110 protein-coding genes and 3 pseudogenes (2 of these 113 only partly in view) are annotated in these 115,343 nt (G+C 50.3%); 49 read left to right on the top strand and 64 right to left on the bottom strand.

Annotated features, from left to right (window positions below; genetic code table 11):
* From ydcS to HV041_RS08475, 3 genes are all read right to left on the bottom strand, one after another.
* Positions 1–553, bottom strand: partial view of a putative ABC transporter substrate-binding protein YdcS gene (ydcS, locus tag HV041_RS08485; RefSeq protein ID WP_048211602.1) — the start only. Its footprint begins 593 nt before the window's first position; only the first 553 of its 1,146 coding nucleotides appear in the window; the start codon lies at positions 551–553; its stop codon lies off the left edge, out of view.
* Positions 554–882: 329 nt separating this feature from the next.
* Positions 883–2,292: a PLP-dependent aminotransferase family protein gene (locus HV041_RS08480; protein ID WP_061067941.1), complete on the bottom strand. Its 1,410-nt coding sequence runs from the start codon at positions 2,290–2,292 to the stop codon at positions 883–885.
* Positions 2,293–2,384: 92 nt separating this feature from the next.
* Positions 2,385–2,576, bottom strand: a complete 192-nt coding sequence (locus HV041_RS08475) for a hypothetical protein (RefSeq protein ID WP_226814003.1) — start codon at positions 2,574–2,576, stop codon at positions 2,385–2,387.
* A gap of 125 nt (positions 2,577–2,701) precedes the next feature.
* Here HV041_RS08475 and HV041_RS08470 point away from each other — a divergent pair, with 125 nt between their 5' ends.
* The 4 genes from HV041_RS08470 (at position 2,702) to HV041_RS08455 (ending at position 5,661) form a co-directional block, all read left to right on the top strand.
* On the top strand, positions 2,702–4,105 hold the full coding sequence (locus HV041_RS08470) for a cytochrome ubiquinol oxidase subunit I (RefSeq protein ID WP_121584674.1): 1,404 nt from the start codon (positions 2,702–2,704) through the stop codon (positions 4,103–4,105).
* Positions 4,105–5,115: a cytochrome d ubiquinol oxidase subunit II gene (cydB, locus tag HV041_RS08465; RefSeq protein WP_048211599.1), complete on the top strand. Its 1,011-nt coding sequence runs from the start codon at positions 4,105–4,107 to the stop codon at positions 5,113–5,115. The genes HV041_RS08470 and cydB overlap by 1 nt, the downstream gene beginning before the upstream one ends.
* Positions 5,115–5,240, top strand: coding sequence for a DUF2474 domain-containing protein (locus HV041_RS08460; protein WP_071887343.1), 126 nt, complete (start codon positions 5,115–5,117; stop codon positions 5,238–5,240). The genes cydB and HV041_RS08460 overlap by 1 nt, the downstream gene beginning before the upstream one ends.
* Positions 5,241–5,430: 190 nt before the next feature.
* Positions 5,431–5,661, top strand: coding sequence for a DUF2554 family protein (locus HV041_RS08455; RefSeq protein ID WP_048211598.1), 231 nt, complete (start codon positions 5,431–5,433; stop codon positions 5,659–5,661).
* A 3-nt stretch (positions 5,662–5,664) separates the two neighbouring features.
* On the opposite strand, the gene HV041_RS08450 is transcribed toward HV041_RS08455, so the two are convergent.
* Complete coding sequence (locus HV041_RS08450; protein WP_121584675.1) at positions 5,665–7,626, bottom strand: U32 family peptidase; 1,962 nt, start codon at positions 7,624–7,626, stop codon at positions 5,665–5,667.
* A gap of 79 nt (positions 7,627–7,705) precedes the next feature.
* Entirely contained in the window at positions 7,706–8,242 is a 537-nt protein-coding gene (locus HV041_RS08445; protein WP_048211596.1) for an XRE family transcriptional regulator, read from the bottom strand.
* 104 nt (positions 8,243–8,346) lie between these two features.
* Between HV041_RS08445 and HV041_RS08440 the strand changes: the two genes are divergently transcribed.
* Positions 8,347–9,513, top strand: a complete 1,167-nt coding sequence (locus HV041_RS08440) for a benzoate/H(+) symporter BenE family transporter (protein WP_048211595.1) — start codon at positions 8,347–8,349, stop codon at positions 9,511–9,513.
* On the opposite strand, the gene HV041_RS08435 is transcribed toward HV041_RS08440, so the two are convergent.
* Positions 9,496–10,365 carry an AraC family transcriptional regulator gene (locus HV041_RS08435; protein ID WP_048211594.1) on the bottom strand — a complete coding sequence of 290 codons (870 nt, stop codon included), beginning with the start codon at positions 10,363–10,365 and terminating at the stop codon, positions 9,496–9,498. The genes HV041_RS08440 and HV041_RS08435 overlap by 18 nt on opposite strands.
* Positions 10,366–10,550: 185 nt before the next feature.
* Between HV041_RS08435 and HV041_RS08430 the strand changes: the two genes are divergently transcribed.
* Positions 10,551–11,459, top strand: coding sequence for a DMT family transporter (locus HV041_RS08430; RefSeq protein ID WP_061067947.1), 909 nt, complete (start codon positions 10,551–10,553; stop codon positions 11,457–11,459).
* A 35-nt stretch (positions 11,460–11,494) separates the two neighbouring features.
* Here the strand turns inward: HV041_RS08430 and HV041_RS08425 are convergent, their stop codons facing one another.
* The 3 genes from HV041_RS08425 to tehA form a co-directional block, all read right to left on the bottom strand.
* Positions 11,495–12,166: a DUF3313 domain-containing protein gene (locus HV041_RS08425; protein ID WP_182294164.1), complete on the bottom strand. Its 672-nt coding sequence runs from the start codon at positions 12,164–12,166 to the stop codon at positions 11,495–11,497.
* A gap of 142 nt (positions 12,167–12,308) precedes the next feature.
* A complete protein-coding gene (gene tehB / locus HV041_RS08420; RefSeq protein ID WP_061067948.1) occupies positions 12,309–12,905 on the bottom strand; it encodes a tellurite resistance methyltransferase TehB in 597 nt (198 codons plus the stop codon).
* Positions 12,905–13,906, bottom strand: a complete 1,002-nt coding sequence (gene tehA / locus HV041_RS08415) for a dicarboxylate transporter/tellurite-resistance protein TehA (RefSeq protein WP_048211590.1) — start codon at positions 13,904–13,906, stop codon at positions 12,905–12,907. The genes tehB and tehA overlap by 1 nt, the downstream gene beginning before the upstream one ends.
* Positions 13,907–14,019: 113 nt before the next feature.
* Here tehA and ydcK point away from each other — a divergent pair, with 113 nt between their 5' ends.
* Positions 14,020–15,000 carry a YdcK family protein gene (ydcK, locus tag HV041_RS08410; RefSeq protein ID WP_048211589.1) on the top strand — a complete coding sequence of 327 codons (981 nt, stop codon included), beginning with the start codon at positions 14,020–14,022 and terminating at the stop codon, positions 14,998–15,000.
* On the opposite strand, the gene rimL is transcribed toward ydcK, so the two are convergent.
* Positions 14,992–15,537 carry a 50S ribosomal protein L7/L12-serine acetyltransferase gene (gene rimL / locus HV041_RS08405; protein WP_048211588.1) on the bottom strand — a complete coding sequence of 182 codons (546 nt, stop codon included), beginning with the start codon at positions 15,535–15,537 and terminating at the stop codon, positions 14,992–14,994. The two genes, ydcK and rimL, sit on opposite strands and share 9 nt — an antisense overlap.
* A gap of 219 nt (positions 15,538–15,756) precedes the next feature.
* On the opposite strand from rimL, the gene alr reads away from it, so the two are divergent.
* Positions 15,757–16,983: an alanine racemase gene (gene alr / locus HV041_RS08400; protein ID WP_048211587.1), complete on the top strand. Its 1,227-nt coding sequence runs from the start codon at positions 15,757–15,759 to the stop codon at positions 16,981–16,983.
* Positions 16,984–17,049: 66 nt separating this feature from the next.
* On the opposite strand, the gene HV041_RS08395 is transcribed toward alr, so the two are convergent.
* The 4 genes from HV041_RS08395 to HV041_RS08380 all read right to left on the bottom strand — a co-directional run bounded on the left by HV041_RS08395 (position 17,050) and on the right by HV041_RS08380 (position 21,658).
* On the bottom strand, positions 17,050–17,274 hold the full coding sequence (locus HV041_RS08395) for a YdcH family protein (protein WP_003020276.1): 225 nt from the start codon (positions 17,272–17,274) through the stop codon (positions 17,050–17,052).
* A 165-nt stretch (positions 17,275–17,439) separates the two neighbouring features.
* Positions 17,440–19,095: a glucan biosynthesis protein gene (locus tag HV041_RS08390; protein WP_121584676.1), complete on the bottom strand. Its 1,656-nt coding sequence runs from the start codon at positions 19,093–19,095 to the stop codon at positions 17,440–17,442.
* Between the two features lie 193 nt (positions 19,096–19,288).
* The gene (locus tag HV041_RS08385) at positions 19,289–20,632 is read right to left on the bottom strand and encodes a VOC family protein (protein ID WP_121584677.1); all 1,344 of its coding nucleotides are present in this window, start codon (positions 20,630–20,632) and stop codon (positions 19,289–19,291) included.
* Between the two features lie 123 nt (positions 20,633–20,755).
* The gene (locus tag HV041_RS08380; RefSeq protein WP_121584678.1) at positions 20,756–21,658 is read right to left on the bottom strand and encodes a manganese-dependent inorganic pyrophosphatase; all 903 of its coding nucleotides are present in this window, start codon (positions 21,656–21,658) and stop codon (positions 20,756–20,758) included.
* Between the two features lie 230 nt (positions 21,659–21,888).
* On the opposite strand from HV041_RS08380, the gene HV041_RS08375 reads away from it, so the two are divergent.
* From HV041_RS08375 to HV041_RS08345, 7 genes are all read left to right on the top strand, one after another.
* Entirely contained in the window at positions 21,889–22,812 is a 924-nt protein-coding gene (locus tag HV041_RS08375) for a LysR substrate-binding domain-containing protein (RefSeq protein ID WP_121584679.1), read from the top strand.
* A gap of 389 nt (positions 22,813–23,201) precedes the next feature.
* Positions 23,202–23,759 carry a fimbrial protein gene (locus tag HV041_RS08370; RefSeq protein ID WP_121584680.1) on the top strand — a complete coding sequence of 186 codons (558 nt, stop codon included), beginning with the start codon at positions 23,202–23,204 and terminating at the stop codon, positions 23,757–23,759.
* 86 nt (positions 23,760–23,845) lie between these two features.
* Entirely contained in the window at positions 23,846–24,568 is a 723-nt protein-coding gene (locus HV041_RS08365) for a fimbria/pilus periplasmic chaperone (protein ID WP_165712377.1), read from the top strand.
* 25 nt (positions 24,569–24,593) lie between these two features.
* On the top strand, positions 24,594–27,179 hold the full coding sequence (locus HV041_RS08360; RefSeq protein WP_182294163.1) for an outer membrane usher protein: 2,586 nt from the start codon (positions 24,594–24,596) through the stop codon (positions 27,177–27,179).
* A 3-nt stretch (positions 27,180–27,182) separates the two neighbouring features.
* Positions 27,183–27,725, top strand: a complete 543-nt coding sequence (locus tag HV041_RS08355; protein ID WP_003843747.1) for a fimbrial protein — start codon at positions 27,183–27,185, stop codon at positions 27,723–27,725.
* A gap of 8 nt (positions 27,726–27,733) precedes the next feature.
* Positions 27,734–28,321 (top strand): fimbrial protein, encoded by a 588-nt coding sequence (locus HV041_RS08350; protein WP_121584683.1) that lies wholly within the window; start codon positions 27,734–27,736, stop codon positions 28,319–28,321.
* On the top strand, positions 28,318–29,421 hold the full coding sequence (locus HV041_RS08345) for a pilus assembly protein FimA (protein ID WP_168216364.1): 1,104 nt from the start codon (positions 28,318–28,320) through the stop codon (positions 29,419–29,421). Before HV041_RS08350 ends, HV041_RS08345 begins: the two co-directional genes overlap by 4 nt.
* A 49-nt stretch (positions 29,422–29,470) precedes the next feature.
* Here HV041_RS08345 and HV041_RS08340 read toward each other — a convergent pair whose 3' ends face one another.
* The 5 genes from HV041_RS08340 to HV041_RS08320 all read right to left on the bottom strand — a co-directional run bounded on the left by HV041_RS08340 (position 29,471) and on the right by HV041_RS08320 (position 34,504).
* Positions 29,471–31,159, bottom strand: coding sequence for a methyl-accepting chemotaxis protein (locus tag HV041_RS08340; RefSeq protein WP_061067959.1), 1,689 nt, complete (start codon positions 31,157–31,159; stop codon positions 29,471–29,473).
* Positions 31,160–31,328: 169 nt separating this feature from the next.
* Positions 31,329–32,447 carry an S-(hydroxymethyl)glutathione dehydrogenase/class III alcohol dehydrogenase gene (locus HV041_RS08335; RefSeq protein ID WP_048211575.1) on the bottom strand — a complete coding sequence of 373 codons (1,119 nt, stop codon included), beginning with the start codon at positions 32,445–32,447 and terminating at the stop codon, positions 31,329–31,331.
* 32 nt (positions 32,448–32,479) lie between these two features.
* Positions 32,480–32,755, bottom strand: coding sequence for a metal/formaldehyde-sensitive transcriptional repressor (locus tag HV041_RS08330; RefSeq protein ID WP_003833178.1), 276 nt, complete (start codon positions 32,753–32,755; stop codon positions 32,480–32,482).
* A gap of 61 nt (positions 32,756–32,816) precedes the next feature.
* Positions 32,817–34,085, bottom strand: coding sequence for a Y-family DNA polymerase (locus tag HV041_RS08325; RefSeq protein ID WP_121584684.1), 1,269 nt, complete (start codon positions 34,083–34,085; stop codon positions 32,817–32,819).
* Positions 34,085–34,504: a translesion error-prone DNA polymerase V autoproteolytic subunit gene (locus HV041_RS08320; protein WP_121584685.1), complete on the bottom strand. Its 420-nt coding sequence runs from the start codon at positions 34,502–34,504 to the stop codon at positions 34,085–34,087. The genes HV041_RS08325 and HV041_RS08320 overlap by 1 nt, the downstream gene beginning before the upstream one ends.
* Positions 34,505–34,684: 180 nt before the next feature.
* On the opposite strand from HV041_RS08320, the gene HV041_RS08315 reads away from it, so the two are divergent.
* Positions 34,685–35,611 (top strand): EamA family transporter, encoded by a 927-nt coding sequence (locus HV041_RS08315; RefSeq protein WP_061067963.1) that lies wholly within the window; start codon positions 34,685–34,687, stop codon positions 35,609–35,611.
* Positions 35,612–35,653: 42 nt separating this feature from the next.
* Here HV041_RS08315 and cybB read toward each other — a convergent pair whose 3' ends face one another.
* The gene (cybB, locus tag HV041_RS08310; protein WP_121584686.1) at positions 35,654–36,184 is read right to left on the bottom strand and encodes a cytochrome b561; all 531 of its coding nucleotides are present in this window, start codon (positions 36,182–36,184) and stop codon (positions 35,654–35,656) included.
* Between the two features lie 189 nt (positions 36,185–36,373).
* Here cybB and gap point away from each other — a divergent pair, with 189 nt between their 5' ends.
* Entirely contained in the window at positions 36,374–37,375 is a 1,002-nt protein-coding gene (gene gap, locus HV041_RS08305) for a type I glyceraldehyde-3-phosphate dehydrogenase (RefSeq protein WP_086523686.1), read from the top strand.
* A gap of 126 nt (positions 37,376–37,501) precedes the next feature.
* Positions 37,502–38,428 (top strand): alpha/beta hydrolase, encoded by a 927-nt coding sequence (locus tag HV041_RS08300; protein ID WP_121584687.1) that lies wholly within the window; start codon positions 37,502–37,504, stop codon positions 38,426–38,428.
* A 41-nt stretch (positions 38,429–38,469) separates the two neighbouring features.
* Here HV041_RS08300 and aldA read toward each other — a convergent pair whose 3' ends face one another.
* The 3 genes from aldA to hrpA form a co-directional block, all read right to left on the bottom strand.
* Positions 38,470–39,909, bottom strand: a complete 1,440-nt coding sequence (aldA, locus tag HV041_RS08295) for an aldehyde dehydrogenase (protein ID WP_121584688.1) — start codon at positions 39,907–39,909, stop codon at positions 38,470–38,472.
* 199 nt (positions 39,910–40,108) lie between these two features.
* Positions 40,109–40,906 carry a YdcF family protein gene (locus tag HV041_RS08290; protein WP_181900257.1) on the bottom strand — a complete coding sequence of 266 codons (798 nt, stop codon included), beginning with the start codon at positions 40,904–40,906 and terminating at the stop codon, positions 40,109–40,111.
* Positions 40,907–40,986: 80 nt separating this feature from the next.
* Complete coding sequence (gene hrpA / locus HV041_RS08285) at positions 40,987–44,889, bottom strand: ATP-dependent RNA helicase HrpA (protein WP_121584689.1); 3,903 nt, start codon at positions 44,887–44,889, stop codon at positions 40,987–40,989.
* 201 nt (positions 44,890–45,090) lie between these two features.
* On the opposite strand from hrpA, the gene azoR reads away from it, so the two are divergent.
* A complete protein-coding gene (gene azoR / locus HV041_RS08280; protein WP_005126702.1) occupies positions 45,091–45,696 on the top strand; it encodes an FMN-dependent NADH-azoreductase in 606 nt (201 codons plus the stop codon).
* 34 nt (positions 45,697–45,730) lie between these two features.
* Here the strand turns inward: azoR and HV041_RS08275 are convergent, their stop codons facing one another.
* The 4 genes from HV041_RS08275 to HV041_RS08260 all read right to left on the bottom strand — a co-directional run bounded on the left by HV041_RS08275 (position 45,731) and on the right by HV041_RS08260 (position 49,200).
* Entirely contained in the window at positions 45,731–45,910 is a 180-nt protein-coding gene (locus tag HV041_RS08275) for a hypothetical protein (RefSeq protein ID WP_121584690.1), read from the bottom strand.
* A gap of 131 nt (positions 45,911–46,041) precedes the next feature.
* On the bottom strand, positions 46,042–46,365 hold the full coding sequence (locus HV041_RS08270) for a YdbL family protein (protein WP_061067968.1): 324 nt from the start codon (positions 46,363–46,365) through the stop codon (positions 46,042–46,044).
* Between the two features lie 7 nt (positions 46,366–46,372).
* Positions 46,373–46,564: a YnbE family lipoprotein gene (locus tag HV041_RS08265; RefSeq protein ID WP_045442846.1), complete on the bottom strand. Its 192-nt coding sequence runs from the start codon at positions 46,562–46,564 to the stop codon at positions 46,373–46,375.
* Positions 46,561–49,200 (bottom strand): YdbH family protein, encoded by a 2,640-nt coding sequence (locus tag HV041_RS08260; protein WP_165712372.1) that lies wholly within the window; start codon positions 49,198–49,200, stop codon positions 46,561–46,563. Before HV041_RS08260 ends, HV041_RS08265 begins: the two co-directional genes overlap by 4 nt.
* Positions 49,201–49,498: 298 nt before the next feature.
* On the opposite strand from HV041_RS08260, the gene HV041_RS08255 reads away from it, so the two are divergent.
* The 3 genes from HV041_RS08255 to hslJ all read left to right on the top strand — a co-directional run bounded on the left by HV041_RS08255 (position 49,499) and on the right by hslJ (position 52,087).
* Entirely contained in the window at positions 49,499–50,314 is an 816-nt protein-coding gene (locus HV041_RS08255) for an APH(3')-I family aminoglycoside O-phosphotransferase (RefSeq protein WP_121584691.1), read from the top strand.
* Positions 50,315–50,565: 251 nt separating this feature from the next.
* Positions 50,566–51,555 (top strand): D-lactate dehydrogenase, encoded by a 990-nt coding sequence (gene ldhA, locus HV041_RS08250; RefSeq protein ID WP_048211554.1) that lies wholly within the window; start codon positions 50,566–50,568, stop codon positions 51,553–51,555.
* Positions 51,556–51,667: 112 nt separating this feature from the next.
* On the top strand, positions 51,668–52,087 hold the full coding sequence (gene hslJ, locus HV041_RS08245; RefSeq protein ID WP_048211553.1) for a heat shock protein HslJ: 420 nt from the start codon (positions 51,668–51,670) through the stop codon (positions 52,085–52,087).
* A 13-nt stretch (positions 52,088–52,100) separates the two neighbouring features.
* Here the strand turns inward: hslJ and HV041_RS08240 are convergent, their stop codons facing one another.
* Complete coding sequence (locus tag HV041_RS08240; RefSeq protein ID WP_003020360.1) at positions 52,101–52,367, bottom strand: DUF333 domain-containing protein; 267 nt, start codon at positions 52,365–52,367, stop codon at positions 52,101–52,103.
* Between the two features lie 276 nt (positions 52,368–52,643).
* Between HV041_RS08240 and nifJ the strand changes: the two genes are divergently transcribed.
* The 5 genes from nifJ (at position 52,644) to ttcA (ending at position 59,682) form a co-directional block, all read left to right on the top strand.
* A complete protein-coding gene (gene nifJ / locus HV041_RS08235; RefSeq protein WP_048211552.1) occupies positions 52,644–56,168 on the top strand; it encodes a pyruvate:ferredoxin (flavodoxin) oxidoreductase in 3,525 nt (1,174 codons plus the stop codon).
* A gap of 368 nt (positions 56,169–56,536) precedes the next feature.
* Positions 56,537–57,667 carry a porin OmpC gene (gene ompC / locus HV041_RS08230; RefSeq protein WP_121584692.1) on the top strand — a complete coding sequence of 377 codons (1,131 nt, stop codon included), beginning with the start codon at positions 56,537–56,539 and terminating at the stop codon, positions 57,665–57,667.
* Between the two features lie 152 nt (positions 57,668–57,819).
* The gene (locus HV041_RS08225) at positions 57,820–58,032 is read left to right on the top strand and encodes a KTSC domain-containing protein (protein ID WP_121584693.1); all 213 of its coding nucleotides are present in this window, start codon (positions 57,820–57,822) and stop codon (positions 58,030–58,032) included.
* Positions 58,033–58,113: 81 nt separating this feature from the next.
* Positions 58,114–58,548, top strand: coding sequence for a universal stress protein UspF (uspF, locus tag HV041_RS08220; RefSeq protein ID WP_005126652.1), 435 nt, complete (start codon positions 58,114–58,116; stop codon positions 58,546–58,548).
* Positions 58,549–58,746: 198 nt separating this feature from the next.
* Positions 58,747–59,682, top strand: a complete 936-nt coding sequence (gene ttcA / locus HV041_RS08215; protein WP_048211549.1) for a tRNA 2-thiocytidine(32) synthetase TtcA — start codon at positions 58,747–58,749, stop codon at positions 59,680–59,682.
* 95 nt (positions 59,683–59,777) lie between these two features.
* Here the strand turns inward: ttcA and dbpA are convergent, their stop codons facing one another.
* The 3 genes from dbpA to HV041_RS08200 all read right to left on the bottom strand — a co-directional run bounded on the left by dbpA (position 59,778) and on the right by HV041_RS08200 (position 63,945).
* Entirely contained in the window at positions 59,778–61,151 is a 1,374-nt protein-coding gene (gene dbpA / locus HV041_RS08210; RefSeq protein WP_048211548.1) for an ATP-dependent RNA helicase DbpA, read from the bottom strand.
* Between the two features lie 486 nt (positions 61,152–61,637).
* Entirely contained in the window at positions 61,638–62,621 is a 984-nt protein-coding gene (gene zntB, locus HV041_RS08205) for a zinc transporter ZntB (protein ID WP_048211547.1), read from the bottom strand.
* A 157-nt stretch (positions 62,622–62,778) separates the two neighbouring features.
* A complete protein-coding gene (locus HV041_RS08200; RefSeq protein WP_226814052.1) occupies positions 62,779–63,945 on the bottom strand; it encodes a methyl-accepting chemotaxis protein in 1,167 nt (388 codons plus the stop codon).
* Positions 63,946–64,356: 411 nt separating this feature from the next.
* On the opposite strand from HV041_RS08200, the gene HV041_RS08195 reads away from it, so the two are divergent.
* Both HV041_RS08195 and HV041_RS08190 read left to right on the top strand, forming a co-directional pair.
* Positions 64,357–66,471, top strand: a complete 2,115-nt coding sequence (locus HV041_RS08195; protein WP_121584695.1) for a bifunctional diguanylate cyclase/phosphodiesterase — start codon at positions 64,357–64,359, stop codon at positions 66,469–66,471.
* A gap of 67 nt (positions 66,472–66,538) precedes the next feature.
* Entirely contained in the window at positions 66,539–67,771 is a 1,233-nt protein-coding gene (locus HV041_RS08190; RefSeq protein WP_048211544.1) for a sensor domain-containing diguanylate cyclase, read from the top strand.
* 12 nt (positions 67,772–67,783) lie between these two features.
* Here the strand turns inward: HV041_RS08190 and smrA are convergent, their stop codons facing one another.
* A complete protein-coding gene (gene smrA, locus HV041_RS08185) occupies positions 67,784–68,347 on the bottom strand; it encodes a DNA endonuclease SmrA (RefSeq protein WP_121584697.1) in 564 nt (187 codons plus the stop codon).
* Between the two features lie 197 nt (positions 68,348–68,544).
* Here smrA and ogt point away from each other — a divergent pair, with 197 nt between their 5' ends.
* The gene (gene ogt, locus HV041_RS08180; RefSeq protein ID WP_121584698.1) at positions 68,545–69,060 is read left to right on the top strand and encodes a methylated-DNA--[protein]-cysteine S-methyltransferase; all 516 of its coding nucleotides are present in this window, start codon (positions 68,545–68,547) and stop codon (positions 69,058–69,060) included.
* Between the two features lie 194 nt (positions 69,061–69,254).
* On the top strand, positions 69,255–70,007 hold the full coding sequence (fnr, locus tag HV041_RS08175; RefSeq protein WP_003020397.1) for a fumarate/nitrate reduction transcriptional regulator Fnr: 753 nt from the start codon (positions 69,255–69,257) through the stop codon (positions 70,005–70,007).
* Positions 70,008–70,268: 261 nt separating this feature from the next.
* Here fnr and HV041_RS08170 read toward each other — a convergent pair whose 3' ends face one another.
* Both HV041_RS08170 and HV041_RS08165 read right to left on the bottom strand, forming a co-directional pair.
* Complete coding sequence (locus HV041_RS08170) at positions 70,269–70,568, bottom strand: AzlD family protein (protein WP_121584699.1); 300 nt, start codon at positions 70,566–70,568, stop codon at positions 70,269–70,271.
* Complete coding sequence (locus tag HV041_RS08165; RefSeq protein ID WP_161958606.1) at positions 70,568–71,329, bottom strand: AzlC family ABC transporter permease; 762 nt, start codon at positions 71,327–71,329, stop codon at positions 70,568–70,570. The genes HV041_RS08170 and HV041_RS08165 overlap by 1 nt, the downstream gene beginning before the upstream one ends.
* A 102-nt stretch (positions 71,330–71,431) precedes the next feature.
* Between HV041_RS08165 and HV041_RS08160 the strand changes: the two genes are divergently transcribed.
* Both HV041_RS08160 and uspE read left to right on the top strand, forming a co-directional pair.
* Positions 71,432–72,805, top strand: coding sequence for a PLP-dependent aminotransferase family protein (locus HV041_RS08160; protein ID WP_121584700.1), 1,374 nt, complete (start codon positions 71,432–71,434; stop codon positions 72,803–72,805).
* Between the two features lie 174 nt (positions 72,806–72,979).
* Positions 72,980–73,930 carry a universal stress protein UspE gene (gene uspE / locus HV041_RS08155; RefSeq protein WP_005126626.1) on the top strand — a complete coding sequence of 317 codons (951 nt, stop codon included), beginning with the start codon at positions 72,980–72,982 and terminating at the stop codon, positions 73,928–73,930.
* 48 nt (positions 73,931–73,978) lie between these two features.
* Here uspE and HV041_RS08150 read toward each other — a convergent pair whose 3' ends face one another.
* Positions 73,979–74,239, bottom strand: coding sequence for a DUF2534 family protein (locus HV041_RS08150; protein WP_048211538.1), 261 nt, complete (start codon positions 74,237–74,239; stop codon positions 73,979–73,981).
* Positions 74,240–74,484: 245 nt separating this feature from the next.
* On the opposite strand from HV041_RS08150, the gene HV041_RS08145 reads away from it, so the two are divergent.
* Positions 74,485–75,516 carry a mechanosensitive ion channel family protein gene (locus tag HV041_RS08145; RefSeq protein ID WP_121584701.1) on the top strand — a complete coding sequence of 344 codons (1,032 nt, stop codon included), beginning with the start codon at positions 74,485–74,487 and terminating at the stop codon, positions 75,514–75,516.
* A 22-nt stretch (positions 75,517–75,538) separates the two neighbouring features.
* Here the strand turns inward: HV041_RS08145 and HV041_RS25040 are convergent.
* The 4 genes and pseudogenes from HV041_RS25040 to HV041_RS08120 form a co-directional block, all read right to left on the bottom strand.
* Positions 75,539–75,822: pseudogene (locus tag HV041_RS25040) on the bottom strand (zinc-binding dehydrogenase); the annotation flags it as partial.
* Positions 75,823–75,931: 109 nt separating this feature from the next.
* A complete protein-coding gene (locus HV041_RS08130; protein WP_048211535.1) occupies positions 75,932–76,339 on the bottom strand; it encodes a cupin domain-containing protein in 408 nt (135 codons plus the stop codon).
* Between the two features lie 36 nt (positions 76,340–76,375).
* Complete coding sequence (locus HV041_RS08125; protein WP_121584702.1) at positions 76,376–76,837, bottom strand: carboxymuconolactone decarboxylase family protein; 462 nt, start codon at positions 76,835–76,837, stop codon at positions 76,376–76,378.
* 375 nt (positions 76,838–77,212) lie between these two features.
* A complete protein-coding gene (locus HV041_RS08120; protein WP_048211533.1) occupies positions 77,213–77,596 on the bottom strand; it encodes a VOC family protein in 384 nt (127 codons plus the stop codon).
* A 118-nt stretch (positions 77,597–77,714) separates the two neighbouring features.
* On the opposite strand from HV041_RS08120, the gene HV041_RS08115 reads away from it, so the two are divergent.
* Entirely contained in the window at positions 77,715–78,485 is a 771-nt protein-coding gene (locus tag HV041_RS08115; protein WP_061067987.1) for a DeoR/GlpR family DNA-binding transcription regulator, read from the top strand.
* 28 nt (positions 78,486–78,513) lie between these two features.
* On the opposite strand, the gene HV041_RS08110 is transcribed toward HV041_RS08115, so the two are convergent.
* Both HV041_RS08110 and HV041_RS08105 read right to left on the bottom strand, forming a co-directional pair.
* On the bottom strand, positions 78,514–78,783 hold the full coding sequence (locus tag HV041_RS08110; protein ID WP_061067988.1) for a Rho-binding antiterminator: 270 nt from the start codon (positions 78,781–78,783) through the stop codon (positions 78,514–78,516).
* A gap of 68 nt (positions 78,784–78,851) precedes the next feature.
* Positions 78,852–79,082, bottom strand: coding sequence for a glutaredoxin domain-containing protein (locus HV041_RS08105; protein ID WP_048211530.1), 231 nt, complete (start codon positions 79,080–79,082; stop codon positions 78,852–78,854).
* Between the two features lie 115 nt (positions 79,083–79,197).
* On the opposite strand from HV041_RS08105, the gene HV041_RS08100 reads away from it, so the two are divergent.
* A complete protein-coding gene (locus HV041_RS08100) occupies positions 79,198–79,761 on the top strand; it encodes a MarR family transcriptional regulator (RefSeq protein ID WP_048211529.1) in 564 nt (187 codons plus the stop codon).
* Positions 79,762–79,891: 130 nt separating this feature from the next.
* Here the strand turns inward: HV041_RS08100 and HV041_RS08095 are convergent, their stop codons facing one another.
* The gene (locus HV041_RS08095; RefSeq protein ID WP_121584703.1) at positions 79,892–80,473 is read right to left on the bottom strand and encodes a YrbL family protein; all 582 of its coding nucleotides are present in this window, start codon (positions 80,471–80,473) and stop codon (positions 79,892–79,894) included.
* 285 nt (positions 80,474–80,758) lie between these two features.
* Between HV041_RS08095 and HV041_RS25035 the strand changes: the two are divergent.
* Positions 80,759–80,852, top strand: a pseudogene (locus HV041_RS25035) (SOS response-associated peptidase); the annotation flags it as partial.
* A gap of 1,779 nt (positions 80,853–82,631) precedes the next feature.
* Here the strand turns inward: HV041_RS25035 and mppA are convergent.
* The gene (gene mppA, locus HV041_RS08090) at positions 82,632–84,245 is read right to left on the bottom strand and encodes a murein tripeptide ABC transporter substrate-binding protein MppA (RefSeq protein WP_121584704.1); all 1,614 of its coding nucleotides are present in this window, start codon (positions 84,243–84,245) and stop codon (positions 82,632–82,634) included.
* Between the two features lie 184 nt (positions 84,246–84,429).
* Between mppA and mpaA the strand changes: the two genes are divergently transcribed.
* On the top strand, positions 84,430–85,137 hold the full coding sequence (gene mpaA / locus HV041_RS08085) for a murein tripeptide amidase MpaA (protein ID WP_048211525.1): 708 nt from the start codon (positions 84,430–84,432) through the stop codon (positions 85,135–85,137).
* Here the strand turns inward: mpaA and ycjG are convergent.
* A complete protein-coding gene (gene ycjG, locus HV041_RS08080; RefSeq protein WP_115601986.1) occupies positions 85,112–86,098 on the bottom strand; it encodes an L-Ala-D/L-Glu epimerase in 987 nt (328 codons plus the stop codon). The genes mpaA and ycjG overlap by 26 nt on opposite strands.
* Before the next feature lie 115 nt (positions 86,099–86,213).
* Between ycjG and tpx the strand changes: the two genes are divergently transcribed.
* The gene (tpx, locus tag HV041_RS08075; protein ID WP_040230898.1) at positions 86,214–86,720 is read left to right on the top strand and encodes a thiol peroxidase; all 507 of its coding nucleotides are present in this window, start codon (positions 86,214–86,216) and stop codon (positions 86,718–86,720) included.
* A 52-nt stretch (positions 86,721–86,772) separates the two neighbouring features.
* On the opposite strand, the gene tyrR is transcribed toward tpx, so the two are convergent.
* From tyrR to pspA, 8 genes are all read right to left on the bottom strand, one after another.
* Positions 86,773–88,317 carry a transcriptional regulator TyrR gene (gene tyrR, locus HV041_RS08070; protein WP_061067993.1) on the bottom strand — a complete coding sequence of 515 codons (1,545 nt, stop codon included), beginning with the start codon at positions 88,315–88,317 and terminating at the stop codon, positions 86,773–86,775.
* Positions 88,318–88,463: 146 nt separating this feature from the next.
* Complete coding sequence (locus HV041_RS08065; RefSeq protein WP_121584705.1) at positions 88,464–89,525, bottom strand: YcjF family protein; 1,062 nt, start codon at positions 89,523–89,525, stop codon at positions 88,464–88,466.
* A complete protein-coding gene (locus HV041_RS08060; protein WP_048212579.1) occupies positions 89,522–90,919 on the bottom strand; it encodes a YcjX family protein in 1,398 nt (465 codons plus the stop codon). Before HV041_RS08060 ends, HV041_RS08065 begins: the two co-directional genes overlap by 4 nt.
* Positions 90,920–91,061: 142 nt before the next feature.
* Complete coding sequence (gene pspE, locus HV041_RS08055) at positions 91,062–91,379, bottom strand: thiosulfate sulfurtransferase PspE (RefSeq protein ID WP_048211521.1); 318 nt, start codon at positions 91,377–91,379, stop codon at positions 91,062–91,064.
* 76 nt (positions 91,380–91,455) lie between these two features.
* A complete protein-coding gene (pspD, locus tag HV041_RS08050; protein ID WP_040230893.1) occupies positions 91,456–91,677 on the bottom strand; it encodes a phage shock protein PspD in 222 nt (73 codons plus the stop codon).
* Positions 91,678–91,685: 8 nt separating this feature from the next.
* Positions 91,686–92,045: an envelope stress response membrane protein PspC gene (gene pspC, locus HV041_RS08045; RefSeq protein ID WP_048211520.1), complete on the bottom strand. Its 360-nt coding sequence runs from the start codon at positions 92,043–92,045 to the stop codon at positions 91,686–91,688.
* A complete protein-coding gene (gene pspB / locus HV041_RS08040) occupies positions 92,045–92,269 on the bottom strand; it encodes an envelope stress response membrane protein PspB (protein WP_048211519.1) in 225 nt (74 codons plus the stop codon). Before pspB ends, pspC begins: the two co-directional genes overlap by 1 nt.
* 54 nt (positions 92,270–92,323) lie before the next feature.
* Positions 92,324–92,992, bottom strand: coding sequence for a phage shock protein PspA (pspA, locus tag HV041_RS08035; protein WP_003020532.1), 669 nt, complete (start codon positions 92,990–92,992; stop codon positions 92,324–92,326).
* 155 nt (positions 92,993–93,147) lie between these two features.
* Here pspA and pspF point away from each other — a divergent pair, with 155 nt between their 5' ends.
* The 7 genes and pseudogenes from pspF to HV041_RS08000 all read left to right on the top strand — a co-directional run.
* Positions 93,148–94,137, top strand: coding sequence for a phage shock protein operon transcriptional activator (gene pspF, locus HV041_RS08030; RefSeq protein WP_161958607.1), 990 nt, complete (start codon positions 93,148–93,150; stop codon positions 94,135–94,137).
* Between the two features lie 214 nt (positions 94,138–94,351).
* Positions 94,352–95,215, top strand: a complete 864-nt coding sequence (locus HV041_RS08025; protein WP_101742273.1) for an arginase family protein — start codon at positions 94,352–94,354, stop codon at positions 95,213–95,215.
* Positions 95,216–95,300: 85 nt separating this feature from the next.
* The gene (locus HV041_RS08020) at positions 95,301–95,873 is read left to right on the top strand and encodes a TetR/AcrR family transcriptional regulator (RefSeq protein ID WP_048211515.1); all 573 of its coding nucleotides are present in this window, start codon (positions 95,301–95,303) and stop codon (positions 95,871–95,873) included.
* A 374-nt stretch (positions 95,874–96,247) separates the two neighbouring features.
* Positions 96,248–96,643 (top strand): RidA family protein, encoded by a 396-nt coding sequence (locus HV041_RS08015; RefSeq protein WP_121584706.1) that lies wholly within the window; start codon positions 96,248–96,250, stop codon positions 96,641–96,643.
* Positions 96,644–96,669: 26 nt separating this feature from the next.
* A complete protein-coding gene (locus tag HV041_RS08010; RefSeq protein ID WP_048211513.1) occupies positions 96,670–97,638 on the top strand; it encodes a threo-3-hydroxy-L-aspartate ammonia-lyase in 969 nt (322 codons plus the stop codon).
* A gap of 126 nt (positions 97,639–97,764) precedes the next feature.
* Positions 97,765–98,406, top strand: coding sequence for a PAS domain-containing protein (locus HV041_RS08005; protein ID WP_121584707.1), 642 nt, complete (start codon positions 97,765–97,767; stop codon positions 98,404–98,406).
* 5 nt (positions 98,407–98,411) lie between these two features.
* Positions 98,412–98,574, top strand: a pseudogene (locus HV041_RS08000) (pentapeptide repeat-containing protein); the annotation flags it as partial.
* Between the two features lie 67 nt (positions 98,575–98,641).
* Here HV041_RS08000 and HV041_RS07995 read toward each other — a convergent pair.
* Positions 98,642–99,094, bottom strand: a complete 453-nt coding sequence (locus HV041_RS07995) for an SgcJ/EcaC family oxidoreductase (RefSeq protein WP_061067998.1) — start codon at positions 99,092–99,094, stop codon at positions 98,642–98,644.
* A 545-nt stretch (positions 99,095–99,639) separates the two neighbouring features.
* On the opposite strand from HV041_RS07995, the gene sapA reads away from it, so the two are divergent.
* Together sapA and sapB are read left to right on the top strand one after the other, a co-directional pair.
* Positions 99,640–101,283: an ABC transporter substrate-binding protein SapA gene (sapA, locus tag HV041_RS07990; protein ID WP_101742276.1), complete on the top strand. Its 1,644-nt coding sequence runs from the start codon at positions 99,640–99,642 to the stop codon at positions 101,281–101,283.
* The gene (sapB, locus tag HV041_RS07985; RefSeq protein WP_182294162.1) at positions 101,280–102,245 is read left to right on the top strand and encodes a peptide ABC transporter permease SapB; all 966 of its coding nucleotides are present in this window, start codon (positions 101,280–101,282) and stop codon (positions 102,243–102,245) included. Before sapA ends, sapB begins: the two co-directional genes overlap by 4 nt.
* Positions 102,246–102,454: 209 nt before the next feature.
* Here sapB and HV041_RS07980 read toward each other — a convergent pair whose 3' ends face one another.
* From HV041_RS07980 to HV041_RS07955, 6 genes are read right to left on the bottom strand one after another with little or no spacing between them, the layout of a single operon-like run.
* Positions 102,455–103,699: a phage tail protein gene (locus HV041_RS07980; protein ID WP_182294161.1), complete on the bottom strand. Its 1,245-nt coding sequence runs from the start codon at positions 103,697–103,699 to the stop codon at positions 102,455–102,457.
* Between the two features lie 9 nt (positions 103,700–103,708).
* Positions 103,709–104,653, bottom strand: coding sequence for a DUF6453 family protein (locus HV041_RS07975; RefSeq protein ID WP_182294160.1), 945 nt, complete (start codon positions 104,651–104,653; stop codon positions 103,709–103,711).
* A gap of 2 nt (positions 104,654–104,655) precedes the next feature.
* Entirely contained in the window at positions 104,656–107,829 is a 3,174-nt protein-coding gene (locus HV041_RS07970) for a phage tail protein (protein WP_182294159.1), read from the bottom strand.
* A 9-nt stretch (positions 107,830–107,838) separates the two neighbouring features.
* Positions 107,839–108,366, bottom strand: a complete 528-nt coding sequence (locus HV041_RS07965) for a tail assembly protein (protein ID WP_182294158.1) — start codon at positions 108,364–108,366, stop codon at positions 107,839–107,841.
* On the bottom strand, positions 108,309–109,028 hold the full coding sequence (locus HV041_RS07960) for a C40 family peptidase (protein WP_182294157.1): 720 nt from the start codon (positions 109,026–109,028) through the stop codon (positions 108,309–108,311). The genes HV041_RS07965 and HV041_RS07960 overlap by 58 nt, the downstream gene beginning before the upstream one ends.
* The gene (locus HV041_RS07955) at positions 109,028–109,732 is read right to left on the bottom strand and encodes a phage minor tail protein L (protein WP_080192185.1); all 705 of its coding nucleotides are present in this window, start codon (positions 109,730–109,732) and stop codon (positions 109,028–109,030) included. Before HV041_RS07955 ends, HV041_RS07960 begins: the two co-directional genes overlap by 1 nt.
* Before the next feature lie 166 nt (positions 109,733–109,898).
* Here HV041_RS07955 and HV041_RS07950 point away from each other — a divergent pair, with 166 nt between their 5' ends.
* Entirely contained in the window at positions 109,899–110,135 is a 237-nt protein-coding gene (locus HV041_RS07950) for a hypothetical protein (RefSeq protein ID WP_053530297.1), read from the top strand.
* Here HV041_RS07950 and HV041_RS07945 read toward each other — a convergent pair.
* The 5 genes from HV041_RS07945 to HV041_RS07925 form a co-directional block, all read right to left on the bottom strand.
* On the bottom strand, positions 110,089–110,379 hold the full coding sequence (locus tag HV041_RS07945) for a hypothetical protein (RefSeq protein WP_182294156.1): 291 nt from the start codon (positions 110,377–110,379) through the stop codon (positions 110,089–110,091). The two genes, HV041_RS07950 and HV041_RS07945, sit on opposite strands and share 47 nt — an antisense overlap.
* Positions 110,380–110,389: 10 nt before the next feature.
* On the bottom strand, positions 110,390–110,743 hold the full coding sequence (locus HV041_RS07940; protein ID WP_182294155.1) for a phage tail protein: 354 nt from the start codon (positions 110,741–110,743) through the stop codon (positions 110,390–110,392).
* A complete protein-coding gene (locus HV041_RS07935; RefSeq protein WP_182294154.1) occupies positions 110,743–114,144 on the bottom strand; it encodes a tape measure protein in 3,402 nt (1,133 codons plus the stop codon). Before HV041_RS07935 ends, HV041_RS07940 begins: the two co-directional genes overlap by 1 nt.
* A 48-nt stretch (positions 114,145–114,192) precedes the next feature.
* Entirely contained in the window at positions 114,193–114,714 is a 522-nt protein-coding gene (locus HV041_RS07930; protein ID WP_182294153.1) for a hypothetical protein, read from the bottom strand.
* 162 nt (positions 114,715–114,876) lie between these two features.
* Positions 114,877–115,343, bottom strand: partial view of a hypothetical protein gene (locus tag HV041_RS07925; RefSeq protein ID WP_182294152.1) — the 3' portion only. The gene runs 58 nt beyond the window's last position; 467 of the gene's 525 nt are visible here — the last part of the coding sequence; its start codon lies off the right edge, out of view; the stop codon is at positions 114,877–114,879.

Raw genomic sequence — 115,343 nt, 5'->3', positions numbered from 1 at the left:
ACGCCTGGACTCGTCCTTTATTGCTTTTTCCGTCCTCAAGTTTTTGCTCGACGAACACCACTTTCCAACTATCTGGCGGCGTTGGGAAGGTTTTGGTGTTATACATCAGCAAGTTGGGACCCCATTGATAAGGAGTGCCGTAAACTTTCCCACCGACGTTAAACCATTCCCCTTTGACCACGCGCGGATCGATAGTTTTCCAGTTTGGGATAAGCGCAGGATTTATAGGCTGGACACGTTTGCCCATAATCAGACGCAGTGAAGCATCACCAGAAGCCGTCACCAGGTCATAGCCGCCTTTCGCCATCAGGCTCACCATTTCGTCTGATGTGGCCGCTGTTTTAACATTTACGGCACAACCGGTTTCCTTCTCAAACTGCGAAACCCAGTCATATTGTTTATCGGTTTGTCCGCGTTCGATATAACCTGGCCAGGCAATAATATCCAGGCGCCCTTCCGGTTTATCTAATGATGTTGGGGGTTCGGCTGCATGGGCTGTCATCAGCGTCATACTGAGTGCACACAAGCTACTGAGGGCAAATTGCTTGCTCATAACGTCTTACTCCTGTCGAAAAAATATTGAGCGGCAGCCTTGCCGTAAATATATGTCCTTTCCTAAAAATAGTCGGGGTGTTGAAAGCGTTCCTGCTGGCGCAAGGAAATTTAATCAGGTTGTGAGCTAACGCTCATTACGCCACGGGTTATAGCAAAGTAATTTAATCTTCTGGAGTATAGACAAGGAGTTAAGTGCCAGGGTGGCACCAGGAAGAACTATTGATATTTCGTATGGTGGCACCTGATATAAATAACATCAGGGTTTAACATTCACTATTTCTAAAATAAGAATGCGCTATTCTTTTATATTGAATAGCACATTCAGTTTTATTTCATCATCTCGCGAATTAATTTTCCAAGCTGTTTAACCGCCTGTTCTTCGCGTTCACCCCAGTGCCATGCGGTATTAAAACGAAAGAAACGTGACCATGTCCCCGAGGTTGAAAACATCTTACCTGGTGCGATGCTGATGTGGTGCGCCAGCGCCTGGGTGCTGAGTTCTCCCGCGTCCAGCGGTTCTGGCAGTTCGAGCCACAGAAAATAGCCGCTGTCGTTATGGTGTATTTTGACCTCTGCCGGAAGATGACGCAGCAACGTTTGCCAGGCCTGCTGTTTGCGTTCCGCCAACTGACGACGCAGCCGTCGCAAATGCGCGTCATAACGCCGGGTCGACAGGTAGTCCACCAACGCAAGCTGCATTGGGGAACTGGTGGATAAGGTGCTCATCAACTGGAGTCGCTGAATACGACGGGCATGTTTCCCGGCAGCAACCCAACCGATGCGAAATCCGGGGACCAGACATTTCGAGAAAGATGAACAGTGCAACACCCTGTCTCCTCGATCCCACGCTTTAGCCGGCAGTGGTTTCTCCCGGCCAAAATAGAGTTCGCTGTAAACATCATCTTCAATCAGCATCACATTGTATTTTTCCAGTAATGCGACCAGATGGGCTTTTTTCCGTGCGCTAAGTGTAAAACCCAACGGATTTTGGCTGTTGGTCATCAGCCAGCAGGCTTTGACCGGGTACTCCTGTAGGGCCTGCTCCAGTGCGACAAGGTCGATTCCGTCCTTCACGTCGGTGGCAACGGACAACGCCTTCAGGCGCAATCGCTCCAGAGCCTGTAATGCGCCGTAAAAACACGGATTTTCGACAATCACCCAATCCCCCGGCTCAGTGACCGCCTGCAGGCTCAGGTTAAGCGCTTCAAGTGCGCCAGTGGTGATCACAATTTCATCCGGAGAAAGGGTCATTCCCTGTTGCGCATATCGACGGGCAATAGCATGACGCAGTTCATCATTTCCTGGCGGCAGGTTTTCGATAACACTCATGGCGGTAGCCGTTTTACTCACCTGAGCCAGCGAGCGATTAAGCTGCTGAAGCGGAAATAAGCGTGGATCGGGGAAAGCGGATGCAAACGGCATCACGGAAGCATCACGACTGGCCTGCAGCATGTCAAAGATGTAGGTGTTGATATCCACGGCCTCATCGCGCATGACCTGTACCTGCGGTACGGCGGCTTCGCGTTCGGGGCGCGCGGCAACATAATAGCCCGACTGCGGCCGGGCGATGATCCGCCCCTGACTTTCCAGCAGTTGGTAGGCATGCCCCACGGTCATAAAACTCATCCCGCTGCTTGCCACCTGCTCGCGCAAAGAGGGCAACCGATCGCCTGGTTGCCATACGCCAGACGCGATTTGATCGCGAATTTGCTCCGCCAGTCGCTGGTATTTCTTCATTTTTCGTCCTGATATTCGGTATCGGTGACAACCTCTGTATATATCAGTCTACATAAATAACGATTTTTTCAGAACTGTTATAGTTAACAGTTTTACAACATCGTTAGCGAAAGCTCTTTGCCTGAGGCCCGGGCAGCTATCTGTACAGCATCAATTTTCGGGGTGTGCTTTAAGGCGAATAAACAGGTGATGTTCACATAGTCATCAGCACCGTCAATCACCGCAGACCACGGGATAAACTCATTATCGTCGAAGTAAAATTCAAATGCGGGACCAGATTGCATATCAGATCGTGCGACCTATAACGGCAGCACAACTGTTATGGTTAAAAAGAACTGTTCTGTTTCTGCCCCACATTTCGCCAGGGGCTTAGAATTGCGCCAAATCAATTTTGCCTGCGGAGTTAAGCATGTTCGGTCTTGACGCGTTTCACCTGGCGAGGATCCAGTTCGCGTTTACGGTGTCCTTTCACATCATTTTTCCGGCCATTACTATCGGTCTTGCCAGCTATCTGGCGGTACTGGAAGGTCTCTGGTTGAAAACCAAAAATCCGACCTGGCGTTCGCTGTATCATTTCTGGTCGAAAATCTTCGCCGTAAACTTTGGTATGGGCGTAGTGTCCGGGCTGGTGATGGCTTATCAGTTCGGCACTAACTGGAGCGGTTTTTCTGAGTTTGCCGGGAGCATCACCGGGCCGCTGCTGACCTATGAAGTGTTAACCGCCTTCTTCCTCGAAGCAGGCTTCCTCGGCGTAATGCTGTTTGGCTGGAACCGTGTGGGGCCAGGCCTGCACTTCTTTGCAACTTGCATGGTTGCGCTGGGGACAATTATTTCTACCTTCTGGATACTGGCCTCCAACAGCTGGATGCAGACTCCACAGGGCTATGAAATCGTCAATGGACAGGTCGTTCCCGTCGACTGGTTCGCCGTTATTTTCAACCCGTCATTCCCATATCGTTTGTTGCATATGTCCGTTGCCGCCTTCCTGAGCAGTGCGCTGTTTGTTGCGGCGTCAGGGGCATGGCATTTATTACGCGGGAATAACACTCCGGCTATTCGCGCCATGTTTTCGATGGCGCTGTGGATGACGCTGATCGTCGCCCCGCTGCAGGCATTGATTGGCGATATGCACGGGTTGAATACGCTGAAGCACCAGCCGGCAAAAATTGCCGCGATTGAAGGACACTGGGAAAATCCGCCCGGCGAACCGACTCCGTTGCTACTGTTCGGCTGGCCGGATATGGAGCAGGAGCGCACTCGCTATGGGCTGGAAATTCCGGCGCTGGGCAGTCTGATCCTGACCCATAGTCTGGATAAACAGGTCCCGGCCCTGAAAGAGTTTCCTAAAGAAGACAGGCCCAACTCCACCATGGTGTTCTGGTCGTTTCGCATTATGGCGGGGCTAGGCATGCTGATGATCCTGTTGGGTGCGTTTGCCCTGTGGCTACGTTATAAGCAGCGTTTATACACCTCGCGCGCTTTCTTGCGCTTTGCCTTGTGGATGGGCCCTTCCGGTCTGATTGCCATCCTCGCTGGCTGGGTGACCACTGAAGTTGGCCGTCAGCCGTGGGTGGTTTACGGTTTGCAACGCACAGCGGATGCGGTTTCCGCACATGGCGATTTGCATATGAGCATCAGCCTGCTGGCCTTCTTTGTGGTTTACAGCTCGGTCTTCGGTGTGGGTTATAGCTACATGATTCGCCTGATCCGTAAAGGACCACAGGAAGATGATCCGACCCTCCCGCCAGTTGGCACACCCGCACGGCCGCTTTCCGCTGCCGTCCTCGATTCTCAAGCTGAGGCACATCGCTAATGGGTATTGATTTATCAGTTATCTGGTTCGTTATTATCGTGTTCGCCACGCTGATGTATATCGTGATGGACGGCTTTGATCTCGGGATCGGTATTTTATTTCCCGCTATTCAGGACGCTGATGACCGCGACGTGATGGTCAACAGCGTCGCACCGGTATGGGATGGGAATGAAACCTGGCTGGTGCTGGGCGGTGCAGGATTGTTTGGCGCATTTCCTCTGGCCTATGCAGTCATTGTCGATGCACTGACGATCCCACTCACCCTGATGCTGATTGGCCTGATTTTTCGCGGCGTTGCCTTTGAGTTTCGCTTCAAGGCCACGCCGGCGCATCGACCATTCTGGGATAAAGCCTTTCTTGGCGGTTCAATTCTTGCCACGTTTACCCAGGGAGTGGTCGTGGGCGCGGTCCTCAACGGATTTTCCGTTACTGGCCGCAGCTACAGCGGCGGTCCGTTTGACTGGTTAACGCCTTTCACGTTGTTTTGCGGGCTGGGACTGGTGGTGGCCTACGCCCTGCTGGGGGCAACATGGCTGGTGATGAAAAGCGAAAACCCGCTACAGGATAAAATGCGCAGTGTGGCAAAAAAACTGCTGCTGGCGATGTTGGCTGTCATTGCCATTATCAGCCTGTGGACGCCGCTGGCGCACAGTGCCATTGCCGATCGTTGGTTTAGCCTGCCAAATCTGTGGTTCCTGATGCCGGTGCCGCTGCTGGTTGCGCTAATGAGCCTGTGGCTGTGGCGTTCTCTGGGCCAGCAGCATAGCCATGCCCCGCCATTTATATTGACGCTGGGTTTAATTTTTCTCGGTTTCAGCGGGTTGGGGATTAGTATCTGGCCACACATCATTCCACCGTCTATTACCCTTTGGCAGGCGGCGGCTCCGGCGCAAAGTCAGGGCTTTATGTTGGTGGGCGCACTGCTGATTATCCCGATAATCCTGGTGTACACCTTCTGGAGTTACTACGTTTTCCGCGGCAAAGTTCAACATGGTGAGGGGTATCATTGATGGAACAATCAATCTGGAAACGTCTGATGTGGCTGATCATTCTCTGGGGCGGCAGCGTGCTGGCCCTGGCGGCCGTCGGTTCATTCTTTCGCTTACTGATGACGGCGGCGGGATTTAAGTCCTGATTTTCCCCCCCGGTAACAACCGGGTCGCGCTGCGCTTCCCGGTTTTAACAAATCCTAACGTTGACTAAACAAAAATGTAAAAAACATCGAATTGGCAAAACAGAGATTGCCATTAACCCGATTAAAATATTGAATAGTCACTTGACGAAATTATCGCCAATTCCGCAGCTAACGTACCAGAGGGTGCATGATGTTTAAGAAAGGGTTAACGGTGTTATTGCTGGCCAGCGCGCTTTTTTCGGGTCAGCTTTTCGCTACTAATCAGGGACATGAATATCTTCAGGTGCAGGATGCCGATCACCTATTACGACACACGGCCGACAGCGATGAGCTGCGAGTAACGGCGGAAGAATCCGCCGCCGATCTTCGCGAGCACCACCACTGGCAGAAATCACGCAAACCCGATATCCATATGAGTTAACCGTCAGCCTTTACGCTTCGGCAGCGTCTTCATCAGGTCTTCGGGGCTGACGGAAGCCACTACGCTGCCCGGCAATGGCATCTTCAGGATGTGATGTTTCATCTTGCCGATCACGTGCATTTCGCACGGTCGGCAATCAAATTTCAGCGTCAGCACTTCATCGCCATTTACCAATTGCATCGGCGTGGCTTTCCAGCTCTTGATATTCCCTTTCGCCTGTTTCGGACACAGATTGAATGCAAAACGCAGGCAGTGCTTGGTAATCATCACTGGAACATCGCCCTTTTCTTCATGCGCTTCATAGGCTGCATCAATCAACTGGACGCCATAACGGTGGTAAAACTCACGCGCTTTATGGTTATAGACGTTAGCCAGAAAACTCAGATGCGTCTGTGGATAGACCGGTGCCGGCTGGGCAACAGGTTTACGACTGCCACGCCGGTAGTTTTCCAGACGCGCGGCATCCAGCATGTCGATGGCTTCACGGCGCAACTGATTCAGTTGACCATTCGGTACAAACAGCGCGCCCGGCAGATTCACCTGAATATTGCGGGCGTAGTACATCGTCTGCCCAAGTTTTGCCAGTCCGTCCTGTAGGTTACTCAACGCTTTTTCCGCATTGTTCGCTTCCTCAAACTGACCATCCAGCGTATGGGTGATACTCACGCCGTCTTCACTGGTCAGTGTCAGGATCAACTCTTCCTGCCAGCCGCTCAATTCAATATCAACCGCGACACGGCGTTCGCTGGAGGTTTTGGTCAGCGCCTGTTGCCAGTTATGATCAAGGTTGCGATTCAGCGGATGGTTAGCACGAACTTTGTGCAGATCGGCAGGCATTTCATTCGGCCACACCCGATAACGATTGTGCCCGGTTTTTTCAACGGTATTAGCGCGAAATCCCACGACTTCACGCTTGATTAACACGTTCAGGCCATCCCCGTTTGCCAGCGGTTCCGTCACGTCGACATCAAGATAATCCTTCGCCACCTTCAGGACTTCACCCACTGGCAAGCCAATGAATTTAGGTGAGTCGAATGCACCAATGTCGCCTTTACGGGCATTTACAAAATAGTCAGTGCTACCGCGGTGGAAGGTTTTCTCCGTAGATGGCGTGAAGAAATGCTCAGTGCGACCTGCAGATGAACGAGCCAGATCGCCGCGTTCTTCGATGATGGCATCCAGCATCTTCCGGTAATGTGCAGTGATGTTTTTCACATAGCTCATGTCTTTGTAGCGCCCTTCAATTTTGAAGGAACGTACTCCGGCATCAATCAACGCACCGAGGTTGGCGGTCTGATCGTTATCTTTCATCGACAGCAGGTGTTTTTCATACGACACCACCCGGCCCTGATCGTCTTTCAGGGTATACGGTAGTCGGCAGGCTTGTGAACAGTCGCCGCGGTTAGCGCTGCGCCCGGTTTGCGCATGAGAGATATAGCACTGGCCTGAATAAGCAACGCATAACGCACCGTGGATGAAAAACTCGATCGTCGCGTCCGTCACCTGATGAATCGCGTGAATCTGCTCAAGACTCAGTTCGCGCGCCAGTACAATCTGCGTGAATCCGACATCAGAAAGAAACTTCGCCTTCTCGACGCTGCGAATATCACACTGGGTGCTGGCATGCAGTTCAATCGGTGGGATATCCAGTTCCAGAATCCCCATATCCTGCACAATCAGCGCATCAACGCCAGTGTGATACAAATCGGTAATTAACCGCTGAGCAGGTTCCAGCTCATCATCATGCAAAATCGTGTTCAACGTCACAAAGATTTTCGCCCCATATCGATGAGCGAATGGCACCAGTTCAGCGATGTCTTTCAGGCTGTTACTGGCGTTATGACGCGCGCCAAAACCCGGTCCGCCAATGTAAACGGCGTCAGCACCGTGCAAAATGGCTTCACGCGCAATGGCGGTATCCCGGGCCGGGCTTAACAATTCAAGGTGATGAGGTTGCTGGCGCATACAGTTGTTACCATCCACAAGCGGTAAAAATGGCGGCTATTGTAGTCAGAAGCGCGACATTTCGGAATAGTTTTCCCGATTAACCGCGTGGGTAATGGATCAGGGAATGAAAGTGAACCGTCTGTTCGCTGCTGTTATGGTAACTATGTGCAGTATCACCCGCAAAACGGACACCCTCACCCGATTTAATGGTTCGCCACTGTCCGTCAATGCACATATCCAGCAGGCCACTAATCACCACTACGTGCTCAATCACACCGGTTTCATGCGGTGTAGATTCACTCAACGCCCCCGGTGCCAGCAATATTGAAAAATGGTCAAAACAGAGTTGTGGGTCCCATGGAAACAGCGGTGTCACTACCATTGCCTGCTGTTGGGGATCAAAAGTCGCTGTGCCTTCTGACTCTGGTGGTGAAATAAACGTCGAAAACGGCACGTTCAGTCCGGTGGCAATTTTCCATAGCGTCGCCACTGTTGGGCTGGATTCATTGCGTTCTATCTGCCCCAACATGGCTTTGGAGACACCCGTTTCTTCTGCCAGACGCGACAGACTCCATTCCCGCTGGTGACGTAATGTCCGGAGCGTGGTAGCCAGATAGTGGGTTAAATTGTCCATTGTCGCCTTCCTCTATCTCCTGTTTCTGTCCATCAGCTTATCACTTGTACGCTATAACGCACAGTGCTACAGTGAATGACCGTTATAACGCACGCGGAGTCGCTATGCGCACATTATTAATCCCTTTGCCCACCGTTTTATCGGGTTTTGTTGCCGTGCTGGTCGGCTATGCCAGTTCAGCAGCCATCATCTGGCAAGCGGCGGTTGCCGCAGGCGCAACGACCGGGCAGATTGCGGGCTGGATGACCGCACTGGGAATCGCGATGGGCGTGAGTACGCTGGCATTGTCAGTGTGGTATCGTGCTCCCATCCTGACCGCCTGGTCTACGCCCGGTGCTGCACTGCTGGTTACGGGTCTGCAAGGCGTGACCATTCAGGATGCTATCGGCGTTTTTATTGTTGCTAACGCGCTGATAGTCCTGTGTGGTGTGACGGGGTTGTTTGCACGTCTGATGCAGATAATCCCACACTCACTGGCGTCGGCAATGCTGGCTGGGATCCTGCTGCGTTTTGGTTTGCAGGCATTTAATAGTCTTAATAATGAGCTTCTGCTGTGCGGCAGCATGCTGCTGGCGTGGCTGGTGTTAAAAGTTGTCGCGCCCAGGTACGCCGTCATTGCTGCCATGCTGGTGGGTACCGCCATCGCACTGCTAAAAGGTGACATTGTCACTTACAACATTAATTTATCTCCGGTGATGCCTGAATTCATCACCCCCCACTTTTCTCTTGCACACAGTATAAGCATCGCATTGCCGTTCTTCCTGGTTACCATGGCATCACAAAATGCTCCTGGCATTGCCACCATGAAAGCGTCAGGTTATTCCTTGCCCGTTTCACCGCTGATTGTCTTCACTGGTCTGTTAGCGCTGCTGTTTTCACCTTTTGGCGTTTACTCTATTTGTATTGCCGCCATAACCGCGGCAATTTGCCAAAGTCCCGAAGCACATCCTGATGCCAAACGACGTTGGCTCGCTGCCGCATCGGCAGGCGTTTTCTATCTTCTGGCTGGTGTATTTGGTGGTTCGGTCACAGGACTGATGGCGGCCCTGCCCGTAAGCTGGATCCAGATGCTGGCTGGCCTTGCTTTACTCGGTACGATTAGCGGTAGTCTGTATCAGGCATTGCTTCATGAAGCGGAACGAGATGCTGCCATCGTCACCTTTCTGGTTACTGCCAGTGGTTTGACCTTAATGGGGATTGGCTCTGCTTTCTGGGGATTAATCGCCGGAGGGATATGTTATGCCACGCTGAGATTATCGCGACGCACGTAATTGCGTTGGCGTCTTGCCCGTCATCTGCTTAAACCGATTGCTAAAATGGCTTGCTGAACTGAATCCACAAGCCATCGCGATATCCGACAAGCTACGTGAAGAATAACGGACCAGTTGCTGCGCCAGCGCCATACGACGCTGCATAACATACTGATGCGGAGCCATATTCATCGACTGGCGAAACATTCTGGCAAAGTGGAAATCGCTTAGTGCCGCTTCGCCTGCCAAATCGCTGAGGGTCATTGGGTAGGCCAGATGTGCGTCAATATAGGCCAGCACATTGCGCAATGTGGCTGGCGCAAGCCCACCGGTTACCACCGGCGGCCGCCATTGAACGTTGCTGTAATGTTGAATCAGATGCGTCAGCAACAGCGAAGATGCCGCGCTGAGCGTTAGATGATTAGCCGGTTGCTGCCAGTCATTACCCAGTAAAAACTGGCGATAAACCGCCGTGATCCCCGGATCGCTGCCGAACGTATGTTCGTCCAGCGTGAAGTTGTAAGGGCTTTTGTCCCAAACTTTCTCACCCACTTCCCGCAGATGCGCGTCGGTACAATAAAGATGTACAAAGGAAAGATCGTCACGAATATCCCAACTGGATTCGCTCTCTTTCGGCATCAGGCAGAAGCGATCCGGGCCGCCGCCGTTTTTCCAGCCCCCTGCCGTCTTGTGATAGCTTTCGTAGCCATCCGCGATATATAAACTGAGCGTGTGGTGATCGCAATACTGAGTGATGGTGTCGCGCTTGTTCGACCACGCCGCCAGTTGGATCCCCGAATGTAACGCAACCGACTCATGCAGCACGGCATTATGTTTGCGTAAGTTTTCAAAGGCGCCATAGGGCTGAGACATACCATCACATTCAAAATAAGTTAGCAGGCTTTCAGTCTATATCAGCTACATGTTGTTAACAGCCTCCTTTTCACTTTCGCGAGAAAAAAAGCGCAAGATTTTGCAAGTCTGCCGCAATCAGATGAAAGCCAGCCCCGGCCAGCCATGACACTGTGTGCGCTTCAATACAAAAATGAGAGAGATGTATGAACGCATTGTTGTACTGCCTGGTGGTCGTGATATGGGGAACGACATGGATTGCCATTTACCTGCAGCAAGGTCCGGTAGCTGCCCCGGTCTCTATCTTTTGGCGCTTTGCGGTCGCCAGTTCGGTGATGATCCTTCTCTTACTGTTCAGCGGCAAATTGCGTAAGCTCTCCGGACGCGACCACCTGTTTTGTCTGTTACAGGGCGGGTGTGTTTTTTGCTTCAATTTCTGGTGTTTTTACACGGCCGCAGCGTGGATTAATACCGGTCTGGAGTCGGTAATTTTCTCGATGGCCGTGCTGTTCAATGCGGTGAATAGTTTTGTATTTTTTGGTCAAAAACCACCGATACGCTTTTATTTCGCCGCGGCGCTGGGGTTGACGGGTATCATCACCCTGTTCTGGCAGGATTTGGTCAATAGCGGCCTGAATCATACGCTGCTGTTGGGTATTGGTTTAAGCGCTCTGGGAACGTTTGGTTTTTCCCTGGGCAATATGATCAGCCTGCGCCATCAGAAAAAAGGGCTTGAAGTGATGACTACCAACAGCTGGGCCATGCTGTACGGTACCTTGCTAATTGCCATCATTGCACTGGTGCGCGAGGACAACTTCACGCCGCAGTGGACGTTCAGCTATCTTAGCGCGCTGTTATATCTGGCTATTTTTGGCTCGGTGATTGCTTTCGGCGCCTATTTCACACTGGTAGGACGCATCGGTCCGAGTAAGGCCGCCTACAGTACGTTACTTTTCCCGTTGGTCGCGCTGACGCTGTCAACATTGTATGAAGGATACGTCTGGCAGGTTAACGCAATTGCCGGATTAGTGCTGATTTTGCTGGGTAATCTGGTGATGTTTGCACGCCCGGAGGCGTTAGTGGGGAAACTGCTGTACCGTCGTCGGACGGCATAAAAAAAGCGCACCATCAAAAGATGGTGCGCTCAGCATTACTGTTTTTTGTTGACATCAAACATGGAGGCGTCTGTCGCCATGTCATCAACAACTTTCTTCAACGTTTCGAACGCCATCGGCGTACTTTCGTTGTTCAGGTCCTTGCCTTCACCCTGACGTACCACTTTAATCACCGGCTTATTGGTTGCCGCATCGATCAATTCACCTTCAAAATAGAGGTGAGTATCCATGGTGCGGTGACCTGTCGCCATTTGTGTCCCCGCTACGAGTAACGCAACCGGAACGACTTCATAGAACTGCAGCCCTTCCTTGCTGGTTGCGACACCGGTAATCGCGCCACGGAAAATCAGGCTGCGCGGGCCGGGGGTCGTCACCAGGGGTTTACGTTTACTAATGGCGGTTTTCATTTGCGTATTGGTATAGCTCAACAGTTTATCCAACACCTGTTGCCCAACCTGAGTCGTTGGTTTAGGAATCGGATAATAGGTTATCGGGTTATACACAATACTGTCATATTTGGACTCATTGAAGTTGGGATCAACCCAATGCAGCACAGGCTGTCCTGTTGCCGATTTCGTTTCCTTCAGGCCAGAGTAATCTTTTAAAAAACCTGAATATTTATCTGGCTGCGTGATTTTTGACGCACAGCCTGATAACGCCAGTAAACCCGTAAGCACTGCAACTTTAAATAAAGTTTGAGCACGCATGGAACGATCCCTTAGTATTTGCAGATATGCATCTGAAATAATAGCAAAAGGAAATCATTTTGGATGTGCGAAAAATGGTAAGCGCCGCACAATTTTATTTTTGCGCTCAGCACAAAAAATGCTGAACGCAGAGCGTGGGCCATCAGCCGATTTTGCGGGCCAGCATAGTCGCAAAACGCAGTTTAATACGATTGCCGTTTTCGTCTGTACGATGCAGTTCCCCCACGTCTTCGTTATATTTCAGCAGCTCCCATCCGCGGTAATAGTTGCGTAATTCCCCCGCTTTAAACGCGAACGGGAAGCCAACTGTGCACGGGAAATCATCGGTATCCATCGCCGCAACGATTAAGTTATATCCACCCTGTTTCGTGCAACGTTGCATATTTTCGATAAGCCCCGGAATGGTTTTCGCTTCGAGGAACATCAGCACTACGGTAGACAGGATAAAGTCGTATTCACCATCAAAACTCAACGCATTAAGGTCCGCGACGCTTGCCTGCAGATTAGTCAACCCTTCGGCTGCTTTGATACGCTCAAGGTTAGCGATGCTCATGGGATTTTTATCCCATGCTGTCACATCATAGCCGTTTGCCGCAAGGTACAGACTATTTCGACCGTTACCGCAGCCCAGGTCTAACGTTTTGCCTGGCTTAACAATTTTCGCCGCTTCAACGACATCGGAATGCGTACGGGTTAGATCGTATTTCTCAGTAAAGTAGTTTTCGTCGCAAAGGGTCATTATTTATCCTCAGATTTCAGTAATGCAGCACGCTCCGTGCGGATGAGCAGTTTCCCCTGCATCAACAATGCAAACGTACGTACCAGTAATAATGCAATGATAACATTGGTAAAAATAAACAGAGGGATCGACAGCATATGAAAAAATCCTGATTCGCTGCCGTGTCCCAGATGCAGCCCCGTTGTCGCCAGGGCCGACACGCCGAACGAGAAGCTCCAGAAAGACGCATTAAACGGCTGAGACAGATACCACGGCATGAGGCGTAGCATAAACAGCAGCTGCAGCAGACCATAGCCAAACAGCATTTTGGCCAACGTATCGCCCTCGCCGCCGTTGACGCTAAGCCAGGCGCTGCAGGCGACCAGCGCAGGTGCCAGCTGAATGCCAAGCGAGGTACGTAATGCCGTTGGCAGCTCGCCGCAACTGCGTAAACGCTGCAGGATCACCGGCTCGAGGCTGAGCCAGGAAAATACCCCTGCGCCCAAAAACACCAGTCCTGCGTCGTTGAAACCCAGCGCACCACATGCCATTGCGCTAATAAAGTTATTGGCGACAGTCGGCAAATACAGCCCCGGTGTGGTGGCTTCTTCTGGGTGATCTCCGCGCCATAATCCTGCCGTTTGCCAGGCCGCGTACGCCAGTTGGATAACGACCCCAATGCTGAACAAGCCAAGCGCCAGCGGTCGATACCACGGGACAAAACCAATCGCGACCAGCATGGTTGTGGCCGGAAACAGACTGACAAAGCTACTCATCACTGGATGACGAATCTCCGCCAAAACGCTATGCGGAAAACGCAGTAAACGACTAAAAAAGGCCAGCGTCAGCAGCCCCCAAATGACCATGGCCAGGATGACTAACCCATCGCCTATCCAGTGGCTCACAGGCCACGCCTGACTGGCATATCGCCACGCAAATCCCATCCCGATGATGCCCAGTACCATGCCAAAATAACCGGCCGGAAGATTAAGGACCCGATCACTATGCTTGTTATTACTCATTTTGTTTATTTTTTAAAGTATATTTGAAATGCATTTTATGGAAATTATGGCGATTTAGCCAGTACGGAAAACTTTGCTACGTTTAACTAAGGTACGCAACACGGAAATGAGCTATGACCAAATACCGTCTGAGCGACGAACCTCGCTCCTTCAGTTATCAGGATAATGGCAACAAAAGAAGCGTATTACTACGCCAGATAATTGCACTGATCGATTTTAATGATGTTCCGGCCGGCACGCCTGGTGGCTGGATTGATAATGAAGCCGTACTGGCGCAGTGCGGTGATTGCTGGATTTACGATGAGAACGCGATGGCATTTGCGGGGGCAACCATTTCTGGAAATGCCCGCATTACGCAGGCCAGCGTGGTCAGAGATGGCGCACAGATTGGCGGTGCCGTATGGATAGATCGGGCTGAAATTAGCCATGGCGCGCAAATACGTGACAACGTCACCATTCAAAATTCTGTTGTACGTGGCGAATGTTTTTTGTCGGGCGATGCACGTGTTCTGGGAGGCTCCGAAGTCATCGCCGCCAAAGGGTTAACCCGTGAAAGTGACCAGCCCCTACAAATATATGATCGCGCAACCGTAAACCATTCACGCATTGTGCATCAGGTGCAGATCTATGGCGATGCAACCATTGACTACGCTTTTATTGAACATCGCGCCGAGGTTTTTGATTGTGCCCGCATCGAGGGTAATGAGGAAAATAACGTTTGGATCTGCGATTGTGCGAAGGTATACGGCAACGCCCGCATCATCGCTGGTACCGATGAAGATGCGATACCGACCCTGCGCTATAGCTCCCAGGTGGCTGAGCATGCGGTGGTTGAAGGTAACTGTATCCTGAAACACCATGTGCTGGTCGGGGGGCATGCAAAATTACGCGGCGGGCCACTCTTGCTGGATGGACACATCCTGATTGAAGGCCACGCCTGTATTCTGGGTGAAGTGCTGATCGAGCATCATATTGAGATAACCGGTCAGGCCCACGTTGAAGCCTTTGATGGTGATGCAATCCATCTGCGCGGGCCAAAAGTGATCAACGGCGAACAGCGTATTACGCGCACCCCCCTCGCCGGTTTATTCTGAAACGCTATCAATGATACGGGCATAGAGATTCACATCATGATAACCATCATTGAGAAACTCTGCCTGCTTTAAACACCCTTCCAGCTGAAAACCGTTGCGCAGCGCCACCTGGTTACTTTCCAGGTTATCGACGCGGCATTTAATAATGAACCGACGGATCTCGCCACGCTGAGCATAATGATGAATCAGTGCCTGTAGCGACCGGGACATAATACCCTGTCCCTGATGAACTTCATCCAACCAGTAGCCAATGTAAGCCGCTTTATTCAGCGGTTCTATTTGGTTAAATGAAATAACGCCAACCACTTCACCTTGTTTGAAGATAAGGAACATTTTGGCGTAGCCACGCTGGTGCAACATCATATTCCCCTGCACATTCTTACGCGTATCGTTCTCAGATTCGACAAGCTGCGGCCAGTTCAGCGACCGCTGGAGCCACACTTTATTTTTGAGCACCAGTCGATGCAAAGGCGTGACGTGTTGTTCTTCTACTGCCCGCAGTTCCAGCGTGTCACTGACGGTAATAATTTCTGACATGTTTATCTCCTTGGCGATTGTAAACGGGGGATTTCTGACTGGCAGTAGCCGATATTAATCTGCTTAGCGCCGTGGATGTCATATTTTTATGCTGTAACAGCAATCACTTAGAAACAATCTCTGGCGCGGAAGCCGTTACTCTGGATGTCCGGTTATCCCATGCCTGGATAGGCCGTAATGATGACAACAACACTTTCATTCTATTGCTAAGGAGCAAGCATGGCAGCACCTTTGGGTCGTTTAGCACTTATTCCGCTTTTACTGATTACCGCCTGTCACCAACCCGTCCCCACCACGCAAGCGGGTCCTGTCCCCTTTGCCGTTAACAAACAACCGGTTGTAGATAATACCACGCTGGAAATTTCCCGTAGCGCGCTGGAATATAACATTCATAAGGTTCAGCAACTGCTGGGAGACAAAACCCGGATGTGCGCCATTCTTAAAGGCGATGCGTATGGCCACGATCTCTCACTGGTTACGCCGGTGATGATGCAAAACGGTGTGCAGTGTATTGGCATCGCCAGCAACGAGGAGATTAGCATTGTTCGTCAGTCAGGCTATACATCGCAGCTGATGCGCGTTCGCAACGCGACGGAAAAAGAGATGCGCCAGGCGGCGGATTTTGATACCGAAGAGCTGATTGGCAATCTGGATATGGCTAAACGTCTGAGTGCAATTGCCCAGGAGAAAGGGAAAACGATTCGTATTCATCTGGCCCTGAACTCTGGCGGTATGTCACGAAACGGTCTGGAAGTCAGCACCGCGGCAGGTCTGGAAGAGGCCCGCGCCATTTCCACGTTACCCGGTCTGAAAATTGTTGGCATCATGTCACATTTCCCGGAAGAAGATGCGGCGGTGGTTAAACGCGATCTGGCCCGTTTCAATACGCAATCGGCCCAGGTACTCAAAATTACCGGGCTTAAGCGCGAAGATGTCACCCTGCATGTCGCGAATACGTTCGCCACCCTGACCGTTCCTGAATCCTGGCTCGACATGGTGCGTGTTGGCGGTATTTTTTATGGCGATACCATTGCCAGCACCGAATACAAACGCGTCATGACGTTTAAATCCGCAATCGCGTCGGTAAACCATTACCCCAAAGGAAATACCGTCGGCTATGACAGAACCTATACCCTTAAACGTAATTCCGTTCTTGCCAATATTCCGACGGGTTATGCTGATGGATATCGTCGCGTGTTCAGTAACGTGGGGCACGTATTGATCCACGGCCAGCGGGTTCCTGTACTGGGTAAAACATCCATGAATACCGTGATTGTTGATGTGACCGATCTACCGCAGGTTGCCTCCGGCGATGAAGTGGTGTTATTCGGTAAACAGGGAAATGCGCAGGTGAGCGCAGAAGAAGTCGAAGAAATTAGCGGCGCGCTGTTCACTGAAATGTCGATCCTCTGGGGGGCGACAAACAAACGCGTGATGGTCGATTAACGCCTAAAACAGGAAGGGCTTCCTTTTCTCGCTGGAAGCCCTTTTACACAGTGAGAACAGTACTATTTAGCTCTCACTGACACTCTCTCTTTGCAAAATTTTGAGCAAATCTTCCTTCAGGTGAAGTTTCTGTTTCTTAAGACGAACAATGTCCAAACTGTATCCCCGACCATCCGAACCTTCCAGTCTGGAAATCTCATGATCAAGGCTGTTGTGTTTTTCGAATAAGGACAGAAAACGAGGATTCTCGGATTTCAGTCGGGAAATAAGGTCTCTGTATTCTGGAAACATACTTTCTCCCTGTTAGTGGACAAGAACGTGTATAAGAAATACACACCTTCAGCTTATCGGTTTGAGTCAGGGAAAAATGCGAGCAGGATCGAGTAAATAGTGTACAGAATTTTTTAAGAAAATGACGAACATGGCTCCCCGTCAGGAGAGCCATAACGGTGAGGATCAACGCATTTCGCGGTCGTCAACGTACTGACGTTTATCCGGCGCTGGCGGGAAGTACTGATACAGCCAGGTTTCACTGATGGCGTCGCCCTGACAACACAGGAACATACGCATATCTACCGGATCGGTTGAGTCAGAAGTCGGATACCAGTCAAACTGAATGCGGTAGCCGTCGATAGGTTCAACGTAGAGGATCTCAATCTGTTTCGCTTCACCACTCGAAAGCGTAATTACCGGTTCAATACCTTTCGGCGCGGCGGCTTTTAAATCTCCACCAACGAAATCAACGGCAAAACGTCGTGCCCATTTTTCCGGGTAGTGCTCGCCCGGCGCCCATCCTTCCGGGAAGCCGCCCATACCTGTACGGGTCGCCATCACGCGAGCCAGCGGAGAGCGCACCGGCGGCTGAGCGCTCCAGTACAGGCGATATTTGAATTCCAGTTCATCGCCGGCTTTGATCTTCTTCTCCGGCTGCCAGAAGCAGACGACGTTATCCAGCGTTTCACCAGTCGTCGGGATCTCCATTAAGCCAATGGTTCCCTTGCCCCACTGGTTACGTGGCTCGACCCACAGGCTGGGGCGCTTGTTGTACCAACCCATAATGTCCTGATAGTGGGAGAAGTCACGATCCAACTGCAGCAGGCCAAATCCGCGCGGGTTGTTATCGGTATAGGCATTAAACTGCAGTTTTTGCGGGTTATTCAGCGGACGGCAGATCCACTCGCCATTGCCCCGCCACATCGCCAGACGGTCGGAGTCATGAATTTGCGGGTGAATGGTGTCACACATCCGGCGTTCATTGTTACCACAGCTGAACATGCTGGTCATCGGCGCAATACCGAGTTGCTTGATGTCTTTACGTGCATAGACATGATTCTGTACATCCATGATCACCTGCGTTTTCTCACAGTGGATCACAAACTTAAACGCGCCGGTCACGCTTGGGCTATCGAGCAGTGCATAAACAGTAAATGAAGTGGCGCCCGGTTTAACCGTTTCGAACCAGAATGCGGTGAAGTCCGGGAACTCTTCTTTGCTGTCGGTATACGTATCAACCGCCAGACCACGCGCCGACAAACCGTACTGATAGGTGTCATCTACGGCGCGAAAATAGCTGGCACCGAGGAAAGACACGACATCGCGACGAGCCAGTTCAGGCGCTTTGAACACGCGGAAACCGGCGAAACCGAGATCGGTTTGCCCTTCCAGCTGTTTGGTATCCACACCGGCATCGTTGTACTTGAAAAGCTCCGGGCGGAAGTGGATCTCACGCGCCATATGCGTACTGTCATCAACCGAGTACATGCGTACGCGGCGACGGAAGCCCATTCCCACATGGAAGAACTGCGCGTCAAGCTGACGATTTTCAACGTTGTTCCACAGTGACTGTTCTGCGTCGTACTGAATACTGTTGTAAGCCTGCGGCGTCAGTTTAGCCAGCGTATCCGGCAATGCGCGCGGCGCGCCGCCCCAGGGTTTCTGTGCTAAATCATGGGCCATCGATTGCAGAACGGAAAAATCAAAACGTACGGTTTTTCCGTCTGCAATGTCAGACTCTGCCGCATAGGCGGCGCGGGAAAAGAGTGATGCAATACCACTGGTTCCGCACACGGCGGCCACTGCCATTGAACCTTTAATAAATCGTCTGCGATTCATGCCTGAAAGTGAGTCCTTCTGGTCGTGTAAATGGTCCCGCGCCGGTCAAAATCTGCGGCAAGAGAGTGCACATTTCTGACCGCTCACTCTAGACAAAATTCATTAATAATCCAATTGTTGGTCGACGATTATCTGTACAAAATCGAAAATATTTTATGTCGATGAGAACAGGCCGAATCCCGTGTAAATTCAGTTAAAGTAAACCACACCGCCGTTTACTACGTTCTTCTGCCTCCTGATACAACGCAAACTCATCATATACTGCGCAGCCCAGCGCCTGTTCAAAGGCATCGCGGCTGGAATTACCGTGGCTGCGCACCTGCGTTTCATTACCCAGATTAGACTGGAAAATCCCTGCGGCGCTCACGGGCAAAAAATCCTCGTAGGTGATGGGTTGCGCAACCAGCCACCCTCGCTCAATGAGCGGCTGCGGGTCGTCATCCGGACGGATAGCCTGCCGATGCGCCTCGCCCGACGGCGTCAGGCGATAACGGAACCAGGCAAGCCCTTGCTGGCGCAACAGAAACTCACTGTCCGGGAACGCCTTAAACACGTCCTGAAGATGCAACTGGTGCGTCAGGTTATCTTTCCCCGTCCCCGCTTTACTCAACAGTTCGTCATACAACGCCCGGCCTTTTGGCGTCAGCGCCACACCACGTTGCTCGATTTCGCCAAAACGTGCTGTGTGAGTCCCACGCATTTCGCCGGCAAACAACACCGGTTCTTCCAGCGCCTTAAAGCTGGTCTGGCGCAGCAAGATAGGCACCTCGCGCCGTGGTGGGCCTTCAATGAGAATTTTCGGTGCAATACCGCACTCCGGCATCATCGACTGCACCCGATCGATATCCAATGTACGCGGCGTCAGATGGTTGATATGACAACCAGGGAAGCACACCACATCGGCAATCAGTCGATGCTCGTTATGCAAGGCATGATACGTTTGTTCATCTACGGTGGCGTGTTGATGCCAACGGAACGTTTCCAGTGCTTCATGCACAAATTCCTGAGCTTGTGCGGGTGTGAAACTACCCTGTGCATCAAACTCATCCAGCAGTTCGTGACAACGACGCGTGAAAATATCACGCTTTGCAAGGATCTCCGCTGCCTGCTGGCGCAACACCGCGTTCTCGATTAATTCGAGGCGTAATAACGAGGTAAATACCCGGAACGGGTTGCGCGAAAGCGAAGCATCGTCGATGGGACGAAACGCCGTGGAATGGACTGGGACGCCGGCCTGGGAGAGATCGTAATAGCTAACCGGATACATCCCCATAATGGCAAACATCCGCCGTAGTGTAGACAACTCCTGCGCAGTACCGACCCGAATTGCCCCATGGCGTTCAACATTGAGCCGTGCCAGTTCATCCGCATTGGCCAGTTTTTCATGCAGCGTCGGATTATTTTCCAGTACCGCCAGATTCACATCAGCGACAAGTTCCAGCAACGTGCCATACTGCGGGACTTCCTGCTGGTACATTGCTGACATTGCCTGCGAAAATTGTTCCCGAATCTCATCAGCCGTGATGGTGTTCGCCATAATGTCATGCCTCCAGTGAATATTACCTGGAGTGTAGAAAACGCCGCTGAGTCCGGTGGGAAGAATTTACAAACTGTGATCCCGCATAAATTCCCCCCACCCACAAAGGCAGTGAACTGAAGCTTACTGACGCGGTTTTAACTGACGTTCCAGCCATGGCAACATCTGTTTTTTACGACTGAGCATGCCTTCGACCTTGCAGGGTTGCGGTAACTCTGACAACTCAGATCCAGCGAACCACAGTCTGGTATCGCCAAGATTGATGTCCGTCAGCATCAGTACCACCAGCGCAGCCTGATTTTCCTCAGCATAACGGGTCATCTCCTCGCGGAGATCGTCCAGCATACCGTCAACCTGGCGCAATGCATACAGCTCGAGTTGCGCCACGCAGACTTTATGCCCATGAATGGTGAACGTTTTAATGTCTTTATGCAGCAGCTCACGGGCACTCATGTCTTCGACGCTGGTTTTGGCCGACAACAGATCACGGCTAAAAGCGTCCAGATCCACACCCGTTTTTTGGGCCAGAGCCCCCACCGCCTGGCTGTCATCCGGTGTAGTAGTCGGCGAGCGAAGCGTGACAGTGTCACTTAAAATAGCCCCCAGTAGCAAAAAAGCCTCCGCAGACGACAGCTGACTGCGCTCGTCATCCGCCATCAGTTGCCACAACAACGTCGCACTGCTGCCAACAGGTTTGACCCAGACCTCTGGAGGAAGACGAGTCACTAATCCGCCGAGTCGATGATGGTCGATGATACCAACGACATTGCTCTCAGACAGCGATTCCGGCCCCTGTGTCGGTTCGGTGAAATCTACCACCCAAACATCCTGATCGGTCAGCGGAAACGAGAGTCGTTCGGGCATGTCCAGTCCTGCATGCGCAAAGATAAATTGCGTTTCGCGGTTCGGTTCGCCCAGACGCCATGCCGTCGCCTGCTGGCCGCGTAACGTAAGCCAGCGAGCTGTCATTGCCGCGGTGCAAATGGCATCGCTATCGGGGTTAAGGTGCCCTATTACATGGATCATGGTCAGTGCCTTGTGATGATGGATGATGAAAAAGCGAACAATTGTCCGAGTATAACGACTGGCTACATTCCCTTCCATGATCCCACTACGCGGTCATGCTGTACAAAACATAAGCAAAATAAATCAGTTGTAAGTAAAACGCGTTAAATGTTAATAATATTTTGCTATCAAGTTATCAAAAACAAACAACTTCACTTGTCACCAATACGGCTCTGTTTTTAACATCGCTTATGGAAAAAAATGTTCTGTTCAATCAGCGCATTCGCTTGCGCCATCTTCATACTTTTGTCGCCGTTGCCCAACAGGGAACGTTGGGACGTGCGGCCGAAACCCTTAACCTGAGTCAACCAGCCCTCTCCAAAACACTGAACGAACTGGAGCAACTGACCGGAACCCGACTCTTTGAACGCGGTCGCCTTGGTGCACAATTAACGTTGCCCGGCGAGCAGTTTCTTACCCATGCGGTAAGAGTGCTTGATGCACTCAACACTGCCGGGCAGGCATTAAATCATCGTGAAGAATCTCAGAATGATGTCGTGCGTATTGGTGCCTTGCCAACAGCTGCGTTGGGTATTCTTCCGGCGGTAATCGGTCCGTTCCATAAGCAGCAAATGGAGACTACTCTGCAAGTTGCCACCATGAGTAATCCCATGATACTGGCCGGTTTAAAATCCGGGGAGATCGACCTCGGTATTGGCCGTATGGCCGATCAGGAATTGATGGTCGGTCTGAACTACGAACTGTTATTTCTGGAATCGCTCAAACTGGTCGTGCGTCCTAACCATCCATTGTTACAGGAAACCATCACACTGAGCCGGGTGATTGAGTGGCCAGTGGTGGTTTCGCCGAAAGGAACCGCCCCTCGCCAGCATGCTGAGGCATTGTTGCAAAGTCAGGGCTGTAAAATGCCGCCGGGTTGTATTGAAACGCTGTCAGCATCGCTCTCCCGTCAACTGACGGTTGATTACGACTATGTGTGGTTTGTCCCTTCAGGCGCGGTTAGAGAAGATCTGCGCCAGGCAACGCTGGTGTCATTGCCAATTCCCACCCACGGTGCGGGTGAACCCATCGGTATTCTTACTCGTGTCGATGTGCAACTCTCTCAGGCCGCCCAGATCCTTATCGCCGCAATACGCAAAACCGTACCTGTTTAATCGTATTGATGATTGGGTCTGTTATTACCGGCAGGCCCACCCCATGTAAATGTTCAATATATGGACGGTAAAACCGTCATAAAACACAGCTAAAAGCGTATTTTTCCTTACAAGTAAATTAAGCAATGCTTATTATTGATGATATCTCTGTCGAATAATGGCGGATGAAATTCTCTACACAAACTTACATCTATAAATTTTCCTTTAGAATTCAATGAGGAATAAAAAAATCAATCCAATCAATTTAATTAAAATTTTACATTAAATAATTAGCTTTTGCCCCTAATCAAATTCTTAAAAAAAACCAACCCCAACTTCACCTGCTATCCAGTCAGAATCTCGGGATATATAATGCCTTCGCTATTTAATTTGTTATTAAGGAAAATGACGTGAAATTTGTTAATTGTTTAAGTGCAGCAGCGCTTCTGATCGCAGGGGCTGCTTTTCAGGCCCAGGCGGCTGGTTCTGATTCTGCAAACATTGATTTTGCAGGAAACATTACATCATCAACCTGTGATGTCAGTATTGATGGTATTTCTGCTTCCAAAGAAGTCAAACTGCCAGATATCACCGTTTCTGCGATGCAAGCGGCTGTCAGCAGTCCTGCGATGAAAACCAAATTTCAGATCACCGTTAAAAACTGCGCCACTGAACCAGCGGGCGGTAAAGTAAAAGGGCAATTTTCAACCTCCGGTAATTACAACAGCACCAGCAAAGCATTGTTAAATACTGCAGCAGGAGACAAAGATGCGGGTTTCCAGGTAGAAGATACCGCAACCAGTACCATTATCGATTTTACATCAGCCACACCGCAATCTGAAGCCGCTTATAGTTCCACCAACGGTGCTGAATTTAATTACACCGTTGGTTATATCTATTCAGGTTCTGGTACGCCGACTGTTGGTGTAGTGAAAGCGAATACCACCTTTGTAACAACCTACCCCTAACAAGCTGTATAAGATCAACATTAGTTAATAACTCTGCTGCAACTTTTAATTCAAGGTTGCAGCTATTTAACCAAGATATAAATGATATGAATCTACAAAATACATTCAGAATAATTATACTTTCTACCACTATCTCTTTTAGCTATTCGTCAGTCGCCAGCATAGTGATTAACGCTACCCGTGTCATTTACCCTTCCGACGCGAAAGAGGCGCTCATTAAAATGGTGAATCAGGGGCAACAACCTTTATTAGTCCAGTCCTGGTTAGACGATGGTCATGAAGATGTTGATCCGCAAACCTTAAACGTTCCTTTTATCGCCTCCCCCCCGGTAAGTCGGGTCGATCCTAAACAGGGATTGACCGTACGCTTAAACTGGGACGGTCAACCGTTACCTACCGATCGTGAAAGCGTGTATTGGTTTAATGCACTTGAAATCCCCGGCAAAAATAAAGATGCCGCCAAATCGAATCAACTGCAGATCGCGCTGAAAACCCGCATCAAAGTATTTTATCGCCCGGCATCCCTTCCAGGTTCGGCGGATGACGCAATCCAACATCTGAAATGGAGCCTTGCTAACCAAGGTAAACAAGTTTGGGCGACGGCGAAAAATGACTCCCCTTACTTTGTCTCGCTGGTCGGTGCGAAGATTATCTCTGGGGGTAAAAAATACAGCATTGAACCCGATATGGTCGCCCCCTTTTCCAGCGCAAGCTATGAAGTGAAATCACTCACTACCCCGCGTTTTGAATCCGTGTCATGGACTGCTGTCAATGATTACGGTGGTAACGTTGACGCAACAGGAAAATAGTAAAATTCGCGCAAGGATTGCCCTAATGTCGATGTCAAAACGCCGCATGGCTACCTCTGTATGGATATTGTTGGTTATTTGTCAGACAGGATTTGCTGACGATAATTACATTGAATTCAACGATGACTTTATCTTCAGCAATGCAGGTAAAAAATCGACAATCGACGTGTCACAATATGCGCGCGGCAACCCGGTGAAACCCGGTATTTATACCGTCTCCGTTTGGATTAACGGTGAGCAACAGCAAACTGCAAAGATCCAGTTTATTGACAACCACACCCCGAACGCGTCTCCCTGCCTGACTCGTGAGGTGCTCGATGAAGCAAACGTTGATGTAAGCAAACTCCCCACGGCAGATGCGGACGAAGGTGAATCGCAATGCTATATACTGGCGGATTATTACCCCTCATCCAGCGTGAGTTACGATCCTAATTCACAGATCCTGATGCTCACAATTCCGCAGCTGTTTCTCGTCAGCCACCCTGCGGGTTATGTCAACCCCGCACGTTGGGATGCCGGTATTCCTGCTGCAATACTGAACTGGAGCTTCAGTGGCTACCACAGTGAAAACGACGGTAGCGCCTCTGACAGTGGTTATCTGGGGCTCGGCTATGGTCTCAATCTGGGAGCATGGAGGTTACGCTCCAGCGGCGCGCTGAACTGGGCAAAAGACGATAGCGCGACCTGGGACAACTACGACCTCTATTTGGCTCGCGATTTACCCCCTCTCCGGGCACAAATGGAACTGGGCCAGGTCACCTCTCGCAGCGAAGTCCTGGATAGTATCGGCATTAAAGGCGTACATCTGTATAACGACAAACGCATGGATCCACATGACGGTCGCTACGTTCCCGTCATCAACGGCGTGGCCAACAGTAATGCCAAAATTACCGTACGACAGCAGTCGCGCATCATCTATGAAACCACCGTTCCCCCAGGTCCTTTTGCTCTGAAAGATTATTATGTGGCAATCAACGGCGCTGACCTCGACGTTACCGTGGAAGAAGCTGATGGGTCAAAACGGTTATTCACCGTACCGTATGCCTCTGTTGCTCAGTTAATGACCAAAGGTGAAGTTGACTGGGATTTTGCCGTTGGGACATTAGACAACGATGACAACAGCGATTCTCCCTGGGTGCTCACCACTAACGGTAATTATGGATTGAGCGATATTTTCACGCTGTATGGCGGCATACAGTCAATGGAAGAAGACTATCTGGCGGGGATGCTGGGTCTGGCGATGAATACGCGTCTTGGTGCTATCGCAGTCGATGTTATCCACTCTCGCGCTTCACTTGAAGATATTGGCACTCTGCAGGGGCAGAGTTACCGTGTAAGCTACAGTAATGTGCTGGACGCAACACAGACCAATTTCAGCTTTAGCGCCTATCGATACAGCACCAAAGATTACCTCTCGCTTAATGACGTCATCTCTTTGCAAAATAGCATCGATAGTTATAGCGATGATCACGATACTAACCGTAACGATGCGTATCGCAACAGCTACAGCCATTCCAAAAATGAGCTTCAGGCTAACGTCAATCAACCTATCAACCTTAACGGCGAAGATTACGGTTCATTTTATCTCAGCGGCACCTGGACGAGTTACTGGGGTAGCTCAGACAAAACGTCTCAGTATTCGCTGGGCTACAGCAACACTTTCCGCTCCATCTCGTGGAATATCTCGCTGCAGCGCAGTTATAACGAATGGGGCGATGAAGATGACAGCCTGTACGTTGGGTTGAGTATTCCTTTTGGTAGCAACGCTCAAAACGATCAACCAGCCTTCTCCAGTCTGAACCTCAGCGCCAATAGCGACTTTAGCGGCAACAACGGTTTCACCAGTACGGCCAGCGGCAACAGTAGCAACAATAAATGGAACTACAGCCTCAGCACCACCGCTAACCAGGCCAGTCAGGGAGAAGACACCTATTCCGTCAGCGGATATTCCACCTATAACGGCGCGCATGGAGCAACCAGCGTTTCCGCTACGGTCGATAAAAATCATAACCAGCAGTATTCCCTAAACAATAACGGCGGTGTGCTGTTACACAGCGGTGGATTGACGCTCTTACCGGGTAATGTCAACGCACAAAGCGCCATAGCCCTTATTGAAGCGCAAGGTGCAGATGGCGCGACCACCACCAATGGGTATGGTGAGATTGACAGTGCCGGATACGCAGTTGCCACCAGTCTTTCACCTTATGCCGAGAATACCGTCGGACTGGATCTCAGCACCATCAAGGCGGACGTCGAAGTGAAAAATACCTCCGCCGCCGTGGTTCCGCGCGATGGTGCCGTGGTGAAAGTCACCTTCGCCACCCAGCAAGGTCAATCGGTGTTTGTCACGCTCAGACGTAGTGATAACAGTTTCATTCCATTGGGCGCGAACATTCTCAATGAGCAGGGAAAATCCGTTGGCGCAATAGGTCAGGCGGGCCGCGCCTTTTTACGCGGGATCGAACAACGTGGCAGCCTGAAGGTTATTTGGGGGAGCGACACGGCAAGCTACTGCGATGTAACCTACCAGATCCCTGACGCGCCCGCGATGATCGGAAAATCAATTCGTCTGGAGACGTTAGTCTGCCAAATGCCAGGATCCGGGAAGTAGCTTATGCGCCAGGTAATGCTTGTTTCTTTTCTATTATGCAGCCCGCATCTCTTTGCGGCGGATGTCGTGGTTAACTTTAAGGCCAATTTGCTTGCTATGACCTGCACCGTCAATATTGTTGTTGGTTCAAGCAAAGCGGTGAACCAGACCATTGATTTTGGTGTATTAACCCGCGCAGAACTGGAAGCTCAGGGCGCTAATACGCTGAAAGATTTTTCGTTGCAGTACAGCAACTGCACGATCGGATCCAGTACAAACCAGACGGTTACCTGGATGAAAACGGGTATTAAAGCCTCTTCGTGGTACAACGGCTATCCAACCGAACTCTATGGTGGGAATAACGGGGCCGCAGCGGTTTTGTATCGTTCTGGCTCCCCAAATTCTCTGTTAGTTCTCAATAGCAGTACGCCGTTTGACTGGACCTCGACTGAGCGCACCAATAAGGCCCTGAACCTGGTTTTATCTCTGCGTCCGACGTCTTACTCAACCACCGCGACAAGTGGCACCTTCAACGGTTCGTTGACGTTCACCACCACCTATCAGTAGGAGCCACCATGAAATTTTTACCAATAGCCTTATTGCTGATATCCACGCCGCTATGGGCCGCAATCAGTACCAATACCAATGTATTAACGGTAAAGGCAGAACTGGTTACCGGTAGCTGTTATATCGCCGCTTCTGATATAGATTTAGGTGACCTGGACGCAAGCGAATTCTCTGCGGGTGGCGCATGGGCGGATTTATCTGCCACTACGCAGGGAAACGTAACCTTAGCAGGGCAAATGCTTACTCTGAGCTGCGACTCAGGGTCCGTTGCCAAATCTCTGGTAATGAGCATCAAACCGCAAAAGGCGCAGCTAACCGGTAACCAGATCTTCCCTAATGAATATACTGGGCCAACAGGGCGAGTTAAATCAACAACCGCAGCAGGTAATGTTGGCGTTGTCGCTTTTTATGGCGGAAAAAATGTTTTAAATAAAGACAATACTTCCGAAGTTATTATCGATAGTAACTATATTGGTATCGATGGCAATAAAGTCCTTCCTGTCCTGCGCGCCCGCTTCCAGAAAATAGATTCATCAAAACCGGTCACCCCAGGTGGGGTATTAAGCCAGGTACAAATTAGCGTGAGTTATAAATGACTATTAAACAGAGATTAGTAACTATGAGCCCAGTTGTTATGCGTTTAATTGTTGCTACCGGATTACTAATATTAAGCGTTTGTGTCCGCCCCGTTCTTGCTTACGAATGCAGTTTTCAACCCGATAATCAATCTCAAATTCTTAGTGCAGGTACATTTACTGTAACTAATTTTAATCCATCAAATACTGCACTCACTTTATTAGGTAGTTTCCCCCAAATTAGGGTTGCTCTTCTTGAGTGCGGTACCGGGAATGATGGTGCCGATTGGTATGGATGGACAGATGTTTCAAATACGGCAGGTGTGAAATCCGGCACTTATCAAGGAACCGGCTATTCGTATTATAGAGTTTTTTGGCCGACCAATATCCCAGGAATTTACTATTCAGTTAACATTACAGATCCGAACAGAGGGTCTTCTTATAAAGCATATTTACCTGACTCAACATCAGAAACCCGCCTGTTGGATTTTAGTGGTAATAACGATGACACTTCAATATACGCAACAATTGAAATTTGGCAATACGGTACAGTGACGGCGGTTGGTGATGCTCATCCTACTCAAACAGGCCTAATCGGAACATTTCGTGCGGGTTCGCTTGATAACGGTGACAGCGAAAAACTGAAAATTAATGTAAACGCGTCCTCTTTCACCGTTAAATTTACTACGCCAACCTGTAACCTATCCGTTTCCCCCACCACCATCGACTTTGGCGATGTGGGTAATGACAAACCACGAAAAACCTTCACCTTGAAAAATAGCAACTGCGTTAATGCTTCAGGGGTTACCCTTAAACTGACGTCGACCAAAGCGGCTTATGATAATAGCGGGTTGTCTATTCTCGCCAATACCACGACTGGCACCTCAGCAGCGGGCGGACGGGGAGTGGCGGTTTCTTACGAGGGATCGTCCCGGCAATATCTGTCGGCGAATGACACAAATTCTTCAGTGTCCATCGACTTTGGTTCCATCGTAACGGCGAAAGATATCACCATGGCCGGATTACTCACCTGTACCTCCGCCAGCAACAACAGTACCTGTGATGACTACACCCCCGGAGCCTTCACCGCCGTAGGCACCCTCAGCGCGACGTACAAATAAATAAGAAATCCGGTAATACAAAGAATCGTATTACCGGATGACTGACCTGTCAGAATGTTTCCCAGTTATCCGTATTTACCGTGTTTGATTTTGGCAGTGAAACCGATGGATTAACGGCAGGTGTAACGCGTTTAATTGCGCTTGTCCCGGTTAAACGGAATGTGCCGACGGCTTCCGTTAAGCGTGCGGCCTGCTCTTCAAGAGAGGCCGCAGCGGCCGATGCTTCTTCAACCAGTGAGGCGTTTTGCTGCGTGACCTTATCCATCTCTGAAATCGCCTGGCTTACCTGGACGATACCCCGGCTTTGTTCATCAGAGGCCGCCGCAATTTCCAGCATAATGTCGGTGACACGTTTTACCGCATCGACAATATCCGTCATCGTATTGCCTGCCGCGACCACTTCTCCGGATCCCTGGTCAATCAGTCGGACTGATTCGCTGATCAATCCTTCTATTTCTTTTGCCGCCTGGGCGCTGCGGCTTGCTAACGTACGTACCTCACTGGCTACGACGGCAAACCCTCTCCCCTGTTCGCCTGCCCGCGCCGCTTCGACCGCTGCGTTCAGCGCCAGGATATTGGTCTGGAAGGCAATGCTGTTTATAACGGCGGTAATTTCGGAGATTTTCTTCGAACTTGTTGAGATATTCCCCATGGTTTTAACCACGCCAGAGACCATCTGACCGCCCCGGCTGGCCTTGCCGGAAGCATCTTCCGCCAGCGTGCTCGCATGATGCGCGTTGTCGGCGTTTTGCTTCACCGTAGCCGTCAGTTCTTCCATGCTGGCCGCCGTTTGTTCAATCGCCGCGGCCTGTTGTTCAGTTCGTGAAGAAAGATCGGTATTGCCCGCAGAAATCTCACTGGTACCACGGTAGATTTCTTCCGCCCCCTGACGTACCGTGCCCACCGTTTTCCCAAGCGATCGTTGCATTGTTTGCAGATGACGGCTCAGGCGACCAATTTCGCTGCGCCCGGTTGGTTCCTCCGGCATCGTCAGATCGCCCGCTGAAATTTGCTCAATGCGCTGGGCCGCACGTAACAAAGGATGAATAACGGTACGGCGCAAAACAATGAACGTCATCACGGTCAGCGCCAGCGCAAGAACGAATGCACCCAGCATAAAGGCCATGCCAAGCTGTGTACGTTGGTGCGCCTGTTCGCTTAACTGATTCGCCCTGGCGGTACGAATATCGATCGCCTTTAACAACACCTTGTTGTAAGCAGAGTCCAGCGGTCTGGCCTGTTCATTTTCATGGTTGATGATCGCCTCGAACATACCGTTTTTAGCGTACTTCAGCATAGGCTGTAAGCCGTCGATATAGGCTTTGAAATTGGCGCTCAGTTCAGCGTCTAACGCCTCTCCGTCAGTGGTTTTCACCGCACGCGCCATATAGGTATTAAAACCGTCCTGCGATTGCTTAATACGTTTTTCTGCCTCGGCAATATTGGCCTTCATGTCATCCATTTCAGCAATACGGCTCGCCGCACCAGCATGGATCATGTTGATACGCGCGGTGCGTAAGTGGTTAGAGCTGTTAGATAACCCCATCCGAACCTGAATCTCATCGGTTACATCGCGCTGATCGCGATCGGCCTGCATAAGAAAATAACCTGCCAGCCCTGAACTTAAGGCGAACAGCAGAAGGATGCCACCGAGAATGGAGGAAAACAGCGGAACCAGCCGGATTTGATGCAGAAAGCCCAGTTTATGCTGGGCTTGCATCGATGTAGTGTTGTCCATGACCGTCGACTCTCTTGTAGGGTTTATGCGTGAAAACACGCCCGTTAGATAGTCATCGGCAATCCGGGAAGTTTACTTACCGTGAAAAGCGCCGGATTCGTCACACTTTCACAACATCATTCAAAGAAATTCAGGAAAGTGCCAGCGGTGAAATCCGCTGGCCAATGAATCAGTTATCACCAAAATGGATAACGGTACGGATGGATTTACCCTGATGCATTAAATCGAACGCGTCGTTGATCTGCTCCAGCGGCAGGCGATGCGTAATAAACGGATCTAACTGAATTTTTCCGCTCATTGCTTCTTCGACCATACCCGGCAACTGGGTGCGCCCTTTTACACCGCCAAACGCGGAACCGCGCCACACGCGCCCGGTTACTAACTGGAACGGACGTGTTTTGATCTCCTGACCAGCACCCGCCACGCCAATGATGATGCTTTCACCCCACCCTTTATGGCAACACTCCAGCGCCGCACGCATCACGTTAACGTTGCCGATACACTCAAAGCTAAAGTCCACGCCACCGTCGGTGAGCTCAACAATCACGTCCTGCACCGGCTTATCGTAATCGTTCGGGTTGATGAAATCGGTCGCGCCCATTTCACCCGCCAGCTTAAATTTTTCCGGATTAGTATCAACGGCCAGAATACGCCCGGCTTTCGCCTGTACCGCGCCCTGAATCACCGCCAGGCCAATACCGCCCAGACCAAATACGGCCACGGTATCGCCTTCTTTCACTTTCGCGGTGTTATGGACCGCTCCGATCCCGGTGGTGACGCCACAGCCCAGCAGACACACTTTATCCAGTGGAGCTTGCGGATTAACCTTCGCCAGCGAGATCTCCGCGCAAACGGTGTATTCACTGAAGGTACTGGTACCCATATAGTGATAGATGGGTTCGCCGTTATAAGAAAAACGCGTAGTGCCATCCGGCATCAGGCCTTTACCCTGGGTAGCCCGTACGGCCTGACACAAGTTAGTTTTGCCAGACTTACAGAACTTACATTCACCACATTCTGCCGTGTACAGCGGGATGACATGATCGCCCGGTTTCAGGCTGGTGACGCCCTCACCCACTTCAACCACGATACCCCCGCCTTCATGACCGAGTACCGCCGGGAACACCCCTTCCGGATCGTCGCCAGAGAGCGTAAAAGCGTCAGTATGGCACACGCCGGTGTGGGTAATTTTAACCAGCACTTCACCTTTCTTTGGCGGTGCGACGTCGATCTCGACAATTTTTAACGGCTGACCGGGGCCGAATGCAACTGCTGCGCGTGATTTCATTTGTCTCTTCCCATTATTGCGAGGTGATGGTGTTATTTTAGATAAGCGCGCAGAAGATGGCCGATTTCAGCCATGCGCACAGCACGCTGGTCTGGGGTAGTCTCCCCGCTGACCAGTTCATCTTTCAGGTGGATCTCAACCATTTCGCCCATCAGGCCATTGGATGCGCCGCGCACAGCGGCAATTTGTTGCAGGATCGCCAGACACGGCTCGCCGGACTCCAGCGCGCGCTCAAGCGCATCAACCTGGCCGCGAATACGGCGTACACGGGTGAGAATGCGTTTCTTATCTTCAGGTGAATGCGGCATACGCCCTCCAGATACCATACCCCCCTATAGTATCAGTAATTTTACATCTTTGTAAAATCCACTACCCCACGCGCAATAAATCACTGTATCTCGTCGTATAGCGAGGCGAAAGCATGTCTCGTTTCATTGCCCACGGTTGCTGTATCCCTTGTCCGGCAAACCAGAGCGTCCCTTTACCATTTTTAGCATTAAGGGTATCCAGAACCGTCATAAGTTTGTCGCTATTATGCCGCGGAACGTTTTCATCAAAAAGATTGAGCTGTGCCACACCGGAGCTGAAAAAATCCCCTAACATCACGCCAGCTTTTTGATAATGCCGCCCCTCTCGCCAGATGGCGTCAAGGCAGCGCGTCGCCGCACCAATAATATCCCGGCTGTCCTGGGTTGGCGTCAGTAGTTTTACCGACGCGTTGTTACCATAGTAAGGTTCGTTATGGGCAAATGGACTGGTTTTAATAAACGCAGAAATAAAGCGGCAGAACTGGTGCTCTCCGCGCAACTTCTCCGCCGCACGTGAAGCATAGGTACAAATCGCCTCCCGCATGGCATTGTAATCCGTGAGCCGTTCACCAAACGACCTTGAACAGATGATTTCCTGCTTAACCGGCGCAAACTCCTCCAGCGCCAGGCACGATTCGCCGCGCAATTCCCGTACGGTTCTTTCCAGCACCACGCTGAAATGTTTGCGGATAAAGCGAATATCGGTTTCAGCCAGGTCGCAAACCGTTTTAATACCCATGGCATCCAGTTTCTTACCGATACGGCGGCCAATGCCCCAGACTTCATCTACCGGAACGGCAGCCATCAACTTGCGTTGGCGCTCGCTATTCGATAAATCGACCACACTGCCGGTCTGATCCTGCCACTTTTTAGCCGCATAGTTTGCCAGCTTAGCCAGTGTTTTGGTCTGGGCAATACCGACACCCACTTTAAGATGAGTTTTCTGCAAAATAGTGTCCCTCATCTCGCGACCAAAATCAGTAAGATCTCTGCAGTTCCTCACCCCCGTCAAATCACAGAACGCTTCATCAATACTATATCTTTCCACGCGCGGAGAGAGTTCCTCCAGGATGGACATGACTCTGCTACTCATATCCGCATACAGCTCGTAATTTGAACTAAAGCACGTCACGCCGTAACGTCGAAACAGATCTTTTTGTTTGAAGTACGGAGCCCCCATTTGGATACCCAATTTTTTGGCCTCCGCGCTGCAGGCAATAACACAGCCATCGTTATTTGAGAGAACCACTACCGGTTTATCACAGAGATCAGGCCGGAAAACGGCCTCACAGCTGGCGTAAAACGAATTTACATCGCAGAGTGCAAACATCAGCGCAGAGCCTTCACGGCATAGGTAACGACACCGAATACATTCAGTGATTCTTCACGACCGATAACGATCGGTGCATAAGCGCTGTTCATTGGAACGAGCTGTACCGTTGGACGAAGCTGCAGCCGCTTAACCGTGAACTCACCATCAACGGCAGCGATAATAATGTCGCCATGTACCGCCGTCAGCGAACTGTCAACAACCAGCAAATCGCCATCATCGATCCCCCCTTCAATCATTGAATCCCCCGCGGCTTTCACGAAGTACGTGGCACTGGGATGCTGAATTAGCAATTCATTCAAGTCGATGCCCCGCTCGACATAATCCGCAGCCGGGCTGGGAAACCCGCACTGAACAAGGTCACTAAACAAGGGGATTGTATTGATTTCGCGGAGATCCGCTGGCTTGAGAAACAACATAATGACTCATCCAATATTAACTGTATTTATATACAGTATTTTTATCTGAGCAGTTGTTCAAGCGGCTTTTTGTGGCGCTATTGCTATTCACCTGAATTATAACGACTAGTGTCTGTACAAACGTATCGCGACATGAAACCGGGTATAGTAGCGCCATAACATCATCAAAACGGACACACTATGACTACCGCAGGGAAAAGCAATCCGCTGGCCATTGGCGGCCTGATCGCGCTAACGCTCATCTGGAGCTATAGCTGGATTGCCATGAAACAGGTCACGCACTACATTGGTTCATTCGATTTCACCGCACTACGTTGTTCTTTTGGGGCATTGTTATTATTTATTGTCCTGATGCTACGCGGACGCGGAATGCGCCCGACCCCGTTCGGTTATACGTTGGCGATAGCCTTGTTACAAACGTGCGGCATGGTGGGATTATCACAGTGGGCGCTGGTCAGCGGCGGTGCGGGAAAAGTCGCTATTCTGAGTTATACCATGCCCTTCTGGGTGGTCATTATGGCCGCCCTTTTTCTCGGTGAACGCATGCGTCGTTTGCAGTACGTCGCTATTGCAGTGGCGGCGTTTGGCCTGATACTGGTATTACAGCCGTGGCAACTGGACTTTTCGTCAATGAAGAGTGCGCTGCTGGCAATCCTCTCGGGCATCAGTTGGGGAGCCAGTGCGGTTGTCGCCAAACGTATGTATGTTCGTCATCCCAGTATAGACCTGTTAGCACTCACCTCGTGGCAGATGCTGTATGCCGCGCTGGTGATGAGTCTGGTAGCCTGGCTGGTCCCACAGCGAACACCTGACTGGCAGCCTGTCGTATTCTGGGCATTAGGATATAGCGCCGTACTGGCAACCGCGCTGGCCTGGAGCTTATGGCTGTTTGTGTTGCGTAACCTGCCTGCCAGTATCGCCAGTTTAAGCACACTGGCGGTGCCGGTTTGCGGGGTACTATTTTCCTGGTGGTTGCTCGGCGAAGAACCTGGCGTTGTCGAAGGTAGCGGGATTGTGCTGATTGTTCTGGCACTGGCCATCATCAGCCTGAAGAAACGCGCCACGCAGGTGCAACGCGTTGAAAAAGAGATCTCATGCGAAAAATAATCACAGAGAAATAAAACACCCCGCATTACGCGGGGCGTTTTATCAGGAACGTTTTCGCGGCATCATGCGCAGGAGCGTATTATCCTTCCAGAAATAGTGATGTAGCAGAGCCGCGGCGGCATGCAGGCCAATGACAAAATAACCCAGGTTTGCCAGCGTTTCGTGCCATGATTTCAGCATATCGGCCAGTTCAAAATTGGCTTCTACCGCATGTGGCATAACAATGCCGAATGCAACCCACGGATTTCCCCGGTTATACATCATCACCAGGCCAATAATCGGCAGCGCAATAAACAGCAAATAGATAACCAGATGCCCCAGATGCGCCATGCCAATCATCATCGGCTTCGGTTTTGGTTCAATCGGTGGTGCCGGATACTTAAGTCTGACCAGCAGACGCGCCACCATCAACGCTAAAATCGTGATACCACAGGAAACATGCACCATGTTGAACCCGGGACGATAGCTGCGCGGGAAAAATCCGCGAAACTCCATGGCACTGTAGGCCACAATGACCAACAAAAAGACCAGCCAGTGAATGCCAATTTGCAGGCCAGAATACTTCTTCCCCATAACACTTCTCGAATAAAAACAATAATGCGTCAACATAACGGGCTTTTGTTAAAAATTCATTAAGTTTTGTTCACCCATTTTCAGTCAGTTACGTTTAACCGCAAAAACAGCTATTGCCGCGGATGCCTGACTGGACTATGCCTGGTAGGGAAAATATGTCGTACCGTCTCATCCTGACAGGAGAAAACCATGAATAAAATTGGCATTAACGGTTTTGGTCGTATCGGTCGTCTGGTATTGCGTCGGCTACTGGAGGTCAAAAGCAGCGTGGAGGTCGTCGCTATCAATGACCTCACCTCACCGAAAATCCTCGCTTATCTGTTAAAACACGATTCAAACTACGGCCCGTTTCCCTGGAGCGTCGACTTTACCGAGGACGCACTGATTGTCGATGGTAAAAAAATTGCCGTTTACGCCGAAAAAGAGGCCAAAAATATTCCGTGGAAAACGACTGGCGCAGAGATCATCATCGAATGCACCGGTTTTTATACCTCAACAGAAAAAGCCAACGCGCACCTGGATGCCGGGGCCAAAAAAGTGCTGATATCCGCCCCGGCTGGGGATATGAAAACCATTGTCTTTAACGTCAACGACGACACGATGGATGCCAGCGATCGGATTATCTCTGTCGCGTCGTGCACCACCAACTGCCTGGCGCCGATGGCAAAAGCGCTGCATGACAGCTTCGGTATTCAGCTTGGCACCATGACCACTATCCATGCTTACACCGGAACGCAATCACTGGTTGATGGCCCTCGCGGGAAAGATCTGCGCGCCTCACGCGCGGCAGCAGAAAATATCATTCCTCATACCACCGGTGCGGCGAAGGCGATTGGTCTGGTGATCCCGGCCCTGAGCGGGAAATTAAAAGGTCACGCCCAGCGTGTTCCGGTAAAAACCGGATCCGTTACGGAACTGGTGTCGATTCTGGGTAAAAAAGTCACTGCGGAAGAGGTTAACGACGCGCTGAAAAAGGCAACGCTGAACAATGCATCATTCGGCTATACCGACGAAGAAATTGTCTCGTCAGATGTCATTGGCTCACATTTCGGTTCAGTATTTGATGCAACACAAACCGAGATCACCGAAGTGGGCGATCTGCAACTGGTAAAAACCGTGGCCTGGTACGATAACGAGTACGGTTTTGTCACCCAACTTATCCGTACGTTGGATAAATTTATCACGCTTTAGTGTTATGGCGGAGGATCGCCTCCGCCTCGTTTCATTTCCCGCTAATTCAATACGTTGTGAGTCTCTCCCCGTTTTCAACCCATTAAGTGTGCTATAGCTAACCTTTGCCACAAAGGGAGCACAGTAATGGAAGCACTGAGTCGAGAAACGTTAGAAACTATGATCGCGCAAGCCGTTGCCCACGCCGCCACCGTCTCAGTCTGGCCAATGGGTGAAGCCCCCGGAGCAAAAAACAGCGATGCGGTATTTACCCCCGAACCCAGACATACGGGAACCTCTCATTACGATCGTGCGGTAACCGGTATTCGTGCCCCAGAAATCACCGTCTACGCCCCCGCAAAACCGAATGGTGTGGGAATACTTGTCACCCCCGGCGGCTCTTATCGACGCGTAGTGCTGGACAAAGAAGGCAGTGCGCTGGCGCCCTTTTTTAATGCCCGCGGTTATACTCTGTTTGTCATGACCTATCGCTTGCCGGGGGATGGTCACGAGGAAGCGTCAAACGCACCGTTGGCCGATGCCCAACGCGCTATGCGCTACATTCGGGCTAACGCACATGAATGGGGAATCGATCCTTATCGTATCGGTATACTGGGCTTTTCCTCCGGCGGTCATGTGGCAGCCAGCCTGGGAACACGTTTTGCTGAATCGGTTTATACGCCCCTCGATAGCGTAGACGAACAACCCGCCCGCCCCGCGTTCATGGCGCTGGTCTATCCGGTGATTAGCCTGCGTGAGAATATCGCTCACCCAGGCTCTCGCCTTGAATTAGTTGGCACGACCCCCGAAGAAAAGGACCTGCACCGCTATTCACTTGAAGAACGAGTTGAGAACACGACGCCGCCAACATTCCTGCTGCATGCCATTGACGATCCGGCGGTGAAAGTCGAAAACAGTCTGGCATTTTTTAATGCGCTTCGCACACAGGGGGTTCCTGTTGAAATGCATCTGTTTGAACGCGGCAAACACGGCTTCGGTATTCGGGATACTCAAGGGTTACCGCTGGCCATCTGGCCGGAAATGATGATGAACTGGGTAGCCACTAAAGTGTGAGGATGGCGCCGGGTGGCGTACAGACTCACCCGGCGAAAAACTTAGGACTGCAGATACACCACTTGCGTTTGCAGGTATTCGTTCAGACCATGTTTACCATCAGCCCCGCCAATCCCGGACTTACGCCAGCCAGCGTGGAAGCCCTGCATCGCCTCGAAGTTTTCTCGATTAATGTAGGTTTCGCCAAACTTCAGCCCCTTAATCGCCTTCATTGCCGTATTCAGATTCTGCGTATAGATCGATGAGGTCAGACCGTAGTCGCTGTCATTAGCCATCGTCAGCGCCTCTTCCAGCGTATTAAACGCCACCACTGGCAGCACAGGACCAAACGTCTCCTCGTGCATAATCGCCATCTCCTGGCGCACGTCTAACAGTAACGTCGGCAGGTAGTAATAACCTTTGCCGACAACAGCCTTACCGCCCAGCACCACTCTGGCCCCTTCCTGCACCGCTCGTGCGACTTTCTGCTCCACACGATCCAGCGCAGCGGCGTTAATCAGCGGCCCCATCGCAATGTCATTGCGTTCGGCCGGATTGCCAAACTGCACGGCTTTCATTGCCTCTCCCAGACGATTAACGAACTGGTCATAGATACCTTTCTGAACGTATACGCGCTCAGCACAGTTGCATACCTGTCCGGTATTGATCACCCGCGAGTCAACAATGGCCTTCACCGCCAGCTCAAGGTCAGCATCGTCCATCACGATAGCCGGCGCTTTGCCACCCAACTCCAGACAAACTTTAGTGATGTTTTTGGCCGCTGCGGCCATAATTTTCTCACCTGCACCGACGCTACCGGTCATGCTCACCATCGCCACCTTCGGGTTTCCAGCCAGCTCCTGACCGACCGTTTCACCGCGTCCCAGCACCAGATTAAAGACCCCGCGCGGTAAACCAATGTCATCAACAATTTTGGCAAAGGCGATGGCGTTATTCGGTGTGAATTCACTCGGCTTAATGACAATGGTATTCCCCGTCAGCAAGGCGGGAGCCAGTTTGCGGGCAATCAGGAAAAACGGGAAGTTCCACGGCAGAATGCCCGTCGTCACGCCCAGTGCACGCTTAAACAGCAGGATATTCTCACCCGGGCGATCGCTTTGCAGGATCTCGCCTTCATAGCGACGCGCCCACTCAGCCATGTAATCGATATAGTCGGCGGTAAACGCGACTTCAACGTCAGCCAGTTGTTGAATTTTTCCACCTTCCGCCACAATCAACGCGCTGATTTCAGCGGCTCGCTGACGGATGCCCGCAGAAATTTTGCGTAACCAGTTCGCCCGTTCGATAGCTGGCAGGGCTTCCCATTGCGGCTGAGCACGCTGTGCGGCATCGATCGCTTTACGCGCATCTTCAGCGCGTCCATCGGGAATACGCGAGATCAGCTCTTCGGTCGCTGGATTGATGACATCAATCCAGGCATCGTCGTGCCAGGTCACAAACTGCCCATCAATATACATAGGATGTTGTACGGGTACTGACATGCGCTTCTCCTGTGATTGATCTGTTTTTAACAAGTAAAACTATTGTTAATTAATACCAATCATGCATGACGCATTACTGCTGGAATTGTCGTTCTGTGAGCCGCTTCATAAAAGCATCTGGTAATGTCATGGCGGAGGGAAAAAACAGGCAGGACTTATGCCCGTTTGCGGCAAAACGCCGACAAACGGGCAGCAAAGATTACAGCGATCGGCTCGCCAGCAGGTCAGTCAGCGCCGTATCGTTTTGCAGATGCAACCATGCATCCTCAACATTCTGCGGAATATCAACATGGGCGATAAAATCACGACCACGAGGGCCATAGCCGGTTGCATCATCGCGCAGTCTCGGCAATTCGCCGGTAATCAGTGAAAGATAGCGATCCACAGACCACAGCCCCTCCGCAGTTGGCGCGAAATCCACACCACCGTTCTGTAGAGTCAACTCAGGGATAAAACCGGGAAAACTCAACCAGCGCGGCACCTGCAGAAAATCACGGGTTACACGCTGGAATGTCGCCATCGTGCGGCGTTGCATTGTAGGGTCCTGCACCACAATGACCGTGTGAATATTTTCTGTCGCCTGGTTCAGTAAGGCACAACTAAAGCGTGCATTCTCACCGCAGTTTGTTGACTGGTCTTCCACCCAAATCGTCTCACCCGGAATTTGCCAGAACTGGTGCGCAATATCAGCCAGGATCGCTGCTTCTGCTCGTCCGCTGGTGCGGATGATGTTATAGCGAGGATGCTCTGCAATCGCGTCATACAGAAAGCGCGTAGAATGACCGATGCCACCGCTAATCAATAAGGGAACCTGTTGTTCTTTCGCGATCCGACAGGCGGCGTCGATGGTCGGAATAACCGCGTTGCCCGCCAGAATCACGCAGTCTGACTGAACGGTGATGTTCTCCATAAAATCATTCTGCGCCAACCATCGCCCTACGGTATTTATCGCCGCAAGGGTGGCTGCGGAAAGTATCGGGAACTGACTCATACTCATAACTCCTGGTGTTTATTCTTTACCGGGTACAGATGCCGGATGGCGGCTATGCCTTATCCGGCCTACGGTCCAGCATCGCGTCACCCCGTAATCTGCTCCATCGCCTGCAGGATACGCTTATCCGAAATCGGATACGGCGTGCCAAGCTGTTGGGCAAAGTAGCTGACGCGCAGCTCTTCTATCATCCAGCGGATCTCTTTGACATCGTCATCTTCGCGGCGCGCGGGCGGCAGTTTATTGAACCACTGCTGCCAGGCCTGCTGCACGCTGTCCACTTTCAGCATCTGCGCGCGATCGCGGTGCGGATCGATGGCCAGTTTCTCCAGCCGTTTTTCAATGGCCTGCAAATAACGCAACGTATCGCCCAGACGTTTGAAACCGTTGCCGGTAACAAATCCGCGATACACCAGTCCGCCCATTTGCGCTTTGATATCCGCAAGCCCTAGCGCCATGGTCATATCCACGCGCCCTTTCAGACGTTTGTTGATATTAAACACTGCGGTCAGGATCTGTTCGACCTGCTTCGCAATCTCCACCACCGTATCGTTCAGTTCAGCCCGCACTTTTTCATGCAACGCCGCAAAACCTTCTTCGGTCCACACCGGACCACCGTTGGCGTCAATTAACTGATCCACACCGCAGGAGATACAGTCGTCAATCAAATCCAGAACTTTACCGTACGGGTTAAAGTACAGCCCCAGCTTCGCTTTATTAGGCAGTTTCTCGTGTAAATATTTGATAGGTGATGGAATATTCAGCAACAACAGGCGGCGTAAACCGCACCACATCGCCTGCTGTTGCTCCAGCGGATTATCAAACAGTTTGATGGCAACGCTGTCACGCTCATCCACCAGCGCAGGCCACGCTTTGACTTTATAGTTGCCGCGTTTTTGCTCGTAACTTTCCGGTAGTTGACCGAAGCTCCAGATGTGCAATCCGCTCTGTTCAATACCGTCATCCGCCACCGCAGACAGCGTTTCCTGAACTTTGCCCTTCAGCGCATCTTTCAAATCCTGCAGCGAACGCCCTTCCTGCAGCTTCCTGTTCTTATCATCCACGACCCGGAAGGTGATTTTTAGGTGATCGGGCACCTGATCCCAGTGCCAGTCGTCACGGTCAACGGTGACGCCGGTCATGCGGCGCAGTTCACGCTCCAGCGAATCCAGCAGCGGCAGTTCCAGCGGCGTCACACGACCTAAAAATGCTTCCGCATAGTTCGGTGCCGGCACAAAGTTACGCCGTACCGGTTTTGGCAGTGATTTAATCAGGGCGATCACCAGTTCACGGCGCAGCCCCGGAATTTGCCATTCAAAACCGCTCTCTTCGATCTGGTTAAGCAGCGGCAGCGGAATATGCACGGTCACGCCATCCGCATCAGCGCCGGGTTCAAACTGATAGCTCAGGCGCAGTTTGAGATTGCCCTGATGCCAGAAGTTCGGGTAATCCAGCTTGCTGATTTTCTCCGCGCCCTCTTTGATGAGCATGCTCTTTTCAAAGTTGAGCAGATCCGGTGTCTCGCGGCTAACCTTCTTCCACCAGCTGTCAAAGTGGCGGGCAGAAACCACATCATGGCTGATGCGCTGGTCGTAAAACTCAAACAGCGTCTCATCATCGACCAGAATGTCGCGACGGCGTGATTTGTGCTCTAACTCTTCCACTTCCGCACGCAGCTTGAGGTTGTCACGGAAAAACGCATGGCGAGTTTGCCAGTCGCCTTCCACCAACGCATGGCGGATGAACAGTTCACGCGACAGGACTGGATCGATCTGGCTGTAGTTCACCTTACGGGCGGCCACAATCGGTAAGCCGTAAACGGTGACCTTTTCTGTCGCCATTACAGCACCCTGCGCGCGTTCCCAGTGCGGTTCACTGTATGAACGTTTGATCAGATGCTGGGCAACCGGCTCCACCCACTCGGGATCGATACGTGCGGCAATACGTCCCCACAGGCGGCTGGTTTCCACCAACTCCGCCACCATCGTCCATTTCGGTGGTTTTTTAAACAACCCAGAGCCGGGGAAGATCGAGAAGCGGGCGTTACGCGCGCCGGTAAATTCCTGTTTATCGGCATCTTTCATCCCGATATGCGAGAGTAACCCGGTCAACAGCGCAACGTGAATTTCCCGATACTCAGCAGGTTCGCTGTTAACCGGAATACCCAACTCTTTCACTACCTGGCGCAGTTGCGTGTAGATATCCTGCCACTCTCGCACGCGCAGGTAGTTCAGAAAATCAAGTTTGCACTGGCGACGGAACTGGTTTGACGACAGCGCTTTTTGCTGCTCGCCAAGATAGTTCCACAGGTTCACAAACGCGAGGAAATCAGACTCTTTGTCGTGGAAGCGGCGGTGTTTCTCGTCAGAAGCCTGTTGCTTGTCCATTGGACGCTCGCGCGGATCCTGAATGGACAGCGCCGAGGTAATGATCATCGCCTCACGTACGCAGCCATGTTTTTGCGCTTCCAGCACCATGCGCGCCAGACGCGGATCCACCGGCAGTTGCGACAGTTGACGACCCAACGGCGTTAACTTATACGCGGTTGCCTGTTCATCGGTGGTTATCGCCCCCAACTCTTCGAGCAGGCGTACCCCGTCCTGAATATTGCGTTTATCCGGTGCTTCAACGAACGGGAATGCCGCGATATCCCCCAGTCCCAGCGCAGTCATCTGCAAAATAACGGATGCCAGGTTGGTACGCAGGATCTCCGGGTCGGTAAACTCCGGGCGCGACAGGAAATCGTCTTCGGAATACAGGCGAATACAGATCCCTTCCGAAACACGACCGCAGCGGCCTTTACGCTGGTTCGCAGAAGCCTGCGACACCGGTTCAATCGGCAAACGCTGGACTTTAGTACGGTAGCTGTAACGGCTGATACGCGCAGTGCCCGGGTCAATTACATATTTGATCCCCGGCACGGTTAGCGAGGTTTCCGCCACGTTGGTAGCCAGCACGATACGGCGACCACTGTGCGACTGGAATACACGGTTCTGCTCACTGTTTGAAAGACGCGCATACAGCGGCAACACTTCGGTGTGGCGTAAATCCAGCTTATTCAGGGCATCGGCGGTATCACGGATTTCACGTTCGCCGCTCATGAAGATCAGAATATCGCCCTGACTTTCACGGCCTAACTCATCTACGGCATCAAAAATCGCCTGCAGTTGGTCACGCTCGGTGTCATCTGCATCTTCAACAATCGGGCGATAACGCACTTCCACCGGGTACGTTCGACCGGAGACTTCGATAATCGGCGCGTTATTGAAATGCTTTGAAAAACGCTCCGGGTCGATGGTCGCCGAAGTGATAATAATTTTGAGATCCGGACGACGCGGCAGGAGTTCTTTCAAATAGCCGAGCAGAAAATCGATATTCAGACTGCGTTCATGCGCTTCATCGATGATGATGGTGTCGTACTGCATCAGCAGCCGATCCTGCTGAATTTCCGCCAGCAGGATACCGTCCGTCATCAGCTTGACCATAGTGTTATCACTGACATGATCGCTGAAACGCACTTTATAACCAATACAGCCGCCCGGCTCGGTCTGCAGCTCTTCCGCAATACGGTTCGCCACGGTGCGCGCCGCCAGACGACGCGGCTGGGTATGGCCGATCAGCCCTTTTACCCCGCGCCCCAGTTCCATACAGATTTTGGGTAACTGGGTGGTTTTCCCCGAGCCGGTCTCGCCAGCCACAATCACCACCTGATGGTCGCGAATTGCGTCCAGAATATCCTGTTTTTTCTGGCTGACGGGCAGGTTTTCCGGATAGGTAATCTCCGGACGCGCCGCTTCGCGCAGCACGACTTTACCTGCTGCCTGCGCGATCTCTTTCGCCATCTCCTGGTAAATGGCCTGTTGTGCATCAGGATTTTTAACCTTCTTCACGCCGTGCAGGCGGCGGGCAAAACGCTGTCTGTCGCGCAGCATCAGTGAGTCCAGCTGTTGCTGCAGCATGTTGAAGGTTAATTTTTGTTGTTCTGTCATAGCGTTAAAAGGCAGTGCTCTGCCGGGTTAAATCTCTTTTAGATGATGGGTATAGAGTACCACATCGGCGCTTTTCATGTGTTGTTCAATAATTTCGAACATAGGATTCGATATATTGCGCTATCACTGCGACAGGATTGTGAATAAAGTGTCAACAAGCAACGGGGCTCTCCCCCTTCAAACACATAAAAGGAAACACCCATGAGCAAGGTATTAGTTCTTAAATCCAGTATTCTGGCAGGGTACTCTCAGTCTGGTCAGTTGTCTGATTATTTTGTTGAACAGTGGCGTGAAAAGCACTCTGCTGATGAAATCACTGTCCGTGACCTGGCTGCAAATCCTGTACCGGTACTGGATGGCGAACTGGTGGGTGCGATGCGCCCGAGCGATACACCGCTGACGCCGCGTCAGCAGGAAGCGCTGGCGCTGTCCGATGAGCTGATTGCTGAGCTGAAAGCGCATGATGTGATTGTTATCGCCGCGCCGATGTACAACTTCAACATCCCAACGCAGTTGAAAAACTACTTTGACCTGATTGCCCGCGCTGGTGTGACCTTCCGTTACACCGAGAAAGGCCCGGAAGGTCTGGTAACTGGAAAACGTGCGATCGTGCTGACCAGCCGTGGTGGTATCCATAAAGATACGCCGACCGACCTGATCACCCCGTATCTGAATGTGTTCCTGGGCTTTATCGGTATCACCGACGTGAACGTCGTCTTCGCGGAAGGCATTGCTTACGGTCCGGAAGTGGCATCTAAAGCACAATCCGATGCAAAAGCGGCAATCGACAGCGTCGTCGCTGCCTGATGATTGACCCTCTCACCATCCGGTGGGAGGGTTTTTACTTCTTTGCCTGCTTCCCGTGAATGCGATTAATATCACGCCAGATGGTTGCATAATCCCTGCATTTCGCCAGATTCTCTTCCCAGCAATGAAGCAAAAATTGTTCAGGCTCCGCGACATCCCGGCTTAACAGCTTGAATACCCAACGATTCCAGACATACCACTTGAAAAGCCACATGATTTCACCCCAGGACGCTACCGGAGGGGAACTATATCAACATCGATATCATGCAGTGTGGCAACTATTGCGATATCGATGAATAATTCATGTGATGCACTACTTGTCAGCTCCTGCTCAGAAATGAATTATTATTTCCTTAACCATTTCCCATTTATGCCCTGTACATACTCGCCGGGTTTGGCGCGAGCAACCAGCTTTTGTCCGGCCATTTTCGCCACTTCATCTGGCGGAATATTGTTGCTTTCAGCCAGTTGCTGATAGCTGGCGCTGCGCGCTTTATTAATCTCATTCACCAGCGCCTGCGTTTCAGCATCCGTTTTCAGCGCTACAAGATAGCCGTTAAGCGTTTCACCTACCCGTCCCTGCGTTCTGGCTTCATTCAGCGTCAATGCCCATACGTTGCCGCTCAAAAAACTTAACGCCACCAGGATCGCTACAAGCTGTTTTTTCATCGTGACCTCAGAACAGATCGCTGCGCGATTTCAGTAAACTCTCGACGTCTTTATCCACTTTGATATGGATCTCGTGCTCGATTTTGACGTTCATATTGATAGTGATGGGCTCTTTAGGCGCAGCCACTTCGATTCTGGGGGTACACCCCGCCAGCAGAGATGACGCAAGCAGTCCCAGCATGGCAGCTATCGTTTTCATTGTTGTTCCTCACATTCCTTGCCTTCCGGGCAATGGGTTTCTGGCAGCGCTGCATTTTGTTCAAGCCATGCCTGTAAATTGTCGCCAAAACGCAAACTGCGCCATAGCGTAAAGACGTTTTCCTCGTGGGTGTAATTCAAATTAACCGTTCCCACTTTGCCATCCACCCGACTGTTGCCAGTCACCGTTGCCTGCATGGTTAAAACACCGAGGTTATCCAGATTTATTTTCGTCCAGGAATGACTTATTTCCATATAACGCAGCCAGTTAATGGCCGCACCCGCCGCCATATTATCTTTGACGACGGCATCCGCCGTGTCCTTATCAATACGCAACGTCATTGGTCCTGGGTTGGTCAGCCAGCCGTCTTTAATGATCCACTTTTCGTTATTCAGCCATAACGGTAACGCACCGCTGACCGGACCCGACATAGCAAACTGCTTCGGATTTACCGCACTGATGAGTTCGCTGGAGGAGATATTCTGCACCCGTAACAATGCCGGATCGTGCTGCGGCATCCGCAGTTGTTGCATAACCACTTTGCCACCCAGTAGTTCGGCGCTGACATCGCTTAACAGCAACGGATTGTCTTCACTCCAGGGATACCCGCCCTGCAGATCGGCGGTGATGTTTGTCGCAGCAACCTGATTCACAACTTCTGCAATACGTAATGACACCGGCCCCCGCGTACCCAGTTGCCATACGCCTTCGCTAAAACGAAACGGCAGCACAAAATCTACACCGTTAATTTGGTTATCAGGCATCCAGGCACTACCCCCTTTCAGTACACCGTGCCCCCCCGCCTCAAAGCCCTGCTCCGGCGCGGCGGAGAACGCCACCTGCGCATAAAGTTCACCTTCGCGCAGATTCATTTTCCAGTCCGGTGGTACCAATGGCTGGAAAACGGTGAGTGATTGTTTTGGCCACCAGGCCTGGCCACGCAGGCGGATCCCATCCCAGCGCCCATTCAACTGTACAGGACCAATTGCTCCGGCATGAAGTTGACCTTTGAACTGGAAAATCGTCGGATCAGTCCCTTCAACACTGAACTTCAGCGTTGAAGGAGGTAAGACGCTGCCCCCGCTAAAGAGTGTATTTCCGGCATCGAGCGAAAGCGCACCGCTAAACGTCGGTTTTTCGGCATCACGGACCCACACAATCGGCGCATCCATCACCAGACGCGGGTTTTCCACCTTCATGGTGCCATATTGCAGTTGGTCAAACCCGGTCGAGAGGTCGAAAAGTCTCAGGGTGTTGTCGTGCCACTCCCCTTTGCCCGCGACATCCCAAAGCGCATGCATCGGTGTAAAACTGCCTTTGCCCCAATACCGCCACTGCCAACGACCGGCATCAGGAAGAAAATCATTGGCCAGACCATCAAGGTGTAACTCAAAGTCACCCATCTGGTTCTCATGCGCTCGTAAAATGGCCTGCAGACGCCCATCCACACCGCGCTGTGTCACTTTAACGCCAGCCAATGGCCAGCGAATTTCGTCAATATCGAGTGAGTCGATGACTCGCCGACGGGAACGCAGCAATGCCCCTGGCTCGAAAGCGAGCTGCGGATCGATCAGGCTTCCGGTAAGTCTGGCGGGTAACTTCGCGTAGAAGATCAGGTCATCCTGTTTCGCCTCACCGATCAACTGTAACGGCATATCGCTACTATCCACACCGAGCCTACCTGGCCCTAACGTTAATACGGCGTTTCCTTTACCGGCATCGCCTTGCGTCAGAATGTTCAGACGCCCACTCACCACGGCATTTTCCAGACCGGCCTGCCAGTTTTCAACTTTCACCCCCAGACGCCCACTTAACGGGAACCCCTGATAAGGCCAGTTCCAGCGACCGTCACTGATAGTCAGTTGCTGACGCGTTATTTCCCATGGCAGATCGAGAAGCGGATCGACCGCATCCCGTGCCATGACGATCAGTTGTCCGCTGTTTTCTTGCCACTCAAGTTCGGCGTCAACCAGCGTTGGCTCCTGCGGCAAGCTCAGAGTAGCAACCGCATGCCCGCTCACTGGTAGTCCATCAGGAACCAGCGGCATGGTAAATTCACCGACCAGTTTTATCGGCGGCTGCCCTTCAAATGCTGCAACATCCAGCTCATTTACCGTCAGATTCTGTCCGTGCAGACGCCCCTGAAATTTAACTTTTTCACCCTGGTAGCGCAGCTGCTGGGTAGAGGGCGTTAGCGAGAGCGACAGTTTCCCCTGCCACTCCTGCCATGGAGAGAGAATAACGTTGTCGATGTTAATCCAGGTATTGGGTAGCATCGATTGCCATTCAGCCAGCGTTTTTGGCGCTACCGGCGAGGGTTCTGCCTGCGGCAATTTGGCCAGGCAAGCCGAGTCGAGCTCAATTGTCCCAACATTAAGCAACCAGCGGCTGGGGTGAGAGAGCTCTGCCTGAGTAATGCGCGCTAGCGGGCAATCATCGACCAGATAGCGAAGTTCCGGGATATGCAGCCCATGCCGTGTCAGCCGTGGGCTCTCATCCAGCGCAATACGCGTGCCGACAGGCAACCAGACGCCCACCAGCGTGGGAACCCACAGGCCAAGCGTCATGACCAACGTCAGCGGCACGAGAATCAATAATAAGAGGAGTGCCAGAACGGCTTTATATTTACCCTTCATGGGTAGTTAATATCCTGATTTAGCGAAAATTTAAGCCGGTTTAGGCCAGTATTGTGGCATGTTTAACTAAACATGCCCACATTAAGAATAGATGCTTCTGCAAGATATGTCGTTTTTACAGAACGCAGAGTAATCGCCAAGATACTGATAAATCAATAAGATAAAGATTAGTTGCATCCATTCAGGACGGTTATAACAGCGATGCGTCAATCAATACCTTACATTGCAAAATGATGGATTTACAGTGAGTGCGATTAGAATGCTCTGCTGTGCGTCTGTTGCCAAACAAAGGGGTTGTATGAATCATTCGCAAAGAGAAACGCTATGCGCCAGTCTGCCGTTAAACCCACTGCTGGACGCTGAGCTGGCAGGTTATCAATGGGCGCGGAATAATGTCGGTCTGTCCGGGGCGGCAATTTATCACTTATATGGCAAGGCTGATGCGCCAGAGTTATTTCTGAAGCATGGCAAAGGCACCGTTGCGAATGATATCACCGATGAAATGGTCAGACTCAACTGGCTGCAGGCCTATATGCCTCTGCCGACCATCAATCATTTTAGCCGTACGGCTGATGAGGCGTGGCTTCTGACCACCGCGATCGGTGGAAAAACCGCTTTTCAGATGCTGGAAGACTATCCTGATGACCGTGGCGATATTGTTGATGCGCTGGCAGTATTCCTGCGTCGATTACATGCCATTCCTGTCAGTCACTGCCCTTTTAACAGCGACTACCCGTTTCGTCTCTCATTAGCCCATGCACGAATGGTCAACGGCCTGGTAGATACCGATGATTTTGATGATGAACGTCATGACTGGTCTGCCGAACAAGTCTGGGATGCAATGCATACCCTTTTGCCATTTCCACCCGATCCCGTTGTGACGCATGGCGACTTCTCGCTTGATAACCTTATTTTTGCTGACGGTCGCGTGATGGGTTGTATTGACGTTGGTCGCGTTGGCATTGCCGATCGTTACCAGGACCTTGCGATCCTCTGGAGTTGTCTCGGGGAATTTTCACTGTCTTTACAGCAACGACTTTTTCAAACGTATGGTATTTCCGATCCAGACAGTAACAAAGTGCAGTTTCATTTGATGCTCGATGAGTTTTTTTAAACGCTACGTCTGCAATGTGGGGACGTACCGTATGTCCGTACCTGACCCCGCCTACATGGGCAAAAAATAACCAAAATCCGCATGCAGTCTGACATGAGTGAAATCAGTTGTTGAAATTAAAGAACCTGCCCACACTAACAACAGATGCGCTGGAATTTTTCATTACGTCTTTGACTATCAATAATTTTTTATATTTTGTAAAATAATTTGAATTGGATTAATGTGACGTCAAAATCACTGGAGAAAGTCTTATGAAACTCGCCATCTATAGTACAAAACAGTACGACAAGAAGTATCTGCAGCAGGTTAACGAGGCTTTTGGTTTTGAACTTGAATTCTTTGACTTTCTGTTGACGGAAAAAACAGCGAAAACCGCCCATGGTTGTGAAGCCGTGTGCATTTTCGTCAACGACGATGGCAGCCGCCCTGTTCTGGAAGAACTGAAAAAGCACGGTGTGAAATACATCGCGCTGCGCTGCGCCGGGTTCAATAACGTCGATCTGGACGCTGCGAAAGAGTTGGGCTTGCAGGTTGTACGTGTTCCTGCCTATTCACCTGAAGCCGTCGCCGAACATGCAATCGGTATGATGATGACGCTGAACCGCCGTATCCATCGTGCTTATCAGCGTACTCGTGACGCCAACTTCTCTCTTGAGGGGCTGACCGGCTTTACCATGTATGGCAAAACGGCTGGGGTGATTGGTACAGGTAAAATCGGTGTTGCTGCACTGCGGATCCTGAAAGGGTTTGGTATGCGCCTGCTGGCGTTTGATCCCTACCCAAGCGCTGCTGCGCTGGAGTTAGGCGTTGAATATGTCGATCTTAAAACACTGTTTGCGGAGTCTGATGTTATTTCCCTGCACTGCCCGTTAACACCAGAAAATTATCATCTGCTCAATCACGAAGCTTTTGAGCAAATGAAAAATGGCGTGATGGTTATCAACACCAGCCGCGGGGCGTTGATCGATTCTCAGGCAGCAATCGACGCGCTGAAAAACCAGAAGATCGGTTCCCTGGGGATGGACGTGTACGAAAATGAACGCGACCTGTTCTTTGAAGATAAGTCCAATGATGTGATTCAGGATGATGTGTTCCGTCGTTTGTCAGCCTGTCATAACGTCCTGTTCACCGGGCATCAGGCATTCCTGACTGCCGAAGCGTTGACCAGCATTTCTGAAACAACCTTGCAGAATCTGGCTCAAATCGCCAAAGGCGAAACCTGCCCGAACGCCCTCTTCTAATCATTCCGCTCCCCCGCCTCCGGGGGAGCATTTTCAGATAACCCCCGATGATAAATCTGGCGATATCATTACCATCATGAATGCAATTCCGCCACGAACGTAGAGAAAGTTAATGAAGAAAATTGTCACGCTGATTGCGCTCAGCATGCTTATGGCTGGCTGTGTGAGCAATGGAAAAATTTCCGTCAATCGCGAACAGTTACAGCACCACCGTTTTGTTTTACAGAGCGTCAATGGCAAGCCGGTAACCGTCGCCAATAACCCACCTGAATTAAGTTTCGGTGAAAATATGACGGTGTCGGGAAAAATGTGTAATCAGTTCCACGGTCAGGGCAAGCTGTCCGACGGTGAATTAAAAGTGAAAGACATGGCAATGACGCGCATGATGTGCGCCGATCCACAGCTTAACGCGCTCGACGGCATCGTCAGCGAGATGTTTAAGCAAGGCGCACAGGTTGATCTGACTGCTGACCAGTTAACACTGGCTACGGCAGAACAAACGTTGACGTTTAAACTGGCAGATTTAATGTAGTAAAAGCAGTGGTTCAATAATTTCCACAGCTTCCGGCGGCAAGCGACTGCTCACTACAGCGTTTGCCGTTAGGTAATGCACACATGCCGATGGCAGAACCATCCAGTTGACGGGCAACGGATAGCGAACCGCCAATCATGGCGCAATTTGCCTCTCCAGAACTGGACATTGCGGCCTTCATCCCCGGTGCGACATGAGCGGCGGTTGCCTGCTGAACAGGTTCACTGCTGCACGCCGATAATAATAACGCGGCACACCCTACCCAAAACGCTGCGCGCATCTTACTCCCCTCTGAATATTAACCAAACGACACAGCCATAAATAATAGGCAGCGAAAACACCGCCGTCGAGAGGCAAAATGCGCATTTATGCGTGCTGTTTACATTTTCTGGCAATTTTTTGGCTCCTCCTTTGATCAAACCATTCATTCTGATTATTCCCAGGACACAAAAGCGAAAATCTGTCTTTAGCGCTTTTGCTAAAATAGAAAGATATAACTACAGGATTCGCCGCGGTTACGCGGATCCCTCTTTTTGCGCAATGTAAGGGTGTCAGTATGCAAACAATTGACGGTAATGGTGCGGTTGCTTCGGTCGCATTTCGTACCAGCGAAGTTATCGCCATCTACCCGATTACACCAAGTTCGACGATGGCGGAACAGGCAGACGCCTGGGCCGGGAACGGGCTTAAAAACGTGTGGGGGGATACCCCTCGCGTCGTTGAAATGCAGTCGGAAGGCGGTGCGATCGCGACCGTTCACGGCGCGTTGCAGACCGGCGCGCTCTCTACGTCGTTTACCTCATCGCAGGGCCTGTTGCTGATGATCCCAACGCTGTACAAACTGGCCGGTCAGTTGACGCCATTTGTGCTGCACGTTGCCGCGCGTACGATTGCTACTCATGCGCTGTCTATCTTCGGTGACCATTCCGACGTAATGGCGGTGCGCCAGACGGGTTGTGCGATGCTCTGCGCCAGCAGCGTCCAGGAAGCACAGGATTTCGCACTGATTTCACAAATCGCCACCCTGAAAAGTCGGGTGCCTTTTATTCATTTCTTTGATGGTTTCCGTACTTCGCATGAAATCAATAAAATTGTGCCGCTAGCCGATGACACGATCCTCGGACTAATGCCGCAGGCGGAAATCGATGCTCACCGCGCCCGCGCGCTTAATCCAGAGCATCCGGTTATTCGCGGTACATCTGCGAACCCGGATACCTACTTCCAGTCGCGCGAAGCGACAAACCCCTGGTACAACGCGGTTTACGAAAACGTCGAACAGGCGATGAACGACTTCGCCGCGGCGACGGGCCGCCAGTATCAACCCTTTGAATATTACGGTCATCCGCAGGCAGAACGCGTCATTATCTTGATGGGTTCTGCGATTGGTACCTGCGAAGAAGTCGTCGACGAGTTACTTGCTCGTGGAGAGAAAGTTGGCGTCCTGAAAGTTCGACTGTTCCGCCCCTTCTCCGCCAGACATTTACTGCAAGTATTACCAGAAACGGCGCGTAGCGTTGCCGTTCTGGATCGCACCAAAGAGCCTGGCGCCCAGGCAGAACCGTTGTATCTGGATGTAATGACCGCGTTGGCAGAAGCCTTTAACTGCGGTGAGCGGGAAACCCTACCGCGTGTGATTGGCGGACGTTACGGGCTTTCTTCTAAAGAGTTTGGCCCGGACTGCGTGATGGCGGTGTTTAATGAACTGAGCAGCGCTAAGCCCAAATCACGTTTTACGGTCGGTATTTATGACGACGTCACCAATTTGTCGCTACCTCTGCCAGAAAACACCCTGCCCGGTACCGCGAAGCTCGAAGCGCTGTTCTACGGTCTGGGCAGTGACGGTAGCGTGTCGGCCACCAAAAACAATATCAAGATTATCGGTAACTCCACGCCGTGGTACGCGCAGGGTTATTTCGTCTATGACTCGAAAAAGGCAGGTGGCCTGACCGTTTCTCACCTGCGCGTCAGTGAGAAGCCTATCCGTTCCGCGTATCTGGTATCGCAGGCTGATTTTGTCGGCTGCCATCAGTTGCAGTTTATCGATAAATATCAAATGGCCGAGCGTCTGAAGCCTGGCGGTATTTTCCTGCTCAATACCCCGTACAGCGTGGATGAAGTCTGGGCGCGTTTGCCGCAGGAAGTTCAGGCGGTCCTGAATCAGAAGAAAGCCCGTTTCTATGTGATTAATGCGGCCAAAATCGCGCGCGAGTGTGGTCTGGCTGCGCGTATTAACACCGTGATGCAGATGGCATTCTTCCATCTGACGCAAATCTTACCTGGTGACAGCGCGCTGATTGAATTACAGGGTGCGATTGCGAAAAGCTACAGCAATAAAGGTCAGGATCTGGTGGAACGTAACTGGCAGGCGCTGGCGCTGGCACGTGAATCCGTTGCCGAAGTGGCACTGCAACCGGTTGATCCACACAGCGCCAACCGTCCGCCGGTAGTTTCCGATGCCGCGCCTGATTTCGTGAAAACCGTCACCGCAGCGATGCTCGCCGGACTCGGCGATGCCCTGCCCGTTTCAGCGTTACCGCCGGACGGTACCTGGCCGATGGGTACCACGCGCTGGGAAAAACGCAATATTGCCGAAGAGATCCCAATCTGGAAAGAAGATCTGTGTACCCAGTGTAATCATTGCGTTGCCGCCTGTCCGCACTCGGCAATCCGCGCCAAAGTGGTTTCACCAGAAGCGATGGAAAACGCGCCTGCCAGCCTGCATTCGTTGGATGTGAAATCACGCGATATGCGCGGTCAAAAATATGTCCTGCAGGTTGCACCTGAAGATTGCACCGGTTGTAATCTGTGCGTCGAAGTGTGCCCTGCGAAAGACAGGCAAAATCCGGAGATCAAGGCCATCAATATGATGTCGCGCCTTGAGCATGTTGAAGAAGAAAAAGTTAACTACGACTTCTTCCTCAATCTGCCGGAGATTGATCGCACTAAACTGGAACGTATTGATATTCGTACCTCGCAGTTGATAACGCCGCTGTTTGAATATTCCGGCGCCTGCTCTGGCTGTGGTGAAACGCCGTATATCAAACTGCTTACGCAGCTGTACGGCGATCGTATGCTGATCGCCAATGCGACCGGCTGTTCATCAATTTATGGCGGTAACCTGCCCTCAACGCCGTATACCACCGATGCCAATGGCCGTGGACCTGCATGGGCGAACTCACTGTTTGAGGATAACGCCGAGTTCGGTCTGGGCTTCCGTCTGACGGTGGATCAGCATCGTGTGCGCGTCATGCGTTTACTGGAACAGTTTGCCGATAAAATCCCGGCTGAGCTGAATGACGCCCTGCACGCGGAGGCAACACCAGAAGTCCGTCGTGAGCAAGTTGCCGCGCTGCGCCAGCACCTGAAAGATGTCGAAGGCGCACAGCAGCTGTTAACCGATGCCGACGCGCTGGTCGAAAAATCCATCTGGCTGATTGGCGGCGACGGCTGGGCTTACGATATTGGCTTTGGCGGCCTGGATCACGTCCTGAGCCTGACCGAGAACGTCAATATTCTGGTGCTGGATACTCAATGTTACTCCAACACGGGTGGACAAGCATCGAAAGCCACGCCGCTCGGGGCCGTCACCAAATTTGGCGAGCACGGTAAGCGCAAAGCGCGTAAAGATCTTGGCGTCAGTATGATGATGTACGGGCACGTGTATGTTGCACAGATCTCTCTGGGCGCACAGCTAAACCAGACGGTGAAAGCGATTCAGGAAGCGGAAGCCTATCCAGGTCCGTCGCTGATTATCGCCTATAGCCCATGTGAGGAGCACGGTTACGATCTTGCGCTAAGCCACGATCAGATGCGCCAGCTCACCGCTACCGGGTTCTGGCCGCTGTACCGCTTTGATCCGCGTCGTGCAGACGAAGGTAAACTGCCGCTGGCGCTGGACTCTCGCCCACCGTCAGACGCGCTGGCTGAGACATTGATGAACGAGCAGCGCTTCCGCCGCCTGAATGCTCAACAACCCGAGGTTGCGGAGCAACTGTGGAAAGACGCAACGGCTGACTTGCAAAAACGCTACGATTTCCTGGCGCAATTGGCAGGAAAAGCAGAAAAGAGCAGCACTGATTAATACGCTCTGTCAGGTATTAACCAGGAGTCAAAAAAAGCCCGAACAATTGTTCGGGCTTGTCAATTTATTCGCTGAGTAGTGAGCATTCCTGCCAACATACCAACGACAATAAATTAAGTCGTGACAATAAAGGCATATAACCCGCGCAGAATAACGCAATGAGATTCACTTGTATAATTTTTATTTTATATATTTCCACAACAAAACATTCATGATAATTATCACCATTTCAGCAGAATTATTTATTTAAGGTTTTACTTAAGGCGTAACAATTCATATTTATCTCTTTACGGAACTTCTCCTTTAGCATGCTTTTACTCCCTACACGGGTAGTCACAGGTTAATAAAAAAACTAAAGGATTATTTCAATGAACAGAAAAGTATTGGCACTTGTAATTCCTGCACTGTTAGCGGCAGGCGCTGCTCACGCTGCTGAAGTTTATAATAAAGACGGCAACAAATTAGATCTCTATGGCAAAGTAGACGGCCTGCATTACTTCTCCGACGACGCCAACAGCGATGGCGATCAGACTTATATGCGTATGGGCTTCAAAGGTGAAACTCAGGTTAACGATATGATCACCGGTTATGGCCAGTGGGAATATCAGGTTCAGGCTAACGGTACTGAAAGCGGCGATAAAGGTGATTCCTGGACTCGTCTGGCCTTCGCCGGTATTAAAGTTGGCGACTACGGTTCATTCGACTACGGTCGTAACTACGGTGTACTGTACGACGTAGAAGGCTGGACCGATATGCTGCCAGAATTCGGTGGCGACTCCTATACCAAGGCTGATAACTTCATGACCGGTCGTGCTAACGGCGTAGCGACCTACCGTAACACCGACTTCTTCGGTCTGGTTGACGGTCTGAACGTTGCGCTGCAGTATCAGGGCGCGAACGAAAGTCAAAACGGGCAGGAAGGCACCAATAATAGTGGTGACCGTAATGTGAAGAACTCCAACGGTGACGGCTTCGGTATCTCCTCTACCTACGATCTGGGTATGGGCGTAAGCTTCGGTGCAGCATATACCTCTTCCGATCGTACCAACGAGCAGGTAAATCAATCCACTGCTGGCGGCGACAAAGCGGATGCGTGGACTGCCGGTCTGAAATACGACGCGAACAACATCTATCTGGCAACCATGTACTCCGAAACCCGCAATATGACTCCGTATGGCGGCTCAGACGGTCACGACAATACTATTGCCAACAAAACTCAGAACTTTGAAGTCACTGCACAGTACCAGTTCGACTTCGGTCTGCGTCCGGAAGTGTCTTTCCTGATGTCTAAAGGTAAAGATCTGGGCGTAAATGGATCTGACGGCGACCAGGATCTGGTGAAATATGCATCCGTAGGCGCTACTTACTACTTCAACAAAAACTTCTCTACCTATGTTGATTACAAAATCAACCTGCTGGATGAAGATAAAAGCTTCTACACCCAGAACGACATCTCTACCGATGACGTTGTAGCACTGGGTATGGTTTACCAGTTCTAATCTGTCTCTGTCAGCCCGCTGGCAACAGCGGGCTATCCTTTCATTAATAGCAATTCTGTTTTATCCAGATCAAAACATTATATCTGTTGCGTTAAAACACACCTTTGATAGATGATATCTTGCATTAATACCTGTAGTAGAGGATATCTGCAATGAATCATCACCCCGTTAAATCATCCCGTATTGCATCCGTCGGCTATGACGAATCCTCTCGCACACTTGAAATTCGCTTTCATCAATTGTCTACGCTGCAATACCAGCATGTCCCCGCGCGTATTTTTCATGATTTCCTGAGCGTGGTCTCCAAGGGCCGATTTTATGATGGGGTTATAAAAGGGAAATTTCCTGAAATCAAAATAAAGTGATGCCAAAATGTGATCTTTGTCATTGTACATAAAGTGCCATTACGCGGTAAGCTTTACGTGGATACTTAAACAGGAGGTTTTATGAACAGAACGATTCTTGTACCCATCGATATTTCAGACTCAGAATTAACTCAACGCGTTATTGCCCATGTTGAAGCAGAGGCAAAAATTGACGATGCGCAGGTGCATTTTCTGACCGTTATTCCGTCATTGCCCTATTATGCTTCCCTGGGACTGGCCTACTCGGCGGAGTTACCGGCCATGGACGATCTGAAAGCCGAAGCGAAATCTCAACTGGAAGAGATTATCAAGAAGTTCAATATCCCGACGGACAGAGTGCATGTTCACGTTGCTGAAGGTGCGCCAAAAGATAAAATCCTGGAGATCGCCAGGAAATTACCTGCAGATATGGTCATTATTGCCTCACACCGACCGGACATCACCACTTATCTGCTGGGCTCTAACGCCGCAGCCGTGGTGCGTCACGCGGAGTGTTCAGTTCTGGTGGTTCGCTAAGCTGTCTGGCCCGCACACCGTTGCGGGCTTTTTGTTTCTCCCTCTTTTACCCCGCGATTCCTGACCTAAATGTGCTGACATTTTTCCCGCTTATCCGTACCATACACGCCACAGTTTTTATATCAGACTTTTTTTGCCGGACTATCCGGCGTGATGCATACTCTTCTGATGCCACACTACGAATTGAGCCTCTATTAAATGTCGCAAAATCAAGATATTAGTAAGAAAGAACAATACAACCTGAACAAATTACAGAAACGCCTGCGTCGTAACGTAGGTGAAGCTATTGCCGATTTCAATATGATCGAAGATGGCGATCGCATTATGGTGTGTCTTTCCGGTGGGAAAGATAGCTACACCATGCTGGAAATCCTGCGGAATTTGCAGCAAAGCGCCCCAATCAGTTTTTCTTTGGTCGCCGTAAATTTGGATCAAAAACAACCGGGCTTCCCGGAGCACATCCTGCCGGAGTATCTGGAACAACTGGGTGTTGAGTATAAAATTGTCGAAGAAAATACCTACGGGATCGTCAAAGATAAAATTCCTGAAGGCAAAACGACCTGCTCTCTCTGTTCTCGTCTGCGCCGCGGCATTTTGTACCGCACGGCAACCGAATTAGGCGCCACCAAAATTGCGCTCGGACACCATCGCGACGACATCCTGCAAACGCTGTTTTTAAATATGTTCTACGGCGGGAAAATGAAAGGCATGCCGCCGAAGCTGATGAGCGATGATGGTAAGCATATTGTGATCCGTCCGCTGGCCTATTGCCGCGAAAAAGATATCGAGCGCTTCTCTGAAGCGAAAGGTTTCCCGATTATTCCGTGCAACCTGTGTGGTTCACAGCCTAACCTGCAACGTCAGGTGATCGCTGATATGCTGCGTGACTGGGACAAGCGCTATCCAGGTCGTATTGAAACGATGTTCAGTGCGATGCAGAATGTGGTGCCTTCTCACCTGAGCGATATTAATCTGTTCGATTTTAAAGGCATCAAACACGGCTCAGAAGTGGTAGATGGCGGTGATCTGGCATTCGATCGTGAAGAGATCCCACTGCAACCAGCAGGCTGGCAGCCGGAAGAAGATGAAAACCAGTTAGATGAGTTGCGTCTGAACGTGGTGGAAGTGAAGTAATAGAGAGGATGCCGTATCCGGCCTACTGGACAAGGTATTACGTCAATACCAGTAGGCCTGATAAGCGGAACGCCATCAGGCATTCCTACGGGCATTTATTTTAATAAACGAACCCGGCAGTTCTTACCTTTGATCTTACCGTTCTGCAGTTGCTTCCACGCTTTATGTGCCACAGCCTGGCGAACGGCCACGTAGACATGCGCCGGATGAACGGCAATCTTGCCGATATCTGCCCCGTCCAGACCAATATCTCCGGTCAACGCCCCTAATACATCACCAGGCCGCATTTTAGCTTTTTTACCGCCATCGATGCACAGCGTCGCCATCTCAGCCTCCAGCGGCAGAATTGAGCCATTACCCGGTGCAGGCAGCCAGTTCAGCTTCAGTTGCAGCATCTCGGACAAAATATTGGCACGTTGCGCTTCTTCCGGCGCACAGAAGCTAATCGCCAGGCCACTGTTACCCGCACGGGCAGTACGTCCAATACGGTGTACATGAACTTCCGGATCCCATGCCAGTTCAAAGTTAACCACCAGCTCGAGCGATTTAATATCCAGGCCACGCGCCGCCACATCGGTGGCAACCAGAACACGGGCACTGCCGTTGGCAAAACGTACGAGCGTCTGGTCCCGATCGCGTTGCTCAAGATCGCCATGAAGCGATAATGCGCTTTGCCCTGCTGCGTTCAGTGCATCACAAACAGCCTGACAATCTTTTTTGGTGTTACAGAAAACTACACATGATGCCGGCTGGTGCTGGCTAAGTAATTTTTGCAACAGCGGAATTTTGCCGTGTGAGGAGATTTCAAAGAATTGTTGTTCAATCGCTGGCAACGCATCGACTGTATCAATCTCAATCGTTAACGGATTGTTCTGCACGCGACCACTGATCGCGGCAATCGCTTCCGGCCAGGTTGCGGAAAACAGCAATGTCTGACGGGACGCTGGCGCAAAGCGGATTACGTCATCAATTGCATCACTAAATCCCATATCCAGCATCCGATCGGCTTCATCCATCACCAGCGTATTCAACGCATCAAGGGAGACGGTGCCTTTTTGCAGGTGGTCGAGTAAACGTCCCGGCGTGGCAACAATAATATGTGGGGCATGTTGCAGAGAATCACGCTGTGCGCCAAAGGGCTGGCCACCGCACAGCGTCAAAATTTTGGTATTTGGCAGAAAACGCGCCAAACGACGCAATTCACCGGCGACCTGGTCAGCCAGTTCGCGGGTTGGGCACAGCACCAGCGACTGAGTCTGAAACAGCGCAGCATCAATGTGTTGTAACAGACCAAGACCAAACGCGGCCGTTTTGCCACTGCCGGTTTTTGCCTGCACACGAACATCTTTTCCTGCCAGGATTGCCGGCAACGCAGCGGCCTGAACAGGCGTCATTTCAAGATAACCCAGCTCATTAAGATTCTCGAGTTGGGCGGCAGGCAAAACATTCAGGGTTGAAAAAGCGGTCACAATTTAATCTCGCGGTAAAAACTCACATTCAGCAGGCGCGTATCCTCGCAGATCTGCGCCCGTGATGCGACAATTTAATCGGCTCTTCATCCGGTGACGGGTGCGGCATAGGTTGCGGACGAGGTATGGAGTCGGGAATCGGAACCGGGTCGGTGGGAACAGTATCGGAATGGGGACGTTGCAACTGCAACGGGGCGAATAAGCAGGTCATATTACCCTCCAGTGAGTCAGACTGACCCTTTTAGGGTAGACGCTGGTTTCCTGCAGGCAAAAAAAAGCCGACTAATCTAAGTCGGCGTCGTACGAATCAATTGTGCTATGCAGTAATTCAAAAAAGGAAGTAAGACAATATGGAGCGCAACGCCCATCGCTTGACGTTGCATTCACCTGCGAGAGAGATATTGCCCCGAATAGGTAGATGGTTTATTGACCTCGCTCAAAAACTTCGCCGTTTTCACTCACGAAAGTCAATAAAAAACGTAGTTGTTACAACCATTTACTACGATGCAACCATAAAGTAACACCACCAATCAGGACAACTAACAGAATACAGAATAGCGAAAAACCAAACTGCCAGCCGCCACCGGGAATCCCCCCGAGATTGACGCCAAACAGTCCGGTTAAAAATGTGCTGGGCAGAAAAACCATTGCCATCAACGACATGGTATAGGTTCTTCGCGCCAGAGATTCCTGCATAACCTGAGCAATTTCATCCGCCATAATGCCCGTCCGGGCGATGCATGCGTCGATCTCATCCAACCCTCTTCCCAATCTGTCGGCGATATCCTGCATCCGACGTCGGTGATCGTCAGTCATCCACGGTAAACGTTCACTGGCCAGGCGCGCATAAACATCGCGCTGAGGGGCCATATAGCGCCGCATGACTATCAGTTGTTTGCGCAGCAATGCCAGAAAACCGCGAGGCGGGATCTGCTGATCCAGCAGGTTGTCTTCCAGATCGATAATTTTGTCATGCAATTGTTCGATAAACTCACTGGCATGATCGGTTAAGGCATCACAAACATCCACAAGCCAGCTACCACAGTCAGACGGTCCCGTCCCTTCCTGCAAGTCACTTACCACATCATCCAGTGCCAGCACTTTACGCTGACGTGTTGAGACAATCAGGCGTTCATCCATATATAAGCGCATGGCGACAAGCTGGTCAGGGCGTTCGTCGGTGCTGCCATTAATACAGCGTAACGTAATCAGCGTCCCTTCCCCGATCCTGCTTACGCGCGGGCGAGTACTTTCTCCCGCCAGTGCATCACGCACATTATTAGGAAGCAGAGGCGTTGTCGCCAGCCATTGCGCGCTATCAGAATGGGTGTAATTAAGATGCAGCCAGCACGGATGCGCACTGTCGATAACATCGTTGTCTTCCAGCGGTTTCACGCCACCGCGACCATCCAGCAGCCAGGCAAACACGGCATCCGGCACATTAACTTCGGTTCCCTTAATGGCTTCCACAGCGCCTCCATAAACATTCAAACTTTTTGTTAGTCTAGTCTTCAGTATATGTTAAGCAATATCGCATTGTCCCATTATGCTGAAATGATTCATAAAAGTGTTCAAGAAAATAAAAAGCGCCGACGGGTTCGGCGCTGTGGCGAGCAGATGTTGAATCTTAATATGAAGAACTGCATTTAACCCGTTGATGTAGTCCGGAGACAGGAGAATCTCGATGCAAGATCGTGGTTGTTTCGACAGATATATTTTTACTTAAGCGAAATTTATGTGTACGTGACAGAAGATCATTCACCTGACTTTTCAGGATACCGGACGAATCAGATAACTCATCGACCATGCTGACATTACTTTGCGTCACGTTTTCCAGTTCGGCAAGAGCCTGGGTAATTCTGGTGATCCCGTTTTCCTGTTCCCGTGTGGTTGTTAATATCTCCGCCATCAGCTGATTTAATTGCCCTGCACCACCCACAATATCCTGCATGTTTTTTTCGGCTTCACGTACAACCGCCGCCCCCTGCTGGACATTGTGATGCGTTTCATCGATAAGCCGTTTAATACTTTTTGCCGCTTCTGCGCTACGATGTGCCAATATTCTCACTTCACCTGCAACGACAGAAAAACCTTTGCCATGTTCACCAGCCCTCGCCGCCTCAACCGCCGCATTCAATGCCAGAATATTCGTCTGGAATGCAATACCATCTATTAACGCGATAATTTCAGTCATCTGCTGAGCGCAGTCGGTGATCGAGCGCATATTGGTGGCGACCTGCACCATTAAATCGCCCCCCTGGCGAGCAGATTGTGTCGCAATATTTGCCTGGGCGCTCGCCATGTGCGTATTGTCTGCATTATTGCGCGTACTAACCGCTATCTCATCCATATTCGCAGCTGTTTGCATTAACGCGCCAGACTGCTGTTCCGTTTTTACTGACAGTTCAGCGCTACGCTCCGCGAGTTGTTCAGAAAGCGTCATCACGGTCCGCGAAGAGGATCTGATCTCACTGACTAACGTGGAAATATTACTCGCCAGACTGTTAATTCCCGGAATAAGTCTGCCAGCACAATTATTACCGAACTCAGGAATACTCATTGCCAGATTCCCTGCAGTCACCTCTTCAATGCTTTCTTTTACCGTATTAATCGGCACGACGAGATATTTTGTCATATACCACCATAAATATAATAGTGAAATAGTACAAACCACATCAGTGCCAATAATGACATTAAATCCTGCAGATAATATTACCTCTACGATATTGAGGACCACTACGGTACATACCAGAAATAAAGTAATAAACGTCCTGACGCTTATATTATTTAACATTTTAATCCTGCCTGCCAAAGAATAACGCGGAGTATTATTTTTTATAGCACCTGCAATGCAGATTGCCATTCCGCGATACCGAAAGTTCCACTTTCAATGAGAGCATGCCGCCTTTTCACTTAAAGCACACTATCACACCACCAGTTTACATTAGTCTGGTTATTTATCCCGCATAAGCTGGCGTTCACGCCAGTTGCCAGACTATTGTCACCCAGTGCACAATGCGAACAAAAATACGCCAAATCATAAACTCGGTGAATGTTTTCATAAGCAAACATCACATACTCCACCGTTATAGCGGCTCAGACTAATACTGCTGACAGGAAACTAAGAACGCGCCTGGTTTTACCAGGTTAACTGGACAGAATCTGCTAGATTTATCATCACGGTTTTTTATCGATGGGTAGTAAGATGTTGCACGTGTCATGGGACCCTGTACTGATTGGGATTTCCTTTGTTGTCGCATTCATTGCTTCGTTTATTGCCCTCGATAGCGCAGGGAAAGTGGCGATCTCTAGTCGTCGGGAATCGACTTTCTGGCGTTTATCTGGCGGGGCAACGCTGGGGATGGGGATCTGGTCGATGCATTTTATTGGCATGCTGGCCATGAAAATGAGTATGCCAATTAATTATCACTTTTCACTCACGGCATTTTCTTTTTTGATCGCACTCATTTCCGCGACGCTTGCCATCAATATTGCGATATCAGGTCAAACGCTTTCGGCCAGGCGGCTTATTGTTGCAACAAGCCTATTAAGCACCGGTGTTGTGACCATGCACTACGTTGGCATGGTCGCTATCGTTGAACATGTTGCTATCCGCTGGCAGTTCTCACTCATTTTGCTTTCCGTGGTCATTGCCATTATCGCGTCAGGGATCGGCCTGTGGTTAGCTTTTCATTTGCGGCAAAATACCCGACGCGCATTAATAAACCGACTTATTGCCGCTCTGGTAATGGCGCTGGCGATCGCCTCAATGCATTACACCGGGATGGGGGCGGCCACCTTCACGCATTTCGGTCACACTGCGCATGACGGACTGAGCACGCTGGAACTCTCTATCTGGGTCTGCGCCGTCACGCTGGTGATTCTGGGTATTATGCTGGTCATTTCGATGGTGGATTCTCAGCTACGCACCTCAAGACTGGCCGATAATCTGCATCAACTGAACTGCCAGCTTGAGCACCAGGTCCACTTCGATGCGCTGACCGGCCTTGCCAATCGAACGCAAATAGACGTCTGCTTACAGACCTGCCTGCGTCATTCCAAACTGCATCAACAACACTTCGCCCTGGTCTTTATCGACCTTGATCGATTCAAAATCGTAAACGACACCTGGGGCCATCACATTGGCGATCAGTTGCTTATCTCCAGCACACAACGCATATACAACTGCCTTGAGGACACCATGACGCTGGCGAGGCTGGGTGGTGATGAATTTATCCTGCTGGTGCCAAACAGCAACCGGGAAGCAATTTCAGTGCTGATGACCCGTATTGCCAGCGCCGTCAAAGAACCTTTTACACTGTTTGGACATACCATTCGCGTTTCGTTAAGCGCGGGAAGCAGTCTTTATCCCGAACACGGCTCAACGTTACATGAGCTAAAAGTTAAAGCCGATACTGCGATGTATCATGTCAAACAGGCTGGCAGAAACGGCTGGGCGATTTATACCCCAGAGATGGAGGCTATCGCCGATACGCCGCCAACGTTCTTGCAGGAACTGTCGCAAGCGCTTGAGCGGAATCAATTTGAATTATGGTATCAACCTAAATACACCGCCGGGGATCGCTCTCTGACGGGTTTTGAGGCGTTGTTACGCTGGCACCATCCTGAACGCGGCATTCTGCTGCCGGCTGAATTCCTGCCAGCACTTGAAGAAACAGGCCTGATTATTCCTGTCGGCACCTGGGTTCTCCAGCAGGCATGCAGTCAGTTATATCAATGGAAGTCACAAGGCCACACGGAGTGGACCCTTGCCGTTAATCTGTCACCAGCCCAGTTTGAACAACCTGATATTGTCGATATAGTCTGCAACGCCCTGGCACAATATCAGCTTTCACCAGCACATCTCACGCTGGAACTGACTGAAAGTACGGCACTTAAAAATTTAAAACGCAGCGTAGAAGTCCTGAACGCGTTTGCCGATTTGGGGATCACCGTTTCTATTGATGATTTTGGCACCGGTTATTCAAATATATTGATGCTGAAATCACTTCCGGCACGAGAATTAAAAATCGACAGAATATTTGTCAAAGATATTAGTGAGAACAGCAAAAATACAAAAATCGTGTCTACTATTATAGACATAGCGCACTCTATGAATATGCGCGTTGTGGCAGAGGGTATAGAGACCCAGGAGCAGGAAACGCTGTTAACCCAGATGGGCTGCGGTGTGCTGCAAGGCTTCCTGTATGCGAAACCGCTGCCAGCACATAAAATCTATGGCTTGATACAAACTGAAAACGCCACAAAAGTAAAACCAACGGTACAACCCTTGTCTCACCGACAATCAATAACATTGTGAGATTGCATAATTAAAAAAATTCGCCAATAAACCGGCAACACAGCATATGAAGATAACGGGATTATCGATGAGCATAAACGAGCTGCATTCACTGGATTTATTAACCATTCCGGTCTGGATCGTTTCGCCACATACCGAAGAACTGGTGTTCGCCAATACCGTTGCACGGGAACTGATGCAGGCCCCGTGTTTCCCCCCTCTCAGAAAAGGCACATTCTCCACGCACGCACAAAATGATTTACCTATGTATCTTAGTGATTTGCGAAATCATCATGACATTGTAGAGATACTCACGGTTTACCGCGAAAGCGAGGAAATCGCGCTGGCCTGTCGTTTGTCCATCAGGACGCTTCAGGATATAGGTGATGTTATCCTCTATGAAGGCATTGAAACACCGACAGCGCAAGGTCTGAAAGCCAGCCGCTCTGCCACCTATCAGCGGAAAAAACAAGGATTCTATGCCCGTTTTTTCCAGACTAACTCAGCACCCATGTTGCTTATTGATCCGTCACGCGACGGATTGATTGTGGATGCAAATCTCAGTGCCCTGAATTTCTATGGCTATGATCATGACGTGATGTGTCAGAAGCATACCTGGGAAATCAATATGCTGGGGCGCCATATATTGCCGATAATGCATAAAATTGCGCATCTTCCTGGTGGCCATAAGCCCTTACATTTTGTCCACAGACTTGCCGATGGAAGCACCCGTCACGTACAAACCTATGCCGGTCCTATCGAAATCTACGGCAATAAGCTGATGCTGTGCATTGTTCACGATATTACCGAGCAAAAACGTCTGGAACTGGAACTGGAACGCGCCGCCTTGCATGACGCGTTAACCGGATTACTCAACCGGCGGCATTTTTATCAGATAACTGAGCCAGCGCAGACACACACAACATCGTTAACGCAGGATTACAGTTTGCTGCTAATCGACACCGACCGGTTTAAAAGCATCAACGATCTTTTCGGGCATTTAAAAGGGGATGATGTACTTTGCGCGTTGGCACGCACCCTGGAATCCTGTGCAAGAAAAGACGATCTGGTTTTTCGTTGGGGGGGAGAAGAGTTTGTACTGCTTTTGCCACGCACGTCTTTAGATGCAGCACTTAATCTCGCTGAAGTAATACGCGCGACGGTAGCCAAGGTGAGCCTCCCTGGCCTTCCCCGCTTTACTGTCAGTATTGGTGTGGCGCGACACGAAGCCAATGAAAGTATTGATGAGTTATTTAAACGCGTGGACGACGCATTGTACAAAGCCAAAAATGAAGGCAGAAACAGAGTGCTGGCTGCCTGATGACTACCCTGTCTAGCGACTACGTTTAGCGTGGCGTTCCCAGTTCTCCTGTTTCGCCAGCGCCGTTTTACGTAACGCCACATAACATGCCCCGCTGCCGCCATGATGCGGCAGTGCGGTGCAGAAAGCCTGCACATCATCAAACTCCGTTAACCAACGCGCGACGTAGCTACGAACGATGTTGGCATGGGAGTTATCATCACGCCCCTTACCGTGAATCACCAGGACGTTGCGCAACCCATCCTGCTGCGCCTGTAAAATAAAGCTAAATAGCATCTGGCGGCAGGTTTCAACGGGCTGTCGCACAAGATTAAGGCTTGCTTGTTGCGGATATTTCCCGGTGCGCAGCTTGTCAGTCACGCCATGCTGTAACCCTTCACGACGAAACTCCAGCGGAACGCTCAGCGGGACGATATCCAGAAAACCTGTCGAGAGAAAGTTATCCAGCTGCAGCGTATCAATACGTGCCGGGGCGCGAAGATTACGCGTTGGCTGCCAGTGAACATCGGCGCATCCCTTCAGTGGTTGAACATCCCCCATGGCGTCAAGAAACAGCGATGCTTCATCAAGGTTCATGTTTCATCCTCCAGCGATTATGCGACGGTCATTATCATAACCGCGCACTATTATACCGACAACGGTTTACGGTTATTTCCAATAACGCACCGTTTGACATTCCCTTACCCCCACAAGTTAAGATCCGTTTTTGGGGGTATAGCTGCGACTATCATTGACATGATAATGTGTAACCCCGCCAGTAATGAGAGAAACGGATGCTGAACTTACTTGAAGACACCATTGCAACGCCCCTTGGCCCGTTGTGGGTAATTTGTGATGAGCAATTTCGCCTGCGTGCGGTTGAATGGGATCAACATCGCGATCGTATGGAGCAATTGCTGGATATTCATTATCGTTCTGAGGGCTATCAGCGTATTGCTGCCAAAAACCCCGGAGGGTTAAGCGATAAGCTGGCAGAGTATTTTGCGGGAAATCTCAGCATTATAGACACGCTTGAAACCGCAACCGCGGGAACCCCTTTCCAACGCGAGGTCTGGAAAGCGTTGCGTACTATCCCCTGCGGGCAGGTCATGCATTATGGACAACTGGCTGAACAGCTGGGGCGCCCCGGTGCCGCCAGAGCCGTTGGCGCGGCTAATGGTTCCAATCCTGTCAGCATCGTCGTCCCGTGCCACCGCGTGATTGGACGGAATGGCACAATGACTGGATATGCGGGTGGCGTGCAGCGAAAAGAGTGGTTATTGCGCCATGAAGGCTATCTGTTACTCTAGAATCCAGGCAATTAATGCCTTATTCATCACACTTCCACACAATACACCCACAAATAAAGTGCGGTTAATCATATAGATACAAACATTCAACTCGCTTATGCCTGAATTATTCTCTATTGGGAGTAGCTCAGGCTTACGTGCTCACCAAAAAGATGTTAAAATTGACAAATATCAATTACGGCTTGAGCAGACCTATGATCCCGGAAAAGCGAATTATACGGCGCATTCAGTCTGGCGGTTGTGCTATCCATTGCCAGGATTGCAGCATCAGCCAGCTTTGCATCCCGTTCACACTTAACGAGCATGAGCTTGACCAGCTCGATAACATTATCGAGCGCAAAAAGCCTATCCAAAAGGGGCAAACGCTCTTTAAAGCAGGTGACGAGCTTAAGTCACTCTATGCTATCCGTTCCGGAACGATAAAAAGCTATACCATTACCGAACAAGGCGATGAGCAAATCACCGGTTTCCACTTAGCGGGTGACCTGGTTGGTTTTGACGCAATTGGCAGCGGTCATCACCCAAGCTTTGCCCAGGCGCTGGAAACGTCAATGGTATGCGAAATTCCTTTCGAAACCCTGGATGACCTGTCCGGTAAAATGCCGAACCTGCGTCAGCAGATGATGCGTCTGATGAGTGGCGAAATCAAAGGCGACCAGGACATGATCCTGCTGCTGTCGAAGAAGAATGCTGAAGAGCGCCTGGCGGCCTTCATCTACAATCTGTCCCGCCGTTTTGCCCAGCGAGGCTTCTCTCCGCGCGAATTCCGTCTGACGATGACCCGTGGCGATATCGGGAATTACCTCGGCCTGACGGTTGAAACCATCAGCCGCCTGCTGGGTCGCTTCCAGAAAAGCGGTATGCTGGCGGTGAAAGGCAAATATATCACTATTGAGAATAGCGACGCGCTGGCCGTCCTTGCTGGCCACACGCGTAACGTTGCGTAACCTTCTCAGTTAACCTTCTGTCAAATTGCTAAATTACCCCAATTTAATAGTTTGGCAGAAGGCATTTCTGTTCTGATTTAATTAAAATATAAACACTATAAGTGTACTCAATATAAATATCCCCATCATTAATGCTGTCACAATAACTACGGTTAAACACTCTTTCCTGCCTGGTTGCATAAAAAACCTCTGAGGTGATTCAATTAAATAACCAGACCATTCCATGGTCAGACGTTTACTTCTGTAAATAATCCAAAATTATCAGCCGAGATAATGACGCAGGAGAGCAGCGGTCAGCACACCAATAGCAACGGTGACAGGCATAGGAAAACGTAATGCGGCGATCAGTGTTAAACCTAATGCGATAAGATCGGCAGGGTTTCCGGACGCAAAATAAGGTGCGATAAAGGCCAGCATGACGCATCCTGGAGATGATTTAAGAACCGCCATCGATCTGGGGGATAACACCCGGTTGCGCAATATCATGTACGACGCAATACGTGTCGCATAGGTGGTCAGAACCATCAGGAGGATGGCGAACAGCGTTTGCTGGTCTGGCATTATTTATCTCCCTGCAACCAGGCAACCACTAATCCCACCAACGGACCTGCCATGACATACCAGACACCGGGGACGTAATGATAAACCGCAACCGCAACAATCAGGCTGGCAAACCACGGTATCGCTTTGCGAAAGCCGCTCCACATACCCCTGACAAGCACAAGGAATACGGCGGGAAACGCCATATCAAAACCGTAACGATGAACATCGCCAAGCACGGGACCGATTAACGCACCTAACGTGGTACAACCTACCCACATAATATAAAAAGAAAAAGAAGCAGCTAAATAATAAGGCATGCTAAAATGAGGAACATTATTAATGCTTCTTTTATGTGCATCACTATAACTTAACGCCCAACTTTCATCAGTCATAAAAAAAAGCGCAGGTAAAACTTTACGCTTAGGAAAACGCATCAACAGCGGAACAAGAGTTGCGCCCATCAGAATATGTCTGCTATTAACCAGGAATGTGACTGCCATAATAAGAAAAATATGGGGAGGTGACGTCCAGATTTGTATTGCTGCAAATTCAGAGCCACCAGCGAAATTTAATCCCGTCATTAGCGGAACAGCTAAACCACTGAGTCCTTTATGGCTGGCCTGAGCCCCCAAAACCAGCGCAAAAGGGATCACGCCAAGTAAAACGGGAAAACCGTCTTTTAAACCACGGACAACGTCTTTTCTAATACTATCAAAAGCTGTCGGATCATCTGCAGATCCTGCGCCATCTATACTTTCACTCATACTTTTCACACTCATACCCGATGCCTGTTTTGACCCATTTTGATACTGGCGTCAGAATAGAATGTGTGACACTATTAGTAAATATAAATAGTGTCACATTACACTTATGGTGATCCGATGCGCGAGCGTTCTCCCTGGCAGCCGAGACTGTCCAGCAATGCAACATCTCCAACAGAACAATTAGTTGAGGCCCTGGCCGAAGATATCCTTTCAGGATCGCTTCAGCATGGCGCCCGCTTACCAGCCCACCGTAATTTAGCGGACACATTGGGTATCGGGCTTGGCACCGTAACGAAAGCCTATGGGATCCTTGAGAAACGTGGACTTGTCAGAAGTGTGAAAGGAAGCGGGATGTTTGTGGCACTGGCAAATTCGCGTGGTCAGACCGTCATCGATTTGTCACAAAATACGCCCCCGGCTGCGCTAAGCTCGCGTTCACTCAGCGCGACACTTTCAGCGATCGCTCGCCGTCCGGATATGGATATGTTCAACACCTACGCGCCAGCAGCCGGTCATGACGAACACCGCCGCCTGATGGCTCGCTGGTTCAACAGGCTGGGCATGCCCGCTGATTATCGCCAACTCATTATTACCAGCGGAGCGCAACATGCGCTTTCAGTGGCGTTATCGACGGTATGCGAACCTTTTGGGACACTTTATGTGGAGGCGCAAACGTATTCTGGACTGATCCAACTTTCACGGCTGTTAAAACTGAAACTGGTTGGCATTCCGATGGATGACGAAGGGATGGATGTTTCAGTATTGGAGAAAATGCTGGATGCCAGCGATGATAAACGCAGTGCGGTGTATGTCACTCCCCTGCTACAAAGCCCTTCAACACGCATAATGAGTCTTGCCCGGCGAAAAGACCTGATACGCGTTTGCCGCGCAAACGCATTATTTATTATCGAAGATGATGTCTATCGACTCACCCGTAATATTGAACTCCCACAAATTGCCCGATTAGCACCAGATATCACTTTGTATGTTAATAGCTTATCTAAAATACTGAATCCCACACTACGCATCGGCGGGCTTCTGCTGCCTGAACAGCTATATTCCCGCGCTGAATCCATGCTCAGAGCAACGGCAATGATGGTTTCCCCGATAAGTTGCGCGATCATGGAGCAATGGTTACTTGATGGTACTGCGGAAACCGTAACCTCTGCGATAGAACACGAAACAGTTCGCCGCTATGAATTAGCCTTTTCTATTTTGGGTGAGCATCTTTATCGCTCCGGGCATCCCAGTTTTCACCTCTGGTTGCCACTGGCTCGCGAAAGCGTACAGCCATTCTATGAAGCAGCCTTAGCGGCAGGGATCAAAGTTACCTCACCCGCATCAACAGAAGTTAATCCGTTATCCGAGCAGTCAGGTATCCGACTGTGCATTGGTGGACCGGAGATCGAACAACTTCACCGGGCACTCTTAACACTAAAAGAGATTGCCGGGCAGTTGAAACGTCCACGCGCCCAAACCTTTCCCGTGTAACGCACGAGCACAATAGAAACAACGAAAAATGGTTTAAATTGAGCGGGATGTGGGGAAAAGCTGGAGATTTCCCCAGTTTATTGATCTGGCAAGAGGTTCTCCCCTGTTTCAATCCACATTATTGGGTTACTCTTTTAAATACAAACTGCGGTGACAGTTGTAAGGAGACCCTGTATGGCTATGTATCAAAACATGCTGGTAGTCATCGATCCAAACCAGGACGATCAACCAGCATTACGGCGAGCTGTTTATTTGCATCAACGGATTGGTGGCAAAATTAAAGCCTTTTTGCCGATCTATGACTTTTCCTACGAAATGACCACCCTGCTGTCGCCGGACGAGCGTACGGCAATGCGTCAGGGGGTCATCAGCCAGCGAACTGCATGGATACGTGAACAAGCGAAATACTATATCGAAGCAGGGATCCCGCTTGATATTAAAGTGGTCTGGCACAACCGTCCCTTTGAAGCCATCATCCAGGAAGTGATCAGCGCTAAGCATGACCTGGTGCTCAAAATGGCACACCAACACGATCGCCTTGAAGCCGTAATTTTCACACCAACTGACTGGCATTTGTTGCGTAAATGTCCAAGCCCGGTATGGATGGTCAAAGATCAGCCGTGGCCGGAAGGTGGTAAAGCGCTGGTAGCGGTGAACCTCGCCAGTGAAGAGGCATATCACAATGCACTCAACGAAAAACTGGTCAAAGAAACGTTGCAGCTCGCAGAACAGGTTAACCATACCGAAGTACACCTGGTGGGCGCCTATCCTGTAACGCCTATCAACATTGCGATTGAGCTACCTGAATTTGATCCCAGCGTGTACAACGACGCCATCCGTGGACAACATCTGCTGGCCATGAAGGCATTACGCCAGAAATTCAGTATTGATGAAAAAGTTACACACGTTGAAAAAGGATTGCCTGAAGAGGTCATCCCGGATTTAGCTGAGCATTTACAGGCGGGTATCGTGGTACTCGGCACCGTTGGGCGCACCGGCATATCAGCTGCGTTTTTGGGGAATACCGCAGAACAGGTTATCGACCATCTGCGTTGCGACCTGCTGGTTATCAAACCGGATCAGTACCAGACCCCGGTTGAACTGGACGACGAAGAAGACGATTAACCCTGCAGCAAAATGCCGGATGGCGATGTCATCCGGCATGACATGTTCTTAGTGCTTCTCCTCGCCTCCGAGGAAATAGATACCGAGCGGAATAGCCAGCAAAATAGTAAAAACCATACTGTAGACGCAAATCATTGCGGATTGAATGGCATACATCGAAGCTGTCCAGTCGGAAAGCGGAATGTCATACTGTTCAATGACGCCACCAATCGTCGCGCGCGTCACAACCGATGCCGCAATAATAAATACCCCAAGCAGACATAACAGAAACTTCCGTCCCTTCGCTGTCTTCAGCTTAGCCATGATCATAATATCGTCCTTATGCAGATGAATACCGTGTTACTTTGCAGCAACAATACCATGACATCAACTCACTGTCTGCTACATACGCCACACTCAAACTTGACATGCGTACTATTCGCCTGAAAATAACGCTGATTGTATTATTTCGCTCTCCTTTTGATGAATGATCTGACAGCCTGAACTAGGTAAAATATCCGCTGATGAAGGATGTCAGATGATATTTAGCTAACACGGAGTGACCTGGGAGAATCATGATCGCTGAACTGTTTATAAATAATGCGTTTAATTTAACGGTAATTCTCAGCAGCTGTGCAGCGTTAGTCCTGATGAGCGTGTGGTTTCATCGTAGTGAAAAACACTGCAAAGGATTCATATTCCACGCAGCACAGTTTTTTGTTTATGCCATTATCATTGGTACGTTTGGCACTATTGCGAATAACGTCATCGATAGTTATAAGCTGAAATTTATCTCCCCAAGCGTGGTCGACTTTATCTGTACCTCGTTGATTGCGTTGATCCTGACGATAAAACTCTTTCTGGTCATCAACCAGTTTGAAAAAACGCAGATTAGTAAGGGCAGAGATATCACCAGTGCGAGGATCATGTCACGCATCATTAAGATTACGATCGTCGTCGCCATCATCTTGCTGTACGGTGAGCATTTCGGCATGAGCCTGTCAGGGCTGTTAACGTTCGGCGGCATCGGCGGTATCGCTGTCGGTATGGCAGGTAAAGATATCCTGAGCAATTTTTTCTCTGGCATTATGCTCTACTTCGACAGGCCGTTTAGCATCGGTGACTGGATCCGCTCTCCGGACCGAAATATCGAAGGTACGGTAACGGAAATCGGCTGGAGAATGACCAAAATAAACACCTTCGACCACCGTCCGTTATACGTGCCGAACTCAATTTTCTCTTCCATCAGTGTAGAAAACCCGGGGCGGATGAGTAATCGACGAATCAAAACGGTGATCGGGTTACGTTATGAAGATGCTGATAAAATTGGCGCAGTTGTCGAGTCGGTCAGAAAAATGTTGCAAAATCATCCCGGAATAGATCAAAAACAAACCCTGCTGGTCTATTTTAATGAATTTGCCGATTCATCGCTGAATATCATGGTGTATTGCTTCACGAAAACCACCGTGTGGCAGGAGTGGCTTGCTGTACAACAAGATGTGTACTTGAGAATTATTACAATAGTTCAGGAAAACGGTGCTGACTTTGCGTTCCCCAGTCAGACGTTGTATATGGATAACGCCGAGGCACAACCTTCTGCCCACTAACCAAAATCAAGACGCGGATACCCGCGTCTTTCATCTGTTCGCTGTCTGCTGAAAGCACAACATCACTGCCCCCGGGCGTCTGGCATCAGCTTCTTTGCCTGGCGACCGCGTGAATAACGTAACATCAGCCCCCAATGCTTTAGCAATCTTGATCGCCATGTGTCCCAGGCCACCCAACCCAACAACAGCGACTTTACTCCCCTGCCCAACCTGCCAGTGACGCAACGGCGACCATGTGGTGATACCGGCACACAACAACGGTGCAGCACCACGTAAGTCGATTCCTTCCGGCACCTTCACGACGAACAAAACTGTGCGGGACCAGATCTTCTTTCACCGCCAGCGCGGCATAACCCTTCACGTTCATGGCTATTTCGATCTCCTCAGAGATAAAGTGCACCTCAACCAGCATAGCTCAGGGCAACAGGTTGTACTCGGCGTCAGCGACCGGCTCCAGCCATTCATTCGATGCGCCTGCTACCGGGATTTCTACCGCAATATGGGCAAACCAGCTATCACGTGCAGCTCCGTGCCAGTGTTTCATTCCCGCCGGAATATGAACCACATCACCCGTTTTCAGTTCTCGCGCAGGTTGATTCCACGCCTGGTACCAGCCTCTGCCGCCAGTCACCAGCAGAATTTGACCGCCCTGATGATGAATGTGCCAAAAATTACGGCAGCCAGGTTCAAATGCAACGTTACCAATCACCACTCCTTCCATTGAAAGCATGGTCAGATAGCTGGTCCCGGTGAAGTACTTCGCATAGGCTTCATTTTTCTCTCCCCGGGGAAAGACGCTGTTGCCATCAAATTGTTCGTTCATCATGACTCCTGCTGGGGTATTAGCTAACGGAATTCCTTAAATACATTCATCAAGAACTGCACGGGCATTTTCCGCAATCTCAGCACCACAGTGCTGCTTAAGTAGCGCAGTAAACGCGATAAGTTGCTCAGGGCGGAACCCAACATTCAGGCTGATCGCGAAGTGACTTTTCAGTTGGCTGTTCACGCCGCCCAGTACGGCTAACGCAGAGACGGTTGCCAGTTCACGAGTCGGCCAGTCCAGTACATCGCGCTGAAAAATATCGCCAAACAGATGTGCTTTAAGCCAGGTATCAATGGCAGGGGCAAAATCAAACAGCGGACCGCTAACCGGCTGTCCAACCAGTTGGGTTTGCGTTTGGCTCCCCGCCAGCAGGCTGTTCCAGTCAACAGCTAACCCTGCATTAAGCGCTGCCTCCAGCTTATCTGGCTGTCCTGTGGCAGTGAATGCTGCAATGGGGACAACTGCCAGTTGTCTGGCATTCAAATGATTTGACATGTTCGATTCTCCGGGGAGGCGACAGTCTCTGCCGCCGAATGCTGAAAACGCAAAAATTATAGAGGCTCAGCGTATCGACGATTAGAGGGTTAAATAAGGACAAATCTATGAAGACAAGTCATGAATAGCGCTATTCACAATGTGGCAGTACAGCGCTGTCCGTCACATCCACTTGCGGTGCATCCAATTTCACGGGCCAGCGACTCATATGCTGGATAAACTCGACACATGAAAGATATTTTTTACGGCAGCCGAAACGCTGAAGTTCAGAGAGGCTGCCGCAACACTCGGTCTGGCCACCCAACAAATAACCCGAGGTATTACTGAACTACAGATCCTGCGCGGGCAATTTTGTCATCCGGCCTGATCTACGTATTACGCTACAATCTCGATTAAATTACCGTCGGGGTCCTGAATGACGGCCTCGTAATACCCGTCACCGGTGGTTCGTGGTCCGGAGACCAGGATGCCCTGTTCTTTTGCGCGTATAGCCAGAGCATCAACATGCCCCGCGCCACCAACAGAGAGAGCCAGATGCACCCATCCTGAAGTGTTATTGTCAGGTACAGGGTGGGTCAGTCCCGGTTTGGTCATTAACTCAATCGCAATGTCCTCACCAATGTTGACGAAATAAGATTCAAACCCGGGATTGGTTTTGCTGCAGTATTTTTCGTTTATCACACCATCAAAAAACGACACCCAGAACCGGGCTTGTCGTTCAAGATCCCGGGTCCATAAAGCCATGTGTGCAATTTTCATCGCGATCCTCTTATCGTTTACTCTGAACGGTACGCCCCCGTTAAGGGATATTGACATCCTGCATTATAATGCAGGATTATGCACGTTATTGCTCGATGTTTATTTTTATGGAGTTCTCATGCTCGATTACGCTGCATTCCCGGATCAACGCCAGGCGCTTATCTATCAGATCCTGCAGGAAAACGGCAGAGTGATCTGTACTGAACTGGCCGTCCGTTTGGGGGTGTCAGAACATACGATCCGCCGCGATTTACATGAGTTGTGTAAAGAAGGTGTTTGCAAGAAAGTCTATGGCGGGGCTGTCATTTCACTACCAGAGTCAGCTGACATCACAGTACGCAAGAATATTAATACCGCGAAAAAGAGCAGCATCGCGCAAAGATGTGCCCGGCTAGTGAAATCCGGAAGCTGTATTTTTATCGACACAGGAACAACCAACCTGGCAATGGCTGAAGCCCTTCCCGCTGAGCTGGCATTAACCGTCGTGACAAATTCACCTGATATTGCCGCCGTACTGCTGAAAAAACCGCTATTCGAGGTCATCATGTTAGGTGGGCCAGTGCAGCGATCGTCCGGTGGGTGCGTAGGTCCGACAGCCATTGCCCAGGTACAGGATATTTTATTTGATCAAGGTTTTATTGGTGGTTGTGCGATGGCACCGGAGTCCGGTTTAACCGGGTTTGATTACGCCGATTGTGAGTTTAAAAAAGCGGTAATTAAGCAGTGTAACGAAACTATCGTCGCACTGACGGCGGATAAGATCCCTGCCGTCGCACGTTATGTTGTCACCGCCAGCAGTAACATTGATGTCATTGTCGTGGAGGAAAACATCAGCAAACAGTACGGCACCGCTTTTCAGGCGCATGACATCCGCATTTACACCGTATAACGGTGGCGCAGTCTTTTTACGTGTAAATTCAACGGAATATCACGGTGCTAAAAGTGGCGCCAGCCGTCAATGGGGTAATGGCTGACAGATAGTCCAGGCGAATTCTATGATGGTGTTCATGGCACTCCACAAGCAAGAATTCCTCTTTGTCTGCTGTGGTGCATGTCGTCACGGCCCTGGCATCAAAGTGTTCCCCGGAAGTCAGTTCAATGCGCAGCAAATAGTGATAAAGACAGGCAATCTCCAGATAGTCATGCAGATCGCAATCGACAGGATGGTACTTTTCTGCCGCACACATAAATCCCCCCTTCCCTATGTCCACGCCGGTTCGGGAAATAGCTCACGCGACTTCCCGAACATGCGACGCTATTTCAGCGCTTCGATAGGTGCGCCAAAGTTGATATGCAGCACATTACCGTCGATTACCAGAGCGGGAACAGACTTCACTCCGATTCGCTCCGCCTCTGCAACGTGATCGGGTTGTTCTCCCAAATGAATAACCTCGATTTCCACATCCGGGGACAGATACTGTAGCAGTGTTTCTTCTGCGGAAACGCAAACCGGGCAACCAGCATGATAAAAACGGGCTTTGGTCATGATACCTCTCCTTTAAATTATAGTATCGAATCGATACTATAATTTATGCTACGCCAGTTTTATGCTTTGTCAATATAGTTTTTAGTCGATACTATATGCCGAGGAGGATTTTGTTATGCATGATATGTCGCTTTTTGACGTACTGGACCGACTGTCTGGTCTGACGCGGATGTGGTTTCGCCAGCATCCTTTACTGGCGGATCTTCAGCCAGTACAGCTCAGTGCGTTGATGTATCTCGCACGCTGTAACCGCTACTCCAATACGCCTCTCGCCGTGACGGACTACCTCGGTCTCACCAAAGGAACGGTGTCACAATCGCTAAAGTTGTTGGAATCAAAAGGACTGGTGGTACGTACGCAGGATGCCAGGGATAAGCGTAGCGTTCATCTGCAGCTCACCGAGTCGGCCAAAAATTTGCTGGATGCCCTGCTTCCCCCCTCATTTTTGATGACGGGCGAATCTGCGATGGGTGAACGCGCGGGTTTACTCAAGGAGCTACTCTTCGAACTTCTGCGGGGCATTCAGCGCACCAGTAATGTGCCGGGATTTGGTCTGTGCCAGAGCTGTCGGTTCCACCAAAAAGTAAATGGTCAGGGATTTTGTAATTTAACGAAAGAACCGTTGAGCGAGGATGATTCGATGTTAATTTGTCGGGAGCATCAGCCCCCGGACGTATGATCTTCTCTGTTATAGTGTCTTCATGTGGCCGGGTTGCCGCTTTCCAGGATAACCACTCGCTACAGGCATTTGACACGGCGATATTACGGTAGCCGCGTTCCCACGCCATATCGTCAACAATTTCTGCGGATTACGTATGTTGCAGGTGGTTCAGATCCCGTAGCATCCGCTTGAGACATTTGACTTTATTTTTATCGCGTATTGCCGCTGAAAACTTACTGAGCTGAAAAAACGTTTTGTCACCAAAACCATCAATGACTTTGAAACAATATTCCTGACGCGTGGCATCCCAGGAGTAGACGATATTTTTACAATGCAGGGAGTTAATAATGACACCGGTACTGACAAACCACGCTAAAAAAACATTCAACTTCTGCAATTTGCTGGCATCAAGTTCTTTGTTCAGGGCAAGCTGATAAAGCGTTTGCGCGATGTGACCATGCTCATCACATTCCTTAACCGTGAGTTGCCCTATTCCTTTATTTGTTTCAACAAGTCCTTCAATTTTTTGCATATAAAATGCGTCGGTTTGGTGACTCAACTTACATTCTTTGATGTCCCGAAAGACCTCACGTAGCTTGCTTTTATATTTCGCAATGCCTGGAATCACGATTTTGACCAGCAGTTTACTATCCTGTGGATGCTGGAAGACGTAGCGATCGTTACCTCGTGCCAGCAAGTCTTCATCTTTCAATATAAGTATTTGTTTCATAATATTTTTTATTTTTACCCTACGTGAAATGGGGTTGCCTCAACGAAGAGTTGTCTCAGCCAAAAAATATTGTGTATCTGTCTATTTCAATGGTTGTTAAACAAATAGCGTATTCATCCAATAAATAACTTTTGTAGTGACGTACTGAAGCAAAGTAACGGTGGATGTGCAGCAGGTTGAACGCCAGGAGATACTGTTGGAGAAATCCACGCCAGCTTTGTTTTTTTGATGTTGTTAACGAAGGTAAACAGCGGAAGGTATTCAACTAAGCTTCATTCACCGTGACCTATGGTGCTGCCACCAGAGGCCGCTCGTGAATGGATGAGGCCGGATGTTGGAGGGGAAAGAAGCCGAGGACATTGCAGACGATGGTTTCGTGCCAGTTACAAAATTGATATGACAGGGCGTAACACGTACAGGCAAGAATGTAAAAATTAGGGAGCCAAACTACGTTGCGTCAGATACCCAGATTAAACACTGCAAGGGAAAATCACTATGGATATCTTTCATACTAACTCCCAACAAATTGATTAAAAATCCACAGCAATACAATAATCATTATTTTCACATAAACCCAAAATCATTAACAATTCAGAGAGACGGTATCTGCCCATACTTCAACACTGTTCAAGAAATATAGATGACTCACTATGATGTTTATGCTCACCCTGTAGGTAATTTTTATACATCGTTGCAACATCAACACCGTAGATAACCGCTACCTGCGTTCTCTCCGCTGTGCGCCAGAAAACGACACCCGGACAATTAAAATTGAAACTCCTGCACGCCACAAATTTATCGTTCAGATGCCGGGAATCGTTTGTACAGAGTTGGTATTTCGACGTCAATAATGAGAATAACCCTGTAGCGAGTCACATTCATCGCTAACAATCTTCCGGTCGGTCCCCACTGTTCACAGGCCAGATTTGGCCGTAACCCCTCGTGCAGTACGAGGTTAAGGTACCAATGATTCAGGCGGAAACACTCTGCCGGCGCAGATGCCTGATCCCCAAAAGCATTGGTCCCAGAAGCGCAAAAGAGAAAACCAGAATAATCAGCTCAGGAAGCCAGAATGTAGAAATAATTATTAATACTATAATTTCCCAGTTGTGCAATTTTCCCGGCTTTTCGTACGTCATCAAGACATAAAATGTTGCAAAAAGACACAAAGCGAAAAGTGCGTAACAAATAGTAATCAAAAACATTCATAATCCTTTGTTTATAAGCTAGTAACTGCACTTACAAGTCAGAGCATGTCAACCTTGCGAAATATACAGCTTTTCCCTGCTGTTTAGTAGTCCCTTGAAACACCAGGAAATAGATGCCCGCGCAGAGAAGAGACAGGTTTAAGTATGTGTCTGGCACGGATACTAACGTTACGATAACTGGGCTCTGGTCAGGTTACTATGCCGATTACATAAGGCTTCCCTGGAGAAAATCCCGATGATTCAACAGGTAATGGCGTCATTGTAGGTAGTAGGAATTTCTTGCAAAGTACCAACAAAGTTAATTCTAAGCCACATGCAATCCATATTGGTTTTTACACTGCAAATAACCATAGTCACAATCTGATAACCTGGCCAGATACCATCAGTAGCTTAATCAGACTAAAATCTAACCACATACATAAACACATGACATAATATTAATAAACATTAATTCATTGAGATTATGGCAATCATCGTCCATATCAGGGCCATGCCCCCCGGCAGTTTCGAATATCTTGCTCGCCAATTAACGGCCCTTAAGTACTGTCGCCAGGGTTGCACGGCTGTTTTTTCTTCAAATATAACATCAGATTATGCAGGCTAATATAGCTGGCCGTTCTTTGTTGGGTTCCGACAATATTTTGCTTATCCACAATGTACAAGCTAAGTGCCCCGGTGCTTTCAGTTAAGCTTCATATTTTGCACCACTACTTTAATTATTAAACCTTATTTCTACAAGCACCGACAGTGTTCTTTATTGAAGAATACCATTTCATTAAATTTAAATGACGGTATAAATCGAAATCTGCAGTATGAATAATTCATTAGATATATTTTTATCATTATTTTTAATGAGGTTGGTACTGATTGTCTGGAGATGCTGGCGCTGAAGTCAGCGCCAGTTCTGGTTTTGAAGTGGTTAACGAAGGTTAACAGGAGGACGTACGCAATTAGTGCTTAACAATATACATAGTGCGACTGTATGCCACATCCTCTGGGTTGGTAATCGGATACCCTTTCAGCCACGGTTTAATTAAACGTCCGTTGGTGTACTGATAAATCGGCGCAATAGGTGCCTGTTCCATCAGAATTTTCTCCGCAGCATTATAATCAGCATTCCGCGCTTTCTCTGTATTTTCCAGAGTAGCCTGGGTCAACACTTTATCGTATGTCGGATTATTAAAGCGGGAGATATTGCCCGTATGGGTCGATGTTAATAATGACAGGAACGTAGAAGGCTCATTGTAGTCGCCCACCCAGGAGGCACGGATAACATCAAAGTTGCCGGTATTACGACTATCAATATAGGTTTTCCACTCCTGGTTTTGCAGTTTCACGTCAACGCCAAGGTTTTTCTTCCACATCGACGCGACTGCGATAGCAATCTTCTGATGGTTTTCAGAGGTGTTGTACAACAGTGTGAGTTTAAGCGGTTTCTGCGGACCATATCCCGCGGCACGCAGCAGCGTTTTCGCCTGGGCGTTAAGCTCTTCCTGACTCATTTGTTCAAACGGAGAAGGTTCCGGGATAAATCCTGCCGTCACATCCGGCGTAAAGTGCCAGGCGGGTTTTTCTCCAGTCCCTAATACTTTCTCCGCCATCAGACGACGATCGATAGTCATACTGAGCGCCAGACGCACGCGTGAATCGGCAGTCGGCCCTTTTTGCGTGTTAAATGCATAGTAATAAGTACCAAGCTGCGGCGGCGTATACACCTGGCCCGGAATATCCTTCAATAGCTTCTGATACATATTTTTCGGGAAGGACTCAGTAATATCAATATCGCCAGCAAGATAGCGTTTGGTCGCAGCAGACTCCTGGTTAATCGGCAGGAAAGTCACTTTTTGCAGCACCGTTTTGGCGTTGTCCCAATAATGTGTATTCGGCACAACTTCCAGTTTCTCGTTAACCACACGGTCTTTCAGCACATAGGCACCGTTACCGATAAGGTTGCCTGGCTTCGTCCACTCTTTACCGCTTTCGACATTGGTTTTTTGGACAGGATAAAACGCAAAGCTCGCTGTCAGGTTGGCAAACCAGGGTAGCGGTTTGTCCAACTGCACTTTGAAGGTATGCGCATCCACCGCGCTGACACCTAACTTATCGGGCGCGGCTTTGCCATCGATGATCGCCTGGGCATTGTTGATCCCTGCTAGCGCGGCAAACCAGGCAAACGGCGATAGTGTTTTCGGGTCAACCAGACGCTGCCAACTGTAGACAAAATCCTGTGCCGTTACCGGCGTGCCATCGGCCCATTGCGCATTATTGCGCAACGTAAACGTCCAGATACGGTTATCATTACTCTTCCACTGTGTGGCGACACCGGGAATAATCTCACCCTTTTCATTCTGGTTGACCAGCCCTTCGAATAAATCGCGAATAACCTGAATTTCTGGAAGCCCAACGGCTTTTGCCGGATCGAGTGACGCTGGCTCATCTTTTATGTGACGCACCAGTTCTTGCTTTTCTGCCAGTACCGTCCCGCTGGGAACATCAGCAGCCCAGGATAATGAAATGCTGCTAACCAACAGCGCACAACAGGTTACTGAAACAGAATGCTGCATAAGATACCCTCAATTCCGGCTACTAAGTGAATGTGTAATTATTTGTATCGCCAGCAGGAAATGCAATTAACTTCCGACAGGAAAGTGATATTACACCTGAAAAGATAAGTGTGTGAAAACGATTTGATTATCCATACATTTTGCACAACACTGCGAGTAACTATCCCAGCATTCAGAGATGACTATGACCGTTACCCGCCCCCGTGCCGAGCGCGGCGCATTTCCGCCAGGAACCGAACATTACGGACGTTCACTATTGGGCGCGCCGCTAATCTGGTTCCCGGCACCGGCAGCCGATCGTGAAAGCGGCCTGATACTGGCGGGAACGCACGGCGACGAAAACTCCTCGGTCGTTACCCTTTCCTGCGCATTGCGTACGCTTAACCCCTCCCTGCGTCGCCATCATGTGGTGCTGGCGGTAAACCCTGACGGTTGCCAGTTGGGTCTGCGTGCAAATGCAAACGGCGTGGATCTTAACCGTAACTTTCCGGCGGCAAACTGGAAATCCGGTGAAACGGTATATCGCTGGAACAGCAGCGCAGAAGAGCGTGATGTGGTGTTATTGACTGGCGATCATCCGGGATCTGAGCCTGAGACCCAGGCACTATGCCAACTTATTCACCACATTCATCCTGCATGGGTAGTTTCTTTCCACGATCCGCTGGCCTGTATTGAAGATCCCAGACACAGCGAATTAGGCGCGTGGCTGGCGCAGTCGTTCGAATTGCCGCTGGTAACCAGCGTCGGTTATGAAACGCCGGGCTCTTTTGGTAGCTGGTGCGCCGATCTAAACCTACATTGCATTACTGCAGAATTTCCGCCCATTTCATCGGATGAAGCGAGCGAAAAATACCTGCTGGCAATGTCTAATCTTTTGCGCTGGCATCCTTGAGATGAAGCTGTCCGGTTGTAAAATGCAAGGCAGGCTCCACGTCTCGGGCCAGCCACGTTGGGCCATCCAGATCGGCAAAGCTGACCTGTGGCGTAAGCGGCAATGCAGCGCCGATCGCCCTTGATGTACACAACATACAGCCCAACATGAGTGCAAATCCCTGCTCGCGTGCTTCGGTCGCCAGCGCCAGCGCTTCCGTCAGGCCGCCTGTTTTGTCGAGTTTGATATTGACCATTTCATAGCGTCCATGCAGCGCTTTCAGACTGCTGCGGGTATGGCAGCTTTCATCTGCACAGACAGGCAGCGGATGCACGAAATTCTCCAGCGCGGCATCATCATTAGCCGGCAGAGGCTGCTCCAGCATCGCAACGCCTAAATCCGCCATTAACTGGCAGCGTGCGGCCAGCCCTTCAGCACGCCAGGATTCATTAGCATCAACAATGATTGTCGCCTCAGGCACAGCCGCCCGGATCGCAACCATCCTTTCGCTGATTAAGTGTGCATCCAGTTTGACTTTCAGCAATCTGGCACCGTTATCCCATAGCGCAGTCGCGCTCGCCGCCATCTGCTCCGGCGTGCCGATCACGACGGTTTGAGCGGTCGTTACTGTTGCATCCAGTTCAGTACCAACGTAGTCGGCCAGAGACTGTTGTTGCTGACGCGCATTGAGATCCCAAAGCGCACAGTCAACGGCATTACGCGCCGCCCCCGCGGGCAGCAATGCCTGCAGCGCTTCACGCGTCACACCGTGTTCCAGTTGCGGCACAACACTCATGATTTGAGCCAGTACCGACGCATCGCTTTCGCCATAGCGAGGATAAGGCGTACATTCTCCAACGCCCTTTACACCATTCTCTTCCAGTTCAACCACCACCACATGCGCTTCGGTCCTGCTCCCGCGGGCAATCACAAAGGGAGTGTGTAACGGCCAGGCTTCCTCATACACCTTAACTGATCTCATTTGTTTTCCTTAATGCAGTCCCTGAAGCGGATATCCGCAAATAGCGTTTGCCGTGTTAACTGCTGATGGCATAAACTAGCCTTGACGTTAACTATATGTAAACAGGAAGATAACCATGTCACAAACCGTTCATTTCCAGGGCAACCCGGTTGCAGTTGCCGGCTCTATTCCTCAGGCTGGAAGCAAAGCCCAGGCTTTTACCCTTGTGGCTAAAGACCTGTCTGACGTTACGCTGGGCCAGTTCGCAGGCAAGCGCAAAGTGCTGAATATTTTCCCAAGCATCGATACCGGCGTGTGCGCGGCATCAGTACGTAAGTTTAACCAACTGGCGACAGAAATCGACAACACCGTCGTACTGTGCATTTCAGCCGATCTGCCATTCGCCCATTCTCGTTTTTGCGGCGCGGAAGGTCTGAGCAACGTTATCACGCTGTCCACCCTGCGTAACGCTGAATTCCTGAAAAACTACGGCGTTGAAATTGCCGAAGGTCCGCTGAAAGGTCTGGCTGCTCGTGCCGTTGTCGTTATCGACGAAAATGACAACATCGTGTTCAGCCAACTGGTCAATGAAATTACCAACGAGCCTGACTATGATGCAGCGTTGGCCGTGCTGAAAGCCTAAGTTGCCCTGAATACAAAAATGCCTCCGGATGGAGGCATTTTTATTTGCACCATTACTCTTCGTTTTTTTTCTGCTGACTCAGACCATACTCGCGTAACTTATTGGCGATCGCGGTATGTGAAACCCCCAGGCGTTTAGCCAGTTTACGCGTGCTGGGATAATTCATATAAAGCTGCGTCAACACGGAACGTTCAAAGCGGCTGGTGATCTCATCCAGCGACCCTTCCATCACCTCTTCTCCGACGGCAACTGTCGCTGCATCATAATCCGGCAATAAGATATCCTGCGGACGCAGTTCATAGCCCTCAAGCTGAGTTAACGCCCGATAGATAGCATTTTTAAGCTGACGCACATTGCCCGGCCAGCCGTAGCGGGTGAGCACCGTGCTGAGATCGGCAGACAACTTCGGACGCGGTACACCCTGCTCATCGGCAAAACGCGCCACAAACAGCTCTGTGAGTGGCATAATATCTTGTGGGCAATCGCGTAGCGGCGGCAGATTAAGCGTCAGGACATTCAGACGATAATAGAGATCTTCGCGGAAAAGACCTTTCTGCACCAGTTCCACCAGGTTCTTTTGCGTCGCGCAGATTACACGAACATCAACATGAACTTCATGATCTTCACCCACGCGACGGAACGTCCCGTCATTGAGGAAGCGCAGCAATTTCGTCTGCATGCGCGGCGACATTTCGCCAATCTCATCCAACAACACTGAACCGCCATTCGCCTGCTCGAAGAACCCTTTTTTACCTTCCGGGGCGTGACCAAACAGTTCGCTTTCTACCGCATCTTCAGGAATAGACGCGCAGTTCAGCGCCAGATAAGGTTTTGACGCACGTGGGCTCGCCAGATGGCAGGCATGCGCAAAGAGATCTTTGCCCGTACCGGTATTCCCGGTGATCAGCAGCGGCGCACTCAGCGTCGCCAACTTGCGCGCCTGTTCAACAACGTGTTTCATTTTGGCGCTTACAGCAATAATCTGGCTGAATGCGCTCAGATCCTGGGTGGTCATGTTTTGCAATTGACGGCCCATGCGGAGGGTAGAACGCAACATGACAACGGCACCGGTCAGCATTTGCTCCTGATTTTCGCCCTGCAAATGGACCGGCGTAATTTCCATCAGGAAGTTCTGTCCGTTAATCACCACATGTTCACTATGGGAATCCTGCGGATTACTTTCCAGCCAGCGCTGGAAGTTAAACCCATTAATGAGCTGTGCCGCCGTGTGGTTGCGCATCCGCTCCTGGGGATGGGCAAAAAGCTGGCAACTTGCCGGGTTTGCCATCTCCACTTTACTTTTCATATCCAGAGAAAGAACGGGTTCAGGCAATGCTTCAAGCAACGCGCTAAGCGCCAGATGTTCGCGTTCGGAAGGCATCCAGGGCACGGTACGGACGTCCGTTACCCCTGCGATGCGGCGGATTTCAGCCATCAGGCTGCTGAAGTTAGTGAACTCCAGCTCCGCAAAATTAAGGTAAATTCGCCCGATGGGGTCAATCTCGATACCGCGTAAATCAATGCTTCTCAGCACCAGTAAATCGAGCAATTCGCGGGTCAGACCAAGACGGTCTTCACAAAAGACTTCCAAACGCATAGGAACCTTCACCTGGACAAGGGATTATGTATTAAATGATAAGCCAGTATTGGGTTAGCAGGAAGGACTCTGTCAACAAATATTGACAGCACGCTGGAAAATTGGGCGCCGGGGCGTAAAGTTATACGATCGGCACCCGTATTTACTCAACTTTCACGCGGGGATTTGTTCTTTTGTAAGGTCTCTTTCACCTGACCGATCAACTGACGGCGGAAATCCCCCAGTCGCGGTTTATCATCATCAATCCACGGTAATGGACGGCACAGCTCCATCGCTTTAATCCCCAGACGCGCTGTTAACAAGCCCGCGCCAATACCCTGCGCGGCACGCGTGGATAACCGGGCCGCTAAATCCTGCGACATCCAGTCCATCCCCACTTCCCGCACCAACTCGCTGGCCCCGGCAAAAGCGATATTTAACAGTACCAGACGAAACAGGCGCAGGCGGCTGTAATAGCCGAGTTCGATGCCATACAGCGTAGCTATACGGTTAATCAACCGCAGATTTCGCCAGGCAATAAACGCCATATCCACCAACGCTAACGGGCTGACGGCAATCATCAGCGTGGATTCCGCCGCAGAACGACTGATCTCACGTCGTGCTTGCGCATCCAGCACTGGCTGCACCAGGTGGGCATACAGGCTCACAACTTCCCTATCATTCTGCGTTTCATGGATAGAGGCATACCAGCGTTGTAGCGCAGGATGAGACTGATCGATACCCGCCTGTTGTGCCAACTTTTCACAAAATGCGCGGCCTTTTCCGGTTCCGTGACTGTGTAACAGATCACACGCTTCATCACGCTCGTGTGCGCGTTGACGCAAACGCCACAGCCGACGCCACTCGGTTGCCACCGACCCAACGCCTGCGCCAATAATCAGCGCACCCGCAGCACAGCCCCCCAGCGCGACCCAGTCCTGAGTCTGCCAGGCGTTCATGGTCCACTGCACACCCTGAGCGACAACGCTTACGCCAAACAGTGCCAGCCCGCCCATCACCATCTTGCGCCACAGACTGCGTTTAGGGCGAAGGGCCGCATCAATAACGGCTTCTGCCTGACCTTCGTCTTCCAGTGGTTCGTCCACTGTCGCCGGAGAAAAAGTCTGCGCCTCCGTATCGTTGAACATTTTCTGTGCTTTAAATGCCGTGTTTGGTTCCACTTCCAGTGGACCTGAGAAATCGATACGCGGTTTTAACGGCTCGCTCATCGCAATTTATCTCCTATTAAAAACTCCAGCGCGGCATCCAGGCGAATATGCGGTAAGGGTTTATCTACATCCATGACCTGCGGGCGAAAGGCTTCAAACTGGAAACCCTGGCGATCCCAAAAAGCCTGGCCAGGTAAACGCGCAGGGACTTCTCCCGGATAGACGGTCAACGGCTCGCCGTCGCTCAGGCGATTGCCGCGCAACGCGGGGATCTTCTCGCCCTTCACATCAATCAGGCCGCTGGTGGTTGCCTGCACCGATGCCAGTCCCAGACAGTCCATACTGATGCCTTCAAACGCAGCATTTTGCCAGGCGTCCTGAATCAATTGCTGCAACAACGACACCATATTGGCATGTTGATCGACCGTAACGTGGTCGGCCTTGGTGGCAGCGAACAGCAACTTATCGATTACCGGCGAGAACAACCGGCGGAACAACGTGCGCTGACCATAATGAAAGCTTTGCATCAGTTGTGTCAGCGCCAGTCGCATATCGTTAAACGCCTGTGGTCCGCTGTTAAGCGGTTGCAGGCAATCGACCAGCACAATTTGGCGATCAAAGCGCAGGAAGTGATTCTTGTAGAACCCTTTCACGACCTTTTCGCAGTAGTAATTAAACCTGTCGCGTAACATACCTGCGTTGGTATGTTTATCCGCCTGTGCCAGTTTTGACTCACCAAAAGCATCAACATCCGGCCACGGGAAAAATTGCAGCGCAGGTGCGCCAGCCATGTCCCCCGGCAGCACAAAGCGCCCGGGCTGAATGAAATGCAATCCCTGCTGTTTGCACTGATGCAGATAATCTGTCCACGCCGCGGCGATTTCCGCCAGACGGTTTTCGTCAGCAGGCGCCAGCGGGTCAAGCCCCTCGCATAGCTGCCGCCATCTGGCCGACCATTCACCTCGCTGGCCCTGCAATAATCCGGTCATTTGCCGTGACCAGCCAAGGTAATCCTGGGCCAGCATCGGTAAATCGAGCAGCCACTCCCCCGGATAATCGACGATCTCCAGGTACAACGTGGACGTATCTTTAAAGTGACGCAGCAAAGAATCGTTGGATTTGTAGCGCAACGCCAGGCGAATTTCACTGACGCCACGCGTTGGCGTCGGCCAGGTTGGCGGAGAGCCATAAAGCTGCGCCAGTCCCTCATCATAGGTAAAGCGCGGAATACCAAAATCGCGCTGAGGAACCCGCTTTACGCCAAGCAGACGCTCTTCACGCACACAACTGAGCAACGGCAGGCGCGCACCGGCATGAATATTGAGTAACTGGTTTACCATTGCGGTAATAAACGCTGTTTTACCGCTGCGGCTAAGTCCGGTGACAGCCAGGCGCAGATGCCGATCTACGCCGCGATTAACCAGCGAGTTGAGTTCATTTTTAAGTCGCTTCATCGCCATCCCGTTATGCTGAAGGAACCGAAGAAATTATAACAAACAGGGAGCAAACATAAGGTTTAATACTGAGTTATCAACTCCCTGAAAGAAATCAGGCGACATCATTCATGTCGCCTTTAGCCAAAAGAAAGCATGCGGATTATTTATTCTCTACTTTAGGAAGATGAATCCCGCTAATACCGCCTTCGTTGGTTACCTGTGTATAGCCCATCCCGGTCAGCATATCTTTTGCCATCCCGGATTGACGACCTGAGTTGCAATACAACTTCACGGTGTCGGTCTTATCAGGGACTTCTGCCGCAATTCGTGCCTGCAAATCCTTTAAAGGGATGTTGATGGCCCCCTGAAGGTGTTCCTGCTGATATTGTTCAGGAACACGAACATCAATCCAGTGCTCGGCCGCAAATACCGGCATCCCGATGACCAGCGCTAGTGCGAATACTCCTTTTTTCAACATAGTATCGTTCCGTTAAATGATGGAAAGTCACCTAACACTATATACTTGATCTTAAGGAAATATTGCGAGCATGCTATCACTGGCCGTAGCGTTGGGAAATTTTCCTGGCAACCTTGCTCAATAATGGCTCCAGTACCAACACCAGCAACATTTTTAACGGACGGCGGGCCACTGATTTCACCGCCCACCCCGCAACACCTGCGGGGCCGTAGCGAAGCGCAGTCAAAAGTACCAGCTTGCCTGCTATTTTAAAGCCCGGCTTAACCCTTTGCCCGGCACGTTGCCAGCGATTATTCATTTCAATCCTCACAATTGACGGAAACGACTGCGCAATGTGAAGGTGTCCGATGTCACATAACGCTCCATTTCACGCAAACGCTTTTCACTCGCGGCCAGTTCACGATCGACGGAATCTAGCAGTTCCCCGCTTGATGGCTGTTGGTCGCCGGATACGACGTTGTCCGGCATTGGGTCCAGCACAAACGTCAACACGATATAGGCAACTACGGTGAAAAAGGCCAGACCAAAAAAGACTGACAGTACCACCAGGATCCTTACCAGCTTCACGGGGACATCAAGATAGTGCGCAATACCAGCACAGACCCCTTTAACCATGCCCTGCTGCGGGATACGCCACAGCTTTTTGTTCAGGTTAACGCCCCCCATTAGCGGTCCCTCCAGTTTGGATGTTCGGCATCAAGGATATCTTCCAGCGCCTGAATACGTTCACGCATACGCTGTGCATCATTGTTGAGCTCTACCAGACGTTGCTGATCGCTTTGCGACAGTTCACCACGGCTGGAACGATTGCTGTAATGCAGCCACAGCCAGATCGGCAAAACGAACAGCACAAAGATAGTTAACGGAATGGCCAGAAATAGCGCGCTCATGAGTACTCCTTACAGGTGATGAGCGGCGGCGCGTTCGGGCACCGCCAGATGTTATTATTGCTTGTCTTGCTGCATTTTGGCTTTAAGCTGCGCCAGCTGCTCGCTGATTTCATCATCTGCTTTCAGGTCAGCAAATTGCTGATCCAGAGATTTTTGCTTACCGAAGTTATGGCTTTCGGCTTCCGCTTCCATCTGATCAATACGGCGCTCAAAAGATTCGAAGCGGGCCATTGCTTCATCCAGTTTGCCGCTATCCAACTGACGACGGACATCACGAGAAGAACTCGCCGCCTGATGACGCAACATCAATGCCTGCTGACGAGCCCGGGTTTCACTGAGTTTATTTTCCAGCTCACCAATCTCTTTTTTCATCCGCGCCAGCGTATCGTCAACCAGCGTCACTTCATGCTCCAGAGAGGCAATTAAATCGGTCAGTTTCTGCTTTTCAATTAATGCAGAACGCGCCAGATCTTCTTTCTCTTTACGCAGCGCCAGCTCAGCTTTTTCTTGCCACTCCGCCTGCTGCGCACTGGCCTGTTCAATCCGGCGGGACAGCTGTTTTTTTTCTGCCAGTGCACGCGCTGAGTTAGATCGCACCTCCACCAGCGTGTCTTCCATTTCCTGAATCATCAACCGCACCAGTTTCTGCGGATCTTCGGCCTTTTCCAGCAACGCATTAATATTGGCGTTCACGATGTCGGCAAAACGAGAAAAAATACCCATAATGTAATCCTCACTTACTGTTCTGATATCGGGCAATGCCCTGCTGCTTCCATAATGCACTTGTCGTGCCAACTTTTTATATTATTGATTTTGAAGATAATATCTAATTTTACCTGACGAGATAATTAGGGTAAATTGGTGAATAACACTAACAAATGGTGAATTTCATCATGGCAGGATACAAAGATACTCTTCTGGGGGAAGCAAACAGCTTCATTGAAGTGCTGGAACAAGTCTCCCATCTGGCCCCCCTGGAAAAACCCGTGCTGGTTATCGGTGAGCGTGGCACAGGAAAAGAGTTAATCGCCAACCGTCTGCACTACCTTTCCACTCGTTGGCAAGGACCGTTTATTTCTCTTAATTGTGCGGCGCTGAACGAAAATTTACTCGATTCCGAACTCTTCGGCCATGAAGCTGGCGCTTTTACCGGAGCGCAAAAACGCCATCCTGGCCGCTTCGAGCGCGCCGACGGTGGCACACTTTTTCTTGATGAACTGGCAACCGCACCGATGTTGGTACAGGAGAAATTGCTGCGCGTTATTGAGTATGGAGAGCTCGAGCGCGTAGGCGGTAGCCAGCCGCTGCAGGTTAACGTGCGCCTGGTCTGTGCCACCAATGCCGACTTACCGAGAATGGTCAGTGAAGGTACTTTCCGCGCAGACCTGTTGGATAGACTGGCCTTTGATGTCGTGCAACTTCCACCTTTACGGGAGCGTAAAAGCGACATCATGTTGATGGCCGAACATTTTGCGATTCAAATGTGCCGCGAGATTGGATTACCGCTGTTTCCCGGTTTTAGCACACAAGCCAGAGAAACACTTCTCCACTATCGCTGGCCGGGCAATATCCGCGAATTGAAAAACGTTGTTGAACGCTCGGTATACCGACATGGTACCAGCGATTATCCGCTGGACGAGGTAGTGATAGATCCGTTTAAGCGCCACACTACAGACGTTCAGCAGCAGGAAACCCACTCTACAGCGGCAACGTTACCGCTGGATCTGCGCGCATTCCAGCAACAGCAAGAAAAGACGTTTCTGCAAACCAGCCTACAACAGGCAAAATTTAACCAGAAAAAGGCCGCCGAACTGCTTGGGCTGACGTACCATCAGCTCCGCGCGTTGCTTAAAAAACACCAGATTTAGCGATGCATTACCAACCGTTAAGCGCCTTCATGTGCAAAATCCTCCACAAAGCACATTGAAATAGTACCGTTTAACGGTTCCCACATATCATCAATCTTGCATAAGTTTCATACTGACCCCATAATGAATGAACATTCATTCACATAATCACTACAAGGCGACCAACACGGATACGCCTTGAGGATCCTCTTTAGAAACTGACAGCAGGTAAATTATGGCTAAAAAAACGCTTCGACTTTCCTTCCCCCAGTGGCAGGGAGGCAACAATCCCCCCTATCATCTCGGATCACTTCTGTTGTCCTTTCTCTCGCCTGAAGCGAAAGGCCCCGTCGAGGATGTTCCGGTTGCTTTACCTGAAAGCGAGCCGCTGAGTGTAATAGATGGCATTACTGGTAAACCACAGATTCTTAAACAGTTGAACGATGCGGTGACGCGTATTGAAAAACACGATCCCGACGCGATTGTCGTATTGGGCGGTGACTGCCTGGTTTCTTTGGTGCCCTTCGCGCATCTGCTGAATAAGTACGGTGATAAGCTGGGCGTGCTTTGGATCGACTCTCACCCCGACGTGCAGACGGCTGAACAGTATCCAAATGCGCATGCCCATGTACTTGGCGCACTGATTGGCACGGGCGATAAAGATTTAGTGGATCACGTCACACACAAGGTTTCGCCGTCAAAAATTATGATTGCCGGCATTCACAATCCACTGATATACGAAAGCGACTATCTGGCCCATCACCGGATTGCGACGGCTGGCCCTGATGATGTCAAAAACGGTGCCAACGAGGTTATGGAATGGATTGCCCGCGAACACATTGAATATCTGGCGATTCATATTGATCTGGATGTTCTGGACCCGTCACTTTTCCGTTCTGTTTTGTTCGCCAAACCAGGCCGAGGGGAACATGATTTTGGCGATGTGGCCGAGGGTAAGCTGACTATTGAAGAGGTGCTTAAACTGGTTAATCTTGCCACTGCAAACGCCGAGGCCGTCGGGCTTACCATTGCTGAACATCTGCCGTGGGATATGGTGAACCTGAAGAACATGCTCAGTGCATTACCTCTCATGAAGTAACGCAAGATATCGATAAATCTCATCGCTGGTTCCAGGCCTCAAAGCACGGTAAAGTTTCGCCATAGATTCAAAGATAAAGGTCGATATGCTAAAGAATACTGAAACCTACCATAAGCTTATTACCGCTGCCGCAGCCTGTTTTGCTGAGAAAGGATTCAATGCAACCAGCGTGCGCGAAATTTCCACGCGTGCAGGTATCAGCCAGGGAGCCATGTACACTTACTTCAAAAGTAAGGATGAGCTTATTCGGGCAATCGTTCTGGAAGAGCAAAACACTGCGCTGGCTGCCCATAATGAGCCCTGTAGCGGATCGTTTTTTGATCGTCTTTGCAAGCAGGTCGTTTCTTGCATAAGCGATGTCGGTTACCCTGTCACGCACAACCTTTGGATAGAGATCATGGCCGAATCGGCACGCAATCCGGAACTCAGGGAAGCGTTTATCGCCAGTGATAACATCATGCGACAAAGCATTGCGGGAATAATTGCGCAAGGTATCGCCGCAGGAGAGTTTCGTCAGGATATTAACCCACAAGCGATAACCATCATTCTGTTTGCATTTATTGACGGACTGATTGCCCGTAAGGCTATTAACCCTGCGTTCTCATTGGAAACAGATGTACCAGCGTTCCCTGATTTAATGTCAAAGTTGCTTAAATAAAATACTTCCCGAGCCTGCTTTCTGATCTTTCCCCTGCCCACTTCGCGCCAGAAGTGGGCATTGCGGGCGTCAACACAATCAATACATAAAGTATCAATTTATACAATTGTCGGTGAATTGCAGCTGAACTCCCGACCACGAGTAAAAGCAAAAAATCATTTCTGCGCACTCATCATTCCTGCCCGACATCACAGCCATAAATCCTAACGTTATACAAGCATTTCAGCGGGTATGCCGATCGTTTTACGTCGTCCACAGGGCCATGTCGTTGAAAAAAGAGACTGGATGCCAGGATGACGATGGTGTATAAAATAATACAAACAGTATTATTTTATACTAAATGGATCATCAATACTTAAGCTGGAGATTGAACCATGCCCACCAATATTACCCAGAACACAACGACGGATAGCTTCCCGCCAGCAGGCCATTACTCACATAGTGTGACTGCCGGAGGATTCGTTTTCATTTCTGGACAGCTACCTGTCACGACTAATGGCGAAAGAAAAGCGGATGCTTCTTTTGAAGAGCAGACCAGACTGGCTCTACAGAATGTTGATGCTTGTCTGGCAGGAGCCGGCGTTTCCCGTCAGCACCTGGTATCGGTACGCGTCTATGTCACGGACATTAATCAGTGGCCGACGTTTAATCGGATCTACGGCGAATGGATCGGTGATTCCCGTCCAGCCCGTGCTGTCGCTGGCGTTGCAGAGCTTCATTACGGCTTTGCCGTAGAAATTGAAGCCATTGCGTTAGCACAAAAAGTGTGACTATTAACTGCTACAGGTGAACAACAATGACTGAAATGACACTACCTGATTACCACGATGTTGCCGCGGCCGCTGAGCGCATCGCAGGTTATGCGAACAAGACACCGGTTATGACATCACGAACGGTGAATGAAGAGTTTGGTGCTGACGTTTTCTTCAAATGCGAAAACTTCCAGCGGATGGGGGCATTTAAGTTTCGCGGCGCGATGAATGCTTTGCGCCAGTTTACACCAGAACAGAGAGCAGCCGGCGTCGTGGCTTTTTCATCCGGAAACCATGCTCAGGCAATTGCCCTGTCCGCAAAATTACTGGGTATTCCGGCGACAATTATCATGCCGCACGATGCGCCAGCCGCTAAGGTTGCTGCCACGAAAGGGTATGGCGGACATGTCGTGATGTACGACCGTTATACTGAAGATCGTGAAAAAATTGGCCGGGATCTAGCAGAAAAACAGGGACTAACGCTGATCCCACCTTACGATCACCCGCACGTTATTGCAGGCCAGGGTACTGCCACGAAAGAACTGATTGAAGAAGTTGGTGCTCTGGATGCCCTTTTTGTTTGTCTGGGTGGTGGCGGTCTTCTATCTGGTTCCGCACTGGCCGCGCGACACTTGTCCCCTGATTGTCTTATCTATGGTGTGGAACCTGAGGCAGGCAACGACGGTCAACAGTCGTTTCGCAGTGGCAAAGTTGTGCACATCGATACGCCGAAAACCATTGCAGATGGCGCGCAAACCCAACATCTAGGACAGCATACCTTTCCACTGATCCAGAAACATGTTAACGATATTCTGACGGTTTCAGATGATGAATTAATTGCCGCAATGAAATTTATCGCGGAACGAATGAAAATGGTCGTGGAGCCAACAGGCTGCCTTGGTTTTGCCGCCGCGAGAGCGCGAAAAGCAGGCCTTCGGGGAAAGAGAATCGGCATTATCATCAGCGGTGGCAATGTTGATATCAACCGCTACAGTGAATTCCTTGCAGGGTAATCTCATTAAGGTATCTGCGGTGCGGATACCTTATCGCTATACGCCTGTTCCAGTCTGGAAAAGAAGCCCCAGGACGCTGTAAACTGGCCGCCATAATGGCAACAGGCATCACTGCAGGAGACTGGCATGCCAAAAACCGACGATAACTCGCTACTCAATCAAATTGAAACCATCGCCAAAGGACTGAGCGATACCTTCTCTCCGTTTTGCGAGGTTGTGGTTCATGACCTCAAGAACCCTGAGCATGCGATCTTATCCATACATAATAATCTGTCCGGTCGCAAAGCTGGCCAGCCCGCAACGGAGCTTGGACTGGCGCGGATCGCATCACCTGATTTTCCTAGCATCGTTGCCAACTACAGCAATCAGTTTGCTGATGGTCGCCCGGTAAAAAGTACCTCTATTGGCATCAAGGACGAACAAGGCAAATACATCGCGGCGCTATGCCTGAATGTTGATATGACGCTATTTCGCGGGATGCAGAGTGCGCTTGCACGGTTTACTGAAACCGAGTGTTCACCTGTCAGCGAACACCTCGATCCTGGCAGTAATGAAATGATTCGCCAGCGTATTGATAACTTTGCGGCTGAACGTGCAACAACGGCGCGAGCGCTGAAAACAGAAGACAGAAAGGTACTGATTCAACAATTGCGTAAGGAAGGTTTACTGAACGTACGAAAATCCATGGATACGGTGGCGCAGCATCTGGGAGTGTCCAGAGCAACCGCATACCTGTACGCCCGTCAGGCTAACGCTATCGGCGAATAAGTTGGTCGTTTGACTGGCGAGCAGCGAACTTCACGCATTGCGATCTGACCAATTCTGAACTGGGTAATTTAGATATTCGGGGCGTCGATTTACAAAGCGTTAAGTAAGATAGATAGTTACCAGGCCTCGTTGATCATGGAACGGCCTGGGATTGCCATTATCGGTTAGCCCTGGTTAATCAAGCCCGCAATACACCTGGGAGCGGTGAATCCCCGCCCCCTACGTATCTGTTCTGTTACCCTTCAGGCATTGCTGAAGAGTGGTGGGTGGAAATTTTCCACGCCTTCCCATCCCATGCGTAAGTAAACGTATAACGGGCCGAAACAGTCGATTTGTCTGCGAAGGTGAAGGTATAGGTACCAGCATCAATCGCCTTATTACAGCCAAGACGAATGGTACGACTGTCAATTTTCCCGGTCGGTTTCTTTGCCAGAAAATGTTCAAAATAATCCTCACGCTCAGCATCTGTTAAGCGGGCTTTATTCGACACCGTGGGAAGTAATACTGCATCACTAAGATAATTTTCAGATACTGTCTTCGCGTTACCCGTTTTCAGTGATTCATTCCACTTGTCGAATAACGCTTCGATTTGCGCTTTGTTCACCTTCACACATTCTGGGGCCGGAGTCGCAAAAACGGGGCCCGATAAAAGGAGCAGTGAACAAGCAAAACCAAGTAATTGCTTCATAGTAATCATTCCATTAATGGTTAGATGGCCACAAGAAGGTCATTGATAACCGGATAGTCAAATCACCTGTAATAACCAATAGAAACCATTAACATACGCCGGGTGTAGAAAATAAAGACGTTAAATAAATGAGTAATTAATACAATGAAATAATTAGATATTTTGGCATTGATGCTCTGTATTTAACATAAACCACTACCTGAATGATTATAGTTCAGCATGCATATGATTTCTGTCCTCCTTCCCGAATCTCTTTAACGCTATCCCTTCCTTACGTTTCGGTACTTGCGACACCCCAGCACATAAATTTGGCATAGCTATACCCTCATGAAACTCGCGCTTCGTTTATTACGGGTCAGATGAGGCATGAAAATGCTAAGATAGTTTATGAGTTATATTCAAAGTGGAGCGCTGGTATGAATATTGACCAGGCCGCGACGTAGAATTTGCAACTAACTGTATGGTTGCCCCCAAACTCAAACGGTAATGGCGAATGTCATTAAATATTAGTAAGATAGCTTCTTTATTCATAGTCCCTTAAAATTATGCGCCTGGTTTTATCAACTCTGATCGTAATGGCTGGACTTCTGAGTGGTCAGGCTGTTGCCGCGCCTCTGCAGACCACGCACGCTGATATTCGTGACAGCGGCTTTGTCTATTGCGTCAGCGGGCAAGTCAATACATTCAACCCACAGAAAGCGAGCAGCGGCCTGATTGTCGACACTCTGGCAGCCCAACTCTATGACCGGCTACTTGATGTGGATCCGTACACCTACCGACTGGTGCCAGAACTGGCTGAGAGCTGGGAAGTGCTGGACAACGGCGCAACCTACCGTTTCCACTTGCGCCGCGACGTTTCGTTTCAAAAGACGGCCTGGTTTAAGCCTACCCGTAAGCTAAATGCAGATGATGTGGTATTTACCTTTGAGCGCATATTTGACCGTCACCATCCGTGGCACAACGTCAATGGCAGCAGCTTTCCCTACTTCGATAGCCTGCAATTCGCTGATAACGTGCAAAGCGTGCGCAAGCTGGATAACAACACGGTTGAATTTCGTCTGACTCAGCCAGATGCCTCCTTCCTGTGGCATCTGGCGACACACTATGCCTCTGTAATGTCGGCTGAATATGCCACACAACTGGCCAAACAGGATCGCCAGGAATTACTCGACAGGCAGCCCGTCGGTACCGGACCGTTCCTGCTTTCAGAAAACCGCGCGGGGCAATATATTCGTCTACAACGTCACGAAAAATTCTGGCGCGGCACGCCCCTGATGCCACAGGTCGTTGTGGATCTCGGTTCAGGCGGCACCGGACGGTTATCAAAGCTCCTGACCGGGGAGTGCGACGTTCTGGCCTGGCCCGCGGCCAGCCAGCTCACCATATTACGTGATGACCCACGCCTGCGCCTGACGCTGCGTCCTGGAATGAACATTGCCTATCTGGCATTCAACACCAATAAACCGCCGCTGGATAACCCCGCAGTGCGGCATGCGCTGGCACTGGCCATTAACAACCAGCGTCTGATGCAGTCTATCTACTACGGTACGGCAGAAACTGCAGCATCTATTTTGCCCCGCGCCTCGTGGGCTTATGACAACGAAGCTAAGATTACTGAATACAACCCGGCTAAATCCCGTGAGCAGCTAAAAGCACTGGGACTTGAGAACCTGACGTTGCAACTGTGGGTCCCGACCAGCTCTCAGGCCTGGAATCCGAGTCCGCTGAAAACAGCGGAACTGATCCAGGCAGATATGGCGCAGGTGGGTGTGAAAGTGAAGATCATCCCGGTTGAAGGTCGTTTTCAGGAGGCGCGATTAATGGATATGAACCATGATCTGACGTTGTCCGGTTGGGCGACGGACAGTAACGATCCTGACAGTTTTTTCCGACCGTTGCTCAGTTGCGCCGCCATCAACTCACAGACTAACTTCGCGCACTGGTGCAATCCGCAGTTCGACAGCATTTTACGCAAAGCGCTGTCTTCGCAGCAGCTCTCCTCGCGTATTGACGCCTATGACGAAGCACAAAATATTCTGGCGCAAGAGTTGCCGATCCTGCCGTTGGCCTCATCATTGCGTCTACAGGCTTACCGCTATGACATCAAAGGTCTGGTGCTAAGTCCGTTCGGGAATGCGTCCTTTGCCGGGGTTTCCAGGGAAAAGACTGATGAGGTGAAAAAACCATGATTATCTTCACCCTGCGTCGCTTCTTATTGCTGCTGGTCACCCTGTTCTTCCTGACATTCATTGGGTTCAGCCTGAGCTACTTCACCCCCCATGCGCCGTTACAAGGCGCATCGCTGTGGAACGCCTGGATATTCTGGTTCAACGGTCTGATCCACTGGGATTTTGGCGTTTCCAGTATTAACGGTCAGTTAATCTCAGAACAGCTGAAAGAGGTTTTCCCAGCCACGATGGAGCTGTGTATTCTTGCCTTTGGGTTTGCGCTGATGGTCGGGATCCCCATCGGCATGCTGGCCGGCATCACACGTAATAAATGGCAGGATCGCTGCATCAGCGCATTGGCTCTGATGGGGTTTTCCATTCCCGTTTTTTGGCTGGCGCTGCTGCTGACGCTCCTCTTCTCACTGACTCTCGGCTGGTTACCCGTTTCGGGACGTTTCGATCTACTTTACGAAGTAAAACCGGTGACCGGTTTCGCCATTATTGATGCGTGGATCTCTGACTCCCCCTGGCGCGACGAAATGTTGGTTAGCGCAATCCGTCATATGGTGCTTCCGGTATTGACGCTTTCCGTCGCGCCCACCACGGAGGTCATTCGCCTGATGCGTATCAGCACCATTGAGGTCTTCGATCAGAACTATGTCAAAGCGGCAGCCACGCGCGGTTTGTCACGCTTCACCATTCTGCGTCGCCACGTATTGCACAACGCACTTCCGCCGGTCATTCCTCGCCTTGGATTACAGTTTTCCACCATGCTGACGCTGGCGATGATCACCGAGATGGTCTTTAGCTGGCCAGGGCTGGGACGTTGGTTGATTAACGCGATTCGCCAGCAAGACTACGCCGCTATTTCGGCGGGTGTGATGGTGATTGGCTCCCTGGTTATTATCGTTAACGTCATCACTGATATTTTGGGTGCTATGGCTAACCCTCTGAAACATAAGGAATGGTATGCCTTACGATAGCAATTATTGAAAGCACAAATAAATCAATTAAAATCAATGAGATAAATTTAATATTAATGTGATTTTGTTGATTTTTGTACGCAAAAATGTACACATTATTTCCCCTGTTCGCTCCGGCAATGCAATTTTTAGTGGTTGCCGGAGCTATCAGCCCTATTCCCACTGTTACTCTTTCATTGCATACGACGTGACTGCGGTATGGCCCAGCTTTAAGACTGCACATCCTGCTGATTATCTTCACGCTCTCGTTCAGCTTTTTCCATGGCTTCCCGTATTACCATTTGTTTCCGATTCCAGAGGCTATCCTCCGGCATCTGAATTCGCAGATCGACCCACCGGCCATCAGGAATATCGGCGGGTTCGCCATCTTTAACTGATTCGGTAAATGTACCCTCGTCATTATTCAGTCCGATCAGATTACGGGCAAATTCTGGTGCATCAGGATGAGTGCGGTGATAGGTTCTCAGCAGGATGTCACCATTATTCTCCACGCTAAAATCAACCCATATTAACGGCTGGTTGTTTATGTCCACAGGGACCGTCACACCGCCATTAATCCCTCCCCAACACGGATCGGCGTTAAACCCCATCACACCATGAACTCTGTACATACCAGTACTGATACGTTCCGCCGTTACTCCCTCAGCCTCTTCGTTGAATTCTACCGAGCCATCACCTTTTAATCTGATAACTGGCGAGGCCGCTTTCAGATAACCGTTAGAATCCGTCACCATCCCGGCAGGAAGAACCCATTTCGCCAGGGCATCGCTGTATGCCCCCCAGACATTATTATCAATCATGGCCAGCTTGATGGATCTGTCCGGGCTGTACAGCCAGTTTTGACTGGCATTTTGTACCAGGCTGTCAACACGAAGATTTACACGGGCTCCAGCCAAATCCGTACTACCAGTCCCCCCTTGTCCCAAACTGAGAGGCGTTGTCAGACCGGAAAGGCTGCTGATATCTGAGTTATCCCCTTTTTTGGCGTAGCTATCGAGTGCTGTTTTGTCTGCTTTACCATCAAGCGCTGTTTTATCTGCCTTATCAGCAACGCTGTTGATTAACTTTTTTGCCGATGGCCCGGTAGTCTGACTCGTGTCAGGCAGCGTAATCGTTACATCACCATCAGCAGTAAAAAATTGCTGCCAGTTCTGCTTGTCGTAATTCAGGCCACGAAGCGCCTCAGCACTCTGTGTCACCAGCGCAGCGGTCACCATATTCAGAACAACACGGGGAACAGCTGACCATGCAGCACCCGACTGAGTGGGTCCGGTGAAGTTACTGACCAGCGTCAGGCCTGTATTGCTCTCGATTGTTTTGACCGGGAGCGTATACGGAATGCCGCCTACAGTGGTTACAACAAAATCGCCGGCCGCCAGTTCAGTGCTAAATGAAGTTCCTGCCCCAGAGACCAGGGCAGAATTATTCGTCAGGGTTAAGGTTCCTGCTGACATAGTTTTTCCTCAGTACATATTCGGAAGAATGAGAATGGGCATGGTGATATTTCTGTTTCGGGTCATATCCCAGCCTTTGCTGGCGTAGTTACCAAAAACCCGGTTATAGGCAGACCTGACACTTCCCCCGGACATAACGACTCCTTTCATCCTGAGGTTACCGTAACCACCGTTCATCCTGACCTGTGCGCCGGTATAAACTATCTGGCAATACCCGCCGCCAATATTCTGGTACTCATCAGTAATCTGAATTTGCCGGTCGTACACAAAAGGCCGTTTCAGCGTGGAGAACGTCACCTGGCCCGCGGCGTTGGTCATGGTGATACCGTCGCCGCCGACAGGTGCTGTCTGATTGAATATCACCAGGTCAATCATCGCCGTTCCGGCCACGTCATCCCTGCCTGTGTACGAGATATCGCGAACAATAATGCTGCCACCATCAAATCCCACCGACACATTCGGGTTGTCCCATTTACCGAAAGGAATGCCACCAACCGGGAGAGGTGCGCTACCGTTAACCGTGATGCGCCCTGAATAAGCGCAGGTCATCAGCGCGGCCTGATTTGAGATAGCGGTGAAGTCGGTAGAGTTCGCAACCAGTAACCCTTCGTTATAAGTCGCCGCAGGCAGCAGTTCCATAACGTAACCTGACCAGTCAGGGACAAGGCTTTTACCGCCGATTGTTTCAGCCCCGATAATCACCCCTGAATCCCCGTTTCTGGTGACAACCGTCATAAAGGCCACATCAAATTCAGCAAAGGAATAGATGTAGACAGGATTGGTGGGTATCACAATAACCTGTGAGCCTGGAACCAGTGGTGTGTTTACCGGGTACTGCATTGGCTGGGATGACCAGCCCGAGAACGATGTACAAAAACTGGGGGCTCGCAGCCCCGCAGTGATTGCCATCACCGGGCGGCCATCGTTATAGTCGATTAAAATCCCTTCCGGCATTATCACCACCTCCCGACGACAACCCGACCACCACCGGGAAGATTAACGGTCAGCCCATTCCCGTTTATGACGACAATGTTATTAACGCCGTTAAATGCAAATTCACCGCTGTCGGCATACAGCCTTCCATGGAATTCGGGGCTGGCATTCTTGGGCAGATTCCACCCCCTTACACCGGGTATGAAATTTGAGGATTGAAGAGAGTCCGTAATTTTACCGAAATCAATGGATGCCTCCTGGATGAGCACACTGCGAATAAAAACCTGCCCGTTATAGACGAAGAATGCAGCCTGCCAGTTACCGGGATTATTACCGGAATAAATACCGAACTGATCGGCGGCAAAAACCACCGTCGATTTATAGGTGCTTCCTGAGGGCTCAATGGATATACCAAAACCAGCGTTATAGAGAACATCATTTCTTTTAACGCCAAGATTAAGAGTATATGAAGCTTTAGCATTACCATTATCTTCAACCTGAGCAGTAAGCTTTTCATTTACCGCCGCAGTTAACTCTCCGTTCGGGCCAATTTGCGCCTGCACATAGGTAGATAAATCAGCTAATCCCTTTTCAGCAGTAGCTACCGTAGTTTTTACAACCAATATATCAGCCCGGATCTCCCCATACTGAGCCCACTGGTGTTCCACGGTTCCGTGGTTTGCCAGCGCATTTGACATGATACCTTCCAGATTAGTATCAACACCCTCCTGAACATTTTTAAACGCATCTGACTCTCGTATTTGCTCATCAATAAGTTCTATCATTCCTGGAATATCAGATGACGCCTGCCCGGATGCTTCGACAAATTCAGATACCCCGAAAGCATTCCTGGTACGAACATAAACGTAATATGTTTTATCAGCCTGTAGACCATGAAGGGTCCACTGGTTAGAGCGCCCAAGGAACTGAGTCTGGTCTTCAATGTCTGCGGGATTTTCGATCTGATTTTGCCCGGAATACCAGAATTCAAACGAGGTGTCGGTCGTTGCTGTAATGCGCATGACAGGTACCAGGTCAGCAGAGAGCAAGCCGGGCGTCCAGATAACACTGGATGGCGCAGGTGGTGCGCCGATGACCATGCTGATTTGTGTTTCAGCGCCTTTCATTCCGTTTTCATTGCGACCGCGAACACCAAGCGTATATCCACCTGCGTTAAGACCAAAGAACTCATAGCGGAACTGGTCTGTCTCGTATTGTGCGACTACTTTTCCGTCATCGCTGTACACGTACAACTCAAACATCAGTTTCTTGGTAGTTGTTGCTGTCTCCCATGTAGCCGTGATCTGAACAGTCTCAGAGTTTGTGTTGATGATGCGCAGGTTCTCCACGTTCGGTACGCGGTAACCGTTCAGCGTATCGCTGGGAACCTCAAACACAGCGCCTTCATCAACAATGGCCTGCTTGTTCGGATCATGTTGCGATGCAGTGATGCTGTAGACTGAATTGTTATCCGTCTCTGCAACGCTCAGGATGCGGAAGCGTCTGGTAGAAACGTTGCTGGTAGAAATGGCAAATACAGTACCGTCACGAACCCATGCTGGAGTTGTTTTCAATGTCACTATATTGTCAGCAATACTGCCAATCTCATACTTAACGAACTTCCCGTCACTGCCCATGATCGACATGGTGTCGCCTTCTGATATCAGAGACGAATCAACCGCATCAGCAGTGATGTTGTTAACCGCATGCGACATAATGCGGCCACCAAGACGCGCACCAGCATAGTTGTTATCCATGATTTCAACAATGTCACCCGGTGTGAAGTGGATAGCATCGCGCGCCATCTGGAATGACAGCCTGCTGCTCTCGCGCTTTGCGGTTTCCAGAAGCCATTTCCCGGCTCGCCATGCCTGACCACGTGAGGTACAGCCGAATGCTTCCAGAGTGGTTTCGTTATAGTTTCCACGTGCGATCATCTCATCGTCGGAAACATACTCTTTTACCTGCTCCCAGCCGTTATCCGGGTCAGTCCAGGATACAACAACTGCATTGTATTTCTCTGAACGCTTCACGGAGCTACGTTTGAACTCGCCATCAACCACGTTAGCATTTGTAATTGTCGCAATCGGATCCTGTGGCGCGTCAAGCATGACAGACATGCGCATCCCGTCCCACAGCGCAATACCGCGAAACATGCTCGCTATCTTGTCAAGAATGTCACGCGCACTCGCCTGCTCGGTAATATAAGCATTCAGCGTCATTCTTGGTTCCTGACCGCCGTAGCCGTCATTAACAAGTTGATCGCAATACCGTGAAAGAACATAGAGCGCACCGTCATCTACATCGATATAACCGGCACGTTTCGCCAGACCAAAACGGGTATTCTTCGCCAGTTCACGAAACAACCAGGCCGGATTGTTAGTCCATGCTTTTTTGAATCCGCCAGTCCACAGGCCGGAATAGGTTCTGGCGATCGGATCGTAGTTGTCAGGTACGTCCACAATCAGGCCGCGAAGATGATATGTCCTGCTTGGGGTGTCGGTGTACTGGTCACGATCGATAACCGCGCCCGCAATAGCAGAGAACGGATAGTTCAGGTTATCGTCGGTGATCTCGCTGTAGCTGTTCCAGATTGTGCCGTTTGACAGCAAATCACTGGTGCTGTCCGGTGTAATGCGTCTGACACGAATATCGAACGGTTTGATTTCTGGCGCATCAATCAGGTGCGCTTCAAGATACTCGCCGGAAATTTTCCCAGGACCTATAGTAACGTTTTTTTCGATAACCCATCCGGTTGAACCGGTTCTGGACTCGATGACCATAGTTACTGAGGTGTTTTTTTGGTTTCCTTTGGTGTCCTGCTCGACCAGCCCGGTTGTCCCGACGTTAAAACGAACGCGGGTTACATCCTGGTCTGTAATGGTGCGTACCAGCGGTGTATCGTAGTTGACTTCCGTATTAACGATGGTTGTTGCTTCGATTGCAGAGAAGCCATTAATTGGCGCCTGCGTTTCAGATCCCGGCCTCCATGCTACGCTTACGCCGTTGACGCTGACGTTTCCGTTGGCGTCAGTAACCGGCGTTTTATTCAGCCTGAATGAAGACAGATGTGACTGATCAATCGGGCCGTAGATTGGTCCTTCCGAAATAAGGTCGAGTACCCGGTAAAATTGTTTGGATTTGAGATTATCATCGAGGAGTTTTGGGGTTGATGCTTTACCGCCACCTGAAGACATAGCGCCACCTTAGCTGATTGATTCTGTCCAGTCCTGAATGTTACTTGTGTCAATGCCGAGAGAAATGACGTTCGAGCCGACCTCCATTTCTCCGATAAGAATTGGCACCGGTCGCCCTTGCCCGACGCGGTTTTCCGCGCTGGTAAATGAGTTGTTGGTCAGCATGTTGTTCTCTGCCGCTTCTGCCGACGTTTTCGTTTTCATGTTACGGGCCATATAAATAGAGTACGCAACAGACGCAGCGGCGATAACCAGAGTGGCAACAAGGGCAACGGTTCCCGAAATGGCTCCCTCAATTACCGGCACAAACAACACTGTAGAACCGTCTTTAAGGCTTCTGTCCATATGCCACTGCACGGAATCTTCTGTCACCTCATCACCTGCAACACGCATCCTGATCCGGGAACCAAGAAATGCTTTTTTAAATTCGTGATTCTGGGAAAGGAGCAACCGCAATCCCTGCGCTGGCGTATCAACGTTCAGAGAGACCTGGCGGTAAAATCGGCGTAAATTGCCCGCAAATTTAAAGATGAGCACTGTTCGTGTCTCCATATGGAATGTAGCTGCTTAACGTATGCCGGGCGCATTGGTTCTCTCCGGCTCAGGTGTCCCGCGTGGTCGTGGTGAAGCACCATGTTGTTATCGAGGTGAATCATTGCGTGGCAAGGGTCAGCACCGGGGAATGGTTGCCTGATAATGACGTCGCCTGGTTGCGCCTCACCTGGCGATACCTGGTGAAAGCCATTGAGCGGCATGTTTTTCAGGTAGAGGTTTTCACCACGTAACCACCAACCATTCGCACGTTCAAAGTTCGGCAGGTCAATGCCGCACAGATGATATGCATCTCTGAACAGGGTGTAGCAGTCCATAACGCCATGCTCGAACTTACGCCCCAGCAGGAATGGCACTGGCCTGTATTTTCGAATTATTCCGCCGCATGCCAGCCACCACGAAAGCCCTGTAACCCCTTGCATCTGGCGATCAGCGCCAGACAGGAACTGTACGTTTTGTGGGTGTGAGTGGAATACCGCCACGACATCTCCCGCTTCCTCGGCCGCCAGCCAGTCATCATCACTAATGCGGAAATGCTTGCCCGGATCGGGGTGCGCGTTCCGACAGCGGAACAGCCGATCTCCATCAAGGATTAAGCCGCACACTTCATCCTGCGACGATGCCGCATATTCGAGTAACTCTTGCATCAGGAAACCTTCTGAGATCCGGGGAAACTGCTGATTGGCATTGGTTCCGGTCGTGGATAACGGAAGCGGCAGCCGCTACGGCGGTGAGAGCACTTGTCTTTCGCCGGGTCAGTGGTTGGATTGTCGCGATCATCTGCAACGGGGGGACCGTCATATCCACACCCGACGCCGCGATACTGCCACTGGCACACGTCGGCGAGAATGGTACGAGCCGGGATAATGGCGTTGTCGCAGTCAATCGGTGTCGCCAGCGTGTAGGTCACCTGCTCGAACGTCTCTTCCGTCATCTCTTCAACAACGTAGCGGGAAACTGCTTCCTGTGTTGGATCAGCATCAGGGTTGCCGTTCGGAAAATTCACCGCGTCCAGGTATTTCACAGGAACCTGTCGCCGGGTGATAACGACTCCCAGCATGTCATCAAAGTCATGGTTGATACCCGTCAGTAAGCCGGTAACGTTCGCCACTGCCATTGACGGTCTGGCATAAGTGCCTTCGTTCTTCGACTCGAATCCTTCCACTGCTATCGGGTACGCCTGGTACTGGTTGCCTTTCCAGATAACGTTACCGTAATAGCCATTTGTGCCGGAATGAAACCGGATAAGGTCACCACCAAAGGGCTGCAGGTCAGCTTCAAACAAATCGATGAATGCGCCTACTCCGGCGTCTACACTGTCGATAATTAAATTTGCTGGTATGTCGCGCACGGCAAACTCCCATAAAAAAAGCCGCTCGACGGCGGCTACTGATCTTTTGTCAGGATGTTACTGATTTACATACCTGGTTATGGTTGATGCTCAGCCCGCGAGTGGTGGGACACTGGCGAACTCAGGCAAAGAGGGATGGCTGATTACCTCTGGATAAGGAAATAAAATGGAACAACCAAACAGTTTAGCTGTTCAGTTAGGCGCTTTCGATACTATGCTTCGCGCTATTTTGCACGTAGTTGGTGATGATCAATTGAATGGTATTAAAAAGGAGCTTGAAAGAACCTGGGATTATCTTGAGAAAAACAATCCAAAACCTGCCGCAGCATCGCAGTTTAAAGCCTCAAGAGAAATGGCTATTGGAATGATTGAGCATGAGCTGCAAGTGCGTTCTGCAAAATAGATTCAAGATTAGTATCTTTCCCTTCCCGCTTCTGAATGCCAAGTCGGATTTGGCAATTAAAAGAGGAAGTGCCATTTTTTTCATATGAACACAATTGGATAAAACTATCACGAACGGATTCGGCTACAGCTTTGGCCTTTTCCGTTCGTTTATCATCTTCCCACGTCGATACCCCTTCAAGTTCGCGGGAAAGCGTTTTGGCTGCGGCTTCAATTACATGATCAGGTAGTTCGGTAAATTTCATAATAATCCCCTTATCGTGGCACTTCTTCAAACGTGGCCGTCAGTTCAAACAGCGGCCCGGTCTTTGTCATATTCCAGGAGCGGCAGACAAACAGCCCCTGCACTCCGGTATCTGATGGCGTCCAGTAGAACGCCTCAACTGCCATTCTTGCCTTAAGGAAAGCGTCAGCTTCTTTTGCTGCGTTCGGCTTGCTGCAGGCGCTGTCCTCTACCCCCTTGAACGTCAGTGAGTACTTGGTCATCAGTGGGTTGATGCCCTTGGTCTGGCGCTGCTCATATCCGTCGCCGAGTTTGACGACAGATACGTTAGGTGTGTTCTCAACGGTGTAGGCCTTCTGAGGAGACCAGGTGAATGTTTCGGGCATTATTTTTTCCTGAGCACGCCATTGGGCCTTTGCTGGTTAACCATCTCTGCAATCATCATTTTTCGAAGGTTTGCAATATCGTCGTTAGTGATACCGCCAGTCGTGTTTAGTGTGACGTTCATGTAATTGTGAATTACGTTACCGCCATCACTACCACTACCGACCTGCATATCCCGGTTGCTGATAACGCTCCCGTTATCGCCCGGAATCATGTACTGGCTGCCGTTACTGGCTTTGAATATCTCAGGCTTACCCTTCTCACCAACGCGGTACATAGAACCGGCATCGACGGGTCCGCCATTGTAACGCGCACCAGCAACCGCCATTCCCTTGGCTGCCAGTAATGAACCAGCATACGCAGCCTGACCCACTGCTGCTGCGCTGCCGAAGGTGGCGATCGAGGCGCTCATTGCCGCCGGGGCCCACGCTGAAGCCGCTGCCGTGGCCTGAGCCATTGTCGATGCCAGTGATGCGGCGGCTGCGGCCTGACCCATTAACTGGCTCTTGACCCACTCGATCCCCATCTGCACCAGACTACCAACAACGCTGTTGAGTATTGTCGTGCCGATGTTGGCAAATGCCTCCTGAAGACTTTGGGTTCCACTAATGAGACCGGTCAGAGCATTAGTCGCTCCGCTCTGCAGGCCTTCCAGCGAGGTGGCCAGCAGTTCATTTCCCGCACTCTGATTGCGATAAATTTCCCACTGTGCTGCGATGCGCGCCTGTTCATACTCAGTTTCTTGCGCGTTTCGAAGTGCCAGATATTGTGAATCCGTCTCCTGCTTAGCGGCGATGTACTGGGTATACGACATCTGTCCATTTTTATAGGATTGTAGCAATACCGACTGCTCCTGCTGCTGATACTGCTGCATAAGCGCCAGCTTCTGGTTGTTCTGGTTCGCAAGTTGCTGAACTGGGTCAACCTCTGCACGAGCTGACGCTACCGGGTTAACAACCGCTTGAGCATTAATTTTCGCCAGGTTGTTCTTGTGCTCCAGCGCCAATTTCTCGGCCGCTGTATAGTATTCCTTCTGGTCAATCTTACCGGCAGTTAGCGCCGCTTTCAGATTGTCCATGGATTCACTGTAAGATTTATTCTCTGCCGCCTCTGGAATTGCTTTGAGAACTTCAGTTACCCCCTTTGCAGCAGCAGCGGCATCCCACGCCTTTGCTCTATACTCACCAGCCAGTTTGTTTTGCTCTTGGGTAGCTCCTTTACCAAGGGACTGTTGAGCATTCAGGATCGCCTGCTCACGACTTAGCTCTTGTGTAGAACCGGCCGCCAACTCAGATTGCTGCTTAAGGTTCGCGAGTTTTTGAGCGATTGCTTCTTGCTGATTAGCGTATTTGCTCGCCTCAGACGTGGCGTCTTTGGTTTCCTTTTTGCCTTTTTGCTGAGCTTGCTGGGCGTCGTATTCGGCAGCAGCCCTTTCCCTCGCAAGCCTGACGTCATTGTTAGTTCCACCAAGTTTCCTGATGTCCTGCTCAGCCTTCAACTGCGCACGCTTACGATCGTTAAGCTCACTCTGGAGCGTCACCTGGTCTTGCAGTTTATCAAGGTAGTCCTGAACGTCTTTCGGTCGCTCTACCTTCAAACTGTTGGAGTTGAATTTCTCCTTCGCTTTTGCGGCGAAATTGATCATATCGCCAAGCTTGCCCATCATGCCAGCGGTGATACCAGCTTCCTCACCATCCCGGCGAAGCAGGTCAATCCCTTGCCTCATCGTGCCATTAAGCGTGGCGCGTCCGATGTTAATAGCGTTCTGGGTCTGGCTGAGGCGATTCTGAGCACGCTCAAGATCGAGAGTTGCAATCGCTAATTTATCCTGGGCACCACCTAATGCTTCAGCAGCCTGACGGCCTCGAGTGGTGTTCGTTCCCCAGTTAGCGATCTCCCTTTCTTGCCTCTGAACAGCAGCTGTAGCGTCGTTAAATTCTTTCTGTGCGTCGGCTACCGCATCGCTTAGCTCTGGCAGATTCTGGCTTAACTTGCCAATGGTGGCTGCCAACTCGGTATGCGACATGGTCTGGAACTTAGCGCTCAGTTCATTGACGCTGTCTGCTAGGTTATTGGCATCGTCTCTAGCTTCCTTGGCCCGCTGAGAGAAATAAATGATAGCGCTGGCTGCAAGCATGGCTGCGCCACCAGCACCGCCGATTAGTTTTAGGGCTCGACTTGCCAATCCAGCACCTGATGAGGCTGCCATTTGAGCGGCGTTGTTTGCTACTAACGCTCTATTATAATTAGCAACAGCGGCGGCGGCGGCTACACGTGCGGCAGATAAACGCTGCTCTGCCGCCATGGCATTTGTTGCACTAAACGAAGTTACTTTCATCATTTCCGCGAGACGAATCTCGTCAAGCGCGCGTTCTTTCGCAACAGCGGCAGCACGAAGATCGGCAGTGGCTTTATTAGCGGTCGCCTGCGCAGCCTGCATTTCTGCAGATGCTTGGTTCTTTGCAGCAATGGCAGTTTTGATTTTCTCTGCCGTCGCCATTGTTAATGCACCAACATAACGGCTACCCATTACCGCAGCCGCGACTGTCAATATCCCACTAAGCACGTCAATGTTTTCACTGACACTAACAATGGCATCATTGAAAATTGCAACGCCAGTTTTTACCGTAGAGTTTTCACCAAAGAATTTGGTTATGTTATTGCCTGCAACCTGCAAAGCCTGGCTGATTGTGGTCGTAGTATTAGCAAACTCAGCGCCAATTGTAGCGCCTTGAGAAAGGAGCCCATTAACAACGACATCTGTCGTCAACTTCCCTGCGGCAGCCATGCTGCGCATTTGCCCGATGCTTACGCCCATAGAGTCGGCTAACGCGACAATTAGACGGTTACCCTGCTCGTTTACTGAGTTGAATTCCTCACCACGAAGAGCTCCAGATGCCAGACCTTGCGAGAGCTGAATAATGGCATTTTCTGCTTCCTGAGCGGTTGCGCCAGAAACTACAAAACCTTGGTTGATTATCGTCGTAAGTTTCGTCAGGTTCTCTGCGCTCGTACCGTATTCTCTGGTAGCTCGTTCAAGGCGGGCATAAAGCGATGCAGTTGCATCCAGGCTGCCGCGAGTCTGTTGAGTAATGTCGAATACTCGCTGAGTGACATCAACTAATTGCTCGCTAGGGCGCAGGGAATTTGCGAGTTTGTTGTTAACGGTCGCCCATGCATCAGCGTACTCCGATACCTGTTGCACCGATAATGCCGCCGCGAGGGAAGTTGCGACACCGGAAAGGCGAAGCATTGAGCGCTCGGTGTTACCAACAGCTTTGGTCGTGCCATCAAAACCGCGCTCAAGAGTGTCGAGGCGTTGATTTACTCGCTCTTGCGCTGTAATTAAACCCTGTACATCCATTTCAATGTCGTAGTAAATCCCACCGGCATTTGCTGGCATTCTCTTTCTCCGGGCAATAAAAAACCCCGCCGGAGCAGGGTCTGGATGTTATTTTTTTGAACAGGCTTTTATCTGTTCAGTTGAATAATTTGGGTCTATCCCATCTGGTAGCACTCGCCATTTCATGTCAAAAGTGGTGTATTCCATATCCTTTAGTTTTCCGCTGTTATATAACGCAAGCAGGTTATCCAGCGCCTCAGTATCTTTCGTAGTTCCACCATATCCATTGGCAAAGATAAAAGAGTTGGCATCTTCAATAGCCTTTGGCATGAGAACCTTCACCATTACTTCTGTGGCATCACCATTTTTTACCTCACTAACCGGCTCAAATTTAACTTTGCCGTATAGATATTTACTAAGCTCATAGTATTTATTTGTTGTTGGCAGTGTATTTTCATCAAAATAATGGAAGTTCTTAACAAAATCAGCTGAACATTGCGATGTCTTGCTTTTTGAAAGTAAGGAAATATCTTTGTTTTTTATAAAGCTTTCAACTTTCTTCGTAGCTGTATCTTGCTCACATCCAGAAATTAGTAATGCAGCAACAAGGCACGCCAAAAACTTCTTCATATCCCTATCCCCTTTGATAAATGTGCCAAAAGAGTAGCAGGGATCTGACGACGACAAAACCCGTGGTTAAGATCGGGATAGATGGCTGTGCTGTAGATAGCAAAAACCCGCCGGGCGGCGGGTCTTATTGACTGAACTTGTTGTAACAAAATTAGGAACAATTCATTTTGATTTACCATTACTTCGGTTAATAACTGAATCAGCAGCTCTCCTGGAAGAATCCTGCTTTGCAGTAAAGCGCTTCAATATATCTGGACCTGTTAAACTTAAAATCACCGTAAGTAACTGCCACAATGTAAGAAAAACAAGCAAGCCATATGATATCCCACGGAAAATACTCTTATGGGAAATAATCCAATCGGATTGCTTAAGTAATGGGGCGATTATGCCTACCAGCAAAACTATGGCCAGTATTGCTGTAGAGTGTACGATCGGTGTGAATAGGCGATGTATCCCTTCGTTCCCTCCGCCTGAATCACCTCCGCGGAAAGATTTTTTAAGCCTTTCTGGATAAATAATTGCGAACCAAGCGCCAACAACCGCAAAAATTATTGATGCTGTAGTTCTCAGAGCTTCAAAAAGCGGCCACTGCAATGCAAAGGCAATTGTGCGGCCAAAATACCCGGCAG

Source organism: Citrobacter sp. RHBSTW-00029 (assembly GCF_014104295.1).
GTDB classification, from domain to species: Bacteria; Pseudomonadota; Gammaproteobacteria; order Enterobacterales; family Enterobacteriaceae; genus Citrobacter; species Citrobacter youngae.
The sequence above is the reverse complement of the archived record's forward strand: the minus strand, read 5'-3'. Positions and strand labels throughout refer to the sequence as shown.

Coding starts and splice junctions, on each gene's coding strand:
- pspA (WP_003020532.1), bottom strand. CDS start 92,992: ATGGGTATTTTTTCTCGTTTTGCCGACATCGTGAACGCCAATATTAAT.
- HV041_RS08290 (WP_181900257.1), bottom strand. CDS start 40,906: ATGAGTATGAGTCAGTTCCCGATACTTTCCGCAGCCACCCTTGCGGCG.
- HV041_RS08460 (WP_071887343.1), top strand. CDS start 5,115: ATGGAACAATCAATCTGGAAACGTCTGATGTGGCTGATCATTCTCTGG.
- pspF (WP_161958607.1), top strand. CDS start 93,148: ATGGTGAATTTCATCATGGCAGGATACAAAGATACTCTTCTGGGGGAA.
- HV041_RS08300 (WP_121584687.1), top strand. CDS start 37,502: ATGGAAGCACTGAGTCGAGAAACGTTAGAAACTATGATCGCGCAAGCC.
- HV041_RS08315 (WP_061067963.1), top strand. CDS start 34,685: ATGACTACCGCAGGGAAAAGCAATCCGCTGGCCATTGGCGGCCTGATC.
- smrA (WP_121584697.1), bottom strand. CDS start 68,347: ATGAACCTTGATGAAGCATCGCTGTTTCTTGACGCCATGGGGGATGTT.
- HV041_RS08425 (WP_182294164.1), bottom strand. CDS start 12,166: ATGCGTGCTCAAACTTTATTTAAAGTTGCAGTGCTTACGGGTTTACTG.
- HV041_RS08375 (WP_121584679.1), top strand. CDS start 21,889: ATGGAAAAAAATGTTCTGTTCAATCAGCGCATTCGCTTGCGCCATCTT.
- ogt (WP_121584698.1), top strand. CDS start 68,545: ATGCTGAACTTACTTGAAGACACCATTGCAACGCCCCTTGGCCCGTTG.
- HV041_RS08260 (WP_165712372.1), bottom strand. CDS start 49,200: ATGAAGGGTAAATATAAAGCCGTTCTGGCACTCCTCTTATTATTGATT.
- HV041_RS07975 (WP_182294160.1), bottom strand. CDS start 104,653: ATGCCGGAAGGGATTTTAATCGACTATAACGATGGCCGCCCGGTGATG.
- HV041_RS08200 (WP_226814052.1), bottom strand. CDS start 63,945: ATGTTAAATAATATAAGCGTCAGGACGTTTATTACTTTATTTCTGGTA.
- HV041_RS08145 (WP_121584701.1), top strand. CDS start 74,485: ATGATCGCTGAACTGTTTATAAATAATGCGTTTAATTTAACGGTAATT.
- hslJ (WP_048211553.1), top strand. CDS start 51,668: ATGAAGAAAATTGTCACGCTGATTGCGCTCAGCATGCTTATGGCTGGC.
- HV041_RS08395 (WP_003020276.1), bottom strand. CDS start 17,274: ATGTTTCCAGAATACAGAGACCTTATTTCCCGACTGAAATCCGAGAAT.
- HV041_RS07940 (WP_182294155.1), bottom strand. CDS start 110,743: ATGCCCGAAACATTCACCTGGTCTCCTCAGAAGGCCTACACCGTTGAG.
- HV041_RS08275 (WP_121584690.1), bottom strand. CDS start 45,910: ATGTGGCTTTTCAAGTGGTATGTCTGGAATCGTTGGGTATTCAAGCTG.
- pspD (WP_040230893.1), bottom strand. CDS start 91,677: ATGAATAATCGCTGGCAACGTGCCGGGCAAAGGGTTAAGCCGGGCTTT.
- HV041_RS08065 (WP_121584705.1), bottom strand. CDS start 89,525: ATGAGCGAGCCGTTAAAACCGCGTATCGATTTCTCAGGTCCACTGGAA.
- HV041_RS07980 (WP_182294161.1), bottom strand. CDS start 103,699: ATGTCAGCAGGAACCTTAACCCTGACGAATAATTCTGCCCTGGTCTCT.
- HV041_RS08105 (WP_048211530.1), bottom strand. CDS start 79,082: ATGACCAAAGCCCGTTTTTATCATGCTGGTTGCCCGGTTTGCGTTTCC.
- HV041_RS07960 (WP_182294157.1), bottom strand. CDS start 109,028: ATGCAAGAGTTACTCGAATATGCGGCATCGTCGCAGGATGAAGTGTGC.
- cydB (WP_048211599.1), top strand. CDS start 4,105: ATGGGTATTGATTTATCAGTTATCTGGTTCGTTATTATCGTGTTCGCC.
- tehB (WP_061067948.1), bottom strand. CDS start 12,905: ATGACCCTTTGCGACGAAAACTACTTTACTGAGAAATACGATCTAACC.
- HV041_RS08450 (WP_121584675.1), bottom strand. CDS start 7,626: ATGCGCCAGCAACCTCATCACCTTGAATTGTTAAGCCCGGCCCGGGAT.
- HV041_RS08130 (WP_048211535.1), bottom strand. CDS start 76,339: ATGAACGAACAATTTGATGGCAACAGCGTCTTTCCCCGGGGAGAGAAA.
- HV041_RS07995 (WP_061067998.1), bottom strand. CDS start 99,094: ATGAAGCAATTACTTGGTTTTGCTTGTTCACTGCTCCTTTTATCGGGC.
- HV041_RS08380 (WP_121584678.1), bottom strand. CDS start 21,658: ATGATCCATGTAATAGGGCACCTTAACCCCGATAGCGATGCCATTTGC.
- mpaA (WP_048211525.1), top strand. CDS start 84,430: ATGACCGTTACCCGCCCCCGTGCCGAGCGCGGCGCATTTCCGCCAGGA.
- HV041_RS08025 (WP_101742273.1), top strand. CDS start 94,352: ATGGCTAAAAAAACGCTTCGACTTTCCTTCCCCCAGTGGCAGGGAGGC.
- HV041_RS08110 (WP_061067988.1), bottom strand. CDS start 78,783: ATGTGTGCGGCAGAAAAGTACCATCCTGTCGATTGCGATCTGCATGAC.
- hrpA (WP_121584689.1), bottom strand. CDS start 44,889: ATGACAGAACAACAAAAATTAACCTTCAACATGCTGCAGCAACAGCTG.
- HV041_RS08020 (WP_048211515.1), top strand. CDS start 95,301: ATGCTAAAGAATACTGAAACCTACCATAAGCTTATTACCGCTGCCGCA.
- HV041_RS08270 (WP_061067968.1), bottom strand. CDS start 46,365: ATGAAAAAACAGCTTGTAGCGATCCTGGTGGCGTTAAGTTTTTTGAGC.
- rimL (WP_048211588.1), bottom strand. CDS start 15,537: ATGTCAGAAATTATTACCGTCAGTGACACGCTGGAACTGCGGGCAGTA.
- HV041_RS07945 (WP_182294156.1), bottom strand. CDS start 110,379: ATGAAATTTACCGAACTACCTGATCATGTAATTGAAGCCGCAGCCAAA.
- HV041_RS08480 (WP_061067941.1), bottom strand. CDS start 2,292: ATGAAGAAATACCAGCGACTGGCGGAGCAAATTCGCGATCAAATCGCG.
- HV041_RS08455 (WP_048211598.1), top strand. CDS start 5,431: ATGTTTAAGAAAGGGTTAACGGTGTTATTGCTGGCCAGCGCGCTTTTT.
- HV041_RS08160 (WP_121584700.1), top strand. CDS start 71,432: ATGCGCGAGCGTTCTCCCTGGCAGCCGAGACTGTCCAGCAATGCAACA.
- pspB (WP_048211519.1), bottom strand. CDS start 92,269: ATGAGCGCGCTATTTCTGGCCATTCCGTTAACTATCTTTGTGCTGTTC.
- uspF (WP_005126652.1), top strand. CDS start 58,114: ATGAACAGAACGATTCTTGTACCCATCGATATTTCAGACTCAGAATTA.
- HV041_RS08125 (WP_121584702.1), bottom strand. CDS start 76,837: ATGTCAAATCATTTGAATGCCAGACAACTGGCAGTTGTCCCCATTGCA.
- HV041_RS08005 (WP_121584707.1), top strand. CDS start 97,765: ATGCCAAAAACCGACGATAACTCGCTACTCAATCAAATTGAAACCATC.
- HV041_RS07950 (WP_053530297.1), top strand. CDS start 109,899: ATGGAACAACCAAACAGTTTAGCTGTTCAGTTAGGCGCTTTCGATACT.
- HV041_RS08325 (WP_121584684.1), bottom strand. CDS start 34,085: ATGTTTGCACTCTGCGATGTAAATTCGTTTTACGCCAGCTGTGAGGCC.
- gap (WP_086523686.1), top strand. CDS start 36,374: ATGAATAAAATTGGCATTAACGGTTTTGGTCGTATCGGTCGTCTGGTA.
- azoR (WP_005126702.1), top strand. CDS start 45,091: ATGAGCAAGGTATTAGTTCTTAAATCCAGTATTCTGGCAGGGTACTCT.
- HV041_RS07930 (WP_182294153.1), bottom strand. CDS start 114,714: ATGAAGAAGTTTTTGGCGTGCCTTGTTGCTGCATTACTAATTTCTGGA.
- HV041_RS07935 (WP_182294154.1), bottom strand. CDS start 114,144: ATGCCAGCAAATGCCGGTGGGATTTACTACGACATTGAAATGGATGTA.
- tpx (WP_040230898.1), top strand. CDS start 86,214: ATGTCACAAACCGTTCATTTCCAGGGCAACCCGGTTGCAGTTGCCGGC.
- HV041_RS08335 (WP_048211575.1), bottom strand. CDS start 32,447: ATGAAATCACGCGCAGCAGTTGCATTCGGCCCCGGTCAGCCGTTAAAA.
- HV041_RS08470 (WP_121584674.1), top strand. CDS start 2,702: ATGTTCGGTCTTGACGCGTTTCACCTGGCGAGGATCCAGTTCGCGTTT.
- HV041_RS08445 (WP_048211596.1), bottom strand. CDS start 8,242: ATGGACAATTTAACCCACTATCTGGCTACCACGCTCCGGACATTACGT.
- nifJ (WP_048211552.1), top strand. CDS start 52,644: ATGCAAACAATTGACGGTAATGGTGCGGTTGCTTCGGTCGCATTTCGT.
- HV041_RS08435 (WP_048211594.1), bottom strand. CDS start 10,365: ATGTCTCAGCCCTATGGCGCCTTTGAAAACTTACGCAAACATAATGCC.
- HV041_RS08060 (WP_048212579.1), bottom strand. CDS start 90,919: ATGAAGCGACTTAAAAATGAACTCAACTCGCTGGTTAATCGCGGCGTA.
- aldA (WP_121584688.1), bottom strand. CDS start 39,909: ATGTCAGTACCCGTACAACATCCTATGTATATTGATGGGCAGTTTGTG.
- HV041_RS08385 (WP_121584677.1), bottom strand. CDS start 20,632: ATGGCGAACACCATCACGGCTGATGAGATTCGGGAACAATTTTCGCAG.
- HV041_RS08120 (WP_048211533.1), bottom strand. CDS start 77,596: ATGAAAATTGCACACATGGCTTTATGGACCCGGGATCTTGAACGACAA.
- ycjG (WP_115601986.1), bottom strand. CDS start 86,098: ATGAGATCAGTTAAGGTGTATGAGGAAGCCTGGCCGTTACACACTCCC.
- HV041_RS08010 (WP_048211513.1), top strand. CDS start 96,670: ATGACTGAAATGACACTACCTGATTACCACGATGTTGCCGCGGCCGCT.
- mppA (WP_121584704.1), bottom strand. CDS start 84,245: ATGCAGCATTCTGTTTCAGTAACCTGTTGTGCGCTGTTGGTTAGCAGC.
- uspE (WP_005126626.1), top strand. CDS start 72,980: ATGGCTATGTATCAAAACATGCTGGTAGTCATCGATCCAAACCAGGAC.
- sapA (WP_101742276.1), top strand. CDS start 99,640: ATGCGCCTGGTTTTATCAACTCTGATCGTAATGGCTGGACTTCTGAGT.
- HV041_RS08100 (WP_048211529.1), top strand. CDS start 79,198: ATGCATGATATGTCGCTTTTTGACGTACTGGACCGACTGTCTGGTCTG.
- sapB (WP_182294162.1), top strand. CDS start 101,280: ATGATTATCTTCACCCTGCGTCGCTTCTTATTGCTGCTGGTCACCCTG.
- HV041_RS08195 (WP_121584695.1), top strand. CDS start 64,357: ATGTTGCACGTGTCATGGGACCCTGTACTGATTGGGATTTCCTTTGTT.
- HV041_RS08115 (WP_061067987.1), top strand. CDS start 77,715: ATGCTCGATTACGCTGCATTCCCGGATCAACGCCAGGCGCTTATCTAT.
- HV041_RS08350 (WP_121584683.1), top strand. CDS start 27,734: ATGAAATTTTTACCAATAGCCTTATTGCTGATATCCACGCCGCTATGG.
- HV041_RS08320 (WP_121584685.1), bottom strand. CDS start 34,504: ATGTTGTTTCTCAAGCCAGCGGATCTCCGCGAAATCAATACAATCCCC.
- tyrR (WP_061067993.1), bottom strand. CDS start 88,317: ATGCGTTTGGAAGTCTTTTGTGAAGACCGTCTTGGTCTGACCCGCGAA.
- pspE (WP_048211521.1), bottom strand. CDS start 91,379: ATGTTGAAAAAAGGAGTATTCGCACTAGCGCTGGTCATCGGGATGCCG.
- HV041_RS08330 (WP_003833178.1), bottom strand. CDS start 32,755: ATGCCGCATTCACCTGAAGATAAGAAACGCATTCTCACCCGTGTACGC.
- HV041_RS08255 (WP_121584691.1), top strand. CDS start 49,499: ATGAATCATTCGCAAAGAGAAACGCTATGCGCCAGTCTGCCGTTAAAC.
- HV041_RS08225 (WP_121584693.1), top strand. CDS start 57,820: ATGAATCATCACCCCGTTAAATCATCCCGTATTGCATCCGTCGGCTAT.
- HV041_RS08475 (WP_226814003.1), bottom strand. CDS start 2,576: ATGCAATCTGGTCCCGCATTTGAATTTTACTTCGACGATAATGAGTTT.
- HV041_RS08355 (WP_003843747.1), top strand. CDS start 27,183: ATGCGCCAGGTAATGCTTGTTTCTTTTCTATTATGCAGCCCGCATCTC.
- ydcK (WP_048211589.1), top strand. CDS start 14,020: ATGACCAAATACCGTCTGAGCGACGAACCTCGCTCCTTCAGTTATCAG.
- HV041_RS08165 (WP_161958606.1), bottom strand. CDS start 71,329: ATGAGTGTGAAAAGTATGAGTGAAAGTATAGATGGCGCAGGATCTGCA.
- cybB (WP_121584686.1), bottom strand. CDS start 36,184: ATGGGGAAGAAGTATTCTGGCCTGCAAATTGGCATTCACTGGCTGGTC.
- HV041_RS07970 (WP_182294159.1), bottom strand. CDS start 107,829: ATGTCTTCAGGTGGCGGTAAAGCATCAACCCCAAAACTCCTCGATGAT.
- fnr (WP_003020397.1), top strand. CDS start 69,255: ATGATCCCGGAAAAGCGAATTATACGGCGCATTCAGTCTGGCGGTTGT.
- ttcA (WP_048211549.1), top strand. CDS start 58,747: ATGTCGCAAAATCAAGATATTAGTAAGAAAGAACAATACAACCTGAAC.
- alr (WP_048211587.1), top strand. CDS start 15,757: ATGGCAGCACCTTTGGGTCGTTTAGCACTTATTCCGCTTTTACTGATT.
- HV041_RS08345 (WP_168216364.1), top strand. CDS start 28,318: ATGACTATTAAACAGAGATTAGTAACTATGAGCCCAGTTGTTATGCGT.
- ompC (WP_121584692.1), top strand. CDS start 56,537: ATGAACAGAAAAGTATTGGCACTTGTAATTCCTGCACTGTTAGCGGCA.
- HV041_RS08390 (WP_121584676.1), bottom strand. CDS start 19,095: ATGAATCGCAGACGATTTATTAAAGGTTCAATGGCAGTGGCCGCCGTG.
- HV041_RS08190 (WP_048211544.1), top strand. CDS start 66,539: ATGAGCATAAACGAGCTGCATTCACTGGATTTATTAACCATTCCGGTC.
- HV041_RS08430 (WP_061067947.1), top strand. CDS start 10,551: ATGAACGCATTGTTGTACTGCCTGGTGGTCGTGATATGGGGAACGACA.
- HV041_RS08095 (WP_121584703.1), bottom strand. CDS start 80,473: ATGAAACAAATACTTATATTGAAAGATGAAGACTTGCTGGCACGAGGT.
- HV041_RS08440 (WP_048211595.1), top strand. CDS start 8,347: ATGCGCACATTATTAATCCCTTTGCCCACCGTTTTATCGGGTTTTGTT.
- tehA (WP_048211590.1), bottom strand. CDS start 13,906: ATGAGTAATAACAAGCATAGTGATCGGGTCCTTAATCTTCCGGCCGGT.
- HV041_RS08170 (WP_121584699.1), bottom strand. CDS start 70,568: ATGCCAGACCAGCAAACGCTGTTCGCCATCCTCCTGATGGTTCTGACC.
- HV041_RS08240 (WP_003020360.1), bottom strand. CDS start 52,367: ATGCGCGCAGCGTTTTGGGTAGGGTGTGCCGCGTTATTATTATCGGCG.
- HV041_RS08265 (WP_045442846.1), bottom strand. CDS start 46,564: ATGAAAACGATAGCTGCCATGCTGGGACTGCTTGCGTCATCTCTGCTG.
- pspC (WP_048211520.1), bottom strand. CDS start 92,045: ATGGGGGGCGTTAACCTGAACAAAAAGCTGTGGCGTATCCCGCAGCAG.
- HV041_RS08365 (WP_165712377.1), top strand. CDS start 23,846: ATGAATCTACAAAATACATTCAGAATAATTATACTTTCTACCACTATC.
- HV041_RS08340 (WP_061067959.1), bottom strand. CDS start 31,159: ATGGACAACACTACATCGATGCAAGCCCAGCATAAACTGGGCTTTCTG.
- HV041_RS08015 (WP_121584706.1), top strand. CDS start 96,248: ATGCCCACCAATATTACCCAGAACACAACGACGGATAGCTTCCCGCCA.
- HV041_RS08360 (WP_182294163.1), top strand. CDS start 24,594: ATGTCGATGTCAAAACGCCGCATGGCTACCTCTGTATGGATATTGTTG.
- ldhA (WP_048211554.1), top strand. CDS start 50,566: ATGAAACTCGCCATCTATAGTACAAAACAGTACGACAAGAAGTATCTG.
- HV041_RS08150 (WP_048211538.1), bottom strand. CDS start 74,239: ATGATCATGGCTAAGCTGAAGACAGCGAAGGGACGGAAGTTTCTGTTA.